Below are 115,343 nucleotides of genomic sequence, written 5' to 3'. Positions count from 1 at the left end.
TTATTTTATTAGTCAATCAGAAAATGATATTCCCGAAATTGCTGTTTTAACATCTGATCAAGAGATTCAAACACTTTTAGCAACTCAGGAAAATCAATTTACTATTAATTCTGAAATCACGACGAAAGAGACAGCGGAGAAAGCTATGGAGGAAGAAGAGCTAGATGGTTATCTTGAAATTAACTCTGATAACCAACTTGTTTCGGCAAACTACGTGGATACTTCAGGGAGCGATACTTTAGATACGGCTGTTTTAACAGGCTTACTGACCAGCATCCAGTTAAATCGAAAAGCAACTGAATATGGATTAACGCAACAAGAAGCAATGGAATTGATGAGTCCTGCAAGCCTAACTACAGAAACGATTCGTTTTGAAGATGGTGGAATCACCAACCAAGACAGTACAGCAGAAACTATTAAAATGTGGAGTTCTTATGTTGTTGGTATTGCTATTTTCATTTTTATCATGAATTATGCTAGTATTATTGGGACTGAAATCGCATCTGAAAAAGGAACAAGAATTATGGAAATTATTTTATCAAGTGTTTCTTCTACAACCCATTTCTTTGGGAAATTAGTTGGGATATTATTGGTTTGTCTGACACAAATCATTATCTATGTTGTATTAGCCTTGGTAGCTTATCCTTTTATAAAAAATATTACTTTTGTTCAAGAATTTTTTGAAGGAATCGATATGGGATCCTTATTGAGTAATTTATTAGGTACAACGCTTATTTACTTTGTATTAGGGATTATTTTATATGCTGGTTTAGCAGCGTTCTTTGGTTCGTTAGTAACGAAAATTGAAGATGTCAGCAAAGCCGTTACACCTTTGGTTTTCTTGGCGCTAATTGGGTTTTATGGTGGCTTGTTTGCATTTGCCAGTCCAAATCAACTCATTGTTAAAATTGGTTCTCAAATACCATTATTCACTCCGTTTATTATGCCCTTTAGAGTAGCGAGTGAAACAGTATCCACTACTGGGATAGTCATTTCAATCATTGTGATGGTCCTATTTACTATCCTATGTACATTATTATCGCTGGTTATGTACCGTTCAAATGTTTTAGTTTATTCCGATGCAGGAATGATGAAAACGATGAAGACATCTTTTAGTATTCTAAAAAATGAACGAAAGAAACCTGAGTAATAGAATAAGAGAAATAAAAAGAGAGCTAGGTTAGCATTAACCTAGCTCTCTTTTAAAGTTGTTACAGTTCATGTCTCGAAGACCTTGAAGGCAAAGCTGATTTATCTTGCTCAGGAACGTCAATGTTCATTATGCTTTTTTCTTCATTTTCATTGTCACTCATAACAAAATGAGTAAGGGGTTCTTCAATTGACAATCGGTCTTTTGTGTCCGATTGTACGGTAAATGTAACAACCTTTGTTTTCATGTTTACTTCAGTCAGCGCTTCAGTATATAAACTGTCTAGTGTTTGAATTTGTTCAGCTAAAAATCCAGCTTCTAAATTAAAACTAGGTTGAGCATGTTCTAAACGAGCTTGTACAACTTTACCAGATAAAGTATAAACCTGTTTATTGTGTTGTTCCTTATTCAATTCTATTAAGCCAAAACCCGCTTTATCAAAAAAGCGAACGATGTCTTGTCTATTTGCAAGTGGATATTGTCTGGCCAATTCTTTACCAGCCCAATACAAAATTTCATGTGTTTCTGCTCCTAATAAATTGGGTATAAGAACATCTCTAATCAGTTCATATCCAAATAAGGAAGTTGTTTCGTTAAATTTCTCTAAATCCACTTTTTGTTCGTTCTTTTTTCTACTCACTTACTCATTCACCTCTTTTGTCATTCACAATTTATTATAACGTGATTTGAAACAGAAACCTATCTTTTTAAAAAAAATGCTATTCCGTTACTTAAAAAAAAGAAAAAAGAAGTTATTTAAACGATTAACTAAGTTAATTTACCTAATCCCTTGAATTTCATTCTAAAAAAAGGGAAAATAGACAGAGTATACAAATGAAATTAAACAGAGGTTGTTAAAGATGAAAAAACAAGCGATAGGTTTTATAGATTCTGGAGTTGGTGGTTTGACAGTAGTAAAAGAAGCTATGCGACAATTACCAAATGAATCGATTTATTATGTAGGAGATACTGCACGCTGTCCTTATGGTCCAAGACCGGAAGAACAGATTCTACAATTTACTTGGGAGATGACCCATTTTTTATTAAATAAGGATATTAAGATGCTTGTGATTGCGTGTAACACAGCAACTGCAGTAGCCTTAGAAGATTTAAAAAAGAAGTTAGCCATACCCATAATTGGTGTTATCTTACCCGGAAGCCGAGCAGCAATCAAAGCAACAAAAAATAATCGTATTGGAATTATTGGAACTGAAGGTACGATAAAAAGTGATAAATATAAAAAGATGATTCGATCAAAAGACACTTTAGCATCAGTAGACAGTTTGGCTTGTCCAAAATTCGTTCCTTTGGTTGAAAGTAATGAATATGATAGTGCCATTGCTAAAAAAATTGTTACAGAAACTTTGAAGCCCATTAAAAATAAAAATATTGACACGTTAGTTTTAGGTTGTACCCATTATCCGTTATTGCGTCCGATTATTCAAAATTTTATGGGTGATTCAGTAACGTTAATCGATTCAGGTGCAGAAACCATTAGTGAAGTAAGTACTATTTTGGATTACTTTAACCTTGCAGAATTAAGCAAAAATAAAGAAGTTTCTGAACGGAAATTTTATACAACAGGATCTACACATATGTTTAATGATATTGCCTCTCAATGGTTGGGAAATGAAACATTAGATGTTGAACATATTAAGTTAGGAACAGAGAAATTGTAAACAAGAGCTAAAAGCTCAACAAAAAAAGTGAGGTTCAAGTATGCGTGCTGATGGTAGAAAAAATGATGAAAATAGATTGGTGACAATAGAAACCAATTATTTGAAACACCCTGAAGGATCAGTTTTGGTCTCTTTTGGAGACACGAAAGTAATTTGCAATGCAACAATCGAAACAAGAGTCCCACGTTTCTTAAAAGGAATGGGAAGTGGATGGGTTCATGCTGAATACAGCATGTTGCCGAGAGCTACAAATACACGAAATATTCGTGAGGCAGCTAAAGGAAAATTAAGCGGACGTACAATGGAAATTCAACGATTGATTGCACGTTCACTACGCTCAAGCATTGACTTAGAAGCTTTAGGAGAACGTTCAATTACGGTAGACTGTGATGTGATCCAAGCAGATGGTGGAACACGTACTGCAAGTGTTACAGGCGCATTCGTGGCTTTAAAATTAGCGATTCAAACGTTATTGGACAGTGGTGAATTAACAGAAAGCCCAATTAAAGAAAATGTAGCAGCCATCAGTGTAGGAATCTTAAAAGATGGAGAAGCGGTATTAGATTTAAATTACTTGGAAGACAGTTCTGCAGAAGTAGATATGAATTTAGTCATGACTTCTCGGGGACAATTTGTTGAAATCCAAGGAACAGGTGAAGAATCTACTTTCTCTTCAGAACAACTTTCAGTAATGTTAGAATTTGGTAAAAAAGGAATCAATGAATTAATCCAAGTTCAAGATGATGCTTTTCAACAAGCTCTTTCTTTAAAAAATGAAGGTATAAAACCGTACCCGCTTATTCCAAAGGATGAAATTTTAATAGCAACAGGAAATGCTGGAAAAGCTAGAGAATTTGAAGCATTATTTGCAAAAAAAGGATTTAAAATAAAAACGTTACGTGATTTTCCTGAGATTCCTGAAGTCGAAGAAACGGGAACAACGTTTGAAGAAAATGCGTTACTAAAAGCAGAAACGATTGCTCGTACACTAAATATGTTAGTGTTAGCAGACGATTCAGGATTAAAAGTGGATGCACTAGATGGGGCGCCAGGCGTTTTTTCTGCCCGCTATGCAGGAGAATTTAAAAGCGATGCTGCGAACAACGCGAAACTATTGCATGAATTGACAGGGGTAGCTAAAGGAGACCGTACAGCACAATTTCACTGTACGCTTGCACTTGCTTTGCCTGGAAAAACAAGCTTAGTGGTTGAGGGCGAAGTAGAAGGACTGATTTTAACCATCCCTAAAGGCGAGAATGGTTTTGGTTATGATCCATTGTTCTTCGTTGAAAGTAAAGGAAAAACAATGGCAGAATTGACTCAAGATGAAAAAAATGAAGTCAGTCATCGTGCAGTAGCACTAGAGAATTTGGAACAAGTTTGGGATGATTGGATAAACAGTTAACCTATTGCTGCCAAAACGGAGGGAAAAGAATGAAAGTACTAGTTGTAAGCGACAGTCATGGAGATCGGGAAATTTTAGTAGAACTAATTGAACGGTATAAGGATAAAGTAGATCAGCTCTTTCATTGTGGGGATTCCGAATTGGAAGCAACCGATCCCGTTTGGGATTCTATGTTGACTGTCAAAGGAAACATGGATTTTGATAATGAGTTTGCGATGACACAAACGATTGAAGTGCAAAATCAACGGATATTTATGGCTCACGGGCATCGCTTGGATGTTAACTATACTATGCAAGAATTAGTCTTTGCAGCAAAAGAAGAGCATGCAAACTACGCATTTTTTGGGCATACTCACCAAGCTGGAGTAGAGCAAATAAACAATATAGTAGTGTTAAATCCTGGCAGTATTTCAGAGCCAAGAGGTAGCTATCCATATCCAACCTATGCAATTGTTGAGAATGATGAGTCTCAAATCAACGTAACGTACTACAACCGCGCTCATGAAGCCATTGAACAGCTATCCAGCTACTTTTCTAAACCGAAAGAATAATTAGGTACTCAAGGGACTTCATTTAGCCTGATTATTATTTTTTACTTAATTCCATTGTTTTACTACTCTTTTAGAACATTTTCACGTAAAATAGTAGTTGGATTTAGTTATCTCAAGGAAGGAAATGAAGATAATGATAGGAAAAGAAATTGGTGAAATGTTATTAGAAAACAAAGAACATTTTTTGATTCCAGCGGATCGAGTTGCTCACGTTCAGTTAAATAATCGCTTGAACCATGCTTTATTGGTACTTACAAAAATAGGATATTCGGTTATTCCTGTTTTAGATTATGATTATAAAATTAAAGGCTTAATTTCGATGCCACTGATCATTGAAGCAATTACAGGCTTAGAAGATATTGACTTTGATAAATTGGGAGATATATTGGTTTCTGATGTTATGACGACTGATTTTGCGTTGATTCATGACCCTTATGATTTGGAAGAAGTACTTCATCTTTTAGTTAACAATGCCTTTATCTGTGTAGCAAGTGATGACGGTAGTTTTACTGGTATTATAACTAGAAGTGAAATTTTAAAAGGTACCAATCGAATTGCTCATGAATTTGAAAATAAGTATGATGTTACTCGTAAAACGGAACGCTTGCATTAAAATTTAATGAACAGTAAGGAATGATCAAATGAATGCTAATGAAATTATTGAATTTATTGCAAAAAGTGAAAAGAAAACGCCTGTAAAAGTTTATTTGAAAGGCAAATTAGATCATTTGAATTTTCCTGAAACAATTAAAAATTTTACCACTAATGAAGTAGGCACTATTTTTGGTGAATGGAGTGTTGTTGAACCTTTTTTAGAAGCAAATAAACAATGGATTGATGATCAAGTGATTGAAAATGACCGTCGTAATTCTGCGATTCCGTTAGTAGACTTGAAGAAATTTAAAGCTCGAATTGAACCAGGAGCATTTATACGAGACCAAGTCGAAATTGGGGACTCAGCTGTTATTATGATGGGAGCAGTTATCAATATCGGCGCGGTTATCGGCGAAGGTACAATGATCGATATGGGCGCTGTGTTAGGCGGACGAGCAACTGTTGGGAAAAATTGTCATATTGGTGCAGGTACTGTTTTAGCAGGCGTTGTTGAACCAGCAAGTGCTCAACCTGTGATTGTAGAAGATAATGTTTTAATTGGAGCGAATGCTGTTGTATTAGAGGGCATTCGAATTGGAGAAGGTTCAGTTGTTGCAGCAGGTGCTATAGTAATCCAAGATGTTGCACCTTATACTGTTGTAGCAGGAACACCGGCTAAAAAAATCAAAGATATTGATGAAAAAACAAAAAGCAAAACAGGTTTAATTGATGCTTTACGTGAATTATAGAAATAAAAAACGATAAAATAAAAAGAGTTTGAAACAGAAGGAGAAATTACTTCTGCTTCATCTCTTTTTTTAGAAGAGGGTAGTGAAAATGCCAAAAGAAAATCCTTTCATCCAAATGCGAAGAGAATTACATTTAATTCCTGAAATTGGCTTAGAAGAGTATGAAACGCATCGCTATTTAATGTCCAAAATCAAAGAATTGCCACAAGAGAACCTAGACATAAAAACATGGGAAACAGCCATTGTCGTTCGAGTCAAAGGAAGTATTGGTCAAAAAACAATTGGTTGGAGAACAGATATAGACGGTTTGCCCGTTGTTGAAGAAACTGAATTACCTTATCAATCAATTTATACAGGAAGAATGCATGCTTGTGGTCATGATGTGCATATGTCGATTGCTTTAGGATTATTGACTTATTTTAGCACACACCAAACTATAGATGATCTGGTTTTTATTTTTCAACCAGCTGAAGAGAACGTAAGTGGAGCAAAAATTATTTATGATAGTGGGTTCTTAAATGATTTTATGCCAGATGAAATTTATGCACTGCATGTAAAACCTGATTTACCAGTAGGGACTTTAGGAACAAAAGTAGGAACGTTATTTGCTGGAACGTGCGCTATCGATGTCGAATTTCGTGGTGTAGATGGGCACGCTGCATATCCACATGAATCCAATGACATGATAGTAGCGGCGAGTCAATTTATTAATCAAATCCAAACGATTGTCAGTCGTAGCGTTAATCCTATGGAGGGCGCAGTGATTACTTTAGGAACGATGCATGCGGGAACAGCTGGAAATATCATTAGCGGGTATGCAAGTCTTACTGGAACTATACGGACATTAACACCTGAAATGAGCGAATTAACTCAAAAAAGAGTAAAAGAAATCGTTAAAGGGATAGAACTTTCGTATAATTGTAAAATTTATTTAGATCTAGACCAAGGCGGATATTACCCTGTTATTAATAGTGAAACAGAAACACTCACATTTATTGATTATATGACAAAAAACCAAGATGTAAATTATACGAAAATTGAAACAGCGATGACTGGCGAAGACTTTGGTTATTATTTAGACAAAATTCCAGGAACAATGTTTTGGCTAGGTGTAGATAGCCCTTACGGCTTACATCATCCCAAAATGACGCCAAAAGAAGAGGCTATCCCGTTTGCAATCGAACATGTAGGAGATTTTTTAGAAAAAAAAGCTAATAGACAGTTATAGGCAAAAAAACTTCTCTTTTGAACCAGCAATGGTCAAAAGAGAAGTTTTTTATTTAACGATCAGATAAAGCATACCCATTAAAATGAACAGTGAAGCACTAATGATAACCGTAATGCTTGCATTAAAAGATGCAAGCAAACTCCCTACAATGGGTCCTAACATGGTTCCTACACCTTGGAAAGACGAGATGATTCCCCAACTAACATTTTGGTCTTCTTTAGTGATTTTTGTAGCCACAAAAGAATTCCAAGCCGGTAAAAAAAACGTATAGGCAATCGCCATTGACACTACTAGAATGTAAATGGCCACAATAGAAGTACTAAAAGCTGTGGAAATCAGTGTAAATCCGAACCACATAAAGCCAGCAATAAATAAAAGCCGAGGGCTAAAATAGTCAATCAATCTGCCAACAGGCATCATAAGGAGACCTGCTGTTAAACCAGCAATGATCAGTAGAAGAGTATACTGATTGTAAGAAAGTTCTAGGTGCTGTAAGACAAAGGTTGGTAAAATAGGAATTAACATACCAAGGGAAATGCTTTGCATTAAAGTACCAGGTAATATGATGCGACTTTTTTTCAAAATTGAAAGAGTTTTTTTGAACATCTCTTTAAAGGGTTGCTTAGTATTTTCTAATGCTTGATGATCGCCTGACAAACGAAAACTAAAAAAAGCAAGTACTACGAATACTGGTAAGAGCCAATAGGAGACAGACAAATTTATATTCATTAAGTAATTCATTACGATGACACCGCTGGCCATGCCTAACAACCAATAAAAATAAATCAACCCCATATTTGTTCCTCGTGATCCTGAACTAGCCTTAGCCAAAAGTACAATCCAAATGGGGCATGCCCCAAAACCTAATAAAATTGAAGCAAGAATAATAACGAAACCGTTGAATTGAAATAATGGAACAACAATTAAAGAAAGGAAGATTAAAGTAAAAGAAACAGAGATGATTTTCTTGATACCAAAACGATTCATTAAAAAACCTGCTTGGAAATTTGAAAAAGCATCGCTAATATAATGTAGACTGATAGCCAATCCTACCAAAGCAAGATTAAACTGAGTACCTACTGCAGCTTGAACGGGCAAGTAACTAATAATAAAAGCAGCACGAACATATTCAACGAGCATTAACGAAATAAGTAAAAAAAAGAATTTTTTATCAATTTTTAATCTCTTTTGAGTCATGTCTTGGCTCCTTTTGGATATAAGGCTTTTCTATCAAAGTTAAGACTTTATCAACTATAAGTGCAGCTGAATTTGGATGGAAATGTGTTTCCATTTGTTTTGAAATACTTCTCGCTAAAAGAGGCTGTTTCAATAAGGATAAAACTGCTGGAGCGATTTCCTCTTCAGATTTCGTTACAATAGCCATTCCTTCTTTTTCAAAAAAGTTAGCATTATCTTTTTCTTGTCCAGGAACAGCAGGTGTTAAAACTAAAGGAATTTGGATTGCTAAAGCTTCTGAAAGAGAAATTCCTCCTGCTTTCGTTACCATAATGTCAGATTGAGTCATTAAATTAGCCATATTCGAAACATAACCAAGAATGGTTATGTTCGCATCATTTTGGTATTCATGCATGAGTTCTTTAAAAAGTAATTGATTTGAACCGCAAACAACTGTAATATGCAGATCTTCCTTAATTTTTAATTCATCAAGAATATGAGCCAAATCTTTTAGCACACCATAGGCACCAGCAGAAATCAACAATTTTTTTATTTTATTAGAAGAAAAATCTCCATGCGAAGAATCAAGAGTATTTTGATAAAATTCTTCTTTTATTGGAATTCCTGAAATTGTGATTTTATTTCCATTGATTCCTGTATCCATTAATTCTTTTTTTAAACTGTTGCATGCAACAAAAAAATAATCGATCCCATCTGAAATCCAACGGGTATGCAAACAAAAGTCAGTTAAAACATTAATAAAAGGAATTCCGGGTTTTGTACGTTGTTTATAAATAGGTAAAGCCTGCATTGGGAAAGTATTAATAACTACATCAAAGTCATTTTCTTTCATTAATTGACTAATACGCATGTAACCATATCGATCGATCATTCTATCAATTCTAAAATCAGTTAGTCTATAATCAGATTTATAATAAAGGAAACCATAAATATTTTGACCTTTAGAAAAACTTTTGATGTACAATTTTCTAGTAACGTTAGTCAAAATAGGATGAGCTTCATAAAATAAATCTGATGTGACAATATTTGTGATACCACGTTTGTTTAATTCTGTTATTAGTGAGCGGGTCACTTCTAGGTGACCGTTTCCATAACTTCCAGTTAAAATCAGTATTTTAGGCGATACTGGTACCATAGTGAACCTCCTTTAGTTATTATGAAATGGCTATTGTATAATGTTAAGTGGATTTACAGGGATTTCAATCCCATTTTTTGTCAAGGCGGTAACATACGCTTGAGAAAAAGCGTTTTGGATTTCAAATTCATGTCCATGTAAAGCGAATATCACAATTCGTATCCCATAATGACCATTTCCTAAGTTAATTAAACCTAAATTATCTGGAGGTTCAGTAATATCTGGGTACTGTGGCACAAGAGTATCATTTACCTCAGCTATTATCGTATTTACTTTATTTATATCGGTATCCGGTGAAAGTCGAATATCAATTTGAGCACGCATATCTTCGCGTGATTTATTGCTTACAATCGTGATATAACGATTAGGTACAAAATTCATAGTACCATCAAAGCTTTTGACCTTAGTTGTTTTTAGATTTACATCAACCACTGTACCAGAAACGGTTTCTAAGTCTACGACATCGCCAACATCAATTTGCTTCTCTAATAGAAGAAAGAAGCCATTTACAATATCACTGACAAAACCTTGTGCTCCTAGAGACAACGCTAAACCGATGACTCCAGCACCTGCCAATAGCGTACCAACAGGAATACCAATAGCTGAAAGAATGGCGTAGAATAAGAAAAAGCCTACAAAAGATTGAAATAAATTTTTTGACAAGTTATAGAGTGTGTTTAAACGATTTGTTGAGATATCCTTTTTCTTACGGTAATTATCAAATGTTCGTTCAATAAAAAAGTTTCCGATTATTTTTATAAGATAAAAGAAAATAGTAAAAAAAACAATTTGAATGGCACCCGCGGTTACCATAGAAATAATTTTGGCCCAATCGATTGAAGTCCAAAATTCTGAAAAAATATTGGTTTGTTCTGTAATAGTATCCACTACGTCAACTGCGATTGAACTATCTAGCTGACTGCTACTATCCATAATACTGCTATCCATAAACTAAATACTCCTTTAAATAAACTTATTTCTGTTAAAATGCTTCTTACCTATAGTAACAAATAAAAGGATAAAATTATAGTCACATCTCTATTAAGAAAACTCTAAAATTTTTTTAAGGGCTTTTAAAATTAAAAGACGAAGAATTTTTGAAAAGTTAATTAGGAGAGAGAAAATAATAAAAGTATTCGGTTTCATATTGTTTGATGTAAAAAATAAATAGTGGTATTCTATACTTGTATAAAATATTTTATTTAAAGATGAAATATTTGTTGGTAAACTAGCTCTTTTTAATTGAAGTAGTTTGTAAAACAAATCTATTTTATCTAAAAAATAAGAAAATAGAAGGAAGTGAGGAGTTCATATGACAGGTGGAGAAATTGCAGCTCTAATAGCTGCTGTAGCATTTGCAGCATTAGTCGTGTTTTTAATTATCGTATTGTTAAAAGTTTCTAAGGTAATTGGAGAAGTCCAAAAAACGGTTAATGAAGCGAATAAAACCATAGGAGTTCTTACGAAAGATGCGGATAGTCTTCTGATTGAAGTTGAAGGATTATTAAATAAATCCAATACTACGTTAGATGATGTCAATGGAAAGTTAAATAAAACAGATCCATTGTTCAGAGCTATTGGTGATTTAGGAACGACTGTTTCAAGTTTAAATGATTCTACTCGTAACTTAACTAGCCATGTTGCAGGAGCTACAAAGAAAACAGCTCAAACAGGCATGGTAACTAAAGTCGGTAAAACGGCAGTAAATATGAATAAGAAACGCAAAGATAAAAAATCAAACGAATAAGCACTAACTAAAGCAAAAATTATAGTGAACAGAGAAAAGGAGAGAAGTATATATGACTAAAAAAGGTGGATTTCTTTTAGGAGCAATCGTAGGAGCTGCAGCTGCAGGAATTACAGCTCTATTATACGCACCAAAATCAGGTAAAGAATTACGTGAAGATTTAAATCAACAAACGACTAATGCTAAAGGTTCAGCAAAAGAATATGTTGATATCGCAAAAGAAAAAGGTAAAGAGATGAAAACTGTTGCGAAAGATGCTTCAGAAGACATTAAAATCAGCTTAAAAGAGTCAGCTTCTCAAATGAAAGATCAATTAACTCGTGCTTCAAAAGATGTAGGTGACGGCCTAAGTGATCTTAAAGATTCTGCAACGGATGTAGCTAAAGATGCTAAAGCAACAGTAGCAGATGTAGCCCAAGAAGCTAAGACAACTGCTACTGAAACAGCAGAAGATGTAAAATCAAAAGCAAAAGATACAACAGAAGAAGTTAAATCATCTGCAAAAGATGGTAAAGAAAAAGCAACAGATGTTTCAACTGATCTAAAATATGATAGTGAATCTTTGAAAGAAGAAGTTGAAAGAAACACAATGGACTATGCTTATGACCAAGAAAAATCTGCAGAAGGTCCTGACTATTCAACTTCAAACATTAGTACAGAACAAACTACAGAAAATGGAAAAAAAGATGAGCATAAAACAACAAATACGAATGTAGGCATCTAATTCTATTTAGTAAAAGCAGTGAAGCGATAAGCTTCACTGCTTTTTTTGTTTCTATTTTTTTAGTATTAATAGGTTAACAAAGTTGTTAAATAGAAGTGTACGTTTTTGGAGTGTGAGTAAATACTTCGCAACCGTTTTTTGTAACCACTACACAATCTTCAATACGGACTCCAGCTATACCAGGTACATAAATACCAGGTTCTATTGAGAAACACATGCCTTCTTGAATCACAAAATCACTATCTTGCATGATAGAAGGAAACTCATGAACTGAACTTCCTAACCCATGGCCTAAACGATGAGTGAAATATGGTCCATAACCGGCATCTGTAATGATATCTCGGGCAACTTTATCCAATTCTCCAGCCGTTATACCTGGTTTTACTGCATTCAAAGCAGCGGTACAAGCCTGTAAAACAATCGTGTAAATTTCTTTTGCTTGTTTCGAGGGCTCTCCAAAAGCGATAGTTCGCGTAACATCACTAGTGTATCCGTTGTATACAACGCCTAAATCAAATAAAACAAACTCATTTAATTGGACTTTTCTTTTCCCTGGAACACCATGTGGACTAGCAGCGTTATCTCCAGTCAAGACCATGGTCTCAAAACTCATTTCTTTGATGCCTTCTTTTTTTAATCGGTATTCGATTTCTGCAACGATCTCTTCTTCAGATATCCCTTCTTTTATTGCATTGAAACCAATTTCTAAAGCTCTATCAGCCCACTTACCGGCTTCCATCATTTTTGAAATTTCATCAGGCATTTTAATTAACTTCATTGACTGTATTTTTGGTGTCATATCTAAAAAAGAAGCAGTTTGAAAAAAGTTCTGTAACTTTTCAAATCGTCCAACTGTTAAAAAGTCTTTTTCAATAGCTATTCTGCTAAGGTTGCTGCTGTGAGAATGCAAATGTTCGGCAATAAGTGCCCACGGATCTTCATTGTCTAAATAACCATAAACATTGTGTGTCCAGTCACTTTTTATAGCATCCTCTTTTTCGAGTTCGGGGGTGAAGAGGAAAGGTTCACCCTTAGCAAAAACTGCCAGAGCTAAGATACGCTCATGCGGTTCACTTTCATATCCACTTAAATAAGCTATAGTATTCGGCTCATTAATAAACGCACCATCTATATTTTGTTCGGCTAACCATAGTTGTAATGCATTAAGTTGTTTATTCATACTTTTATCCTCACTTTCAACTAACTGAATGGTTACAATTGTATCACTATTGACCTTTATTTTCTTGAAAAACAAGTGGAAAATAAAAAATCAGCTAAATTTGATTAATGAAAGAAAAAAATGAAATTTTCATGAAAATGGAATTGAAACGCTTGCATTAGTGCCGTAAGTTTGCTAAATTGGTAGTATGTAAAAAGTAAGCGAATCTAACTATTCGAAGGAGATTGATTATGGAAAAACAAACCATCACTATTTATGATGTTGCAAGAGAAGCAAATGTTTCTATGGCAACTGTATCACGTGTTGTAAACGGCAACCCGAATGTAAAGCCAACTACTCGAAAAAAAGTATTAGAAGTTATTGACCGTCTAGACTACCGACCAAATGCTGTTGCACGTGGTTTGGCAAGTAAAAAGACAACGACTGTAGGGGTAATTATTCCCGACGTTACAAATTTATATTTTTCTTCTTTAGCTAGAGGAATTGATGACATAGCAACAATGTATAAATACAACATCATCTTAGCAAATTCTGACCAAAATGATATAAAAGAAGTTCAAGTGTTAAACACACTTTTAGCTAAACAAGTGGATGGAATTATTTATATGGGACATAAAATTTCTGATGAATTAAGAGCAGAATTTTCACGTTCGAAAACACCTGTAGTTTTGGCAGGAACAGTAGATCCTGATGAGCAAATGGGCAGCGTAAATATTGATTATGAAGCTGCAACAGAGCAAACAATTGCTCAACTGATTGCTAGTGGACATGAACGTATCGCTTTTGTATCTGGGTCAATAACGCAAGAACCAATAAATGGGGTTTATCGTTTGAAAGGATATAAAACAGCGTTAGAAAATGTTGGTATCGCTTATGATGAAAGTTTAGTGTTTGAAACAGCTTATTCATTTACGGCTGGAGAAGAAGTTTACAATAAACTAGCTGAAGCAGGAGCTACTGCCGTATTTGCTGGAGATGACGAAATTGCTGTAGGGATCATGAATGGTGCTTTAGATCACTTCGTCAAAATACCAGAAGAATTCGAAGTAGTTACTGCAAATAATTCTAAATTATCTGAAATGGTAAGACCAAAAATGAGTACGATTACTCAACCATTATATGATATTGGTGCTGTTGCCATGCGTTTATTAACTAAATTAATGAACAAAGAAGATGTAGATGAAAAAACAATTATTTTACCTCATCACATTGCTAATAGAGGCACAACTAAAGAAGTATAAAAAAAAAGCATCGGTTTTCCGATGCTTTTTTTTATTCATTCTTTTTTTCTTCTTCTGCTTTTTTCTTAGCAGCTTCTTGTAATTTTTTCTCGTTTTCTAATTTAGCTTTAGCCTTCACTTCTTCAGCTTTTGCGGCATCAGCCTTTTTCTTATCTTCATCAGCTTTTTTCTTATCTTTATCAGCTTTTGTTTTTTTCGCTTCTGCGGTCTTCTTATCTGCTTCCGCTTTAGCTTTCTTAGCAGCTTCTTCGCTTGCTGATTTGGAAGTCTTATTCCAATAATCTGTTAATTCCTTTTCAGAAGCAGCAAGTGCAAAGTCGTAAGTGGTAGTTTTTGGAAGGAACTTTTTATTAAAGAGTTCGGTTTTTGTAGCACCAGAAACTGTAACTTCTTTTCCGTTCGCTAATTTTACTTTTCCAGGCATCATTCCTGTAGAAGCTAAAACTTTGGCCTCCACGACACCATCTGGTTTTTGGAAAGCTTGATCCGTACCCAAAATAGTAGGATTAGCATTATAGATTGCATTCATCAATCGAGCCCAGTGTCTTTTGTTTCTTAAACTTGGACTTTCTGAACCTGAGTTAGATAAATCATTAATAGGTGTATCCACAGCATTATCGTATCCAATCCAGGAACTCAGAGTAACTTGAGGAGTGTAGCCGATAAACCAAATATCTTTTTGGCCATCTGACGTTCCAGTTTTACCTGCAATATCAGCTTGGAAATTCAATTGACCTTTTACGTCTTTAGCCGTTCCAGTTTCTAATACATCACGTAAAATATCAGTTGTTAGATAAGCTGTTTCAACACTGAATACCTCAACAGGACTTACTTCATGTTGATAAACAACGTCTCCAGCAGCATCCTCAATTTTATCAATGATATAACCTTCTGTGTAATTCCCTTTATTTGCTAGAGTAGAGAAGCCATCTGTTTGATCTAAGACAGTTGTTCCTCTGGATATACCACCAATAGGAAGAGCATAATAAACTCCTTGATATTCTTCTGTCGTGATGACATCAGAACCAAATCCCATCTTGTGCATATAAGATTCAAGTTTTTCTTCCATGTTATAAGTGTCTTTCATTTGTTGATAGATTTTAGTTGTTACAATGTTGCTTGATTGTGAAAGACCTGAACGTACGTCAGTCCATTTATTTGGAGTAACATTTCCAACGTTGGTGATTTCATGAACACCCAAAGCTCCATTTTCCCAACTTGGTACTTTAGCAGAGCTTTCAAAAAGCATCGAAGCCGGTGTAATAATGCCTTCTTCCAATGCTGGAGCAAAAGCTAATAAAGGCTTAATCGTTGAACCAGGAGAACGAGGAGATTGATAAGCATGATTGACTTGAGTAAACTCATAATCGACGCCACCGATAAAGGAAATAATTCGTCCGGTAGCGTTATCTCTTAAAACTGCTCCATTTTGTACAGGCTCAACGAGTGTTTTAGTTTCATTAGTTTCTTTGTCAACGTAATCAACAACTTTTACATTTCCCAAATCACTAGTATTTTTTATGATTGGGTTATCATTTTCATCATATGAGATCTCAGGAGTCGCATATTGCGCAACGACTTCATTCATAGCTTCGTAAACGCCCTTGTCAATGGTTGAAGAAATTTTGTAACCTTTTGAGCGCAAATCAAGGTCTGCTTGATTGTAATAAGAGTCTTTTAATTCTTGGTCATTAGAGATATCTTCATCTGAATAACCATCAGCTGTGTATAATTGTTTCATTAAAATTTGTCGTGCTTGCTGTTCTACAAAGTTGTAAACATAATCAGTGCTGTCATTAACATCTGCTTCCTGAGGTAAGAAGTCTTGTGTTAAATCATAAGCTAAAGCAGTATCATATTCTTCTTTCGTAATGTAATTTTCACGGTACATTCTGAATAACACTTCATCTTTACGACTCATACCTGCAGACAAATCTTCCTTAAGAGCACCTACTTGAGAATAAGGACTATAAACAATTGGATTTTGAGGCAGACCAGCAAGAAAGGCCGCTTGTGGCAAAGTCAAATCGATAGGATTTACTCCAAATATTCCCATTGAAGCTTCATTCAAACCAGCAATGTTTTGGCCTTTATTATTTCTACCAAAAGGTGAGACATTTAAATAGTTTTCTAAAATCTCTTCTTTTGAAAAGTAATTTTCAATACGGAAAGCTAATAAAATTTCATTTGCTTTTCGTTTAAAAGAGACTTCATTTGTTAAAATCTGCTGTTTTACCAGCTGTTGTGTGAGTGTTGACCCCCCAGAAGTTGTACTGGCGCCTGTTACTTCTTGTGCCAATGCTCGAACGACTGCTTTTGGAACCACACCTGAGTGTTTATAAAAATATTCATCTTCAGTGGCAATAATGGCTTCTTGGACTAAAGGAGACATTTCACTTAATGGAATTTCAGATCGTTTTAAATCTGTTTTTAAGTCACTGATTTTTTCTCCAGTAGCGTAATACATTGAAGAAGTTGCTGATACATTTTCAATGTCAGCTTTCATTTCTTCATATGTGGGAATTTTTTCACCTGAAACAAGGTAAGCAAAGTATCCAGCTCCAGCTCCACCGATAAGGGCACCACCAATCAATAAGACAACGACCAACGTAATAATTAAATTTTTAATTACACTATAGCCGACATTGAACCCAAATAAAAATTTAGCTAAGGTAGGTTTTTGGTCTTCTTTTTTAGCTTGTTCCCTTTTTGGAGAATCCGTTGACTTAGTATCTTTAGTAGTTGATTTTGGTGTAGAAGCTGAGTGGTTTTGTCGATTAAAATGTTTCGTTTTGAAAGAGATCCAGTGTTTCTTCATGAATTGTACCAATTTTAGAATAAATGCTTTGATTTTCTCTAGAAATGATGATTCATTAGTATTTTGTGGACTATTCAAATTTAGTTCACCTCGTAAAATTATATTTTCGTTCTCTAATTACTTGGCTTATTATAACAAAAAGAAAGTAGAAAGAGCAATTTTTGAAGAAATATAGTAGAAATTTAATCAATTCTAAAAAAAGTATGTTTTAAAAGCGAAAAAAGAGTGAATAACAGATTGAAGTAAGAGCAAGATGATTTTTCGATGAATGAAATCTAATTTAGTTGTTGACTTTTCTCATTGTATTTTTTATACTTGTAAAAACAAATCTAACTATTGTGAGGGATTAGTATGGACAATCATTTAATCAACCAAACACAATTGAATACATATTACTTTAGCTATTTTAGAAGCTGTTTGTAGACATAATTCGTTATGGGTGCAAACAGGAAACAGAAATGTTTGTATCTATGATGGCTGAAGCAGTTTGATTTGCTGAATATTTGCCACGTAGAGTTTATCTAAGTGGTGGATTAAATAACTTACTGTTTATTTTTACATAAAATAAGCACCCACTTAGATAAGGCTATCTCTAAGTGGGTGCTTTTTGTTTTATGTAATCATAGAGGTTTAAAAAATAAGGGGGATATAAAGATGAGAACAATTGGAATGAAGAAAAAAGTTATTTTAGGTTTAGCAACAGTTACTGCAGGTTTAGTATTAGGAGCATGTGGAAACACAAGTGAAAGTGCAGATTCAGAAATGATAAATGTTGGGATTTTGCAGTATATGGAACATGATTCTTTAACGCAAGCAAGAAAAGGATTCGTTAGTGAGTTAGAAGAAGCAGGATACGTCGAGGGAGAAAATTTGACGTTAAACTATCAGAATGCTCAAGGAGACCAAGCGAATTTGCAAAGTATGAGTGAAAGCTTAGTTGGAGACAATGAAGTTATCTTATCTATCGCAACACCTGCTGCACAGTCACTTGCAACGATTACCCAAGAAGACCCAATTTTATTCACTGCAGTTACAGATCCGGTAGATGCGGGATTAGTTGCTGATAATGAAGCACCAGGCGGGAACGTGACAGGAACAAGCGATATGGTTCCAATTGAAGAACAAATTTCGTTACTGTTGTCGTTAGCACAAGATGCTGAGACAATCGGAATTATCTACAATTCTAGCGAGGCAAATTCAAAAATCCAGGCTGATCTAGCACAAGAGGCAATTGAGGCAGAAGGAGTAGAAGTGAAAGTATTGACAGTCACAACTACAAATGATGTACAACAAGTCATGACAACGTTGGCTCAAGAAGTTGATGCTGTATACATTCCAACGGATAACACGCTAGCTAGCACAATGCCAACAGTTGGCGAAATTGCTTTAGAGTACAAATTGCCTGTTGTTCCAGGATCTGCGGAAATGGTAGAAGCTGGGGGTTTAGCGACTTATGGAATCAATTATGAAGAACTTGGACGTCAAACAGCAAAAATGGCTCTTAAAATTATTGAAGACGATGCAGATCCAGCAGAAATGGCAGTGGAAACATCTACTAATTTAGAATTGGTTATTAATGAAGAAGTGGCAAAATCATTAGGTATTGACCCAGAAAGTATCGTACTACCTGACTAAAGGGTAAAACATAAAGGAGCATGAGCATGGATATTATATTATCAAGTATTTCGCAAGGACTTTTATGGTCGATTATGGCGATTGGGGTTTATCTTACATTTAGAATTTTAGACATTGCAGACTTAACTGCAGAGGGAAGTTTTCCCTTAGGTGCTGCAATTTGTTCGGTATCCATTGTTTCAGGAATCTCACCATTATTAGCTAGCCTATTGGCATTGATGGGAGGTATGCTAGCAGGAATCGTATCTGGTTTATTGCATACGAAACTTAAAATTCCTGCGTTACTGACCGGGATTTTAACGATGACTGCTTTGTACTCTATTAATTTAAGGATATTAGGTAAAGCGAATGTTACTTTGTTGGGTCAAGATACATTAATGCGCACCTTACAATCATTTGGCTTAGAAAATCGCATGGCTGTTTTAGTTGTTGGTGGAGTAGCGATTGTTTTAGTTATTTTAGTCCTGTATTTATTTTTCAGTACTGAAATAGGATTGGCATTGCGTTCTACTGGAGATAATGAGGCTATGAGTGAAGCAAATGGGATTCATACAGATACGATGAAAATCGTAGGGTACATGTTGTGTAACGGATTGATAGCTCTATCAGGCGCATTGATTGCCCAAAACAACGGTTATGCAGATATCAGCATGGGAATCGGGACGATTGTCATTGGATTAGCCTCTATCATCATTGGCGAAGTTATTTTCCATCGGTTGTCTTTTGCTAAACGATTGATCACCATTGTGATTGGAGCAGTTGTTTATCGCCTAATTATTGACTTCGTATTGCAATTAGGAGTACAACCTCAAGATATCAAATTATTTTCAGCTATTGTACTAGCACTTGCTCTTTCCACTCCTTTATTGAAAAAGAAACCAAGGAGGACTAAACGAGTTGGTAAGAAAGGAGCAGAATTAGTATGAATGCAATTTTGGAATTAAGAAATATTCATAAAAGTTTTGAAGTAGGCACGGTCAATGAGAACCATGTACTAAAAGGAATAGATTTGACGATCGAGAAAGAAGAATTTGTTACGATTATTGGAGGAAATGGTGCTGGAAAGTCAACATTATTAAATAGTGTAGCTGGAACCTATGTAGTAGACGAAGGTGCTGTTTTATTGGACGGAAAAGAGGCTACCAATAAAAGAACCAACGAAAGAGCAAAAGATATTGGACGAGTTTTTCAAGACACTAAGATGGGAACAGCGACACGACTAACAATCGAAGAAAATTTAGCGGTAGCTTTTAAAAGAGGAAAAAAAAGAGGATTAACACTGGGTGTAAAAGATAAGCAACGTGAAATTTTCAAAGAGCAATTAAAATTTTTAGAATTAGGATTAGAAGACAGATTGAAAATGGAAGTGGGATTATTATCTGGTGGACAAAGACAAGCTTTGACATTACTGATGGCGACAATTATCCCTCCTAAATTACTTTTATTGGATGAACATACAGCAGCACTTGACCCTAAAACTAGTAAAATGGTGTTGAAGTTAACGGATAAAATTGTCCACGAAAAAAAATTGACTGCGATGATGATCACTCATAATATGGAAGATGCAATTGCTCATGGAACAAGGTTGATCATGCTTCATAATGGGAAGATAGTAGTAGATGTTTCTGGGGAAGAAAAGAATCGCTTAACTGTACCAGACTTATTAGCTTTATTTCAAAAGAATAGTGGGGACACAGTTACAGAAGATGCATTGATACTAAGATAGAAAAAAAGAACGGAAACTATTAGTTTCCGTTCTTTTTCAATTTATTATACTGATGCTGGAAGTTTTTCTCCAATTACAGCTAAGCGTTCAGCAACCTCTTCTTGGCTTAAGCTGTTGCGTTTTACATACAAGTTTGCAGGTGCTACACGGCATTCATGACAGCAACCACGCATATATTTATGTTCATTTTCTTCTGAAGATAAGATTTGACGGTTACAAGCTGGATTTGCACAGTTCACGTAACGTTCGCAAGGAGTGCCATCAAACCAGTCACGACCAACAATTACATGTTCTTTTTGATTAACTGGGACACTGATGCGTTCATCAAATACATACATTTGACCATCCCACAAATCACCTTGAACTTCTGAATCTTTTCCATAAGTAGCGATTCCTCCATGTAATTGTCCAACATCTTTAAAGCCTTCTTTAACTAGCCAACCGGAGAATTTTTCACAACGAATTCCACCAGTACAGTAAGTTACAACTCTTTTATCCATGAATTGTTCTTTATTATCACGGATCCATTGAGGAAGTTCTCTAAATGTTCTGATTTCTGGACGAACGGCTCCTCTAAAGTGACCTAAATCGTATTCATAATCATTGCGGGCATCGATGACGATGGTATTTTCATCAAGAATAGCTTCACGGAATTCTTCAGGGTTTAGGTATTCACCTGTTACTTCATTAGGGTCGATGTCATCTTCTAAGTTTAGAGATACAAGTTCAGGGCGTAGACGTACAAACATTTTTTTGAAAGGGGCACGTTCTTCTTCATCTACTTTAAAAACTAGGTCTGAAAAACGAGAATCAGCATGCATTTCATCAATGTATTGTTGTGTTTGGTCATAAGTACCTGCAATAGTACCGTTTATACCTTCTTCAGCAATTAGAATTCTTCCTTTTAAATCAACTTCTTTACAAAACGCCAAATGTTTTGCGGTATATTCTTCTGGATTTTTGATATGAACATATTTATAGTAAAGTAAAACACGGTAATCTTTAGACATAGTAAATCCTCCTAATTTGATTCATAACACTAGGTAGACGGACTACCTGAAAGTTAATCTATACTAACAATACATTATACACTAATAAAATAATAGAAATCAATACCTCAAAAAAAAGGATGTGTTTTAATGGAAAGGTGCAGTTGGGCAAAAACGGATCTAATGAAGAAATATCATGACGAAGAGTGGGGAAAACCTCTCCACGATGATCAAGCTTTATTTGAACTGCTGATTCTAGAAACAATGCAAGCAGGATTAAGTTGGTCTACTATTTTAGCTAAAAGAGAAAATTACCGTGAAGCAATAGATGGATTTGATCCAGAAAAAATTAGTCATTATGATCAAAAGAAAATAGAAGAATTGCTTTCCAACCCTGGTATCATCAGAAATAAGTTGAAAATAGCTTCTATTATTAAAAATGCAGTAGCTTTTTTAAAGGTAAAACAAGAATACAGCTCATTTAATCAGTACATTTGGTCATTTGTAGAAGGAGAGCCAATTGTAAATCACTTTAACAACTTCGAACAACTGCCCGCTAAGACTGAACTATCCACTAATTTATCTAAAGATATGAAAAAAAAAGGATTCTCATTCGTTGGGCCAGTAACGTGCTACGCATTTATGGAAGCAGCAGGTTTAATAAATGATCATAGCGACAATTGTTCTTTTAAATGAAAGTCGTTTTATTTGACACACAGTTGTAATATAAACGATACGATTCTATCACATAGATTATGCTATACTAAAGTCCGTTAAGAAATCGGTTAAAAAAGACTTTTAATCAAATCGTAATTTGGAGGGGTAAAAAACGTGAATAAAAAATTAGTAACTATTGCAATCTTAGGAACCATGACCTTTAGTTCTCTTATATTACCAACTGCCGTTAGCGCTGAAACCACTACAAATAAACTTACTGAATCTGAACAACAAGTATCCCAAACACAAGAAGCAATTGAAGCAGCTCAACAAAAAGTTGATGCTTTACAAACTCAATCAAGCGAAACAGAAGCAGAATTAGCAGCTATTACTAATTCAATCGATTCAAACAAAAATAAAACTGATTCGTTATTAGCAGAAATTGAATCATCTCAAAAAGAAAAACAAACTTTAGAAAATGAAATTAAAGCTCTTGAAGAAAAAATTGCACAACGTAGTGAACAACTTGAAGATCAAGCTCGTACTGTACAAGTCAATGGAGACACAAAAAACTACATAGAATTTGTTATTGAAGCTGATTCAATGTCTGACGTAATTGGACGAGTAGATGTAGTCACTGATTTAGTAAAAGCAAACAAAGATCTTGTTCAAGCACAAGCAGATGATAAAGAATCGGTAGTAGAAAAGAAAGAAAAAACAGAACAATCGATTGTTCAACAAAATGCTCTTGCAGCGCAACTTGAAAATGCAAAAGCTGAAATGGAACAACAATTATTAGAAAAAGAAGTTGTGGTTTCTCAACTAGCAATTGAAACAGCGAGTGCACAATCAGATAAAGATAAATACATTGCTCAAAAAGCAGAAGCTGAAAGTCAAGTAGCAGAATATACTGCTGCCCAAGAAGCAGCAGAGTTAGCTGTATTGGCAAGTTATGAAGCAGAAGAAACTGAAGAACCAATTGTAGAAGAAACTTCTGAAAATGAAGAAGTGGTTGTTGCAGAATCAAGTGAATCTGTTGAAGAATCTCAAGTAGTAGAAGAAAGTGAAGTGGCAGCTTCTACTCCAACAGAAACGACTAAGAAAACTGAGAATGCATCTACTTCAACAAAAACGCCAGCAAAAACAGAAACAAAAGCACCAGTTAAAACAGAGACTAAAGCACCAGCAAAAACACCTGAGGCTCCTAAACCAACAACGCCAGCACCGTCTACAAGTGGTGGTACATCTTGGTCCAAATTGCAATCACACGCAACTAGTGTGATGGGCACACCTTATTTATGGGGTGGAACAACACCAAGTGGTTTTGACTGTTCTGGATTTACTTCTTATGTTTTTGCAAAAATTGGAATTACTTTGCCACGTACGGCAGCAGCACAATATGCATCTTCTACTAAGGTTTCAAATCCCCAACCTGGAGATTTAGTTTTCTTCAAAGACGGAGGATCAATTACTCATGTAGGAATCTATGTAGGAAATGGTCAATTTATTGGATCACAAAGTAGTACAGGCGTTGCTTACACTTCAGTTAGCTCTTCTTATTGGGGACCTAAACTTGTAGGATACGGACGTTACTAAAATTTATAAAAAAATTCGCTATCCATTGGGTAGCGAATTTTTTTATTGTTTTATATATACATATAGTTTGGTTTATTTGTAAAAGTAAGCTTTTTATTCACTAAAAAATGCCTTTTTGTAGCAATAGTATCGACCTTAAGTTAAACTAACTATATAAAAAAACAAGTCTTATTTAGAAGTAGGAAAGGTTGATGAAAAATGAAAAAAGCTGTATTGATCGTAAATCCTTCTTCTGGGGGAGAAAAAGGGAATGAATATTCTAAGCTCGCTTTAGAAACCTTAGAATCTTTATATGATGAAGTTGTACTTAAGGAAACAGAAAAAGGCGGGGATGCTGAAGTATTTGCCAAATCTGCTGCTAAAGAAAGAGTGGAAGCGATTTTTGTGATGGGCGGTGACGGAACCGTTAATGAAAGTATAAGTGGCTTAGCCGAAGAAGAGTATCGTCCCAAACTGGGTATAATTCCTTTAGGTACAGTTAATGATTTAGGCCGTGCCTTGGGCATTCCGCTTGATCCAGCATCAGCTATTCGGATGCTGGCAGATGCCATCACAAAAGAACTAGATGTTGGTAAAGTAAACGATACTTATTTTATTGATGTCATTGCCATTGGGAAAATCCCTGAAGCTGTTAAAAACGTAGGTGCGGATCAAAAAACAAGATTAGGTTCATTAGCCTACTTTATTGAAGGAGCAAAGGCTTTAAGCGATGGCCAAAGTTATACATTTAAATTAGAATTAGACGATGAAGTATTTGAACAAGAATCTAGTTTAGTGCTAATCGCATTAACGAATTCTGTTGGAGGATTTAAAAAAATGTTGCCCCATGCAAAAATTGATGATGGTTACTTACATTTAATTGTGTTAAAAGGTAAAACGTTAATGGACAAGCTTAAGTTAGTTCCCAAAATAGTCTCAGGAAATGCGACTGATGCAAATGAAACCTTTTATAAAAAGTTTAAATCAGGAAAGCTCTCTGTATCTGAAGAAGATAATCAAGTGATAAGCAATATTGACGGAGATGAAGGGGATAAGCTTCCTCTTAATGTTCAAGTTTTACCTAGCCACATTACTATTTTTGTTCCAAAGGATACAAAAGAATAATAAAAAAAGACTACGACAATCATTTAAATGATTGTCGTAGTTCTTTGCTATTATTTAATGTATTCTTCTGTTAATTCCATAAAAGTAGCGACATCAGTTTTCATGATGGCAATACCAGCTTCCCAGAAATCAGGTTTCGTTAGGTCTGCAGCTAAATGTTTCAAAGCTAGGTCCTCAGTAGACATAGAAGCTGTATCTCTTAATAATGCGATGTATTTATCTTCAAAACCAGTTCCTTCTTCTAAAGAACGAGCATAGATTCCTAAACTAAATAAGTAACCAAAAGTATACGGGAAATTATAAAAAGGAACGTCAGCAATGAAGAAGTGAAGTTTGCTAGCCCAAAAATGAGGATGATAGTCACTTAATGAATTTTGGTAAGCTTCTTTTTGTGCTTCTTCCATTAATTCACTGAGGCGCTCATCTGTAACAATTCCATTTTGACGTTCATTATAAAAGCTAGTTTCAAATAAGAAACGAGCATGGATATTTAAAAACATGGCTAAAGCATTCTGAATTTTAGTATCTAATAAAGTGATTTTTTCTTCTTTTGAAGCGGCTTCTTTAACGGTAGCATCAGCTATAATCATTTCTGCAAAAGTACTGGCTGTCTCAGCGACATTCATGGCATAGTGCTGGTTAAGAGTTGGCAAATCAGTCATTACGTGGCTATGAAAAGCATGACCCAATTCGTGTGCTAAAGTCGAGACTTCACTAGGCGATTCAGCATATGTCATGAAAATACGAGATTCTTTACTTTCCGGTAATTCTGAACAGTAACCACCTGGTCTTTTTCCGGTGCGGTCCTCGGCTTCAATCCAGTTATGATCAAAAGCATATTGAGCAAAGTCAGCCATTTTCCCACTAAATTTCCGGAAATTTTCAACGATAAAATCAGCCCCATCATCATAGGGGTAGACTTTAGCTGTTGCATCCCCAATGATTACGGGTGCTTCCGTATCTTGCCAAGACAACTTATCTTTTCCGAGTAATTCAGCTTTCCTAGTTAAGTAATCAATAAAGGGTTGTTTCTGCTCGCTAACTGCTTTCCACATTGTATCTAACGTTTCTTGCTTCATCCGATTGTATTCTAATGGACGTTTCAAGAAATCTTTCACACCATGAGCTTTATAATCAGCTAAGCGAAACCCTGCTAAATGATTTAACGTATCGCTAAATAAAGGAGCCATACTTCCCCATGTTTCTTCCCATTTTCTGAATAATTGCTCACGAACGGCTGGATCAGGGTCGGTATTCATTTTATTGTAAGCTTGTCCGGCAGATAAAAGGTGAACTTGTCCTTGGTTGTCTTCAAAAGGAATTTCAATTGTTGCGACTAACGAATCGTAATGGTCGCTCCATCCTTGAAACCCATCAATAGATAGCGTATTGATCAAAGCTTCTTCTGCTTCACTTAGCAATTCTTTGCCTTGTGTACGTGTTTCATTTAAACTGAAATCGATCACTTTGAAAGTAGGCAAGTCAATTAATTCATTCCATTTATCATCCGGTATAGCAACCATTTTTTTTGTTAAAATAGTTTGAAGAGTACTAAAAGCACTATTTAGTTCAAAAACTTGTCCCAAAATAGCTCCTGCCTGTTTATCAGATACATCCGCAGATTGAACTGCTTCTATAAAGGTGAAAACTTGCGAAAGTCCTTTTGATAGTTCTTCTTGAACCAGTAAGATATCAGCCAAACTTTTAAACAATGGGCTGTCTTCTTCTGTATCCCACTGAGTAACTAGACGAGTGAACTCATCTAACTGACCTCGAATGGTATCTAATTTTTCTTTTAATTGAGGAGAAGTGCTACCGCCTGGGAAAATAGATTCAAGATCCCATGTCATACTGTATTTCATATCGTAACATCCTTTCGAGTTCTGAATACGTTTATTATACTCTAGTTTGGAGTAGTTTTAAAACCAACTTTAAGTTAAAGTAGCCAATTTTTATAAAGCGACTTGAAAATAACTACCAAAATCAATTTTAGTTCATGTAAAATAGAAACAGATAACGTGATGATGGATGAAATAAATTAAAAAATTAGGAAGAAGGAAAATAAGAATGCGATCTACTGTAAAAGACAATCTTTTTATTATACTTGCACTGATAATTATGGCTGGATTATTCTATAGTTCTTCTCAGCCATATGGAGAACAATCGTTAACAGGTGTGTTAGATACCTTCTTAGCTAAAGAACCACTGAAAGACGTATTAAGCCATATCCAATTTAATTATGCAGGTAGTGAAGTGAGCATTGCCGCCCAAGGATACAGTTCATTTGTGGAATTTTTCATTCGAAAATTAGCCCATTATGGAATTTATTTTTTATTAGGATTGTGCTGGTTTTTAGGATTGAAAAATAAAATGACGAGTATTGGATTAGCAGCCTTTGTAGCGTGGTTATTAGCATCGGGTTATGCCGCATTTGATGAATTTCATCAAAGTATTACGCCAGACCGAACACCATTGATGGAAGATGTTATTTTAGACGCGACAGGTGCTCTTACAAGTATTCTTTTAGCTTTGGCATTCTTTTTGTTTATTTCTAAAAAGAAACAGACAAAACGATCAGTTAAAAAATCTAAACGGTAGCGAATACATACGAATAGTTGCTCTATAACAGGATTTTTGATAAAATAAGTAGGGCTATTTATTCTAGCTTATTACACTTATACTATGAAATGGGGAGTTTGGAGTGTCAGGACATTCAAAATGGAGTAATATCCAAGGGCGTAAAAATGCTCAAGATGCAAAACGCGGAAAAATATTTCAAAAAATATCAAGAGAAATATACATGGCTGTAAAAAGTGGTGGGCCTGATCCAAACTTGAACCCTTCATTACGTATGGTGATGGACAAAGCTAAATCTAATAATATGCCAAATGATAATGTTGAACGTGCCATAAAAAAAGGTAGCGCAACAGGTGAAAATGAGAATTATGATGAAGTTATTTATGAAGGGTATGGACCAAAAGGGACAGCTGTCTTGGTACATACGTTAACGGATAATTTAAACCGTACTGGAACAAATATTCGTGTGGCTTTTAATAAAAATGGCGGTTCATTAGGTGAAAAAGGATCTGTTAGCTATATGTTCGATCGCAAAGGGTATATCGCAATCGAACGTGAAGGATTAGATATAGATGAAGATACGATGCTAATGAGCGTTTTAGAGGCTGGCGGAGATGAAATGGAAACGTCGGATGAAGTATTTGAAATTTATACTGACCCCTCTGATTTACCAGATGTGCGTGACGCTTTAGAAAAAGAAGGCTATACATTAGCGCAAGCTGAAGTAACGATGATTCCACAAACAACGGTTCAGTTGCCGGAAGATAAAAAAGCCTTATTTAATCAAATGATTGACAAACTTGAAGAAGATGATGACGTGTCAGAAGTCTTCCACAACGCTGAATTATAATAATAATTTAAAAGAAATCCGTGCCTTTCTAGCAATTATAGAAAGGCACGGATTTCTTTGCATATAAAGCAGTAGAAAGAATAACGAAATTCTTTGTCATTTACATACATTTAAACTAAGAGCATTAAAAGAACTAAAAGGAAAGGAGGAATAAGAATGGAAATTGAAGAGTTTGCTCAATATATTATTGTAAAAGCTCAAGAAATAGGGACAAGCGATATCCATATTTTACCTGAAGAACTTCATTACAGTTTGTATTTTCGAATTGGTGGAAAAATGAGTTTTTGGAATAGTGTACCCGAAGAAAACGGGAAACGGGTCATTTCTTATTTTAAGTATTTATCAAATATGGATGTTGGAGAGCGAAGAAAACCTCAAAGTGGAGCTTCACAAGTGCTAATGAATGGAGAGCCTACAGCTTTACGATTTTCAACAATCACAAATTTTCGCGCTCAAGAATCGATGGTAATCAGAATTTTAAATCCAGCTGCTCATTTATCGTTATTGAAAACAACCTATTTTAAAAAGGAAGTACAAGTGATCGAGCAATTGGCTCAGTTTAATAGCGGATTGCTGATATTTTCCGGACCAGTCGGATCAGGAAAAACAACAACGATGTATCAACTTGTTCGTGAAAGCTATTTGATAAGTAAGCAACAAGTTATCACGGTTGAAGATCCAGTAGAAATTGAAGAACCGCTGTTTTTACAAACACAAGTGAATGAAAAAGCTGGAATTACTTATGAGACCCTTTTAAAGTCTAGTTTACGGCACCATCCGGATACCATTATTATTGGTGAGATAAGAGATGAAGTAACAGCAAAAATGGTTATTAGAGGTGCTCTAACCGGACATCTGATAATCGCAAGCGTTCATGCTAAGAATACTGTAGGGGTTGTTTCTCGTCTGTTAGAACTAGGTGTAACACAAGAACAACTAAAACAAACGTTGCTCGGTGTAGTATTTCAAAAGTTGATCCCAAAATATTGTCCTTTTTGTAAGGGAGACTGTGACCCTGGATGCACACACAATAATCTATATGAAAAAAGAGCGATTTTATATGACGTTTTATCGAGAAAAGTACTCAAACAATTTCTCGCTCAGACACACTCAGAAGAAGAAATCCAAGAAAAGCAAACAAGGTCTTTTAACTTATTATTAAGAAAGGCGTACGCATATGGCTATGTCAGTGAAAAAAATTATATTCAATTCCAGATTCCTTAAAAAGAAATCAATGGCTGTACAGGCAGCATTTTTAAATAAACTTTCTGCACTGATGACAGAAGGGTTCTCTTTAAAAGAGGCGTTGTTATTTTTGAAAATGATTTTACCAAAAGAAGTCCAATGGATTCAATCGATTCTTGAAGAACTAGAAAATGGAGAACGGTTTGACAATAGTTTGAAAAAACATGGTTTCTCTGAACGAATCTCTTCTCAAATTTATTTATCTTTTATCCATGGAAATCTGACAGAAGCATTGGAAGCAAGCGGGAACTACTTAGAAGAAAAAGAGAAACAGCGAAGTCAATTAACAAAATTGTTGCAGTATCCTATTTTTTTATTGCTGTTTATGATTGGTATTTTAATGGCTATTCGATTTATGATACTACCCAATTATGAACAAATGAATGCGAATCAGGGTTCTATTATTAATACATTTTCAATAGGATTTATTTATTACTTTCCAACCTTTCTAGGCTTGCTTACTGTGTTTGTTTGTCTAATGTTTCTAGTGATTCGTCACCAGTTGGGGAAACAGACTGCACTTCAACGCACCGTTCTATTTATGAAAATTCCGATTCTCTCAACATTATTAAGACTCTACTACACAAATTTATTTAGCTATGAATGGAGCCAATTATTAAAGAGTGGTCATCAAATGAATAAGATTATTGAATTGATGCAGACGAAGGAAACAACTCAATTGATGCAAGAAGTAGCTTTTAAGATGGAAAAGGAGCTGAGAGCAGGGCGAGATTTTAAAGAATCGATGAGCAGCTTTACTTTTTTTAATCGTGAATTAGGGTTTATCATCATGCATGGCGAAGCGACCAGTCGATTAGGAATCGAATTAGCTGTGTATGCCCAAGATTGTCAATTAAGATTAACAGTGCAAATTCAAAAGTTACTTGGTTACATCCAACCGATCATCTTTCTAATTATTGCTTTTTTTATTATGTGTGTTTATTTAGCTTTATTATTGCCAACGTTTTCAATGATGGAGGGAATTTTATGAAGAAGAAAAAAATACTGAATCAAAAAGGATTTACACTAATTGAAATGGTAATGGTTTTATTTATTATTTCAGTATTGATGCTCCTTATCGTTCCAAATATAGTGAAACAAAAAGATTCTATTGACGTTCAAGGTATAGAAGCCTTAGTGACTGTTATCCAAACGCAAGTAGAGCTTTATGAATTAGATGGTCAACAAGAGGCTGTTTCCTTAGATTCATTACAGCAGCAAGGCTATTTATCTGCTAAACAAGTGAAACAAGCCACTGCAAAATCTATTACTATTACGAATGGTGTCGTAAACTCGAGCAAAAAAGAATGAAACCTTTAAACGAAAAGGGAATGATGCTTCTTGAGATGCTCCTTGTTTTATTTGTAGCAACTGTTTTAGTCCTGATTCCAACAATTTATACCAATGAAACTAAAGACCAATTAGAAAATCAGCTATTTATTGAAGAATTTCAAAGTCAGATGACAGCTATTCAAAATTATGCTGTTTTATCTGGACAAGTAACCATGATGACTGTTTCTTCTCAATATAAGACAGTTCAATTTAAAGTTATTGGAGATGAGAAGAACGTATTGAATCAACTGATTTATTTACCAGAAACGATTACAACCCCTACGTATAAAACGTATTATTTTAATGGTTTTACTGGGAACTTAAGAAATTTTGATACATTGGTTTTTTTTATCAACAAACAAAGACACACAATGACTTTTCAGTTAGGAAGTGGTCGATATAAATGGCAATAAGAAACTAAATCAAAAAGGATATTTATTGATTGAAAGTTTAGTAGCTTTTTCTTTAGTGAGTTTGTGCATTGCCAGTTATATTCCGTTCATTGTAGGCATGCTAAAAAAAGTAGATGCAGAAAAAACAGCCGTTGAAATGCACCGTATCCAGTATGAACAAATACAAAAAATCGAACAGAACCATGCAATAGATACTACTTGGAAAACAGGAGGAAAGTTTTATACCATCAATTCACTGACAAACAGTAGTCGAAAAGGAGTACGGATAAACTATGAAAACGAAGAAATTTTCATTGAAGTCCGCTCGTTTCAAGCGTCCAGCCCTTAATCAAAAAGGATTTACATTGATAGAAGCATTAGTAGCATTATTTATCTTAGTCCTTTGTATTGCTCTCTTAAATGTTGTCACAACTCAATACAAAACGATTCGTAAACAGACTTTCGAAGATCGGCAGCTTGAATGGCATATGTTCTTAAATCAATTTGAATATAGTTTGGAAGGACTGGTTTTGGTCAATACAAAACCTAATGAACTCCAGTTTAAATTGCTGGATGAGAAAGGCCAATTTAAAGAGATGGTTTATTATGAAAAATATGATAATTTAGTTAGACGTCGAACGGGATCGGGAGGACATCATCCTATGTTGATGAAAGTAGAATCGATTAACTTTGTTCAAAAAAATTCATTTTTAGAGATAACAGTAACTTTTTTAAATCAAGAGACTTATCATGCGCAACTAGGTGTTGAGCCTAATCTAGTGGGTATTCAAGATGAATGAAAAAGGTGCGGTATTGCCATCTGTAATGGTATTTCTTTTGCTAATGAGCATCATGATTTTAGGTACAAATAGAGTTTTTGAGAATCAAATGAATCAGTTAAGAATGACGAAACACTATTATGAAGTAGAAAGTATGCTGATTTTAGCTAAAATGGAGCTCAGTAGTCAATATGAGATAGATAAAGAAATTCGAAAAGGAATCGTTACATTTCCTAATGGAATAGTGACTATTCAACGAAAAGAGGGAAATGTATTTATCTTAAATGGAACGCTTAAAGATGTGTTTTCAAAACAGCTAGAAGTCGAATTAACTCCACAGACAACTGAAGAACAAAAGGTCAAAGAAGAAAAAGAATCAAAACAAGATTCACCACTTGAAAAGTAACTATAAAAGAAACCGAAGTAACTTCATTGGAAGCTTAGATGAGGTTATTTCTTTTTGTGGTCGTATTTGATATACTATTTGAATAGAAGCGGCTAATTCAACCAATAGATTAGATACATATAAGAGGAGGAGTGAGGAATAGTGACTAAATTAATTAAATTACGTGAAGGCATGAAAAAAAGAGGGATTGATGCATTATTAGTAACTAGTCCTTATAATTTGCGTTATATTTCAAACTTTACAGGTACAACAGGTTTAAGCTTGATTACACTGGATAAAGCTTATTTTGTGACGGATTTTAGATATACTGAACAAGTAGCAACTCAAGCGGTAGGATTTGAAATCGTTACTAATGTGGGGCCAATTTTTAATGAGGTAGCAAGATTAGTAGACGAAAATAGAATTGAAAAGTTAGGTTTTGAACAGGATTTTGTTACGTTTAGTACATTTGAATTACTAGAACAAATTATTTCAGGTGAATTGATCCCTATAACTGGATTGATTGAAGAACTTAGAGAAGTTAAAAGTAAAATTGAAATTGAAACCATTAAAAAAGCTTGTTCTATTTCTGATGCAGCTTTCAAGTATATTTTAGGAGAAATCAAACCCGGAATGACAGAAATTGAAGTAGCTAATCAATTAGATTTTCATATGCGCGGTCTAGGTGCAACTGGGGTTTCATTTGAAACGATTGTTGCCAGCGGCATTCGTTCAGCCATGCCCCATGGGGTAGCAAGTCATAAGAAGATTGAAACAGGCGATTTTGTAACAATGGATTTTGGTTGTTACTATGAAGGGTATGTTTCGGATATGACGAGAACAATTGCAGTAGGTGAACCAAGCGAAAAGTTAAAAGAAATTTATGCTATTACATTAGAAGCACAATTGAAAGTTAATGATGCAGCTAAACCAGGCATGACTGGTGTTCAATTAGATGCTATTGCTCGCGACCATATTGCTAAATATGGTTATGGTGAAGCCTTTGGCCATTCAACAGGACATGGTATTGGATTAGAAATTCATGAAGGACCAAACGTTTCTAAGTTAGCAGAAAAACGTTTTGTACTTGGTAATGTCATTACCAATGAACCCGGAATTTATCTGCCAGGCATTGGCGGATTAAGAATTGAAGACGATTTAGTGATTACTGAAAATGGAAATGAAGTCATCACTCACTCTCCAAAAGAACTTATCATATTATAACGTGATTTAAATCGACAATTTATTAGGCAGAACACTGAAAAAATGATACACTTATATAGAAAATAGGAACGGACTCATAGGAGGAAATTAAATGATTTCAGTAAATGATTTTAAAACAGGTTTAACAATCGAAGTAGACGGTTCAATTTGGCGTGTTGTCGATTTTCAACATGTAAAACCAGGTAAAGGTGCTGCTTTTGTACGTTCTAAACTTAAAAATTTACGTTCTGGTGCAGTACAAGAAAAAACTTTCCGTGCAGGAGAAAAAGTTAAAAAAGCACAAATCGATAATAAAAAAATGCAATATTTATATGAAAGTGCTGGCGCATATGTATTTATGGACAATGAGTCATATGAACAAATAGAAATACCAGGTGATTCTATTGTTGAGGAATTGAAATATTTAAAAGAAAATATGGAAGTTCACATTTTAATGTATGATACAGAAGTATTAGGTGTTGAATTGCCAAATACAGTCCAATTGCGCGTAGCTGAAACTGAACCTGGTATTCGTGGGGATACTTCTTCAGGTGGAACAAAACCAGCAATTTTAGAAACTGGAACATCCGTAAATGTCCCTTTCTTTATCAATGTGGATGACGTGTTAATTGTTAATACTCAAGATGGTTCTTACGTTTCTCGTGCATAATCATTCGGTTTTAAAATGAAATTAGTAAATATAGGAGGTTTGCCAAATGGCTGAAGAATCGACAGTTGCAATAAATGATACTAAAGGTACACTTGGAGAAATTGAAGTAGCTCCTGAGGTAATTGAAGTGATTTCTGGTATTGCTGCAAACAAAGTAGATGGAGTTTATGCAATGCAAGGAAAACTTGCTTCTGGTGTTTCTGAATTGTTTGGTCGAGTAGACCACAAAAAAGGTGTCCATTTAACATCTGATGAAGATGGCTTGAAAGTAGATATTTATTGCTACTTTATTTATGGCGTATCGGTACCAAAAGTTGCTTTAGAAATTCAAGAAAAAGTAAGAGAACAATTGTTACAAATGACAGATATAACATTAGCTGAAGTAAATGTTCATATTGTAGGAATTGTCCCAGAAAAAACAGAATTACAAGAATTATTAGATCTTGATCAAGAAGAAGATGGTGACGAATAGTGAGTTTAACACGACGTGATATTAGAGAAAAAGCCTTACAATCACTTTTTCAACTTTCTGCTAATGAAGATTTATCTAAAGAAGAAGCTATGCAACAAGCGTTGACTAGTGAAGATGAGTTAGCTGATGAAGTTGAAACAGTTCTGATACCAAGTTATTTAGATTTAATTGTATCAGGTGTAATGGAAAAACAAGATGAGATCGATGAAAAAATCAAAGCTCACTTAGAGAATTGGTCCCTAAATCGTCTGGCTAAAACAGATTTAATGATTATTCGAATTGCAATCTTTGAGATGATGTATGTTTCAGATGTACCAGACAGAGTTGCGCTGAATGAAGCACTAGAAATTACCAAAAAGTACAGTGATGAAAAATCCAGAAAATTTGTTAATGGTGTTTTAGCAAACATAGTAAATGAGAACAGTGAAGATGAAGCTGAATAAGCTTTGTTTTCACTGTTTTTTTTTGCATAAGCGACACTGTATAAAAAATTTCACGAGACAGATTTGAGGGTGTATCTGATCTAATTCTTATGATAAGATAGATAGGGTAAAGTTTAGTTACTTAAGTGAGATGAAAAGGATGGGATTCTTTATGAGCGCAACAATCATGAGTGGTAAAACATTGGCCGATGAAATGACGATTGAAATGCAAAAAGATGTCAATCAACTCAAGGAAAAAGGAATTACTCCTGGTTTAGTTGTATTATTAGTTGGTGAAGATCCTGCAAGTCAAACGTATGTAAGAAACAAAGAAAAACGTGCAAAAGAATTAGGGTTTCATTCACTCGTTAAACGCTATCCAGTAGATATAACAGAAGAAGAATTATTAAATGAAGTCAATCACTATAACGAAGACCCAGCTTTTCATGGTATATTAGTGCAATTGCCATTACCAAAACAAATTGATTCAGATAAAGTAGTAAATGCAATTGATTCGGTAAAAGATGTGGATGGTTTCCATCCTATGAATATGGGGAAATTACTAATAGGGAAACCAGATAAGATACCGTGTACACCTTATGGTATTATAAAACTGTTGGAACGTTATCAGGTAGAAATTGATGGTAAAACAGCAGTCATGATAGGACGTAGCAATATCGTTGGAAAACCGATGGCTCAACTATTAATGATGAAGAATGCTACGGTAACTATTGCTCATTCTAAAACTAAAAATCTAGCTGCACTAGCCCGTACGGCTGATATTTTAATTGTAGCAATTGGAAGAGGTCATTTTGTAACAAAAGAATTTATTAAACCAGGTGCTGCAGTAATTGATGTAGGGATGAACCGTGATAAAAACGGAAAATTGATCGGTGATGTCAAAAGTGACGAAGTAGCTGAAGTTGCAGGTTATTTAACTCCAGTTCCTAAAGGTGTAGGACCTATGACTATTACTATGTTGCTTTATCAAACGATTGAAAGTGCAAAAAAAATTGGCGCATTATCAAAAAAAGATAAGGCATAAGATTCGTTATTAAAAAGGCTGGAAATAAGCCAGATTTAACGATAATTAAAAACAACAAATAAAAAGTTGTTTTCAATTTATGCAATGCTGCTAAGAGGAGTGAATAAATTGTCAAATGATTACTTGACGGTCACCGCATTGACTAAATACATTAAACGAAAATTTGAACGGGATCCTTATTTAGAACGAATCTATTTGACAGGAGAAATTTCTAACTTTCGAAATAGGGCAAATGCTCATCAATACTTTAGTTTAAAAGATGATCATGCCAAAATTTCTGCAATCATGTTTAAAGCAGCTTTCCAAAAACTTAAATTTACTCCTGAAGAAGGAATGAAAGTACTGGTTATTGGACGGATCTCGTTATATGAGGCAAGCGGAAATTATCAAATAACGATTGAACATATGGAGCCAGATGGAGTTGGTGCTCTGTATCAAGCTTTAGAAGAGATGAAGAAAAAATTAAAAAAAGAAGGACTTTTTGATGCACCAAAACAATTGATTCCCACTTTTCCTAGACGAATTGCAGTAGTAACGAGCCCAAGCGGTGCAGTCATAAGAGATATTATGACTACGATAAAGAGACGATTTCCTATTGTTCAATTGGTTATTTATCCTACTCTTGTACAAGGAAATAAAGCGGCAGATGCAATTGTATCAAGTATCCGCATGGTAGAGGAAAAAGGTGATTTTGACACAATGATCCTTGCACGTGGTGGAGGCTCGATTGAAGATTTGTGGCCTTTTAACGAGGAAAAAGTTGCACGTGCGATATTTGAAGCACAAACACCGATCATTTCTTCTGTAGGGCATGAAACAGATACGACCATTGCTGATTTAGTGGCAGATGTGCGTGCTGCAACTCCAACTGCAGCAGCAGAAATTTCTGTTCCTTTGTTGTCTGATGAATTGATCAAAATTGAACAATTAAAATTGCGGCTTGTTCAAAGTTATGCGCGAAAAGTGGAAATATTAAATCAACGGTTAACGAGCCAGTTAAATTCTTATATTTTTAATCAACCACAGCGGTTATATGAAGGGTATGCTCAAAAGTTAGATTTGTTGACTGAAAGGCTCGTTCGAGCAATGGAAGAAAAAAATCAACAATTAAAAAACGACCTTAATGTTCATATGCTTCAGTTAAACGCACAAAATCCGACACAGTTAGTCAAACAAAAGCATAGTGACTTAAGCGTGATGAATAGGCAATTGACGACTCAAATGGAATGGTATATGGAAAATCAGACTAAACGTTTTCAATACGCTGTTCAATCGCTGGATTATTTAAGTCCTTTAAAAATTATGAATCGCGGCTACAGTTATGCAACAAAAGATGGAAAAGTTATTAAAGATAGTAAGCAAGTTAAAGTAGAAGATAAGATACACATTCATTTGCACAAAGGAAGTTTTGAGGCAAAAGTGATAAAGAAAGAAGAGGAATCTAAATGAGTACAGCAAAGAAATTAAAATTTGAAGAAGCTATGCAGCAATTAGAAGAAATCGTAACAAACTTGGAACGTGGAGATGTTCCATTAGAGGAAGCGTTGGATCAATTTCAAAAAGGAGTTAGTTTAAGTAAATTTTGTAAGGAAACTCTACAAAATGCAGAACAAACCCTAACGAAAATAGTAGATGAAAACGGCAAAGAAAAATTATTTGAAGATGAAGATGAAAGTGAAAGTAATTAAGAAAAGAGGGTCGATATGAATTTAAAGTCATTTAAAAATAATGTGATTCCATCTTTTGAAGAGGAAATGCTTGGATATATTAGGAAGAATGGAACTAAAAAAGAACCATTGCATGAAGCCATGTTTTATTCCTTGGAAGCTGGTGGAAAAAGAATTCGACCTTTGCTTCTTTTAGCAACGATTCAATCGTTGGGCGGCGACATTAGAAAAGGATATGCCGTGAGTGCTGCTTTAGAGTTTATCCACACGTATTCCTTGATTCATGATGATTTACCAGCTATGGATAATGATGATTTGCGTAGAGGAAAACCGACAAGTCATATTGTTTATGGTGAAGATACAGCAATTTTAGCTGGTGATGCTTTGTTAACACAAGCTTTTGAAATTATTGCTGCATCAGATGCTTCACCAGAAAAAAAGGTGAAATTAATTCTAGCATTAGCAAAATCAGCAGGCCCAGAAGGTATGATTTTAGGGCAAATGGCGGATATCCAAGGTGAAACGAAAGACTTAAGCTTGGAAGAATTGCAATTTATTCATCGGAACAAGACAGGTGAATTGTTAAAATTTCCTATTTACGCCGCGTGTGTGATTGCTGACGCAGCAACAGAAGTGGAAGAACAATTGATGGGGTACGCTGAACATATTGGATTAGCTTATCAAATTCGCGATGACATTTTGGATGTGATCGGAAATGTAGAAGAAATCGGCAAAAACACTGGAATGGATGCAGCACACAATAAAAGTACTTATCCAGGTTTGTTGACACTTGAAGGAGCTAAAAAAGCTTTGAACCAAGAGTTAGCAGCTGCAAAATTAAACTTACTGACTGTAGAACAAATTAGTCGAGATTCAGCTAGACCGGTCCAAATTAATTTACTGGTAGAAATTATTGATCTTTTAGTAATCGATTAAAAAGGTGGGAACCGTCACATGAAAAAAGAACGAGTAGATATCCTCTTAGTCGAACAAGGCCTTGTAGAGTCTATTGAAAAAGCTAAAAGTGTTATTATGGCTGGTCAGGTATACACAGAAAAAGAAGAGCGGGTTGATACTGCTGGAGAAAAAATTCCTTCTGAGACGAAGCTTCACTTAAAAGGGAAAAAATCTCGGTATGTCAGTCGTGGTGGATTCAAATTAGAAAAAGCTATGAAATTTTTTGATGTGACAATTAAAGACAAAATTATGTTAGATATCGGTTCTTCTACGGGAGGATTTACCGATGCGGCTTTGCAACACGGAGCTAAATTGAGTTATGCTTTAGATGTAGGGACGAATCAGTTAGCCTGGAAACTACGCCAAGATCCAAGGGTCGTAGTAATGGAGCAAACGAACTTTAGGTACTGTAAACCAGAAGATTTCTCAAAAGGCAGACCCAATCTGTCTTCTATTGATGTTTCGTTTATTTCGCTACGTATGATTTTGCCCGTTTTAAAGAATATTATTGCTTCTGGTGGAGATGTACTGGCTTTGATCAAACCTCAATTTGAAGCACATCGTGAAGACGTTGGTGAAAAAGGAATCGTCAGTGATAAACAAGTTCATGAGCAAGTTTTGACAGACATGCTTTCATTTGCAACAAACATTGGATACGATGTATTGAATTTGACATTCTCTCCTATTACAGGTGGAGAAGGCAACATTGAATTTTTAGCTCATTTAAAATGGAATGACAAAACAAAAGGTGACCTTGCTGAATCTGTCGAAATAGAATCTGTTTTAAGAGAGGCATATGCTACACTAAAAAATGAAAAAAAATAAGATAACGAATGTACCAGCTAAAATTGGTACATTCGTATTTTATTTTTAATTTTTAGAGCTTTTTGTTTTGATTTCTTTTATTTTTTCTTTTCTATCTGAATTAAGTACGCTATGATAGGTGTATTAAATGAATAATAGTGGTTATGAAAATGAGGTGGAAACATGAAAAAGAGAGAACGTCATCATTTGTTACAAGAGTTGATTAAAGAAAATGTTATTGAAAAACAAGAAGACTTTGTACGTATATTAGAAGAAAAGGGTATAGAAGTAACACAAGCAACTATTTCGCGTGATATTAAAGAACTCCAATTAGTTAAAGTTCCCTCTCAAACAGGAGGATATCAATATAGTTTACCGCCTGATATTCAATATGATACATCGAAAAAGTTGGAACGTTTATTTAAAGATGCTTTTGTTTCTATGGATACGCAAGATTGTTTTCTGCTCATTCGAACCATTCCTGGAAATGCTTTTGCTCTAGGCAGTTTAATTGATACGTCAAATTTTGACAGTGTCTTTGGAGCTATCTCAGGAGATGATACAGTATTGATTATTTGTCGTTCAAATGAAGAAGCACTCCAGTTGAAAAATCATTTTATACAATTAATTTAAGCAATCAAGAAAGAAGTATTGGAGGTGTTAAACAGTGCTTCAGGAATTAACAATTAAGGATTTTGCAATCATACAAGATTTGAATCTTAGTTTTAATCGTGGTATGACTGTTTTAACCGGAGAAACAGGAGCAGGGAAATCGATTATTATTGACGCGGTTGGGCTGCTTGCAGGTGGAAGAGGATCCAGTGAATTTATTCGTCATGGTGCAACTAAATGTGTTCTAGAAGCGTTATTTTCATTAGAAGGAAATTCCACTACTTATAAATTACTAAAAGACTATGATATTGACAGTGAAGAAGACAGTGTGATTATTCAGCGTGACATTCATCGTAGTGGTAAAAATGTTTGTCGAATCAACGGTCGTTTAGTAACGATAGCTACTTTGCGTTTAATTGGAGAATCGATCATTGATATTCACGGACAAAACGAACACCAAGAATTAATGAATCCAGAACGTCATTTAAATATGTTAGATCATTTCGGTGATCAGAAATTAGTAATGTTAAAAAAGAATTATCAAGAAACTTATGCAGACTATAAAAAAGTTAAAAAAGCCTTTGATAAATGGCAAAATGGAGAACAAGAATTAGCACAACGGTTAGATATGCTTCAGTACCAAACAAATGAAATTGAAATGGCTGAACTTCTTGATGGTGAGGAAGAAGAGCTGTTAGAAGAAAAAAATTTGTTAGCTAATTATCAAAAAATTATGTCTGCATTATCAATGAGCTATGATGCTTTGCAAGGAGATGAAGTCAATGGGATTGACTTGATTGGAAATGCCATGACTGAAATGAATTCTATTGAAGAAATAGATGAAAAATACAAAATCTTGTCAGAAGCAATTTCAAGTAGTTACTTTCAGCTTCAAGAAGCTGCTAGTGATATTTTAAGAGAAATGGATCAAACAGCGTATGATGAAGATCGTCTTAATGAAATTGAAAAAAGATTAGAAAGCATTAAACAATTAAAACGTAAGTATGGCGATTCTATTGCAGAAATCAAGGCATATTACGAAAAAATTGCGGCAGAATTAAATCAAATTATGAATCGTGAAAATCATCTGACGAATATGACAAAAGAGTTATCCAGTTTATCGGAAGAATTGATTAAACGAGGTAGCGAACTTTCTGAAAAACGTAGAGTGGTAGCCAAAAAGATTGAACAAGCCATTCATGAACAGTTAAAAGAATTGTATATGGAGAAAGTGGTGTTTGAAGTTCAATTTTTTAAACCGATTCAAGATTTTCTGAGTGAAGTTGCGCATGAGTCTGGCTTTGATGAGGTAGAGTTCTATATTGCTACAAATATGGGTGAACCGTTAAAACCTTTGGCTAGGGTAGCCTCTGGAGGAGAATTATCTCGCATGATGTTAGCTATGAAGACCATTTTCTCTAAATCTCAAGGCATCACTAGTATTATATTTGATGAGGTAGATACCGGTGTCAGCGGACGAGTTGCTCAAGCGATTGCAAATAAAATTTATATGGTAGCTGTTCATTCTCAAGTCCTCTGCATTACGCATTTGCCTCAAGTAGCTGCGATGGCAGATAACCATTTATACATTTCAAAAAGTGTGGAAAATGATCGTACAAAAACACACGTCAATTCTTTAGTATCGTTAGAAAAAATTGAAGAAATTGCGCGTATGTTAGCAGGTACTGAAATCACAAAATTGACTTTAGAACATGCTAAAGAATTAACTGTTTTAGCTGAAACAGAAAAACAAAAGCAAAAGCAATTGAGTTAAAAGTAAAGAATCCTTTAACCAACGAACTTTTTAGTCCGTTGGTTAAAGGATTCTTTTTATCAGAACAGGTATAGAAGTATGAAGTGGTAGTTTTACCATCGAATAGTTGTAAGTAGCTTCTGTAAAGTGTGTTTTTCACTGTCATTCAACCCCCAAAATTCGAGTTCTTTTTTGATATCCGATAAAAGACCGTATTCTCGAACAAAACCATTTAGACGAGCAGCAATCGTTGAATCAATATAATCAGTGTAAGTTGGGAAAAGATTGCTTACTGCCTCAAGAGCCTTAGGATAACGTTTCATAAAATATTTTTGATGGTGATCTTCTGCTCGATAAAAATGAGTATAAGGGAGAAGTTCAGTCTGTATTTGCTTATTGTATTTCTTTTCCCATTTAATTTTGACCTCATCAGCAATTTTTTGCTGTTCGGAATTATGATAAAACAAAAGTGAAAGATACTGACGCCCCTTATAGTTGCGGTCTTTAACAGCATCATGACTGTCCCAAAATAAAGTTAAAATATCTGAGTAACAAATAACCTCAGGATCAAAATCAATTTCTAGCGTCTCAGAATGATCTCCAATGGATCTATAGGTAGGATTAGGTAAAGTACCGCCAGCATAACCAACGCGTGTTCGAAGGACGCCAGGGAGATGACCAAAACGACTATCGGGTCCCCAAAAGCATCCCATACTAAAGGTAGCGGTTTGAGTGTTATTCGCTTGTCTATCAAAATTTGTCATATTGGTTGCCTCCAAATTCTAAAATAAAAACCACATTAACCGATTTATTCAATCGATTGATGTGGTGGGACTTAATTCATAGTAATTAGTGTGGAAATAAGAGTTAGAAAAACTGTACCTAACATTGCAATCAGCATAATCCAGACAAACACTTTAGTGAAACGTTGTGTTTTAGAGACTGATTTTTTGTTTTTTGTAGCCACGAGGTAATCCCCCACTTTCATATGGATATTTCTTATAGTTTACATCAAATAAGCAGAAGGAATCAATAGGCTATCAAAAATAATCTTTTTTTCTTAGTATCCAAACAGTTAATCCACATATGGCAAGACTGATGAAGCAAAGTATCCAAAACGCACCTGGAGTGTCTTCAAATGGGAGGGTCACGTTCATTCCCCAAAGTGCTCCGATAATATTTGGGATGGTCAAAACGATAGTGATGGATGTTAATACTTTCATAATATTATTTAAATTATTTGAAATAACAGAAGAAAAGATAGCACTGAGTTGTTCTAACATTTTATTAGATTGGCGAATCATTGCTTCGGCTTGTTGATTTTCAATCACAACGTCATGTAAAAAGGAAAGAATGTTTTTATCTGTATTAAAACGTTCGATAGCTTTTAAACGTTTGAAAATCGGATGATTGCTTTCAATGGCAGTACTAAAATAGACCAAACTTTTTTGTAGAGACATTAAAACAAATAATTGACGGTTTTTGGAAGTCTTTGTAATCGTATATTCTAATTTTTCGATTTTAGCATTAATTTCTTTTAAATAAGTAATATAATCAGAAGAAATGTGCCAAGCAATATCAAGTAAAAACTGTTCTTGATTTGTACTAGATATTGGGAAGTTCGGCTTATTCTCAATCATATTTGAAATAAAATCAGGGGTATGAACAGCAGCTGTAATAACGGTTTTAGCTGTCATAATAACTGCTAAAGGTCTGGTAACATACTCACTATCGCTTGAGTTACTGGTTACTTTTAATGGATAAAGAAACATTGCTAATGAAGAACTCTCGCTTTCATCTAATTCTAAATTTTCATATCTTGAAACCTCATCTGGATCCAGAACACTAGAAAGGTAGTCTTTTGGGAACCCAAAATGTTTAATTACTCGATTGATTTCATCAGGTGTTGGATTAGATAGGTGTAGCCACTCCACATTTGTAAAATCAGTGTCATGAATAACTTTACCGTTGGCTGTTGTATAATAAGAATGAATCATGGCAAACGCTCCTTGAAATAAGATTAATAGAAGATACGATTAAGAAATAAACTCTACTCTACTCCATAGTTTACACTAAGCAGGATGAAAAAAGGTGAAAAGTGTTTTTTTGTTAGATGGAAAAATGTACTTTCACTCAAAAGAAACCGCATTTTTTCGAATAAAAGTGTATAAGTCGTATTTTTAACTTGAAAAATGGATGTAACTTGAGTGAGAAAATAAATAAGTTAACAGAATATATGAAACAACTTTTCATTTCTCGCTTTTTTTGCTAGGATAGTAAGGGACAAAGAAATAATAATTAATTAAATAGAGGTTGAAGAGAAGGGAGTTCAAATAAATATGAGTAAGCAACAAATTGGTGTAGTTGGAATGGCTGTTATGGGGAAAAATTTGGCTTTAAACATTGAAAGCAGAGGATATTCCGTGTCAGTTTATAACCGTACAACATCTAAAACAGAAGCAGTTATTGCAGAAAATCCAGGTAAGAAATTAGTATTGACTCGTACAGTTGAAGAATTTGTGGATTCTCTTGAAAAACCAAGACGTATTTTATTAATGGTACAAGCAGGTAAAGGAACGGATGCAACCATCCAATCTTTATTGCCGCATCTTGATGAAGGAGATGTATTGATTGATGGAGGAAATACCTTCTTCAAAGATACAATTCGCCGCAGTGAAGAGCTAGCAGAATCAGGTGTGAACTTTATCGGAACAGGTGTTTCTGGTGGAGAAGAAGGTGCACTTAAAGGACCAGCTATTATGCCAGGTGGGCAAAAAGAAGCTTATGATCTTGTTGCACCTATCCTTGAACAAATTGCTGCTGTAGCTGAAGACGGTGAAGCTTGTGTTACTTATATCGGGCCAAATGGAGCAGGACATTACGTTAAAATGGTCCACAATGGTATCGAATATGGTGATATGCAATTGATTGCTGAATCTTATCACTTATTACGTAATGTTGCAGGTTTATCAGTTGAAGAAATAGCTGAAGTATTTGCTGAATGGAACAAAGGCGAATTAGATAGTTTCTTAATTGAAATCACAGCAACAGCTTTAACTAAAAAAGATCCTGAAACTGGAAAACCAATGGTCGACATCATTTTAGATCGTGCTGGAAATAAAGGTACAGGTAAATGGACATCTCAAAGTGCATTAGATTTGGGTGTACCACTTCCATTGATCACGGAATCAGTTTTTGCACGTTATATTTCAGCTTTAAAAGAAGAACGTGTTGAAGCAAGCAAAGTTTTACCAAAACCTGCTAGCTATTCATTTGAAGGCGAAAAAGCTGAATTAGTTGAAAAAATTAGACAAGCTTTGTACTTCAGTAAAATCATGAGTTACGCTCAAGGATTTGCACAAATGCGTACAGCTAGTGAAGAGTATGATTGGAATTTACAGTACGGTGAGATAGCTAAAATTTTCCGTGCCGGTTGTATCATTCGTGCTCGTTTCTTGCAAAAAATTACAGATGCTTATGATCGCAAAGCAGATCTTAAAAACTTAATGTTGGATGATTACTTTATGGATATCACTAAAAATTACCAAGATTCTGTTCGTGATGTGATTGGTATCGCTGTTAAATCAGGTGTACCTATCCCAACGTTCTCTTCAGCAATTGCTTATTATGATTCATATCGTACTGCTGATCTGCCTGCAAATATCATTCAAGCACAACGTGATTATTTCGGAGCACACACTTATGAAAGAACAGATAAAGCTGGAACTTTCCACTTTGACTGGTATGGAAATGAAGGAGAAGAACAACTGTAAGACGTTGTTTTTCTAAAATAGATCGCAAAAAGAGGCTGAAAATATAATTTCAGCTTCTTTTTGTATGACAAAAAATAATGAAATCACCTATTAAATAATAGACAACTGTCGAATTGCTTAAGAAACTCTTAAAGGTGAATTTTAACCTTCTCATTTATTTCTAATTTATGGTAAAATGATAACGGACACATTAAAAATTGATTGTGAAAAATGACTTAACATGGTATCGTAACAAGAGCAAAAGAGACAAAAATAGGGATTTTAGAGGAGCAGGTGTACACTAACATGAATAAAATTTTAATTATTGAAGATGAAAAGAATCTGGCTCGTTTTGTAGAACTTGAATTAAAACATGAAGGCTACGCAACAGAGGTTCGTTACAATGGACGCACAGGATTAGAAGCTGCAGTTGCAGAAGATGCACATTGGGATGTTATTTTATTAGACTTAATGCTACCAGAATTAAATGGAATAGACGTTTGTCGTCGTATCAGACAAGTAAGTAATGTACCTATTATTATGATGACTGCTAGAGACTCAGTTATTGACCGTGTATCTGGTTTAGACCATGGAGCAGATGACTATATTGTTAAACCATTCGCTATTGAAGAATTATTAGCACGTTTGCGCGCATTATTCCGCCGTATTGAAATTGAAAGCGAACAAAATATCACAAAACAAACAACAGTTACGTATAGAGATTTAACGGTTGAAAAAGAAAACCGTGTCGTACGTCGTGGAGACGAAGTTATTGAATTAACTAAGCGTGAATATGAATTGTTGCTAGAGTTAATGGAAAATGTGAATGTTGTCTTAGCTCGTGATGTATTGTTGAATAAAGTTTGGGGATACGAAACTGAAGTTGAAACAAATGTTGTAGATGTATATATTCGTTACCTAAGAAATAAAATTGATGTTCCAAATGTTGACAGCTACATTCAAACTGTTCGCGGGACAGGTTATGTGATGCGTTCGTGAGATTCTCGTTCTATGACAAAAATAGGGAAGGAAAGAAAAGAAAACGATTATCCTTAAAATGGAAATGGACTATTGGAGCAACACTTGCAATATTCTTAACGTTTTCGATTTTTTCAATTGCTATCTTTGTAGGTTTTAGACAAATTATGTTCACGCAAGAGGAAGAAAATTTTAGAGAAGTTTTATTTGGAGCAACTAGTCGTCTAGTTGATGAAAATAAAATAACAGATAGTGATTCTACAGCTTTATCAAAGTCAACAGTTTACTCTGCATTTAATCCCTCTTACTTTCCAGATATTATGGAGCTAAACGGGGAATACGATCAGAGAAATACAACCTTTGAAGACTCTGGAAATTACGAAGATACCTTATATGCCAAAATGAATGAAGAAGATGTCATTGTAAGAGTGTATACTCCAACATCGCGTTTGCTTTTTGAATCAAAATTAGGTGATTTTTCTTTTGAAGAAAGCTCGGAACCCGTTATCAAGATGATCGAAGTAAATGGTGAAGAGGGCTATTATGGAGTTGCGCCTGTTATTTCTAATGAGACACAACAAATCATTGGATATGTACAAGTTATCGATGGGATGTCAGATTACCATAATATGATTGAGGTAACGCTTATTAGTTTAGTAGCTATGAGTTCTGCCGCTCTTATTTTTAGTGGTATTTTAGGCTACTTCTTGGCATCTAATTTTTTGAAGCCAATAAAAAACATTACAAAAACAATGAATGACCTTCGACAAGATACGCAATCGACTTCTAGAATTGAAGTAGTTGAAGGAAATGATGAATTGGATCATCTATCCGTTGTTTTTAATGATATGTTGGATAAGATGCAAAAGTATATTGAACAACAGAAGCAATTTGTTGAAGATGTTTCTCATGAATTAAGAACACCAGTCGCTGTAATGGAAGGTCATTTGAAGCTATTAGATCGGTGGGGCAAAAATGATCCTGAGATTTTAGATGAATCACTTTCTGCTTCATTACAAGAAATCACACGGATGAAAAGTTTGGTTCAGGAGATGTTAGATTTATCTAGAGCTGAGCAAGTAGAAATCCATTATAAGAATGAAAAAACGGCTATAAAGCCGATTATTCAACAAACTTATAATAATTTTAAAATGATTCATCCGGACTTTGTTTTTAATTTGGATGATGATATTAATGAAGAGGTATATGTTTCCATTTACCGAAATCATATTGAACAAATTTTGATTATCTTGCTAGATAATGCAGTGAAATATTCTACTGACCGTAAAGAAGTCCATATCTCAGTTGCAAATGATGATCGAGAAGTCCAGATTGCCATTCAAGACTTTGGTGAAGGGATGACTCCAGAAGACGCTGAAAAGATTTTTAATCGTTTTTATCGTATTGACAAAGCTCGTAGCAGACATAAGGGTGGAAACGGACTTGGTCTAGCGATAGCAAAAGAATTATTAAGTGGATACAACGGCACAATCACTGTAGAAAGTGTTTTAGACTATGGTTCAATATTTAGAATCACATTGCCTATCTACAAAGATGAAGTATAAAAAAATACCTACTCATTCGAGTAGGTATTTTTTTTTAACGATTTTTTTGTTGTTTGCCGGCATTTCTACCGCGGCCATTTGTTTTATTTGATGGTTGATTTAAAACTTTAGATTGTTGTGCAACAGGCTCAGCTTGTTTAATCGTCCGTTTTGGTTTAGCAGGACGTTTTTTAGCTTCCGCTTCAACTTGTGCTTTAATTCTAGGTTTAAAAATGAAATTAGTAATCAGTGTTTGGAAGACTGCAAAAATTCCTCCAACAAACCAATACAACCCTAACCCCGCAGGTGATGTAAATGAAACCATTAAAATCATAATTGGACTAACATACATCATTGTACGCATTTGTTTCTTTTGTTCCTCAGGAAGTCCAATCATAGAGACATAAGATTGAACAAAATAGACAGCACCGGCTGCGATAGCAAGAGCAATATTTTGATCTCCTAAACTAAAACCTAAGAATGTACTATTTCCTATTTCTTTAGACAAATTGATTGCTTGGAACATAGCTGTAAATATCGGCATTTGAATCAGCAATGGTAAACATCCGATACCACCTAACATGCTCATGTTGTTATCTTTATAAAGACTCATGAGTTCTTGTTGAGCAGCAGCTTTTTCTTCAGCTGTAACAGCAGATTTTTGTTTCTTTTGGACTTCTTCCATTTCTGGTTTGATCAAGGCCATCTTTTCTTGTTGTATAATAGATTTTTTTGATTGGCTTAAATTTAAAGGTAAAATAATTAAGCGGACAACTAATGTAATGACAATAATAGCTAGTCCATAACTACCTCCTAATAATTCAGCAAGTTGAATGATCACTTGTTGCGTTGGAACCACTAGAAATTCGTAAATAAAACCACTAGGATTTCCATCTGAGTCATGACCCATACAACCAGACAAAAAAACCATAACGCTCAATAGCGTTCCTGATAAAAGTAATTTCTTGAAATTTTTCATTGTTCACAATCCTTCATTTTTAAAGTAAGTAGCATTACTTACTATACAGGATTCAGGAATGGTTTTCAATTGCTTATTGTGAACTTATCTCTGACAGGCAAAGAGGAAAGTTCTTCTACATTGATAGAATCAACTTGCCCACTGGGTGAAGGGGAATTTCTTATTTTTTCTATAAATTTGTCTATTTTTTCTTCTTCACCATTAGCTTCTATATAAACGCTTCCATCTGATTCATTACGAACAATACCGTAGACACCAATCTGATCAGCTACTAATTTGGTTGAATAACGAAAGCCAACGCCTTGAACAAAACCTGTTACACGAATCGAAACCTTTTTCATAGAAATCCCTCCATTACTATTGTCTTCTATTGAAGACTCTATTGGTTTATTAACTGGAAAAAGAAACTCTTTGACTATTGAAAAAAAAGAACTCATCTTAAGCCTCCTTAATATATAATAGTTCCTTGTTTAAGTTATTGTAACGAGCGATTTAAATTTGGTCAATCATTCTTGATGCTAACTAGTAAAAAGAACAAACTTTTGGTCTTGTTGCATTGAGTATAGAGATAACTTACAATGGATGCATAATGGTCACAGGGATAGGTAAAAGGAACAGTAGTTTTAAGTAGAGAAAGGAATAAACATGAAGACATTAATTATCGCCGAAAAACCAAGTGTAGGGAAAGAAATTGCACGAGTATTAGGTGCAACTCAAAAAAGCAAGACACACATTGAAGGAAATGACGTTATTGTAACGTGGGCATTAGGCCATTTATTGGGATTGAAAATGCCAGAAGATTATAAAGTGGAATGGGGCACATGGGACTTAAATGTCTTACCGCTTATTCCAGAAAAAATGACAACTAAGCCGTTAACGAATACTAGAGGCCAATTAAAAGCAATCAAACAATTGGCTAATCGAAAAGACATTGGATCAGCAGTCATTGCGACAGATGCTGGACGTGAAGGAGAATTGGTTGCAAGATGGATATTAGAGTATGTTCATTTTAATAAACCAGTAAAAAGACTATGGATCTCATCGCAAACTGATAAGGCTATTAAAGATGGCTTTAATCAATTGCAACCAAGTAAAAAATACGATACATTATACGATTCTGCAGTTGCGCGTTCAGAAGCAGACTGGTTAATTGGTTTAAACGTTACTAGAGCATTGACTGTGAAGTATCAAGATAATTTATCAGCTGGACGGGTACAAACACCTACATTAGCAATGGTACGTAAGCAAGAAGCAAAAATACAGTCTTTCGTTCCAGAAACTTTTTATACGGTGCAATTGACAGTCGATGGAAAAAAAGCTGTCTTGCAAGAGGGAGCTCCACGTAAGTTTAAAGACCGAGAAAAAGCCGAGAAGCTAGTATTATCGTTAAAAGACAAACCAATAACAGTTGTAGATATAAAAGAAAAACAGGCGGTCCAACAAGCGCCAATGCCATATGATTTAACCGAACTTCAACGCGAAGCTAACCAACGTTACCAATTTTCAGCAAAGAAAACACTTAGTTTAATGCAGACCTTATATGAACGTCATAAAGTGCTATCTTATCCAAGAACAGACTCAAAATATCTGACTCAAGACATGGTAGGAACTATGAAAGAACGAATTATGGCGATTCAAGGATTTGCTCCTGAAGAAGCTAAAGGAATTTTGAAAAGAGGAGCTCAAGTAACTCAAAAAGGTATTTTTAATACTGCTAAAGTGACAGATCATCATGGTATTATTCCTACTGAAGAACGACCGCGTCCAGAAAAAATGGAAGCAGATGAGTTGAAAATTTATCGCATGGTTGTGGAACGTTTTATTGGATTATTTTTACCAGCTTATAAAGTCTCTAAGACAACGATTGTTTTTTCAGTAGCAGATATTTTAGTTAGTCTACACCAAGAAACCGTACTTGAAAAAGGCTGGAAAAAGGACGTTCCAAAACAATCAGAAAATGTGTATAAATTAAACGAACAATTAATGCGTACAGCTTATACCATTCAAAAACAGTTAACTGAAGCACCAGCTCGATTATCTGAAGGTACTTTGTTACAAAATATGGAAAAAAATAGTTTAGGAACACCTGCAACTCGTGCTGAGATTATTGAAAAATTGATTAGTAGCGAATTAATGGAACGAAATCAAAATAAGCTAAGCACAACGCCTAAAGGACAACAATTGCTAACATTAGTAAACCCTACATTGGTGACTCCTGAACTAACAAGTAAATGGGAGAAGTCGTTGGAAGAAATCTCAAATGGTGGTTTAAAAAAAGAGGACTTCTTAAAGCAAATAAAAACGGAAACGGCCAGATTAGTAACAGAGATCAAAACAAGTACGCAAACGTATAAAGATCACGCATTAACGAACAAAATCTGTCCTGATTGCGGCGAATTATTGAAAGAACGAAGTGGCCGTGATGGGAAATTACTTATTTGTAGCAGTTCAACTTGTTCGTACAAACGTAGAAAAGATCCGAAAGTATCTAATCACCGCTGTGCACAGTGCCATCGAAAAATGGAAATTCATGAAGGTAAAAATGGGAATTACTTTAAATGCAAATATTGTAACATTACTGAAAAATTAGAAGGAAAAAATAGTAAGAAACCTAGCAAACATGAAACAAAGAAATTAATGCAAAAAATAAATAATCAACAAGAAGAAGTAGAAAGTCCGTTGGCGTTAGCCATGAAAGCTGCAATGGCAAAAAAAGACAATTAAATTTGGATTTAGGAAAGGATGGAATAAGGCAAGAAAGATTGTCTATTTCATCCTTTTACTGCATTCCGTTTAAGAGTAATTTTGTGTATAATCAAAGAAGAAGTATAAGGAGGGAAGAAAATCGTGGCAGTGAAAAAAAAGACTAGCACAACTAAAAAGAACGCAAATTATCGTTTCTCTTTTGAAATTATTGGCTTGATATTTATTATTTTAAGTATTTTTTCAGCTTCAAAAACTGGCTTTGCGGGTGTTTTTAGTGCAAATCTATTTCGTTTTTTTGTAGGAAACACTTTTATCGTAGCCTCCATTTTAGTAGGAATCTATGGCGTGTATCTAGTGTTTAAAGGTAAAGAACCTCCTTTTAAAAATAAACGTATTATGGGATTTTTACTTATTTACAGCAGCTTACTGCTAGTACTACATGCCCGTTTATTTGCACCTATTGTCCATTCAGATATGAACATCGTCTCTGCTACTTTTCGTTTTTTCATGACAGACATGGCAAATAACGAAATTACCCAATCGCTTGGTGGGGGTATGATTGGAGCTGTTTTGTATGCGGTCAGCTATTTCTTGTTTTCTCAATGGGGTACTTATTTTATAGCAGGACTTAGTTGCTTTTTTGGACTATTTTTATTATTTCAACTATCGTTTAAAACTTTTCTGAAAAAAACTGGGCAGCTATTTCTAATGATCTGGGAGAAGTTCAAATCAGCTTCAAATCATTTTAAGATGTCTATCCATCAAAAAACAAGTAAGTTAAAAGAGGCTCCCAAGGTTGAGGGGGTAAAAGTTAATAAGAAAAATAAAGAAAATAAAAATACAGTCAAAGCAGTATCAACTACAAATGAAATCAATCAATCAATCACTAAAGATAAAAATGAGCAATTGCAGCTAGAAATTGACAGTTATCAAAATCGTGTTGAAAAACCGGTGACTAAGGAAGCTGGAGATGATGCTTTTGAAGAAAATGAGAGCGAAATGATCGATTTTGAGATAGGGGCAGAAAGAGAAAATAAAGATTATCAATTGCCACCTTCACATCTGTTGAATGAAATACCGCAAAATGATCAAACAAATGAGTATGCACTTATCCAAAAAAATGTAAAAAAATTAGAAGAAACATTCCAAAGTTTCGGAGTGGACGCCAAAGTTACTAAAGCAAACTTAGGTCCAGCTGTAACAAAATATGAAGTTCAACCGGCTGTTGGGGTAAAAGTGAGTAAAATAGTCAATCTCAGTGATGACATTGCTCTGGCGTTAGCAGCAAAAGATATCCGAATTGAGGCGCCTATTCCTGGGAAATCATTTATTGGGATTGAAGTTCCAAATAGTGAAGTGAGTTTGGTTTCGTTTAGAGATGTTATTGAAGGTCAAGTTCATAATAAAGAAAAAATGCTAGAAGTTCCGCTTGGAAGAGATATATCCGGAAACATCACTATGGCAGATTTATCTAAAATGCCTCACTTGCTTGTTGCAGGGTCTACGGGTAGTGGGAAGTCTGTTTGTATTAATGGTATCATCACTAGTTTATTGATGAAAGCTAAACCAAACGAAGTGAAGTTAATGATGATCGATCCTAAAATGGTAGAGTTAAATGTATACAATGGGATTCCACATTTGTTGACTCCAGTTGTAACTAATCCTAAAAAGGCAGCTCAAGCTTTGCAAAAAGTCGTTACTGAAATGGAAAGAAGATATGAACTATTTGCAGCCAGTGGAATGCGAAATATTACTGGATACAACCAGTATCTACAAAGTCATAACGATGAAAATGGCGAAAATTATCCTATACTACCTTTTATCGTAGTAATAGTGGATGAATTAGCCGACTTGATGATGGTAGCTAGTAATGAAGTTGAAGATGCCATTATTCGGTTAGCTCAAATGGCCAGAGCAGCTGGTATTCATATGATTTTAGCAACTCAAAGACCTAGTGTAGATGTCATTACTGGTATCATCAAAGCGAATGTACCTTCACGTATTGCTTTTGCTGTTTCAAGTGGTGTTGATTCTAGAACGATAATCGATGGCAGTGGAGCAGAAAAATTGTTAGGTAGAGGAGATATGCTGTTTTTACCGATGGGCGAAAATAAGCCTGTTCGTGTACAAGGGGCATTTATTTCAGATGAAGAAGTTGAACATATAGTGACTTTCGTAACAGATCAACAAGGTGCAAATTACGTAGAAGAAATGATGCCGACTGAAGAAACTAAGACTATGGAAAGTGAAGTACAGGATGATGTCTATGATGATGCTGTGGCTTTGATTGTTGAGATGCAGACAGCAAGTATTTCATTATTGCAACGTCGTTTTAGGATCGGATATAACCGCGCTGCTCGATTGATTGATGAAATGGAAATGCGAGGCATTGTCGGTCCATCGGAAGGAAGTAAACCTCGTAAGGTAAATATTACAAGGCTTCCTGGTGAGGATCACTTGACAGAAGTAGATACAGAGCAACAGTAATAAATAACACTCGTTGAAGAGCAATCTATTTAACGAGTGTTTTTTTGAACATGCACTTTTTGTTAGTCATTTGATCCATATGCAAACGAAACGAGCACTAATACATTAGAAATCAATTAAAAACTGAACGATTTCAAGCTAAAACGTTTTCAACAATCATATTTGTTGTTTATTTTTTAAAATAAAGATGGTACTATAAATGCGAGGATGAATTGATGCTAATTTAATTCATACTAAAAAATTATTGGGGGTTTTTTGAGTGAAGAGTAGAAATTTTAAGAGTTTATTAACTCTAGGTTTATTATCAAGTTTAACATTGGCAGCATGTGGTGCTGATGAAGGAAGTGATACTGCTTCATCTTCGGGTTCAGAAGAAGATTTTTCAATTGTCATGGTTACCGATGTAGGTGGAGTAGATGATAAATCATTTAACCAATCTGCTTGGGAAGGCATGGAAGCTTGGGGAGAAGAGCACGGACTTGAAAAAGGACCGAATGGCTACAACTACATTCAATCTGACGAAGATTCTCAATTTGTTACAAACTTAAATACTGCTCTAAATAGTAATTTTGATTTGATTTATGGAATTGGATTTAAATTACAACCAGCAATGGCAGACGTTGCTGCACAAAACCCTGATCAAAATTTTGTTATTATCGATGAACAGATCGAAGCAGATAATGTTGCTTCTGTATTATTCAAAGATCATGAAGCTGCATTTTTAGCAGGTGTTGCAGCTGCTGAAACAACTGAAACAGACCATGTTGGATTCATCGGTGGACAAGAAAGTGCTGTTATTGACCGTTTTGAAGCTGGTTTTGTTGCAGGTGTAGAAGCTGTTAACCCAGATATTACAATCGATGTTGAATATGCAGGTTCATTCGGAGACGCTGCCCTAGGTAAACAATTAGCAGCTGCTATGTACAGTTCAGGAGCAGATGTAATTTATCATGCGTCAGGTGATACAGGTAACGGAGTGTTCTCAGAAGCTATTGACCGCATGAATTCTAACCCAGATCAACAATTATGGGTAATCGGAGTTGACCGTGATCAAACTGCTGAAGGTGCATACGATGGCGGTAACTTAACACTTACTTCAACTCTTAAAGGAGTAGGTCAAGCTGTTCAAGATATCGCAAACGAATCAATGGAAGGCAATTTCCCTGGTGGAGAAATCAGCAACTTTGGTTTAGCTGAAGATAGTGTAGGCATTACGGACGGAGCTTTGTCAGAAGAAACAATCAAAACTGTTGAAGATTACAAACAACAAATTATCGACGGTGACATTACAGTTCCAGAAGCACCATAATTGTAATTTAGACTAAGTACTACTTAGGCATAAATAAAGGTAAAGGACCGGTAACTTATACCGGTCTTTTACTCTCTTATGAGCTAGCGCTTTTTCTACGATTTGACAAATAGACTTTCTATTAAAATTACAAGAGAAAACCTGATAATCGCTTGTCTGTAAAAGAACTATAATGGATAATGGATTGAGCAATAGAAAAGGAGTGAAACCATCGTGTCAGAATCAGTAAACGTCATTGAAATGAAGGGCATTACAAAACAATTTGGGACTTTCAAAGCGAATGACAATATTAATTTGCAGCTTAAAAAGGGAGAAATTCACGCTCTTTTAGGAGAAAATGGTGCAGGAAAATCCACTTTAATGAATATTCTTTCAGGGCTATTAGAGCCAACTTCTGGAGAAATTCTTGTTGATGGACAGGTGGTAAACATAAGTTCACCTAGCGCAGCAAACAAATTAGGTATTGGAATGGTTCACCAACATTTTATGTTAGTGAAGAAATTTACCGTAACTGAAAATATCATTTTAGGAATGGAAAAAACTAAGAATGGTTTTCTGGACAGAGACTCGGCTAAAAAAGACATCAAAGAATTGTCTGAGAAATATGGACTGTTAGTTGATCCTAGTGCAAAAGTTGAATCTATTTCAGTAGGGATGGAGCAACGGGTAGAGATTTTAAAGACACTTTACCGTGGAGCAGACATTCTGATTTTTGACGAACCAACAGCAGTATTGACCCCTCAAGAAATCGATGAATTGATCAATATAATGAGAGCCCTAACAAAAGAAGGGAAATCTATTATTTTAATCACTCATAAACTTGACGAAATAAAAGCAGTTGCCGACCGCTGTACAGTTATTCGTCGAGGACAAAGTATTGACACGGTAGACGTTTCAACTACTTCTCCACAAGAATTAGCAGATATGATGGTTGGACGTTCGGTTTCCTTTAAAACAGTTAAGAAAGCTCCTCAACCAAAAGAAACAGTATTGTCGATTGAAAAGCTTGTTGTAAAGGAACATCGTGGTTTAGACGCTGTAAAATCCTTGAGTCTGGAAGTACGAGCTGGTGAGGTTGTTGGCATAGCAGGTATCGATGGGAATGGACAAAGTGAATTGATTCATGCAATAACAGGCTTAGCGAAGACTGAAAGTGGAAAAATAACATTAAACGGACAAGAAATCCAAAATAAACCTCCACGTAAAATTACAGAAATAGGCTTAGGTCATATTCCAGAAGATCGCCATAAATATGGTCTGGTTTTACCAATGTCGCTAGAAGAAAATATTGCATTACAAACCTATTATAAAAAGCCTTTAAGCAATTATGGTATTTTAAATCAAAAAGAAATAAAGAAATTCGCTTTAAAATTAATTGAAGAATTTGATGTACGTACACAAAATGAAACGACTCCTGCTGGCTCATTATCAGGTGGGAATCAACAAAAAGCGATTATTGCTAGAGAAATTAATCGTAATCCTTCATTGTTGATTGCTGCTCAACCAACACGCGGACTTGATGTTGGAGCAATTGAGTACATCCATTCACGTTTGATTGAACAACGTGACAATGGAAAAGCAGTATTATTAATGAGTTTTGAGTTGGATGAAATTTTAAATGTTTCTGATCGAATCGCTGTTATGTATGAAGGAAACATTGTTGCTATTGTTGATCCAAAAGAAACAACTGAACAAGAACTTGGTTTATTAATGGCTGGTACTTCTCTTGAAAAAGCCCGTTCTTTGATTAAACAAGGAAGTGGGAAGGAAGGTGTTCACATTGACGAATAAAAAAGATACGCTTAATAATTTATTAGTACCAGTATTATCTGTAGTCTTGGGATTTGTTCTTGGAGCTATTATCATGATTATTTTTGGATACAATCCGATTGCTGGCTATGCTGCAATGATCAATGGTGCTTTTGGTTCTTCATTTTATATTGGTGAAACCTTAAGACAAGCTACACCACTTATTCTAACAGCGTTGGGTTTTTCTGTAGCCTATAATGCAGGATTCTTTAATATTGGAGTTGCAGGACAAGCACTATTAGGTTGGTTATGTTCGGTGTGGGTTGCAAATAGTTTTATAGATTTGCCTAGCATTATTTTACTTCCTTTAAGCATATTGGGTGGAGTTTTAGCTGGTGCAGTTTGGGCAGGAATCGCTGGATTTTTAAGAGCCTATTTTAATACAAGTGAAGTTATTGTAACCATTATGTTAAATTATACTGCTCTTTATACAACTAATTATTTGATTCGTAACGTTTTGACAGAGTCAGCAGACGCAACACCACGTATTTCAGAAGGTGCTAGTCTGCGAGCTGGATGGATTACTGAATTAACAAGTAATTCTACATTGCATACTGGGATATTCATTTCGTTAGCCATGGCTGTCATTGTGTGGTTCTTAATGAAAAAAACCACTACTGGATTTGAAATTAGAACAGTTGGATTAAACCCAAGTGCTTCTGAATATGCTGGGATGAGTACTAAACGAAATATCATTATTTCAATGTTGATCAGTGGTGGTTTAGCTGGTTTAGGAGGAGTAATGGAAGGTTTAGGGAATTTTCAAAATATTTTCACGCAAGGTGCAATGCCAACGATTGGTTTTGACGGTATGGCGGTTGCCTTGTTAGGATTGAGTAATCCTGTAGGAATCATCTTCTCAGCTATATTGTTTGGTGCATTGAAAATTGGTGGGAACAGTATGCCGATGATTTCAGGTGTACCAACCGAAGTTGTAGATATTGTAATAGCATCTATTATCTTCTTCGTTGGAGCTAATTACTTAATTCGTTACTTTATTGACAAACGAGCTAGAGTGAATAAAGGAGGAGTGAAATAAGATGGATATTACAAACTTACTACAACTTATTATTTCATCATCGCTTGTTTATTCAGCTCCTCTTGTGTTGACTGCCCTAGGCGGAACCTTTTCTGAGCGTAGTGGTATCGTCAACGTAGGACTTGAAGGAATAATGGTTATGGGAGCATTTAGTTCAATTGTTTTTAACTTAACGTTTGCCGGAACTTTTGGTGATTGGACTCCTTGGATTGCTGCTTTAGTTGGTGGACTTGTGGGTACAATTTTTTCAATGATTCACGCAGTAGCAACTGTTAATCTTAGAGCAGATCACATTATTTCTGGTACGGTTATTAACTTAATGGCTCCAGCGTTAGCTATTTTCTTTACACGTGTATTGTATAATGGCGCTGGACAAACGGATCGTATTACTGAAAGTTTTGGTAAAGTAACGATACCTTTGTTAAATCGTATTCCATTTATTGGTGATATTTTCTTTAAAGGAACTTCTGCACCCGCATTTGCAGGTATTTTAATTGCGATTATTTGCTGGGTAGTCGTCTTTAAAACTCGTTTTGGTTTACGTTTGAGATCTGTTGGAGAGCATCCTCAAGCAGCAGATACATTAGGAATCAATGTTTACTTAATGAAGTATGCTGGAGTTATGCTATCTGGTTTGCTAGGTGGTATGGGTGGAGCAATCCAAGCTCAATCTATTTCATTGAGTTTCCAAGCTTCAACAATTGCTGGGCAAGGGTTTATTGCTATGGCAGCGATGATCTTTGGTAAGTGGAACCCTCTTGGGGCAATGGGAGCAGCTATTTTCTTTGGTTTTGCTCAAAGCTTAGGGGTTATCGGAAACTATATTCCAATTATCCAAGATATTCCAAGTGTATGGTTGCAAGTCGCACCATATGTTATCACTATTATTGTATTGGTTGGAGTAATCGGTAAATCAGAAGGACCAGCAGCTGGTGGTAAAACGTATATTAAATCAAAATAATCATTTGGTTGGCAGTAACGGACATTCATGTCTGTTGCTGCTTTCTTTTTTTCATTATTTATTTTAAGATAGACAATGAACACTTTTAAGTTAGAGGAGGAAAAAGTATGTCCATTCAATTAAATGAAGGAGTTCATTTACATGTTCTCCCCACTAAAAAATATAAAACCATTCGAATCATGATGAAATTTCGTGCTCCATTAAATAAGGAAACGATTACTAAACGAGCTATGTTAGCGAATTTATTAGAAACAAACAGTAAAAAATATCCTACACAAACAGCACTAAGAAGTGCTCTATCAAATATGTATGGAGCTAGTTTTGGAACAGGTGTCAGTAAAAAAGGAAATACTCATATTTTTTCTATCAGTTTGAACTTAGTAAACGAAAAGTATCTTTCAAAAGGCGATAATGTATTACAAGATGGTATCGACTTTTTAAAAGAAATACTATTTCAACCGAATGCAGAGAATGGGCATTTCCATGAACAAACCTTTAAGAGAGAAAAAGAAAATTTAGTAGATTATTACGATTCACTCTTTGATGATAAACAGACTTATGCCAGTCTTGCTTTGCAAGAGCTCTTATTTGAAGATGTTAATCAACAAATACCTAGTGTGGGTTCAAAAGAAGATTTAGAAGAACTATCTCCTACCTCGTTATATGACTATTATCAAGAGCTGTTAAATCAAGACAAAATTGATATTTATCTAATGGGAGATGTTGATGAGGGTGAAATTCAATCAGCCTTTGAACAATTTAATTTTTCGCCTCGTGAAATCGTACCAACAAGCAGTTTTTACGCTGAAAAGGAACCCAATGAAGTGAAAAATAAAACTGAAGAACAAGACATTATTCAAGCAAAATTTAACCTTGGTTACACAACTTCAGTTTTTTATCACGAAGCTTCTTATTATGCTGCACAAGTATTCAATGGCTTGTTTGGTGGATTTCCGCATTCAAAATTATTTATGAACGTTCGTGAAAAGGAAAGCTTAGCTTATTATGCTTCTAGCTCATTGGATACGTTTAGAGGAATGATGACGGTTCAAACAGGAATTGATAAGCAAAAAGTAGATCAGGTTCAAGAAATAATTGCCTTACAATTAAAAGAGATGCAAGCGGGCAATTTTACTGAGGAAGCAGTTTCTCAAACAAAAGAAATGCTGAAGAATCAACTTTTCCAATCAGAGGATAATCCTGGATCCGTTATTGAGCGTATTTATGCGTTACAATTGACCAAAGGGAAAATACTGACCATTGATGAATGGGTAAAAAGAATTGAAAAAGTTACTAAAGAAGAAATAATTGAAGTGGCCAACCAAGTGAAATTAAAGGCAACATTCTTTTTGACAGCGGAGGCGAAATAATGGAGAAAAAAGTTTACGAACAATTGGAAGAAATAATTTATACCGAAACGTTAGATAACGGATTAAAGGTTACGTTGTTACCTAAAAATGATTTCCATAAAACATATGGATTGTTTTCCACAAACTTTGGTTCAATTGATAATCAATTTGTACCGAATGGCAAAACTGAAATGATTACTGCACCAGATGGAATCGCTCATTTTTTAGAACATAAACTATTTGAAAAAGAAGATGGAGATGTGTTCAACACGTTTGGCCGATTGGGTGCTTCTGCCAATGCGTTTACAAGTTTTACTCGAACAGCGTATCTTTTTTCTAGCACTAGTCATGTTTCGGAAAGTTTAACAACTTTATTAGACTTTGTTCAAGAACCTTATTTTACAGAGGAAACAGTAAACAAAGAAAAAGGGATCATTGCTCAAGAGATTCAAATGTACGAGGATGAACCAGATTGGCGCTTGTTTTTTGGTATTTTAGGAAATATGTATCCTAAACACCCTTTACACATCGATATTGCTGGAACTGTAGATAGCATTATGGAGATCACACCTGAATTATTGTATGAAAATCATGCAACTTTTTATCATCCTAGTAATATGAATTTGTTTGTTGTTGGGAAGTTAGATCCTGAAGAAATGATGAAGTTGATTCGAGAGAATCAAGCACAGAAAGAATATGCTCCAGCCGAGGCCATCAAACGAATTTTCCCAGAAGAAACGGTCAAAGACATTAAACCGTATAATTTTATTCATATGACTGTGAATCGACCAAAGAGTATTGTAGGAGTAAAAGGAATAAGAGAAATTCCAAGTGGTATTGAAGCCTTAAAATACAAAACAACAATGGATTTATTGCTAACGCTATTATTTGGCCCTACATCAGCAAATTATTTAAAATTATACGATAAAGGTATCATAGATGATAGTTTTTCATTTGAATTTAACTTAGATCGTACGTTCCATTTTATTGATGTTAGTGGAGATACGAAAGACTCTGCAGTTTTTAGTGCCGAAATCAAAAAATTGTTACTTGGAGCAAAAATGAGTTCAGAATTAACCGATGAGAACTTAGCAATAGTTAAAAAGAAAATGATTGGACAAGAACTACAGTCGTTAAATTCACTAGAATATATTGCCAATCAATATAGTCAACCCATATATGGCGAAGCAACTTTATTTGATGTTGTTCCCATCATAGAAAGTATTACATTAAATGAGATATTAAAAGCGGCTGAAGAGTTTATGATTGAAGATCATATGACTACGTTTCATATTTTACCAAAAGGAGACAAAGACGCGTGAAATTTGCCTTGATAATGGGAGCAAGTGGAGATATTGGAAAAAAGATTGCACAAGAATTAGCTGAAAAAGGTTGGTCGCTGTATCTGCATTATCATTCAAATATCAAAAGTGCTGAAGAACAATTGCAGGAGTATCAAGAACGCTACCCTAAACAAGATTTTTATGCATTGTCTTTAGATATGACTCAAGAAGATGAGATTCCTCTATTCCTGAAATCCATTTTTCAGTTGGATGCTGTGATATTTGCCAGCGGCTTTACGACGTATCAATTATTAACCGAAGTCTCTACTGTGGATATGGATCATATGTGGGCAGTACATGTTAAAACACCAATTGTATTGCTTCAACATTTACAGTCTAAATTAGCTCATTCTAGGAATGGAAGAATCATTTTTATTAGCTCGATTTATGGTGAAACAGGTAGTGCGATGGAAGTTCTTTACAGCACAACAAAGGGTGCTCAATTAGCTTTTGTAAAAGCTTATAGTAAAGAAATAGCTAGTTTGGGAATAACAGTAAATGCGATTTCTCCAGGGGCTATTGCTACGAAAATGAACCAGGATTTTACTTCAACTGAAGTAAAAGAACTAGAAAATGACATTCCTTTAGGGCGTTTAGGTAGTGTATCTGAAATCAGTTTTTGGGTTATGCAACTAGTAGATAAAAGAAGTGCATATATGACTGGTCAATCTATTGTCATCAGCGGTGGTTGGCTAAAATAAGAAAAATTAGTTATGCAGTATAAAGAAAAATTAATGTTTCTAAAGTATCAGGTATGTTATAATTCAAATAATATGAGATTTTCTCTCTAAAAAAGAGAACAGGTAGGTGAGACAATTGAATGAAATTGGTGAAAAATTAAAAGAAGCAAGAAAATCTAAAGGTTATACTTTAGATGATTTGCAACAAATGACTAAAATTCAAAAACGTTACTTAATTGCTATTGAAGAAGGCAATTATGATGTCATGCCGGGAAAATTTTATGCTCGTGCATTTATCAAACAATATGCGGATACTGTGGGCTTAAATGGAGACCAATTATTAGAAGAATATACAGATGCGGTGCCTCATACCCATGATGAAGAATATGTAGAAAAAGTCTCTACGGATCAAACTCGTGTTGGAAAGAATACAGAAAATGTATTTTTAACAAAAGTCCAGGAATATTTACCTACAATCTTAATTGGCATTATAGCGGTAGCTATTATAGCAGCCATCTATTTTGCAGTAATCAAGACGAATAATCAGGGTGATGAAGAAATGATCACTAAAGATTCTGAAGCAATATCTGTTTCTAGTGCAGACTCTGCAGCAACTGAAGAATCTGAATCTGCAACGGAATCCTCAGAAACAGCAGAATCTGATGAGAGTGAAGAGGATCAAGGAATAGAAATCTTATCATCTACTGGATCAGCCACAACTTATTCCGTTACAGGAAGTTCTGAAGGCAATACTTTAATCTTAACTGCGACAGGTGGAGACTCCTGGATCAGTGTTGAAGCAGATGGATCAACAATTGATGCTCAATTAATAACGGATGGCTCTAATTTAGAAACAGAGGTTCCAGAAGGTACGTCATCATTATTGGTTATCATTGGAAATGCTCCTGCAACGGAAGTTAATCTTAATGGCGAAGATATCTCATATGCTCCGGAAGCAGAAAATTCTGTTCGACAAGAAATTGAATTTCAATTTGAGTAAACCCTATAAGATAAGGATCTAAAAAGCCCCCTTTGGCAATAATCTTAGCAGCAATGGGTGTATATTATTGGAGAGAGGAAGCAAAAAATTGAATTTACCGAATAAACTTACAGTATTGAGAATATTTATGATTCCGATATTTGTTATTGTAGTATTGGCACCATTTGATTGGGGCGTTTTTCAACTTTTAGGATCAACAATTGAAGTTACACAGTTGGTAGGGGCAGTTTTATTTGCTTTAGCAAGTTTTACGGATTGGTTAGACGGTAAAATTGCGCGTGATCGAGGATTAGTAACAAATTTTGGTAAATTTGCCGATCCCTTAGCTGACAAAATGTTGGTAATGACAGCTTTAATTATTCTAGTAGGGCAAGACTTAGCTCCTTCGTGGGTCGTATCTATTATTGTTTGTAGAGAGTTAGCAGTTACTGGATTAAGATTGCTATTAGTAGAGCAAGGTGGAACTGTTTTAGCAGCTGATTGGCCAGGAAAGATTAAGACAGCTACTCAAATGGTTGCCATTATTTTATTATTGGTTGATAATTTACCATTTGAAGGTATTGGGTTGCCAATGGCCTCTATTATGTTATATATTTGTTTATTCTTCACCATCTATTCTGGTGTAGATTATTTTGTTAAAAATAGTGCAGTGTTTAAAGGTCCAAAATAAAAAATTATTAAAATAGGAAAGAATAATGTGGAGAAGACTGTTTTTAACAGGTCTTCTTTTTTTTACCTCTTAAAAAGTATGGTAAAATAGGAAGGCAGTAACTAGTCTTTTATGGTTCTTAAGGTAAGTCAAATAAAAGTTGCGGAACAGAATTCGCGTATTATAGAATTAGGAGTGAAGTAAGATGAACGCTGAAATCATAGCAGTTGGAACAGAACTTTTAATGGGACAAGTAGTAAACACCAATGCTTCTTTTCTCTCTCGCGAACTATCATTATTAGGGATAGATGTTTATCACCAAGTAGTGGTTGGAGACAATCCGAAACGATTATTAGAAGTTATACAAGTGGCAGAAAAAAGAAGTGATTTAGTTATCCTTTCAGGTGGTCTTGGACCTACGAAAGATGACATTACAAAACAAGTATTGGCTGAACATTTAAATAAAAAACTAATTTTAGATACAAGTACTATGGATAAAATAAGTAATTTTTTTGAAAATAGCAAACGAGTAATGACAGAAAACAATCGATTGCAGGCCATGGTGATTGAGGGATCTACTGTTTTAAAAAATGAAACAGGACTTGCAGCAGGGATGCTTTTAAATCAAGACAAACAAGCCTTTTTATTATTACCAGGTCCACCTAGTGAGTTAGAACCTATGTTTATAAAAGAAGTAAGGCCATTGCTAATGGACGGACGTCCAAATGAAAACCATCTTGTATCAAGAGTTTTACGTTTCTTTGGTATTGGAGAATCTCAAGTAGCTGCTGAATTAGATGATTTGATAGAAGAGCAAAAAAATCCTACTCTTGCTACATATGCTGGGAAGCATGAAGTAACCTTACGTTTAACAGCAAACGGAAGCACTGAGGAAGCATGTCATTTCTTATTGGATAAGGTGGAAGCTACCATCCAACAACGCATAGGTGGCTATTTTTATGGGTATGGAGAGGATAGACGTTTAGTAAATATAGTTACAGATTTATTAAACGAACAAAATCTGACACTTACAGCTGCTGAGAGCTTGACTGGTGGTTCTTTTCAACACCTTATAACAAGTGTTTCAGGTGCAAGTGACTATTTCAAAGGTGGAATTGTAACTTATAGTAATGATGCAAAAACAACTATTTTAGGCGTTACAAAAAAAACAATTGAAGAGTTTGGTGTAGTCAGTGCTGAGTGTGCGATAGAAATGGCAAAAAAAGCACAAGAGATGTTTGATACAGATTTGGCTATCTCCTTTACAGGAGTTGCAGGCCCAGATAAATTGGAAAATAAAGAAGTAGGAACTGTATGGATTGGTATTGCTACTAAAGAAACAGCATTTGCTAAAGAGTATCACTTTGGTAAAGGGCGTGAAAATAATCGAGAAAAATCGATCATGTCCGGATTAGATTTGATTCGAAGAGTGTTACTAGATTTGCCTATAGAACAAAAAGTTTTGTAAAATGAAAATAAGAAATCAATCGATTAAAAAAGACCGAATGTTTGTTCGCTTTTTTCTTGCTTTTTTTATAAAAAAAAGGTATGATAATGTTTGTAGCAGATGAAAATATGAATGATTAATTAAATAATAAAAGAGACTTGAGGAGGATTTATTTAATGGCAGACGATCGTAAACAAGCATTAGATGCAGCGTTAAAAAAGATTGAAAAGAACTTTGGTAAAGGTTCCGTTATGAAACTTGGAGAAAAAGTTGATACGCGTATTTCTACAGTCCCTAGTGGATCATTAGCATTAGATGTAGCTTTGGGAGTCGGCGGATTTCCTAGAGGAAGAATTATTGAAGTATATGGTCCTGAAAGTTCAGGTAAAACAACGGTAGCTTTGCATGCTGTTGCTGAGGTTCAAAAACAAGGCGGAATTGCTGCATTTATTGATGCTGAAAATGCATTGGATCCAAAATACGCAGCTGCACTTGGAGTAGATATTGACGAATTGCTATTATCTCAACCAGATACAGGTGAACAAGGTTTGGAAATTGCAGATGCATTGGTTTCCAGTGGAGCAGTGGATATTGTTGTCATTGACTCGGTTGCTGCATTAGTACCACGTGCGGAAATTGAAGGAGAAATGGGAGACTCTCATGTAGGGTTACAAGCTCGTTTGATGTCTCAAGCTTTACGTAAATTATCTGGTTCAATCAACAAAACAAAAACGATTGCTTTATTTATCAACCAAATTCGTGAAAAAGTTGGTGTTATGTTTGGTAACCCAGAAATCACGCCAGGTGGACGTGCTTTGAAATTCTATGCTACGATTCGTTTGGAAGTTAGAAGAGCTGAACAAATTAAACAAGGTACAGATATTATGGGGAATCGCACAAAAATTAAAGTAGTTAAGAATAAAGTTGCTCCACCTTTTAGAGTAGCTGAAGTAGATATCATGTATGGTGAAGGTATTTCTCAAGTAGGAGAACTTGTAGATATGGGATCAGATAAAGATATCATTGATAAGGCAGGTGCATGGTACTCTTATGGTGGCGAACGAATTGGCCAAGGGCGAGAAAATGCAAAAAAATTCTTCAAAGACAATCCTGAATTAAGAGCTGAAGTAGAACAAAAAGTTCGTGCAGCTTATGGTATTGGAGAAGCTGGTGAAGTAGTAGAAGAGTCTGAAACTGATTTATTAGAAGATTAAATGAACTAGAAGATAGAGAAAAGCCAATAAGCTTAGACGCTGGTTGGCTTTTTTTTGAAAATATTTTACTAAAAATGGATGAAAAAGGATTCGTAAATGAATTGGATTAACACAATGAAAGTTTATGAAAGGGCTACAAAACCATTATTTAAGTTGACATGTCTCTTCACTACAATTAAAATTAAGATATCTATTAATTTAAAATTAGATAACGGGTAGGTTTTATTGGTATAAAGCTATTCTTGTTCTACCAAATAATGGATAAATATTAAATGACAAATTAAATAAATGATACGGAGGTGGAAGAATGGATTTTAAAAGTGTTGCCTTCGCTATCGTTACTTTAGTTGTCGGTCTTATTGTTGGATATCTCGTCCGCAAAGCAAGCCACGAAAAAGAACTAGCTGGTGCTAGAAACACTGCAACTGGAATATTGGAAGAAGCAAAAAGAGAAGCAGAAACCATGAAAAAGGAAGCGATGTTAGAAGCGAAGGATGAAAGCCACAAATATCGAACTGAAATTGAAGCAGAGCTGAAAGAGAGAAGAAATGAAGTTCTAAGACAAGAAAATCGTTTGTTGCAACGTGAAGATAACATTGATCGCAAAAACGACAGCTTAGAAAAGCGTGAACACACACTTGAGGCGAATGAAGAGAAATTAAGTTCTAGACAACTACATGTTAACGATTTAGAGAAGAAAGCCATTGAGTTAGTCGAACAACAAGAAAATGAATTGGAACGAGTTGCGGCTTTATCACGAGAAGAAGCAAGACAATTGATTTTAAAAGAAACAGAAAATGAATTGTCTCATGAATTAGCTGTAATGGTAAAAGATTCTGAACAAAAAGCAAAAGAAGAAGCAGATCGAAAAGCTAAAAATTTAATTGCGCTAGCCATTCAACGTTCTGCAGCTGATCAAGTTTCAGAAACGACAGTATCCGTTGTAACGCTACCTAACGATGAAATGAAAGGTCGTATTATAGGCCGCGAAGGGCGTAACATCAGAGCACTGGAGACCCTAACGGGTATGGATCTAATTATAGATGATACACCAGAAGCGGTTGTACTTAGTGGATTTGATCCGATACGTCGTGAAATTGCTCGAATGACTCTTGAAAAACTAATCCAAGATGGACGGATTCATCCAGCTCGAATTGAAGAGATGGTAGAAAAATCACGTAAGGAAATGGATGAAAGAATCAGAGAAATTGGAGAACAAGCTACTTTTGATGTAGGAGTACATTCCTTACACCCAGATTTGATCAAAATTTTAGGACGTCTAAAATTTAGAACAAGTTATGGTCAAAATGTTTTAAGTCACTCTATTGAAGTGGCTAAATTAGCTGGTGTGATGGCTGCTGAATTAGGAGAAGACGTTACATTAGCTAAGCGAGCAGGTCTACTTCACGATATTGGTAAAGCATTGGATCATGAAGTTGAAGGATCACATGTTGAAATTGGCGCGGAAATTGGGATGAAGTATAAAGAGAATGAAACAGTTGTTAATGCAATTGCTTCACATCATGGTGATGTAGAAGCGACATCTGTCATTTCTGTTTTAGTTGCTTCAGCCGACGCAATATCTGCGGCACGTCCAGGTGCAAGAAGCGAGTCACTTGAAAATTATATTCACCGACTTGAAAAATTAGAAAGTATTTCTAATGATTTCGAAGGAGTGGAACAAAGTTTTGCAATACAAGCTGGTCGTGAAATACGCATCATGGTCAAACCTGAAAAACTTGATGATTTAGCCGCAAGTAAGCTAGCGCGTGATGTTAGAAACCGTATTGAAAGTGAACTGGATTATCCAGGACATATTAAAATCACGGTTATTCGAGAAACAAGAACCATAGAATACGCTAAATAAATAGTAGTATAGAAGCCGATCTGAGTCGATGTGAATCTGACTCAGATCGTTTTTTTGTTGCCAGTTGTTGAAAATGAGTGTTAAACAAGTGAGCAGGTAAATAAAATGAAAAGGCCAGCTTTTATTTCAGGCCGTTTATTGTTAAAATATAGAAGATGATAAAGAGAAGAGGAATAATTGAATGAAATTATTATTTATTGGAGATGTTGTAGGTTCGATGGGCCGCGAAATGGTTCATGATTACTTACCTAAATTGAAAAAGATGTATAAACCACAAGTCACTATTTTAAATGGAGAAAATGCAGCAGCAGGTCGTGGAATTACAGAAAAAATTTATAAAGGTTTTTTACAAGATGGTGTGGATATCGTAACAATGGGAAATCATACTTGGGATAACCGAGATATTTTTGAATTTATTGAAGATGCTAAAAAAATGATTCGACCGGCTAATTATCCAGAAGGTACACCTGGAAAAGGAATTTCCTATATAAAGGTCAATCAACTTGAACTGGCTGTTATTAATTTACATGGCCGAGTGTTCATGACGGATGTTGATGATCCCTTTAGAAAAGCTGATGAACTAGTTGAAGAAGCGTTGAAACGTACACCATTGATCTTTGTTGATTTCCATGCAGAAACAACTAGTGAGAAGCAGTCAATGGGATGGTATCTAGATGGTAGAGTATCAGCAGTAGTCGGAACACATACTCATGTGCAGACGAATGATGCACGTATTTTACCAAATGGAACAGCTTATTTAACGGATGCTGGAATGACTGGACCATATGATGAATCATTAGGTATGGATCGTGATGCTGTTTTAAGAAAATTTTTGACGCAGATGCCAACACGTTTTGAAGTTCCAAAAGAAGGAAGAAAAATTCTATCGGGCTGTTTTATTGATATTGACGATAGTACAGGTGAAGCTAAAAAAATTGAAAATATTGTGATCAATGAAGATCGTCCGTTTAATGGCGGTTTTGAATAAAGAGAATACAAGGTTGCTGAACACCAATTAACCACAAGGGGGCGGGAAAAGTGCCACAAAAAACAAAACAAACGCCTATGATGGAACAGTATCTAGGGATAAAGGCAAATTACCCAGATGCTTTTTTGTTTTATCGCTTGGGAGATTTTTATGAACTATTTAATGAAGATGCTATTAAAGCTTCTCAACTTTTAGAAGTTACGTTAACGAGTCGGAACCGTAATGCAGATGAACCGATCCCAATGTGTGGGGTTCCTTATCATGCAGCAAAAGGGTACATTGATAGTTTAATAGAACGAGGATACAAAGTAGCCATTTGTGAACAAGTAGAAGATCCAAAAACCGCAAAAGGTATGGTGAAAAGAGAAGTCGTTCAGTTAATTACACCTGGAACAGCTATGGATACAAAATCTATGGATGCTAAAACAAATAATTATTTAGCTGCTCTAATGAGTACCAATACAGGTCACTATCATTTAGCGTATGCTGATTTAAGTACAGGAGAATTAAAAACGACAAAATTAAATTCATTGGAAGCAGTAATGAGTGAACTAATGAGTTTAAAAGCAAAAGAAGTTGTTTTTAAAGAAGCAATGGAAGTAGATGTACAAGCAGAATTAGAGACAAAATTAGGCATCATGGTATCTACTCAAAAAGAAATGATTGAACGTGCAGAATTTTCTTACCTCACAAGTGAGATAGAGGACAGTGGATTGATTGATGTTGTGAAATTATTGTTTTCTTATTTATACGTTACCCAAAAACGAAATTTAGGTCACCTACAAAAAGTAGAAGTTTATTCTCCTACTAATTATTTGAAAATGGATCATTACTCTAAGCATAATTTAGAATTGGTTTCTTCGATTCGCACAGGACAAAAAAAAGGAACTCTTTTGTGGTTGCTGGATGAAACCAAAACAGCAATGGGAGGAAGACTTTTAAAGCAATGGATTGATCGGCCTCTTATTCAAGAACAACAGATCACGATGAGACAGAATATTGTTGAAAGTTTAATCAATCATTTTTTTGAAAGAACAGACTTAAATGAAGCATTGACGAGAGTATATGATTTAGAAAGGTTAGCTGGAAGGGTAGCATTTGGGAATGTTAATGGACGTGACTTGATACAATTACAAACCTCGTTACTACAAATCCCTCAGTTGATTGAGATTATACAGTTGATGAATAAGGGCGAATGGGATAAATTGATTACCGACTTAGACCAAGTCCCTGAAGTTGTTCAGTTGATTAATCAAGCAATAGATGAAAATGCTCCTCTTTCGATAAAAGATGGTGGAGTCATTAAAGATGGGTTCAATGAACAATTGGATACTTACCGTGATGCTATGCGTAATGGTAAAAAATGGATCGCTCAGTTAGAGGCTGAAGAAAAAGCAGCAACAGGCATTAAAAATTTAAAAATTGGCTACAACCGTATCTTTGGTTACTATATTGAGATAACTAAAGCTAATCTTGCTAATTTGCCTGAAGGGCGTTACGAACGAAAACAAACTTTAGCAAATGCTGAACGGTTTATTACTCCAGAATTAAAGGAAAAAGAAATTTTGATTCTAGAAGCTGAAGAAAAATCTATGCTTCTAGAATACACCTTATTTGCTGAAGTTAGAGAAACGATTAAAAATTATATTGAACGATTGCAAAAACTGGCCAAAACGGTAGCCGCTATTGATGTGTTACAGAGTTTTGCAACGATAAGTGAAAAATACCATTATACTCGTCCTTTAATGGCCGCTAATAGTCAAGAAATCAGTTTGATAGAAGGAAGACATCCCGTTGTAGAAAAAGTTTTGGGGCAACAAACGTATGTACCAAATAGTGTTGAAATGGATCAAGATAATGAAATTTTACTTATTACTGGTCCGAATATGTCTGGTAAAAGTACGTATATGAGGCAATTAGCCTTAACCGTTATTATGGCTCAAATGGGCTGTTTTGTTCCTGCTGATAAAGCGACAATGCCGATATTTGATCAGATATTTACTCGTATTGGAGCAGCGGATGATTTAATTGCAGGTCAAAGTACCTTTATGGTCGAAATGATGGAAGCGAACGAAGCTTTGCGTTACGCTTCTAAGAACAGCTTGATTTTATTTGATGAAATTGGACGTGGAACAGCCACATATGACGGCATGGCTTTAGCAGAAGCTATTATTGAATACATTCATGAAAATGTCCATGCAAAAACGTTATTTTCAACCCATTACCATGAGTTAACAGTGTTAGATGAACGACTGCCTCGCTTAACAAATGTCCATGTAGGAGCAGTAGAAGAAGAGGGAGAATTAGTTTTTTTGCACAAAATGCTTCCTGGTCCTGCAGATAAAAGCTATGGGATACAAGTAGCTAAACTTGCTGGACTTCCTAATGATTTACTTTCACGTGCTGCTATTATTTTAGAACAACTGGAGCAAAAAGAAGAAATCGTGTTGAATCGCTCTACTCAAATAGATTCAGCTAACGAAACGTCAATTTCAAGTAAATCTTCTCAAAAAGGAAAAGTTGAAGAGAAGGATGAAGGACAGCTTTCTTTATTCGGGCTGCTTGAAGATTCAGAGGCTGAAGTCGTTAAAGCTGTTCGAAAGATGAATTTATTAACAATGACTCCTTTAGAAGCATTGAATTGCATTAGTGAATGGCAACAGAAATTGAACTGATTATAGTTAGTAGGAAGGAATGGAAAAGATGGCAAAAATTCAAGAACTCTCAGATGTATTAGCTAATCAAATCGCGGCTGGCGAAGTAATTGAGCGACCTGCTTCAGTAGTGAAAGAATTGATTGAAAATGCAATTGATGCAGAAAGCAGCCAGATTGACATTCTTATCGAAGAAGCTGGATTGAAAAAAATACAGATCATTGACAATGGACTAGGTATCGAACCAGAAGAAGTTCAAAATGCATTCAAACGACATGCAACAAGTAAAATCTATTCTCGTGATGATCTTTTCCGAATTCGTACACTTGGATTTCGTGGAGAGGCTCTGCCCAGTATTGCGTCTGTTTCAGAGGTTACACTAGAAACGTCGATCGGTGGAGAACGTGGAACGTACCTTTCTTTAAAAGGCGGTAAAATTATTGAGGAAAAAGCGAATGAAGCAAGAAAAGGAAGTAAGATCACAATAGAAAACCTTTTTTTTAATACGCCTGCACGATTAAAATACGTAAAGAGCTTGCAAACAGAACTGTCGAATGTGACAGATATTGTCAATCGAATGGCTATTAGTCACCCGAATATTGCTTTTCGCTTGGTTCATGATGGCAATCAGTTGTTGCGAACAGCTGGGAATGGCGATCTGAAACAAACTCTAGCAGGTATTTATGGAGTTGCTACAGCCAAAAAAATGAGAGAAATAAAGAAAGAAGATTTGGATTTTAGAGTGTCGGGTTTTATTTCATTACCCGAACTCACAAGAGCAAGTCGAAATTACATCTCTATTATTATAAATGGACGCTATATTAAGAATTATTTATTGAATAAAGCTATTATCTCGGGTTACCGGTCTAAACTTATGGTTGGACGCTATCCGGTTGCTGCTATTGAAATTGATATGGATCCTTTGTTAGTAGATGTAAATGTGCATCCGACAAAGCAAGAAGTTCGCATTAGTAAAGAAAAAGAATTGATGCAATTGATAGAGTCCGCTATTCATGAGAGTCTAAGTAAAGAACAACTTATCCCGGATGCTTTAGAAAATTTATCTTTTAAAAAGAAAACAGACTTGCCGATGGTGGAAACTGAACAGACAACGTTTCAGTTTCATCAAGAAAGAAACCCAGAAGTAAAAAATGAAAACAATAAAGAGTCCGAAAATAATTATTCATCTTCAACCTCTTATAATGCTCATCATCAATCTAGATTTTTTGAAAAGGATAGTGTAGACGAGACTGAGGAAGATCCGTTTTTCTTGCAAGAAAATACTCAAGAGACTCCATTTGAATATGTTCCGCAAGAAAGTCATGGTGGAGAGGCCCAAAATGAACAAGTTAGTGAATTAGTTGATTACCACCAAGAATCGCCATTAAAAACAGCAAGCAAATTAATGGAGAAAAAAAGGTTCTCTACTGAATCTGTTGACCAATTTCCGACGTTAGAATATGTTGGTCAAATGCATGGAACGTATTTATTTGCGCAAAATGAAAAAGGGTTGTATATTTTGGATCAGCATGCCGCTCAAGAGAGAATAAAGTACGAATACTTCCGAAAAAAAATTGGTGAAGTCAGTAATGATTTACAGGATTTATTGGTACCTATAATGCTAGATTACCCAAATAGCGATGCAATCAAGATCAAAGAAAACAATGATGCATTGGAGACTGTGGGTATTTTCTTAGAACCATTTGGCCAAAATAGTTTTCTACTAAGAAGTCATCCTGTATGGTTCAACCAAGGCGAAGAAGAGAGCATCGTAAGAGAAATGATTGATCTGTTGTTGGAGCAAGGCAGTGTAAGTGTTGCTAAGTTTAGAGAAGCTACAGCCATTATGATGAGTTGTAAAGGCTCAATCAAAGCAAATCATTATTTAAATGATGCGGAAGCCAGAGCGTTATTAAAAGACTTAAGGAAGACAGAAAACCCATATAATTGCCCGCATGGAAGACCGGTGTTGATTCATTTTACCAATAAAGATATGGAAAAAATGTTCAAACGTATCCAAGACCCTCATTGAATTCAATAAATTGAATTCAATGAATTGAAGCAATTCTTTAAAAAGTGTAGAATGAAAGTAGAATCAAAAAGGAGGATTTTCATGAACAGCTATGATAAAAACGAATTAAAGAATAAGTTAACTGATATTCAATATGAAGTAACTCAAAATGAAGCTACTGAACGTCCATTTACAGGTGAATACGACGACTTTTATAAAGATGGTATTTTTGTAGACATTATCAGTGGAAAACCATTATTCTCTTCAAATGATAAATATGATGCAGGATGCGGTTGGCCATCATTTACAAAACCAATTGAAGAAAAAGAAGTTATTGAAAAAATGGATACAAAATTCGGCATGCATCGTACTGAAGTAAGAAGCTCAGAATCCGACTCTCACTTAGGCCATATTTTTACAGATGGTCCTCAAGATCAGGGTGGTTTACGCTACTGTATCAATTCAGCAGCTCTAAGATTTGTACCAGTGGATAAGTTAGAAGAAGAAGGGTACGACAGTTACCGCAAATTATTTGCTTAATGTAGTAAGTTAAATAGGAAAAGCATTTTCTAACTGTTTAAACGGTTTAGAAAGTGCTTTTCTATTTTGTCTAGGCTTTTTTAGGCAGTAGCTCCTTTTATGGATACAAATATGGTAAAATAAATAGCGAACAGGTGTGCCTTTTTGCATCTAGTAAAACGATAGAATGAGTGAATGGAGAAAATAATATGTATGAATACATTAAAGGGATAGTGACATTTGTTAGTCCTGCGTACATTGTCCTTGAAACAAATGGGATAGGGTATCAATTGTTTATAGCTAACCCATTTCGGTTTTCGAGTAAATTAAATGAGGAAGCAACAATTTATGTCCACCAAGCTGTTCGAGAAGATGCCATTACGTTATATGGATTTAAAGATTATACTGAAAAACAATTGTACTTAAAATTGCTTAGCGTTTCAGGTATCGGTCCCAAAAGTGGATTAGCTATTTTAGCTAATGATAATCATCAAGGTCTGGTACAAGCAATCGAAAATGAAGACGCAGCTTATTTAACAAAATTTCCAGGAGTGGGTAAAAAGACGGCGTCACAAATCGTTTTGGATCTAAAAGGGAAATTAGCTGATTTGACAGTTGCGCCATTAGAAAATACAGCTGATTATCAACAGGAATTAGTGTTGTCCACTAATTACAATCATGTTACTGAAGCAATGGAAGCTCTAGAAGCGTTAGGATATAGTGCTAAAGAAATCAAAAAAATTGAACCGCAAATTCGTAAATTAAATAAGGAATCAACAGATGCTTATTTACGAGAAGCTTTGCGATTATTGATGAAGAAGTAAGCAAAGTGTAAAAAAAGAAAAGTGGTGAAAACAATGAATCCAGAAGAACGCATTATTTCCGGTGATAGCAGTACGACTGAAGAAATTTCGTTAGAAAAGTCATTACGTCCGCATTATTTAGCGGAATACATCGGCCAAGAAAAAGTAAAAAGAGAATTGTCGATTTATATAGAAGCAGCAAAGAATCGTGAAGAAGCGCTAGACCATGTCTTACTTTATGGCCCACCTGGTTTAGGAAAAACAACAATGGCAATGGTGATTTCAAATGAAATGGACGTAGCAATACGAACAACAAGTGGTCCTGCAATCGAGAAAGCAGGAGATTTAGTTGCTCTTTTGAATGAGTTAGAAGCTGGTGACGTTCTATTTATAGATGAAATCCATCGTATGCCAAGACTAGTTGAAGAAATGTTGTATTCTGCTATGGAGGATTATTTTGTAGACATCATTGTAGGACAAGGGCCAACTGCACACCCTGTTCACTTCCCGTTGCCGCCTTTTACTCTTGTGGGTGCAACAACAAGAGCAGGATTGTTATCAGCTCCTTTAAGGGACCGTTTTGGCATTGTCTCGCATATGGAATATTACACAGTAGAAGAACTGAGTGATATTGTTTTGCGTTCAGCAGATATCTTTAATACTGAAATAATCGAATCGGGTGCAATCGAAATTGCCAGACGATCGAGAGGGACTCCTCGGGTAGCAAACCGCTTGTTGAAACGTGTAAGGGATTATGCTCAAGTAGAATCCAATGGTGTGATAAAAAAACAAATAGCAGATGAAGCATTGGCGATGCTACGAATCGATCAAGAAGGATTAGATTTTGTTGATCAAAAATTATTAAAAACGATGATTGAAAATTATCATGGTGGACCAGTAGGGTTGTCTACGATTGCAGCTAATATCGGAGAAGAAATTGAAACCATTGAAGATATGGTTGAGCCCTATTTGCTGCAAGCAGGCTTCCTTCAACGGACTCCACGTGGAAGAATTGTAACTCATATGGGTTACGCTCATCTCGGTTACCCAATTACTTATACAGATTAGGAGTATGACTATGTTAACAACAAAAGACTTTGATTTTGATTTACCAGAAGAATTAATTGCTCAAACCCCTTTAGAAAATCGCTCAAGTTCTAAATTATTAATTTTAGATAAAGAAACTGGCGAAGTTGACGATAAGCACTTCACGGATATCCTTGAGGAACTTAATGAAGGTGATGCACTGGTTATGAATGATACACGTGTACTTCCAGCACGGTTACACGGAGTAAAACCAACAACAGGCGCACATCTTGAAATATTGTTATTAAAAAATACAGAAAAAGATCAATGGGAAACGCTTGTTAAGCCAGCTAAGAAAGCTATAGTGGGTGATGTCATTTCTTTTGGAGATGGAAGACTGACTGCGACTGTAATGGAAGAATTAACTCATGGAGGAAGAATCATTGATTTTTCTTACGATGGCATCTTTTTAGAAGTTTTAGAATCATTAGGGGAAATGCCTCTTCCTCCATACATCAAAGAACGATTAGAAGATAGTGAACGTTATCAAACCGTGTACGCAAAAGAAAACGGTTCTGCTGCTGCTCCTACAGCTGGCTTGCATTTTACAGAAGAATTACTAGAGCAAATCAAGTCAAAAGGTGTAAAGTTGGTCTTTTTAACATTACATGTAGGGCTGGGTACTTTCAGACCCGTGAGTGTAGATTCGATTGAAGAACATGAAATGCATTCAGAATTTTATCGTTTAACAGAAGAATCTGCCGCAGAATTAACAGCTGTTCGAAACAATGGAGGTAGAATTGTTGCTGTGGGGACAACCTCTATTCGTACGTTAGAAACGATTGGGACCAAATTTAATGGAGAAATAAAAGCAGACAGCGGATGGACGGATATTTTTATTTCACCGGGCTATACATTCAAAGTTGTAGATGCTTTTTCAACTAACTTTCATTTGCCAAAATCAACATTAGTAATGTTGGTCAGTGCTTTTGCAGGAAGAGAGCATGTTTTAGCTGCTTATCAACATGCAGTAGATGAAAAATATCGTTTCTTTAGTTTTGGAGATGCAATGTTTGTTAAATAAAGTCTTTCATTAATCTGAATACAAAAAAAGGGTCTATAATTTTTAGTGTTGGTAGATTTCTAAAATCGATTATACAAAATTTTTGGAGGAATAGGGTTGCTTGTAGCCATCTAAAGGATTCAATGCGAATTACAGAGCGTTGACGCTTCAGCGATTACGCTTTGTTTGAGGCTTGAAAGACTGAAGATTATAAGCTTCAGTCGGTCTCATGGCTCTATACAAGCAAACCCGTTCATTCCAGAAGAAATTTTAGTTTGATGCACCAACACTATTTGTCATACAACCCAAAAAAAATAGAAGTTGGCTTTTCAGGCCAACTTCTATTGGTTTTTAGAGAGGATAGGAGCGAATCAGTGAATAGTTAAAAACAAACAGTTACTTGAACTTCTTTTAAAACGACATACAGTTCTTTACTACTTTGGTTAAACTGCCTATAAACTTTTAAAAAGCGTAACTACTGTGTTGCTTAACGTACAGCTTTATTTTTAAACGAATGTGACAGTGAATCTTGTAACTAAAAACAGAATGTTGATTTTTTTGCTTCTTCTACTTCTAAACATTAAAGAAATTCAACTGATTCACTCATATAAGCGTCTCTCTATCCACTTATAATATACCACAATTAGAAAGCGGTTACCAAGAAAGTGTCTTAAAGTTGAAAAATAGCTTGTTTTCTAAAATTAATGTGATAAACTATTATATTGAGTGAGTACATACTTGTTTAAAAGTATGGTAAATATGGGGGTCATAATTAAGTGGCAAATATAAACGCGGATGCATTAACAAAAACGCAGCAACGTATAATTGATGCAGCATTAGATTTAGTTTCACATGTGGGTTATAAAAGTACTACAACAAAGATGATCGCCCAAAAAGCTGAAGTTAATGAAACAACTATTTTTAAAAATTTTCAATCTAAACAAGTTTTAATGGATACTGCTTTTAAACAACACACAAAACAAATTACTAATGAAGTAGATGAATTTTTTTCTCAGAGTTTTAAAGATACAACGGATTTAATGCAACAGTCTGGTCATTTTATTGCGGATATTTTTGATAGGCATCGCCAAATTGTTCTTAGTACGATTAAAGAAGTAGGCAATGAACAAACGAAATCGATTTTTAACTATAAACAAGAATACATTCAGCAATTACTCTGTAGTAAATTAAAAGAGTTTTCAAAAGATCATTCATTAACAGATCAACAGTATGAAACCATTATTTTTATGTTTAATAGTGCTATTATGAGTCTTTTAGTTGATAAAGCTAGAAAAGAATGCTCAGAGGATGAACAAGGACTGACGATTCATTTGAATGATGTTATTGAGTTAATATTAAAAACTGTGCATTAAGGAATTGTAAAATCTAAAAAAAGCTCATACTAAAATCTGTAATTTAAGAAGAATGAAAGTAGGAATAGAAACATGTCAGAACCAGCAATTAAATATCGATTGATAAAAAAAGAAAAACATACAGGAGCAAGACTTGGAGAAATTATCACTCCTCACGGAACTTTTCCAACGCCTATGTTTATGCCAGTTGGAACGTTAGCGACTGTAAAAAGTATTGCTCCTGAAGAATTAGAGTCAATGGGAGCAAATATTATTTTAAGCAATACGTATCATTTATGGTTACGCCCGGGTGAAGATATCGTTGAAGAAGCCGGCGGACTGCACAAGTTCATGAATTGGGACAAAGGTATTTTAACCGATTCAGGCGGATTCCAAGTATTTTCATTAAGTGATTTGCGCAGGATTGAAGAAGAAGGGGTTCATTTTAGAAACCATTTGAATGGCTCGAAAATGTTCTTGTCTCCTGAAAAAGCGATTAATATTCAAAATAAACTTGGTCCAGATATTATGATGAGTTTTGATGAATGTCCGCCTTTTGACGAAAGTTTTGACTATGTAAAAAAATCAGTTGAACGAACAAGTCGTTGGGCTGAAAGAGGCTTAAAGGCACATGCAAATCCTGATCGTCAAGGTTTATTCGGTATTATCCAAGGTGCTGGATTTAAAGAACTTCGTCAACAAAGTGCTCGTGATTTAATATCAATGGATTTCCCAGGGTATTCAATAGGAGGATTATCTGTTGGAGAACCAAAGGAAAGTATGAATAAAGTATTAGAATATACTACACCTCTTATTCCAGATGATAAACCGCGTTATTTGATGGGCGTAGGAACTGCCGATTCATTGATTGATGGTGTCATGAGAGGAGTCGATATGTTTGATTGCGTATTGCCTACTCGTATTGCTCGTAATGGGACATGTATGACCAGTAAAGGTCGAGTGGTTATTAAAAATGCACAATATGAACGCGATTTTGGGCCTTTGGATGATAAATGTGATTGCTACACTTGTCGAAATTATACAAGAGCTTATATTCGTCATTTGATTAAAGCAGATGAAACATTTGGATTACGTTTGACTAGTTACCATAATTTGTATTTCTTATTAAATGTAATGAAAGATGTAAGACAGGCTATTATGGATGATAATTTATTGGAATATAGAGAAAGTTTTTTTGAAGAATATGGTTATAATAAACCAAATGCTAGAAATTTCTAAAGGTTTTATAAGAATCTTATTTAAGAGATAGTAAAAAGACTAGATGTTTGGTAAAGTAAGTAATGTAAAGATGATTGAATCGGAGAATGGAGTGGAAAAATGGAGTTAATTCTTAATTTTGTACCTTTTATTGCGATTATGGGTTTGATGTATTTTATGATGATTCGCCCGCAAAAAAAAGCTGCTACAAAAACACAAAATATGCTTGATGCTATGAAAAAAGGCGACTCAGTTGTAACAATTGGTGGACTACATGGGATTATTGATGAAGTAAATACGACCAATAATACTGTTGTACTTGATTGTGACGGAATCTTTTTAACATTTGAAAAGAAAGCCATTGCTCGCATAGTGACTAATGGAGTTTCAACTCCTGTAGAAGATCTTGGAACAAACACACCACCTCAAGATATAGTAGAAAACAATACTGACGAAAAACTTTAATCGTTACACTTAAGAACTTAAAGGGTGCTATCAGACTAAAACTGATAGCATCCTTTTTTTAATGCAATAGTTGTATTTTAAAACAAATTATGTTATTTTGTTTTAAAGTTCTGTAGTAGTTACATAAAGGGAATGAAAACAGTTTTTAGATAAGGAGTGCATGCTGTTGATCAATGAATCCTTTGCTTACTATGCTAAGTATGAACCATGGTTAAAGTTGAAAATGCAAGAGTTTAATCAAATGGGTTACCATCAAATAAATGAAGAAGATTTATGGAATTACGTTACAAGCTTCTGTTGGAAAAGAATAAGACCAACACACTATTACCAACAAATTAATGATATTATGAAAATCACACCGAATCAATATTTAGACTATGCTGCTGTAGAAGCTCAAGTTTATAAAGTTACTTCACTTGAAGAGATGAATTTTGATGATTTATTCTAAAAAGAGGAATCAGTGTAGTTGACTGGTTCCTCTTTTTTTAAAGTGTTTTTGTGAATATTTTAACATTGAAGTAAATGAATATTTAAAATGTAGAAATCTGTTAAACGTTCATTTAAAAGGATTTAAAATAAAATTAATTAAATAATACTAATTCACTTTACAAAAAAACAAAAATAAAGTATGATAATTGTGAAAATGATAACAATACTAGGAGGATTTGAAATGATGGAAGTTAGTATGAAAGAAAAAATCAAAACAGATAAAAAAAGTGTGGTAAGGAACCAAGTTAGTGTAGCTGATGCAATCGACACTTTAGTTAGCCAAGGCCAAGAAGCATTAAGTGTCTTAGAAACATTTGATCAAGAAAAAGTTGATTTTATCGTTCACCAAATGGCAATGGCAGGTTTAAACCGACACATGCCTTTAGCTAAAATGGCAGTTGAAGAAACAGGTAGAGGAATCTATGAAGATAAATGCATTAAAAATATGTTTGCCACAGAATCTATTTGGAATTCTATAAAAGACAATAAAACAGTTGGGATCATTAGCAAGGATAATCAAACTGGATTGATAGAAGTAGCCACACCAGTCGGAGTAGTATGTGGCGTAACACCTGTTACTAATCCAACATCTACAACAATGTTTAAAGCTTTAATTGCTTTAAAAACACGTAACCCAATTATTTTCTCTTTTCATCCAAGTGCACAAAAATGTTCTGTAGCTGCATCAACTGTTTTGAAAGAAGCTGCTATAAAAGCTGGAGCACCGGAAAATTGTATTCAATGGATCGAGCAACCTTCATTGGAAGCTACGAATAGTTTGATGCAGCATCCGGGAGTTGCAATCGTGTTAGCAACTGGAGGATCTGCGATGGTTAAGTCAGCTTATTCCACTGGAAAACCGGCTTTAGGAGTAGGACCAGGAAATGTCCCAAGTTATATTGAAAAATCTGCAAAAATCAAACGTGCAGTCAATGACATTATTGCATCAAAAACATTTGATAATGGGATGATTTGTGCTTCAGAACAAGCGGTTATTGTTGATAAAGAAATTTATCAAGAAGTAAAAGAGGAGTTTAGAAAACAGTCTATTTATTTTGCTAAACCAAACGAAATCGAGAAATTTGAAAAAGCTGTGATGAATGAAGCTAAAGTTGCTGTAAATCCAGAAATAGTAGGGCAAGATCCTTACAAAATTGCAGCACTCGCAGGTATAGAAATACCCCATGAAACGAAAATGATTGTAGTAGAAATAAATGGAGTTGGCGCAGATTATCCGTTATCTCGAGAAAAATTATCTCCAGTACTTGCTATGATCAAAGCAGATTCTACTCGTCATGCATTTGATTTAGCTCAACAGATGCTAGAATTGGGCGGGTTAGGTCATTCAGCAGCTATCCATACTCAAAATGATGCACTAGCAGAAAAATTTGGAGTGGAAATGAAAGCTTGTCGTATTTTGGTGAACTCTCCAACAGCTCAAGGTGGAATAGGCGATTTATACAACAACATGATTCCTTCATTAACACTAGGTTGCGGATCATATGGAAAAAATTCAATCTCTAAAAATGTTACGGCAGTTAACTTAATAAATGTTAAAACAATTGCGAAACGGAGAAATAATATGCAGTGGTTTAAATTACCAGCAAAAATTTATTTTGAGAAAAACTCTCTTGCTTATTTACAAGATATGGAAAATATCGAACGTGTTTTCCTAGTTTGTGATCCTGGCATGGTGAAATTTGGTTATGCAGATACAGTTGTACAAGAGTTAATGAAGCGATCTAACAAAGTTCAAATTGAAATTTTTTCAGATGTTGAACCAAATCCGTCTACTGACACAGTTAAAGCTGGAACAGAAGCTATGATTCGTTTTCAACCAGATACAATTATCGCTATTGGTGGCGGTTCTGCAATGGATGCTGCTAAAGGAATGTGGTTGTTCTATGAAAAACCTGAGACGATTTTCTTTGGAGCTAAACAGAAGTTTTTAGATATTCGAAAAAGAACGTACAAAATTCCAAATTTAACAAAAACACAATTTGTTTGTATCCCGACAACTTCTGGTACAGGATCTGAAGTGACACCATTTGCAGTAATTACAGATAGTGAAACACACGTAAAATACCCATTAGCTGATTATGCTCTAACACCAGATGTAGCAATTATCGATCCGCAGTTTGTTATGAGTGTGCCAAAATCAGTAACCGCTGATACAGGTATGGATGTTTTAACACATGCAATTGAATCATATGTTTCTGTAATGGCTAGTGATTACACTAGAGGATTAAGTCTTCAAGCAATTAAACTTGTTTTTGAAAATTTACGTGCATCATATGAATATGGTACAGAAGAAGCTCGAGAAAAAATGCATAATGCTTCTACTATGGCTGGGATGGCATTTGCTAATGCATTTTTAGGCATCAATCATTCTATTGCACATAAAATTGGAGCTGCTTATGATATTCCTCATGGACGTACTAATGCCATTTTAATGCCGCATGTGATTCGTTACAATGCAAAAGATCCAGCAAAACATGCTTTGTTTCCAAAATATGAATATTTCCACGCACATGAAGACTATGCTGAAATCGCTCGTTTCTTAGGTTTTAAAGGGAATACTACAGAAGAATTAGTAGAATCTTTGGTTCAAGAAATTAACAAATTAGGAAAAGATGTTGGCATTGATATGAGTTTGAAAGGCCAAGGTGTAACTTCTGAAACTTTATATGATACAGTTGATCAATTAGCAGAATTAGCATTTGGAGATCAATGTACAACAGCTAATCCAAAACAACCCTTAATCAGTGAATTGAAACAAATTATTATTGACGCATTTGAAGAAATACATTAAGAACAAAAAGAAAAGCTAAGGCAAATTGCCTTAGCTTTTCTTTTTTGTATTCAAAATGCAATTAGTTGGATAAAGGACTTGCAAAAATGAAAAATCAAGGTATACTTTTAATATAAGTTAGGCGAGCCTAAAAATAGTGATTGAATGCTGTTAGGGCTTTAAATAACAGGTCAAAAAAGATAATCCAATTGGATTAACTTATCTATAAGAATTAAAGCGATAAACATAAATAATAAGGTAGGAGAAAATTATGACGCCAAATAAAGAAGATTACTTGAAAATGATTTATGAACTTGGTGGTACAACTAAAAAAGTAACCAATAAAGAACTCGTTGCAGGGCTAAAGGTATCTGCTGCATCTGTCAGCGAAATGGTGACTAAATTATTAAAAGGAGGATTTGTTGAACATGTTCCTTATCAAGGGATTCAATTAACCCAAGAGGGCCTTCAAAAAGCAAGTGCTTTAGTAAGAAAACATCGCTTGTGGGAAGTTTTTTTAGTTAGCCATTTAGGGTATGCCTGGAATGAGGTTCATGAAGAAGCTGAGGTATTAGAGCATGTTACTTCGGTTGAGTTAGCCAGGAAATTAGATCATTACTTAAATTTCCCCACTGTTTGTCCTCATGGGGGAATGATTCCAACTGAAAAAGGCATCATCGATGAAAAAACACTTCCGAATCTAGTTGATAAACAAGTTTATGATGTGGTCAAGATCAAACGAGTCGCTGATGAGAAAGAATTGTTGGATTATTTAGCTTCACTAGAAGTTAACATAGGCGATGTATATAAAATAATGGATATAGGTGCTTATGAAGGACCTATTATACTTGAGTCAGAAGGTAAGCAGTTAGCAATTAGTTATAAAGCTGCTACGAGTATTTTTATTGAAATGGCATAGAAAGTAGGAGAAAGATGAAAACTATTAAGCGCATTCTTTTCAGTTCACTGTTTATTGCATTTATTTTTCTAACAGGTTGTTATAGTTTTGGGTCAGATCAGGATTCGGATAAGGTACAAGTCGTAGCCACAACGACGATGTTAACCGATTTATTGAAAGAAATAGGTGGAGAACATGTTGATGTAACCGGACTGATGTCTGCGGGGGTAGATCCTCATTTGTACAAAGCAAGTGCTAGAGATGTCATTTATATGCAGTCTGCAGATGTAGTAGCTTACAACGGACTAGAACTTGAAGGGAAAATGGGTGAAATATTTCAAGGACTAGAAGAACAGAAAAAAACGGTTATTGCTTTGGAAGATGGGTTAAATGAAGAGGATGTTCTATCTGCTGGAGAAGGCAGTACCTCCACTGACCCGCATATTTGGTTTGACGTAGGTCTATGGAAAAAATCAGCAATAGAAGTATCAAAAGGGTTGATTTCTGCGGATCCTAAAAATGAAACAAGTTACCAAGCAAACTTAGAAAGTTATTTGCTTGAATTGGAAGAGCTAGATCAATATGTAACCAATCGTGTAAATGAAATACCAGAAGATGATCGTGTTTTAGTAACAGCTCATGATGCCTTTAGTTACTTTGGTGAAGGATATGGATTTAACGTTATTGGGCTTCAAGGATTAAACACAAATGCTGAAGCTGGGACAGGAGATATCAGCCAATTAGCTGATTATATTGTAGATAATAGTATAAAAGCTATTTTTATTGAGTCTTCTGTTCCAACAAGAACGATTGAATCTTTACAAGCAGCTACTAAAGCAAAAGGTTTTGAAGTTGAAATTGGAGGAGAACTCTACTCAGATTCTCTTGGAGACAAAGAAAACGACAGTGAAACTTATATAAAGACAGTGAAATCTAATGTAGATACCATTGTTGATGCGTTGAAATAAATCAAAAAGACTGGAGTGCATAAAGTATGGAGAATGAACAAATAGAAAAAACGACTGCAATACGCTTAACTCAATTAACTGTAGCTTATGAAGCACAACCGGTTTTGTGGAATATTTCGGTTAATATCCCTAAAGGCACATTGACAGCTATTGTTGGACCAAATGGTGCGGGTAAATCTACACTGATTAAATCTTTAATCAATTTAATCAAGCCAATTGCTGGTGAGGTAGATTTTACTTTTGAACAAACCAAAGATGAAAATTATGGAAAAAATAAAAATTTAGTCGCATATGTGCCTCAAAATGGAAGTGTGGATTGGGATTTTCCAACAACGGTTTTAGATGTTGTTGTGATGGGAAGATACGGCCACTTAGGATGGTTTAAAAGACCTAAAAAGAAAGATAAAGCCTTAGCTAATGAGATGCTTGCAAAAGTAGGTATGGCTGACTTCAAAGATAAACAAATCAGTCAATTATCTGGTGGACAAAGACAGCGTGTCTTTCTAGCCCGAGCATTGGTTCAAGAAGCGGAAATTTACTTAATGGATGAACCTTTCCAAGGTGTAGATGCGCAAACAGAAAAAATTATTATTCAATTGCTAAAGGAATTAAAAACAGAGGGGAAAACGATTGTCGTTGTTCACCATGACTTACAAACTGTTCCCGAATATTTTGATGAAGTTATTTTAATTAATCGTGAATTGATTGGAAGTGGACCAATTGAAACGACCTTTACTAAGGAATTGATTGCTAAAACTTATCGTCAAAATCAAACAAAACCATGGGAGGAAGAGTAAATGGATGTACTAAGTGCTCTTTTCTTTGATTATACTTTTCAAGTAGTCGTTTTCGGTTCGAGTATCTTAGGTTTATTAAGTGGTGTTATCGGAAGTTTTGCAGTTTTGCGTAAACAAAGTTTACTTGGTGATGCGGTGAGTCATGCAGCTCTACCAGGAATCTGTCTAGCATTTATTCTTACCTCAAATAAACAAATGGAAATTTTGTTACTTGGAGCGCTTATTTCAGGTTTGCTGGCTACTTGGTTGATTATGGTTATCGTTAAACACTCTAAAGTTAAATTCGATAGCGCATTGGCGCTGACTACAGCCGTTTTCTTTGGTCTTGGTTTAGTTTTATTGACCTTTATCCAAAAAAGCCCAAACTCTAATCAAGCTGGCTTAGAAAAATTTATTTTTGGACAATCTTCTACTCTTTTAGAGCGAGATGTCAGAATCATGTTCCTCGTAGGGATTGTATTATTGATCGTGGTCATCGCGTTCTGGAAAGAATTTAAATTAATGGCTTTTGATCATTCATTTGCTACCAGTATTGGATTGCCAGTCTACTGGATGAATAGTCTTTTAGCGACTCTAACGGTGATCGTTATCGTGATGGGATTACAATCAGTTGGAGTTATCTTAATGAGTTCTCTTTTGATTGGACCAGCAGTAGCAGCTAGACAATGGACGAATCATTTATCGATTATGGTAGTATTAGCAGCAATTTTTGGGTGTATTTCTGGAATTATTGGAACTATGATCAGTTCATTAGGCCAACAAATTCCAACAGGACCAACTATTGTTCTAATTATCAGTTCAATTGTGGTGATCAGTATTCTTTTTGCTCCAAGTAGAGGGATTATTTGGAAATTGATCAAAAATATGCAACGTAAAAAAGAATTTGCAACTCAATTAAAGAAAGGCGGATAAGAATGAACCCTGTTTTTGAAATACAACTCATTGCAGTTTTAGTTTCTGTTGCTTGTGCATTACCGGGTGTCTTTTTGGTAATCCGCGGAATGGCTATGATGACAGATGCCATTACTCATACGATTTTGTTGGGTATTGTAGTAGCTTTTTTTATCACCAAAGATTTAAATTCGCCATTACTGATTGTAGGTGCTGCACTTGTAGGTATTCTTACAGTTTGGTTGACAGAATTGATTCATCAAACAAAATTACTGGATAAAGATGCCTCTATTGGAATTATTTTTCCGTTGTTGTTTAGTATCGCTATTATTCTCATTACTCGTTATGCTGGGGACGTACATTTGGATACCGATTCAGTATTATTAGGAGAATTAGCGTTTGCTCCTTTTGATCGATTGATTCTATTTGGAATTGATGTTGGTCCACAAGCTATTTACTCAATGGCTGCTATCCTTATCCTACTGCTTTTGTTCATAGGTTTTTTCTACAAAGAACTAAAATTGACTTCATTTGATGCTTTGTTGGCAGCATCGTTAGGGTTTTCTCCAGTCTTATTGCACTATGTATTGATGTCATTGGTGTCCGTTACAGCAGTTGGGGCTTTCGAAGCAGTTGGATCAATATTGGTGGTAGCGTTTATGGTAGGACCTCCAGTTTCAGCGTACCTGTTAACAAATCGGTTAAGTTACATGTTAGGCATTAGTGCGGCCTTAGGTGCCATAAATAGTTTGATTGGTTTTCAGCTTTCAATGTACTTTGATGTTTCCATTGCGGGTATGATCGCAGTTGTAACTGGTTTAACCTTTATAGTGATTTTTATCTTTTCTCCCAAAAAAGGATTTATTTATGAAGTGCATCGAAAAAAAAGACAGAAAAAAACATTAAAAAAAGCGCTGGAAAATAATCATTTAAGCTAAAAAGTAGGAAGGGTCTGGACAAAAGTCTGAGACCTTTTTTGCATGTTTGTTTCTTACTTTTAATGAAGATGAGGAGTTATCCGTTCAATATACTAATTTTATAAATCTTGATTCAGAATATACGTTCCCTTATAATGGGGGAGAAGGAGGTGGAAAAGGATGGACATTGGTGTGTTGAGATTTGATGAACCTAAAAGAGACACAACAAGGAAAATTATACACATAGATATGGACGCCTTTTTTGCCTCAGTAGAGGAACGAGAAAACCCTGATTTAAAAGGGAAACCTGTTATTATTGCACGACATCCAAAAGAAACAGGAGGAAAAGGGGTCGTAGCTACTGCTAATTATGAGGCACGCAAGTATGGTGTACATTCTGCAATGAGTGCTCAAAAGGCATATGAACTATGTCCACACGGAAATTTTATTTCTGGACATTATGACTTATACCGCGAAATTTCTGCAGAAGTTCGGTCTATATTTGAACGTTACACCGATACAATTGAACCTCTTTCATTAGACGAAGCGTATTTGGATGTAACTGTAAACAAACAGAACCTAACGAGTGCAACTTATATTGCCAAACTCATTCAACGTGATATCTGGCAAGAAGTTCAATTGACTAGTTCAGCTGGAGTATCTTACAACAAGTTTATTGCAAAATTAGCTTCTGACTACCATAAGCCTGCCGGAATAACGGTTATCCCACCCGATGAAGCCTTAGATTTTTTACGGAAATTACCCATTGAAAAATTTTATGGTGTAGGAAAAAAGACTGTTGAAAAAATGCATGACCTTTCTATTTATACTGGAGAAGATTTATTTCAAAAAAATGAAATGGAACTGATTCAAAGATTTGGCAGAATGGGATATTCTCTTTATCGTAAAGTAAGAGGAATCGATAATTCACCTGTTCGAGTAAGTCGTGAAAGAAAGTCAGTTGGTAGAGAGTTAACTTATGGGAAAAATCTTACAACCGAACAAGAAGTTTTGAGCGAATTAAGATTTATCGCAAATAAAGTGCAAATCTCACTTCAAAAAAATCAAAAACATGGAAAAACAGTTGTATTAAAAGTACGGTATTCAAATTTTGAAACAGCTACAAAACGACTAACATTACCTAACTATGTGAAGAATGGGGAAGAAATATTCTTTCATGCTCAAAACCTATGGGATGAAATTGGAGTATTGGATAGAGGTATACGATTATTAGGAATCACAGTAACTAACTTAGATCCTTTAGCTTATGAAAATATTGTCTTACCCTTATGGGACAAAGAAACTGATTATTGAGTCTTGTTATATAACAAGACTAATTGCATTCTATTTTTCACAACTGTATAATAAAATTATTCTATCGAGAGTTCGTTTCGGCGAACGAAAGGGGAGTAATAAGATGAAAATTTCTTGGCACGGACAATCTTGTTTACAATTATTGACTGATTCAGGAATGACTATTTTAATGGATCCTTTTATTACCGGAAATCCTAAAAGTGATTTAGATCCCAATACTGTTCAAGCAGATGTAATTATTCTCACACATGCGCATGGTGATCATATCGGAGATACGGAACCTATTGCAAAAAGAACAGGAGCTTTAATTGTTGCTAATGTAGAAATAGCCTCTTTTTTTAAAAAGAAAGGCTTTAAAACGCATGGCATGCAAATGGGTGGGAAACATCAATTTGATTTTGGTGAAATTAAGATGACACCTGCTATTCATGGATCTTCATATGAAATAGAAGGAGAAGCTGTTACCTTGGGGCTTGCCGCGGGTATCATTTTTAGTGTGGATAATCAAACGATTTATCATGCTGGAGATACAGCATTGTTTACAGATATGAAATTAATTGGTGCCTATAAAACAATAGATGTAGCCTTTTTACCTATAGGAGACAATTATACTATGGGACCAGAAGATGCTATCATTGCTGCTAGTTATATCCAAGCTAAAAAAGTTGTTCCTATTCATTATAATACGTTCCCACTCATTGAACAGAATGCAGAAGATTTTTGCACAAGCTTATCTGAAGATCAAGGTTTAGCCTTGAAAATTGGAGAAGTAATCGATTTATCTTATATGTAGTATGGAGGCAAGTGAATGACTACTAAACACGATCAGATCATCACGTACATTGAAACATTACCGGTTGGAGAAAAAATTTCAGTAAGGTCAATTGCTAAAAATTTAAATGTGAGTGAAGGAACAGCATACCGTGCTATTAAAGACGCACAAAATGATGGATTGGTTTCAACGATTCAGCGAGTTGGAACGATTCGTATTGAACGTAAAATGAAAGAGACTTTCGAAACATTGACATACGGGGAAGTCGTAAAAATAATAGACGGCGATATCTTGGGTGGTGAAGAAGGCTTAGATAAAGATTTAAGTAAGTTTATCATTGGTGCAATGACGGAAGAGGCAATGATGCGATACATTACACCTGGTTCTTTGATGATAGTAGGAAATCGTGAAAATGCACAGAAGTTGGCCCTTGAATGTGGTGCGGCAGTCTTGATTACAGGTGGCTTTAAAACAAATGAAGACATTATTTTGTTAGCAAATAAATTGAAAATGCCTGTACTAAGTACAACATATGATTCTTTTACGGTAGCAACATTGATCAACCGAGCAATTACAGATCAACTAATAAAAAAAGAAATTATGCTTGTTGATGATATTTATACAAAAGCTGATAAAACGCTATATTTAACAGCTAATCAAGTCGTTCTAGATTATCGAAAATTAAATGAAGAAAGCCAACATACGCGCTTTCCTGTTGTGACTAAAAAAGGACGTTTGATTGGGATGGTTACCGCTAAAGATATTATTGGTAAACAAGATCATGTCAGCATTGAACGAGTCATGACAAAAAATCCTACATTTGCCAAAACACACATGAGTGTAGCAAGTGTGGGCCATTTAATGATTTGGGATGGGTTGGAAGTGATGCCTATCGTTGAAGATGATTTAACACTTATTGGTATTGTCTCACGTCAAGATGTCATGAAAGCCATGCAATCTTCTCAGCGTCAGCCACAAATGGGAGATACACTAGCTGATCAAATAAATGAAAATATAGAGATTTTAACAACTTCTTCAGAAGAATGGTCTTCTAAAATCCCTTATTATAAATTTAAAGTGACCCCGCAAATGACCGATAATGTTGGGACCCTCTCGTTTGGATTGTTGAGCGAAGTGATTTCTACCGTAACAAAAAATACCATGGTTGTTTACCAAAAGAAAAATGCTATGGTAGAACAAATGAATTTGTATTACTTAAAATTAGTTCAACTTGGAAGTGAGATAGAAATCAGACCAAGTGTCTTTGAAATTGGCAGAAGAACGGCTAAATTGGATATTGAAGTTTACACCGATACGGTTTTAGTAGCAAAAGCAACCGTAGTATGTCAATTGATGCAAAGAAGTTAAAGGAGAAAAAGAATGGCTATAAACGTATACGATCAAATACTTGAAAAAATCAAAGAAACAGAAATAATTATTATTCATAGACACAAAAATCCAGATCCAGATGCGCTTGGATCACAAGGCGGTTTAGCAGAAATTATAAAAGCTAGTTTCCCCACTAAAAAAGTTTTAAAAACAGGTGGACCAGTTGGCGATTTAAGCTATTTAACTAAAATGGATGACGTTTCAGATGAAGATTATCAAGAAGCTTTAGTTATTGTGACCGATACGGCTAACACACCGCGTATTAGCGATGAACGCTACAGTCAAGGAAAGTACTTAGTCAAAATAGATCACCACCCTAATGATGATGTTTACGGAGATATTGTTTTAGTGGATACGAATGCTAGTAGTTCTAGTGAAATAATTGCTGATTTCTGTTTTCAACAAAAAGAAACATTGAAAATGACAACTACAGCTGCTAAATTATTGTACGCAGGTATTGTTGGAGACACAGGTCGTTTCTTATATCCAGCTACAACACCTAAAACGATGCGTATTGTTGCCGATTTAATGGAATTTCCTTTTAAACCGGATGAAATCAATCAGAAAATGAATGCTATGTCGCGAAAAGTAGCACAACTTTCAGGTTATGTTTTACAAAACATAGAAATTCATCCATCTGGAGTAGGAAAAGTCGTTCTTACTAAGTCGATCTTAGATCAATTTGAGTTAACAGATGCTGAAACTTCTGCAGTTGTTTCCTTACCTAGTGCACTCGAAGAAGTCGTTTTATGGGGGATATTTGTTGAACAGCCTGATGGTCATTTTCGTTGCCGTTTGCGGTCTAAAGGACCAGTCATTAATGAAGTAGCTAAAAAACATGATGGTGGCGGTCATCCGTTAGCTAGTGGAGCGAACGCAAAAGATTTACGTGAAGTAGACCAAATCATTCATGAATTGATTCATGTTGCTGAGCAAAGCCACTAAAAATAGACAAATGAAAGCACACAAATAAAAGCACACAAATAAAAGCACACAATAAAAAGAGCCCAGATTGATTAATCTGGGCTCTTTTTATCTATCTTGAATTTTAAAAAGCTAATCTATTTCATTCATGGCAACATGAGGGGTCTTTTTCATAATATCTATAACTTCAAGAGTACCATTTCCTGACTTAATAACTTTAAAGGTGTAATTATTAAAAGTTAATTCTTCATCGATGGAAATATCATATTTTTGATTCATCATCCAGCCACCGATGGTATCGACATCTTCTTCTTCGATGGAAAGACCAAAAATGTCATTTACATCATCAATCAACATCCTAGCACTAACGCGATAGTGATGGTCGCCAATCTTCTTAATTTCTGGCTCACCAACAACTTCGTAATCATCGCTAATATCACCAACAATTTCTTCTACGATATCTTCCATTGAAATAATTCCACTGGTTCCACCGTATTCATCTACAAGAACAGCAATTTGATTTCGTTCTTTTTGCATTTTTACAAGAAGTTCTTTAATAGGAATCGTTTCAATAACCGAAATAATGGGTCTAATGTACTCAGCAAAACTAAAGGTTTCAGATAATTTTGCTTCAACGGCATCTACATAAGCAGCGAATATTTCTTTTGTATTTATAATGCCTAATACAATGTCTTTATCGCCATCTTTGATAACTGGATAACGTGTAAATCGTTCTTTACTAACCAATTGAGCTATCTCTCTCAAAGTCATTGAGGTCGATACAGTCACCATTTCAGTACGAGGCACCATGATTTCACGACTCATTCGATCATCAAATGCAAATACATTTTCTACAAATTGATATTCATCGCGATTGATTTCACCACTTTTTAAACTTTCACCCATAATGATACGAAGTTCTTCTTCAGAAACCCCTTCTTCGGGTTCACTGATATTTTTCATGCCGATTCGACGTGAAATACCATTTGCGATTCGATTCAATATATAAACTAAAGGATACATGATCCGGAACCACATCTGTAGTGGTTTAGCGATAAATAAACCAATCTGCTCCGTTTTATTGATTGCAATATTTTTAGGTACTAGCTCTCCAATAATAACTTGAAGAGAAGTTAAAATAATAAAAGATAAAGTAATTGAAGCAATCGTTGAAACAGAAGAGGGAATATCAACGGATGAAAATAAAAGATTAAACAAGCGCCCAAATGTAGGGTCACCTAACCAACCAATAGCTAAAGAAGTGATGGTTACCCCTAATTGAGTTGCTGAAAGGTACGTATCAAGTTTTTGTGTCATTTCTTTTAAAAGGATTGCACGTTTGTCACCATTTTCAATTAAGTAATCCAACCTTGAAGGGCGAATACGCACCAGTACGAATTCGGACATCACGAATAATGCTGCGATAAATAAGATAATAAAGAATGCAATGATTCCAGTTGTAATTGACAAATTATTGTCTACGCTAGAGTTATAGCGTAGACTTCACCTCCTTGTAATATAGTTTGCAATGAATTGTAGTTATAAATAGTTCATCATACAAAGAGTATTTCAATGGTCATTATTAGTAAATTCCTCAGGATGAGGGTGAAATACAAGGTGAAAAACGACCAAAAGAAATAGTTGCATAACTAAAACTATCCTTTTGATAGATTAGTACCTTTATTCGATTTTCTGTCCCAAGGTCTCACCTCATCCTTTTTTTTTTAACTAGTATTAAAAAACAGTCAGTTTTTCCATTTTAATAAAGTCTTTAACTTTACTCTACATCAATATGGTAAAATGATAAAGAAAAAAATAGTAAAATAGTAAAATGGTGAATAAACAATTGGTCAATGAAGGCATATCCTACTTAAGGAGGATGTGTCTTCATTATTGATTTGCTAAACTAAGTATAATAGAGAATGATTTAGAATAAAAAGAATAAGGAATGAATGCGAATGAATAAACCTTCTTTTTTAGAGAAGTTAAAAAGAGCTTTGATCTTTTTTTGGAACTGGGCAAAACCGTATCTATTAAAGTTCCATAAAATACGGCAACGAATTTGGAAGAAATACCATGTAAATAAAATTATCCTTTTAGTCATACTCACTGTTTCCTTAGTTGCAAGTGTTTATTTATTGTACTTAGCAAAAACAGCAAATGTTTCTACCTTAAAAGCAGGTCTAGAACAAACAACAACGATCTATGATGTCAACAATGAAGAAGCTGGAACCTTGTACTCACAAAAGGGAACGTTTATTTCTGTTGATAATATATCTGACTCGATTGAACAAGCCGTCATTTCGACTGAAGATAAACGCTTTTACAAACACTCAGGTTTTGATCCAATTGGAATTGCCAGAGCGGCTGTTGGTTATGTTATTAATGGCGGGAATATTGTTGGAGGCGGAAGCACAATTACTCAGCAATTAGCTAAAAATGCTTATCTGACATTGGATCAAACGTTTATTCGAAAATTAAAGGAACTTTTTTTAGCTATTGAAATTGAAAAAGTGTATACAAAAGATGAAATATTAGAAATGTATCTCAATAATTCTTATTTTGGAAATGGAGTGTGGGGAGTCGAAGATGCTTCTCAAAAATATTTTGGTAAATCTGCGGCAGAAGTAACTTTATCAGAAGCTGCTACCATAGCAGGTATGTTGAAGGCACCTACAAATTATAATCCAATTGACGATTACGATAATGCCATTTCAAGAAGAAACGTTGTTTTGGACTTAATGGCAACAAACGAAATCGTTACTCAAGAAGAAGCAGACAATATAAAAGCTGAAGGATTAACATTAGTGGATGCATATTCAGACAAGGAAGGATATCAATACCCTTCTTACTTTGATGCAGTAGTAAATGAAGCAATTTACACCTATGATTTAAGTGAAGAACAAATCTTAAACAAAGGCTATAAAATTTATACCTCATTAAATCAGGATTACCAACGTGCAATGGATTTAGCTTATGAAAATGATTATCTATTCCAAAATGCAGCAGATGGAACATTGTTAGAAAGTGGTTCTGTTGCATTGGATCCTGAGACTGGTGGAGTTTTTGCCATCTTTGGAGGCCGAAAAGAGCATACATTTAGAGGCTTTAATTATGCGACTCAAATGGTTAGGCAACCGGGTTCTATCATTAAGCCATTAGCTGTTTATACCGTTGCTTTAGAGCAAGGATATACTATTGATTCAATGTTGGTTGATGAGCCAATTTCTTATGGTAAAGATAAGTATACTCCTGAAAATGTTGACCATGAATATGAAGGAGAAGTACCGATGTATCAAGCGTTGGCAGAGAGTAAGAATACTTCAGCGGTCTGGCTTCTAAATGAAATCGGGTTAAACAAAGGATTTAAAAAAGTTGAAGAATTCGGCATTCCTCTAACAGAAGGAACTGAAGGGGATGAATATCTAGGACTAGCTCTAGGTGGATTGAGTAAAGGAGTCTCTCCTCTTCAAATGGCAAGTGCCTATACAACATTTGCTAATGGCGGTGTCATGAGTGAAGGACATTTCATTACTAAAATCGTTGATGCTACAGGTGCTGTCATTGTTGACAACACAGAACCCGAAACGAAAAAAGTGACTACTCCAGAAGTTGCAGACCAAATGACGAGCATGCTGATGGGCGTCTTTACAAATGGGACAGCACAAAACAATAACCCATCTGGTTATACGATAGCTGGAAAAACTGGGAGTACAGAAGTAACATTTAATGATGAGGGTGGTACAACGGATCAATGGACAGTTGGTTATACACCTGATATTGTGGTTGCAACTTGGATGGGATTTGACCCAACTGATGAAGAACATTATATGACAACGGGTAGTTCCACTGGTGTAGGACCTTTGTTTAAAAAACAAATGGAAAATATTCTTCCATACACTGAATTAACAGCTTTCAATACAGAGAGTGCCCAAGAAATTGTTGCTGCAGAAGCAGAAAATGAAACAGGTTCTAGTGACTGGAAACAAAGTGTAAAAGACACAATTGATTCAATTGGTGGAAAGGTAAAAGAAGGTTCGGATATTGTTAAAGACAAATTTGGAAACTTGCTTGATCAATTTAAAAATAAAGTGACACAATAGAAAAAAAGTTAGTGATTTAGATGAGAATATTGGAAAAATTATGTGTGAAATGATATAGTTATTAAGATGAAACCATTATTTGAATTGGAGAGTGAAGTATATTATGAGTACAAATATTTATGATACAGCCAACGCTTTAGAAAAAGAATTAAGAGATAGTGAAGAATATACTATTTTAGTAGCAGCTTTCGATGAAGTAAAAAAAGATGAAGCAGCTAGCAAAATGTACTTTGACTTCCAAGAAGTTCAAATTAAATTACAACAAAAACAAATGTCGGGTGAACAAATTACTGAAGAAGAAATCGCTGAAGCTCAAAACTTAGCTCAAACTTCTGGAGAAAATGATGTTATCAAAGGATTGATGGAAGCTGAACAACGTTTAAGCACATTGATCGAAGATTTAAACCGCATCATTATGAAACCTGTTCAAGATGTTTACCAAGGTTAAGAAATAGAGGACAAAAAAGAACTCACTAGTATAAAAGAGTAGTGAGTTCTTTTTTTCTGATATTAGAGGAACGTATGTGCCCTTCATAAGCTGGAGGCTATAAAAAGAAAGGAAAGAGTGGATACAATGGTCAAATTTATTCATGCAGCTGATCTGCATTTGGACAGCCCTTTTATTGGCTTAAAAACGTTACCTGATTTTATTTGGAATGCTATTTATTTATCTACTTTTTCAGCTTTGACTACAATCGTGGATAGTGCGATACAAGAAAAGGTGGATTTTATCTGCTTAGTTGGAGATATTTATGATAATGATGAGCGAAGTGTGAAAGCTCAAGCCTACTTACGAAATGAAATGGAACGATTAAATAAAGCCGAAATACCAGTCTATCTATTGCATGGAAATCATGATTACATAGAAAATACTGGGTTACACTTAGAAATGCCCGAAAATGTTGTTGTATTTACAGAATCAGTAGAAACAAAATGGTATACGACAACGGAAAAAGATGAGGTCGCCATTAGTGGTTTTAGTTACGATAAAAGATGGGTCCTTGAACGGAAAATTAAAGAGTATCCTGAAAAACACCCACGTGCAAAGTATCACATTGGACTGTTACACGGCTTCTCCGAAGGCCTAGATTCAGAACACGGGAATTACGCCCCATTCTCACTAGGAGAGTTGAGAAGCAAGAGATATGACTATTGGGCCTTAGGACATATTCATAAAAGGCAGCAGTTAGCTGAAAATCCACCTGTCATTTATCCTGGAAATACTCAAGGCAGAAGCAGCAAGGAAAGTGGAGAAAAAGGTTTTGAATTAGTCACATTGACTGAATCTGGTGTGTTAATGGAATTTAGACCGACTTCAACGATTCAATGGAAGACCATTGACCTTTCAATTAAAGAAATCAAGAGTTTAGATGAGCTTTACAAAGTCTTGAAGACTGTTGTCGAAGAACAAAAAAATGATTTCTATAGTCTATTCCTTTCCATTCATTTAGTGGATAGTGAGAATTTGCTTGAAGGTGTCCTAAAAAAAATCAATCAAGGTGAATTATTAGAGGCCTTACAACAAATTCCAAAAACAGATACTTTCGTTTGGGTCCACAAAATAGAATTGCAGACAGTAGTTGAAAATCGGATACCTGCTATCCAAAAGATTTTTCCAAATGAATGGGAACAAATTCAAAAAGAAATTGAAAAAGAAAGTTTATTTAATGAACTAACGAATGCGCTTTTTGATTTCCCAGGAATGGAAGAAGTTGTAGAAACACGTGAAGAAAATTACCGAAAAAAAATTGTAAAAGATGCTAAAGAGTTGGTTCGCAATCAACTTGGATTTGAAAGAAGTGATGACCTTGAAGATTAAATCAATGGAAATATATGGTTATGGAAAATGGGTAGACCACAAAATTGATGATATAACTAACTTGCAATTGTTTTATGGAGAAAATGAAGCTGGAAAAACAACTTTAATGTCGTTTATTCATAGTATTCTTTTTGGATTTCCTTCTAAAATTAGTTCTGAGCTAAGATATGAACCTAAAAGTAGCAGCCAATACGGAGGAAGGCTCTTTCTAACTGGTACACAATATGGAGATGTTCAAATTGAGCGTGTACGAGGAAAAGCAAACGGCACGGTTACGGTAACTTTTGCTAGTGGAGAAACGGGGGGCGAAGAATGGCTCGAAAAAATATTATCTGGATTGGATAAGACAACTTATCAAGCGTTATTTTCTTTTAATCTAGCTGGCCTTCAAAAAGTCCAACAATTAAATCGTGAAAAATTGAATCGCTATTTTTTAAGTGTAGGAACAATTGGAAACGAACAGCTGTTAAAGGTTGCAGATAAGTTTCAAGCGGAAGCAAGTAAGTTGTTTAAGCCCAATGGACGAGTGACCGTTATTAATAAAAAAATGGCCGATGTTGAAGCAAAAAGGAAACAAGTAAAACTGGCAAAAGAAAAGAATAGTCAGTACATGAATTGGTTGCTTGAAAAAGACAATCTTGAAAAAGAGTTGATCAGCCTACGAGAACAAAGAACACATTATGAAGATAAAGTGTTCAAGCTAAACCAATTAGAATCAAATTGGGTACTTTTTAGTGAGATGCAAGATATTCAACATCAAATAAAAAAAGAACAGCTCGAAGAATTGCCCAAAGATGGATTGTACCAGCTCAATCATTACAATCAAGAAATAAATCAACTTAAATTAACCATTACGCAACAGCAAGAAAAATTGCATTATCTTAGAGATAAAACAGAAGAATCAAGGCAACTTAAAGTGTTTATTGAACATAGAGATGAAATGATCCAATTGATGGAAAATTTGGATCATATCCAAGCTAAGTTACAAGAAACTACATTTATTAAAGAAAACCTTTTAGCTACACAACATCAATTTTTGCGTGAAAAACAACAGTTAAGTCTAGAGGAACAACAAGCTATACCAGCTGCTATGACTGAGGAAAGTCGACTTAAATTAAATGATTTACAAGTTAAACAAGCTCAAGTAGAGCAAAGAATAAAACAACTAACGGAACGTATAGCGTTTTTGAACTTCCAGCAAGAATCTTTAGGAGATCAACTCGATAAATTAGAAAAAAGACTATGGGATAATCAAACCTATCAAGAAGTAGAAGATCAACTAGAAAAAAACAATCCTGATCCTCGTGCGTATAATAAAGTAGATAAGCAAAGTGAGCAAAAGTTAACTAAAGGAAAACTCATCAACTTAGTTATCGGATTACTGATAAGTAGTCTAGGTTTGTACTTATCTAATGGAACTGGATTAGTCCTTATAATTGCTGGTTTAGGACTCCTACTCTATAGTATTTGGTCAATCGTTAAAAAAACGAATACACCAACTAAAGTAGAGGAAATCAGGGAGATTGCATATTCATTTGAAGAATATATTCAACAAACCGAAATTCGAAAACAATGGCGAGAAAAACTTGCAGAAATTGATCAAGTTATTCTTGAATTAAATGAGAAACAGGCTCAATATGAAGAAACTGAAAATCAACAAGTTCAGGTTGAAAAAGAATTTCAATTATGGAAACAATTAGGTGGTTATCCACTAGAGTATTCAACCAGCGAATTGATGCAAGAAACGGATATTTTCGAAGCAATAAGAGAAAAAGCGAACAGCATCTATAAAAAACAAACACAATTAAGTCAAATGGAGAATGAAATAGTTGAGTGGAAAGAATCCATCAGTTATTTGCAGCCTGTTATTTTTGTTGATTGGAATAGTAATGTGCAGCTAATTGAAGGAATAAAACAATTTTTTAAAGAAGTTACAGCTGATGAGGAAAAAATAAAAGATCTTACAAGGCAGCATAAAGGAGCACATCAGCATATTGAGCAGCTCATTATGCAACAAAAAGAGTTTGAACAAAAAAGAAGATATCTTCTTCAAACTGTTAAAGCTAAAACTGAAGAAGACTTCCGGAAAAAATATGTACTGGAGGAAGAATTAACAACAAAAAAAGCTCGTTTAAATTTGTTAGAACAGCAAGTTGGCGAGTACAGTGCATTGTTAGAAAAATATCGTGATAAGGCTGCTTTAATTGAAAGTATCCAAAGTTTAAAAGCAAAACTGCAACAATTAAAAGAATCAATTGAAAGCAAATTAAATAAAAAAATTAAAACAGAAGTCGCATTGAAAAATTTAGAAGTTGGTGGAGCTTATTCTGAATTATTGCAAGAATATGCTAATTTAAAGAGTGAAACACAAATTTTAGTTGATGAATGGACAACGTATAAAATAGCTGCAGAACTTATTGAGCGAACGTTAACTGAAGCTAGGAAAGATCGTTTCCCAGCTACTATCCGTGATACGACCTACTTTTTTGCTATTTTGACAAATGGAAATTATCAAAAAGTTTTCTTAAAAGACCAAACGATAACGGTTCAACGTAAAGACGGTACTTTATTTGAAGCTTCTGAGCTTTCCCAAGCGACAGCCGAGCAGTTGTATGTGGCTCTGCGTTTTTCATTCGTAAAAAATGCTAGTGACTTAATTCAATTGCCGTTGTTAGTAGATGATGGCTTTGTAAATTTTGATCATCAAAGGAAAAAAGAGATGTATCAATTATTACAAAGAATTAGTGAAGACATACAAGTATTTTATTTTACATTTGATGAATCTGTAACAGATGTTTTTCGAAAAGAGCAGATAGAAATGTTATAATAAAGAAAAGATGCAAATAGAAAGAGGGAGTCAGATGGAAAAGAAATTATTTGAGTATACGAATGATGATACCTTCGACATTTATTTATTAATCAAATCAGCTGATATTCGCGTTGCTAAAAATGGTAAAAAGTTTATTGCTTTTACGTTTCAGGATACAAGCGGCCAAATGGATGGTAAATATTGGGATGCATCAGAAGAGGATATTGCAGCATTTACTGCTGGAAAAGTAGTAAAAGTTTCAGGGAAAAGAGAACTTTATCAAGGAAATCCTCAAATCAAACTATTTAAAATTGCCGTAACAAAATCTGGAGATCCAGATAATCCAGATTTATATGTTGAAAGAGCACCATTAAAGAAAGAAGATATGATGGAAGAAATAAACGATACATTATTTGAGATTACAAATGCGAATATGAATCGGATTGTACGTTATTTATTGAATCATTATCAAAAACCTTTTTTTCAACATCCAGCAGCTAAACGATTTCACCATGCTTTTACTGGTGGACTAGCTTTCCATACTGTGTCTATGTTGAGAATTGCAAAAACAATTGCGACTCAATACGAAGATATCAATAAGCCTTTGCTTTATGCTGGTGTTATTTTACATGATTTGGGCAAAATTATTGAACTGTCAGGACCAATATCTACAGAGTATACCTTAGAAGGAAATCTTTTAGGTCATATTGTTATAGTAGATGAAGAAATTACTAAAGCTTGTCTTGCTTTAAAAATTGATGAAAAAAGTGAAGATGTTTTGCTTTTGAAGCATATGGTATTGGCTCATCACGGACTGCTTGAGTATGGTTCTCCGGTTAGACCAAAGTTAAGAGAAGCTGAAATTTTATATATGATCGATAATTTAGATGCAACTATAAACATGTTGAATTCGACATTAAATAGAACAGAGCCAGGGATGTTTACAGAAAGAATTTTTGGATTAGACAATCGAACATTCTACAAACCTAATGAATCAGAGAAAACAACAGATAAGTAAATAAAAAAAAGGAGTTAGGATTAATATCCTAACTCCTTTTTTTATTTACTTATTTAATGTTGCTAGAGACACTAATGGTTATTCAGCAGCAGAGTCTTCTACAGCTGATTCCTCAGTAGCAGAGCTATCAGCAGCTGGTTCCTCAGTAGTAGATTCCTCAACAGCAGAGTCTTCTGCAGGAGCCAAGTAAGCATCCATTGCAGTCGCTAGATCTTTATCATCAATAATGATATTTGCATCTTGCATAATACCTGAAATTACTTCTTGAATAGCAGCACTATCAGCTAATTTAGCTGTTAATAATTGATCCTTGATTGTATCTGTTTCTTCTTCAAGTGTTCCTTTTTCAGGTTTTTCAATCATTTTGATAACATGGAAACCATATTCTGTAGCAACTGGTTCAGTTGTCATTTCGCCTTCTTCTAAAGCATAAGCTGCTTCTTCGAATTCAGGAACCATTTCTCCAGATGAGAAAGTTATTTCTCCGCCATTAGGAGCAGTAGCGGTATCTACTGAGTTTTCAGTAGCAAGTTCAGCAAAGTCAGCACCATCATTTATTTGAGTGATAAGGTCTTTTGCAGTTTCTTCATCTTCTACAAGAATATGAGCAGCTGTTACAGGTGGTACATAAGCGTCGTAAGCAGCTTGAATTTCTTCTTCAGTAAATTCTGTTTTGTCTTTTACTGCTTCTTCAATTAATAAGTTTAAACGGATCGTGTCTTTATAGTTTTCAGCGGTATAACCTTGTTGCAACATGATGTATTCAAAAGCTTCCGCTCCACCGTAATTTTCTTCCTCAGTAGAGTATTGTTTGTCTACTACTTCATCTGTAACTTTATCTCCGTATAAATCAGTTAAAACATCTTCGATAATCAATTGTTGAAGCATGCTTGTTCCAACGGTTTCTTTCATTGCTTCATAAAACTCATCTTCTGTAATTTTTCCTGCAGTTGATGAGGCAACAGTGCTATCAGAACAACCTGCAATTGTTAATCCGGCTAAGATAGTAGCTGTAGCTAGTAATAATTTTTTCATTTCCCTTACACATCCATTTCTTTTATTTTACGTTACTAAACTATTTCCTAATGACAAATATAAATATACCATACTCATTTGTATAAAAAAAACTAAAATCCCATTATTTAGTTTAAAGTCAATTAAAAATCACAAAAAAAACACAATCAAACGAGTTTTTGAAAAAAATCAGATGGAATAGACACTTACTGCTATAAAGCTTTCTCTTTTTTTTTTTTGCAATAATTAAACTACTTTGTTAAAGCATTATGATATAAACAAATGGAGCAGAGACTTTTAGGTCTCAGCTCCATTATTTAAAGTAACAGATTAAGCTTGTTTCATACTTTGAGTTAAATCTTCCACATCTGCAGTTAGTTTTTCAGTATGTTCTTGAATTCGGCGCATACGAGGTTCTGCTTCATAGGTGAATTCATCAACAGACTCTTTTACATCTTGTGTAAATTCTTCAGCTAATGTTTTACCTTCATTTGTTAGTTGAGCTATTGCTCCTTTTAAATCATTAACACTTCTAGATACATCATTTACTAAAACAGTCGTATCGTCAACATATGTTTTTAATACAGCTCTGTTTTCTTTACCAGTACGTGGAGACTTAAGAAGGCCATATATTCCTCCAGCTGCAGCACCTAAAATTAACCCATTCATAAAGTGATTAGACATTAATATCCCTCCAGTTTGCTTTTTATGTTTATTGCAATACTATCTAATTCTTCAGTGGTGAAATTACCAGCATGATCACCGAAATGAATAGAAAAATCATCTTGTTCGTCATAACGAGGCAAGATATGTATATGTGAATGGAACACTGATTGATACGCAACGGTACCATTATTATTAACGATATTCATTCCTTTAATAGCAGGATTGGATTTCTTGATCGCTGTTGCAATTTTGGGAATTTTACTGCCAATGGTAGCCGCTAAATCTTCATCTAATTCAAAAACATCTGCAACATGTTTTTTAGGAACGACTAAGGTATGACCTGGTGTTACTTGAGTAAGGTCTAAAAAAGCTACTACATCATTGTCCTCATAAACTTTTCTGCTGGGTATTTCATTGTTGATAATTTTACAAAAAATACAGTCTTCCATATAGAATCCTTCTTTCTCCTGCGAAATCTTTATAGATAAGTCGCGATTAATAGAGAAATACATTCTCTTATTTAACAAATGTATCATAAAACTGAAAGAAAGTGAAACGGTAACACGCGAAACAGAAAAGATTCTCTCTTGTTCTTATGGTACAATAACTACAATAAATTGTGTAGAAGGGACTAAACTAATTATGAGTTTAACGGTATCGCATGTTACAGGAGGCTATAGTCAAATTCCTGTATTAAAAGACGTATCATTTGAAGTAGGAGCTGGAAAATTAATTGGCTTAATCGGTTTAAATGGAGCTGGTAAAAGTACAACTATAAAACATATTATTGGTCTGCTGCAATCTCAAAAAGGAGAAATCAGTATCGATGGTCTAACTTTAAAGAACGATAAAGAAAACTATCGAAAAAAATTCGGTTTTATTCCTGAAACGCCAGTTTTATATGAAGAATTAACCTTAAAAGAGCACATTGAAATTACAGCAATGGCATACGATATACCAATTGAAACAGCATATGAACGTGCTGATAAGTTATTAAAAACATTTAGGTTAGAAAATAAGTTGGAATGGTTTCCAGCAAATTTCTCTAAAGGAATGAAGCAAAAAGTGATGATTCTTTGCGCTTTTTTGGTAGAACCAAGCTTATACATCATCGATGAACCTTTTTTGGGCTTAGATCCTCTTGGCATCAATGCCCTTTTGGAACTTATGGAAGAAATGAAAAAACAAGGGGCTTCCATTTTAATGTCTACTCACATATTGGCAACAGCTGAAAGACAATGTGATGGATTTGTTTTATTGCATGAAGGCAAAGTTAAAGCTGAAGGGACTCTGGAAGATTTAAGAAATACCTTTAATATGCCCGATGCCACGCTAGATGAGCTTTACATTCAATTAACAAAAGAAGAGGATAGTAAATGATGATAGAAATTTGGAAGCAACGAGTGAAACAACATCAAAAGAAAATGATGAAGTACCTAAAATATATATTTAATGATCATTTTGTCATTGTGTGTTTATTTTTAGTTGGTGCAATGGGCTATGCGTATTCAAATTACTTGAAAACCCTAACGTCTTATGATGTAAAAGGGCAATTAATAGGAGTAATTGTTTTTACAGTGGTATTAAGTATTGGTAAGCTAGCAACACTTATTCAACCGGCGGATGCTGTATTTATGCTACCTAAAGAAAAAGCTATGGAAGAGTATTTTAAACAGGCTAAATGGAGAAGTTTGTGGCTGCCTAGCTTCATCATTCTAGTGGCTGTAGCTGTATTGATGCCTTTACTAGTTGCAATGTCTGGATTTGCTTTTTTTGATATGTTTTATTTTGTAATGATGTTGATTATTTTAAAAGAGACTGATCTCAATGCTCAGGTTATCAATTTAAAAATAAAAGAAACAAGTGAATGGATTAAAATCCGCCTTCTTTTATTTGGTATCTATTTGATCGTGTCAAGTCTTGCACTATTTATCAATCCTATAGTTGGATTAGTAGGAGCTGTGGTTGTAGCTGTAAGTTATCGCTTTTTAGCCAATCAAAAGAATGTTGCTCTAACGTATCAATGGGAAAAAATGATAAAAGATGAGACGAATCGAATGAAGCGAATTTATCAGTTTATTAACTTGTTTACGGATATTCCAGCATTAAAGGGATCTGTTAAAAGAAGAGCTTATTTAGACGTTTTTTTGAATCCTATCCAAAAAAACCACAAAAATGTTTTTTACTATCTGTATGCTAGAGCGTTTGTGAGGGGAACTGAATATAGTGGGTTATACATTCGCCTGGTTGTTATTGCTATGCTGCTAAGTGGCTTAGGACAATCGTTTATACTAAGTCTCTTTTTAACAGTCGTATTCCTCTATTTGACCGGCTTCCAATTACTGCCACTTTATTTTCATTTTGATAACCTATCGTTAACAGTTTTATATCCTGTAAAGAAAAACAACAAACTTCAGGCAATAAAGAAATTGATGCTGATACTTATGATGAGTGAAGGTGTGTTAATTATTGGTGTATCTGTTTTTTACCTTTCCTTTATAGAAGTACTGATTGTAGGAGCCAGTGCTACCATATTTAACCTAGGATTTTGTCAATTTTATTTACCGTCACGGATAACTAAAATGATCAAATTACAGCATTAATCATTCAGTGAGCTTAATTAATTAAAGATATAGAATGCAAAGTACCATAATTTTTGATATGATAGAAAAAATTTAGAAAGTATTACTTTTTTGAAGGAAGAGGTTAAAAAATGAAAGTTATTTGGAATAATCAAATTGTCGAACGTAGTGAAGTTAAAATTGATATGGAAGACAGAGGTTATCAATTTGCGGATGGTATTTATGATGTTGTAAGAGTTTATAATGGTAAGTTTTTTACTTTAAATGAACATGTAGATCGATTATTTTCAAGTGCTGAAAAAATCGAACTGGACATGCCTTTTACAAAAGAGGAATTAAAAGAGCTTTTAAGTGCATTGATTAAAGAAAATGATATCAATACGGGTAATATTTATATGCAAGTAACCAGAGGAATTGGAATCCCCAGAAATCATACGTATACTGATCCAGAGTTAGTACCACCAGTATTTACAGCTACAACTACGATTGTTCCGCGAGACCAAAAGAAAATGGATCAAGGGATGTCCGCTTTTATTGTACCTGATATGCGATGGTTGAGATGCGACATTAAATCAATTAGTTTACTTGGAAACATAATGGCTAAGCACGAAGCCCATAAAAAAGGTGGAGATGAAGCGATTTTGCACCGTGATGGTATCGTTACAGAATGTTCTTCTTCAAATGTATGGATGATTAAAGATGATACTATCTATACACATCCGGATGGTAATCTTGTTTTGCCTGGAATTACTAAAATAATGTTGTTAAAGGTTGCTCGAAAAGCAGGAATGTTAGTTAAGGAAGAAGCCTTTACTATAGAAGATTTGAAAGAGGCAGATGAAGTATTCGCTTCAAGTACAACGATGGAAGCTATGCCAATCATAAGTATAGATGGAAATCCTGTTGGATATGGAAAACGTGGAGCCGTTGTTGAAAAACTTCAACAGTTATACGTTGATGCTGTTGAAGAAGAGTGTGGACAAATAAGATAGAAATCATAAGAAAATCAGCTGAACTGTTTTGTTTGGCTGATTTTCTTTGTAGAAAAAATTACACTAACAAAACTAGAGTGTTAAAAAATCGAAATAAAAATGTAATGAACGTCTCGTGCCAACTTCTATCATCCGTTTTCATAGAAACAAAATAAACATAATTGTAGAAAAAGAACGTATATACTCTTGACGTAGAAAGAAATTCTATCTAAAATAGGAAATGAACAGAAAGATAGATGTCTTTTGTGATATCTGTCCTTTTTTTGTCTGGCTTTACGGGTAAATTATAAAATGATTTAGTGCTGTTGGTTTAACGGGTTTAAACTTTTTTCGCTTATTCGAATAAGATGTTACAATCCCGTTTTGCTTTTCACGTCTGTGTAGAAATGTTTCAGAATATAAAGCAAGGAATGATTTGGTATGGATTTTGAAATAGATTCTGGATGGAAATTGCATCCCGTTGGTGGTGACACTGGACAAGCGTATATGGGTACAAGGGCAGAAGAAAAGCTTTTTTTGAAGCGAAATTCTTCACCTTTTTTAGCTGCATTATCTGTTGAGGGAATTACACCAAGATTGATGTGGACAAAACGCATCGGCAATGGAGATGTACTAACCGCTCAAGAGTGGCTAAACGGAAGAGCACTTACTAAAACAGAGATGTCCTCACCACAGGTAGCAAAACTCATTAGTCGAATACATAATTCTGCGACATTGAGAAGAATGCTTGCTCGTGTAGGCGGCGAAATTGTTACTCCTGATCAGTTAATTCAAAAGTATGAAGAAAATTTGCCTTTAGATTTATACAATCATCCGTTACTATCACGAATAATAAAAAAACTAAAAGCTGAAGTAGAATTAATGAATATAGTTGAAACACAAGTTTGTCATGGAGATATTTACCGGAAAAATTGGCTTTTATCAGATGAAAACCGTCTTTATCTAGTTGATTGGGATTCAGCGATGCTATGTGATCCAGCTATGGATCTGAGTATGTTGCTTTGCCAATATGTACCAAAAGATAATTGGGTTGATTGGTTAGTTCACTATGATACGGAGCTAACAGAAGAGATGAAAACGCGTATTATGTGGTATGCATTGATGAATTATTTGATTCAAACAAAAAAACACCATAGCGAAACAAGGTTCCATGAAATGAATAAAGACATTATTATGTTACAAACTCTTTATCAAGGTCAAAAATATTTTTTTAATTAATGATTAGCTCTACTTAGTTTTAGCATTTATTCAAATCCTCTTCCTGTTTTTGAAGAGGATTTTTCTATGTAACTAGTAAAATAATGGAATACTAAAAAGAATGGAGAATAAGAATATGCGTTTAAGAAATAAACCAAATGCACCACAAAAAATTGCTGAATTTCCTCAGTATATACCAGGACAACCCGATAGTTGGGTAGGAAGATGGCAAGAAAGATTTGGCAATGATCACCCCATTCATATTGAAGTTGGTACAGGAAAAGGCCGTTTTATTACTGAAATGGCAAAGTTACACCCGGAAATCAACTATATCGGTATTGAACTTCAGATGAGTGTCATAGTTGTCGCACTAGATAGGTTAATAGAGGAACAATTACCAAATCTTCAACTGTTACACGTTAATGGGGGTTCTGTAACTCAATATTTTGCAGAAGGAGAAGTTGACCAAGTTTATTTAAACTTTTCTGACCCATGGCCAAAAACTCGTCATGAAAAAAGACGTCTAACGTATAAGAGCTTTTTAGAAAGTTATGAGACTATCCTTGTATCTGAAGGCGAAATTCATTTTAAAACGGATAATCAAGGGCTATTTGAATATTCATTGAGCAGTTTTTCAAAGTACGGCATGACACTTGAACAAGTATGGTTAAACTTACATGAGAGTGTCTTTGAAGGGAATGTCAGGACTGAATATGAAGAAAAATTTTCTTCAAGAGGCAGTCGGATTTACCGTGTTGTAGCAAAATTCCCTAAAAAAACCAAATAAAAAAGCGTTAAACCTAGAATCTATTCTGGGTTTAACGCTTTTTCTTATTTAAATACGGTATAAATCTAAGATACTACCGGTGTAAGCATCTGCGATAAATTCATATTGAATTAATTGGTCTTCTTCAATTCTTGAAATTCCGCCATAATAAACATCTGTTTTAAGCGCAAATTTTTGTAAGGGAACTTTTTGTAATTCTATCCATGAACCTTCTATAGGACCTTCTTTTAAAAATAATTGTTTAACGTATTTTAAAATGGCATCTCCATGGATTGTTTTTTTTGCAGTGATTAGTTTATGAAGAAAATAGCCGCAAGTTAATCCAGCTCCTAAAAGTAAGCCGCCAGCTAAAATATATGGTGTTGTTTCTTTTGTTTTACATACCATTTAATAAACTCTCCAATCTAATATTATTTTTTTATAGTATACCATGTTTAAAAATAAATGAAATTAAAGCATTCCTTCTTAAAATTAATTTGATTTAAGGTATAATAGAATAAATAGAGTTATAAGGGGGATAGATCATGTAGGTTGAAGTAAAAGAACCTATATGGGAAAATACTTATGGAAGATAATACATTTGATTTAATCAAGAAATTAACTGAAGCACAAGGAACGAGTGGTTTTGAACACCGTGTGCGTGACATTATGCGTGAAGAAATGACTCCATTAGTAGATGAAGTTCAGCAAGATGGTCTTGGAGGTATTTTTGGGATTCGCAAAAGTAAAACGGAAAATGCACCAAAAATTATGGTAGCAGCTCATATGGATGAAGTTGGTTTTATGGTAGCGAGTATTTCAAAACAGGGCTTATTTAGAGTAGTACCTTTAGGTGGGTGGAATCCTTATGTGGTTTCAGCGCAACGATTTACACTTCAAACAGCTAAAGGCGATTATCCATGTGTTTCTTCCTCCGTTCCGCCGCACTTATTGAGAGGTAAAGATGGAGCTGGAAGCAAATTAGACATCGCTGATATTTTATTTGATGCAGGATTTGATTCTAAAGAAGAAGCTGAAGCATTTGGTGTACGCCCAGGAGATTCAATCGTACCGGATGTGGAAACAATAAAAATGGCTAATGGCAAAAAAATTCTAAGCAAAGCTTGGGATAACCGCTATGGTACAACAGTTGTTATTGAAGCTTTAAAAGAACTACAAGGGGAGCAGCTGCCGAACACACTAATTGCTGGAGCTAATGTTCAGGAAGAAGTAGGTTTACGTGGAGCAAAGGGAGCGGTTCATCAATTTAAACCTGATTTGTTTTTTGCTGTAGACTGTTCACCTGCTGATGACTTAACAGGAGACAAAACTAAATTTGGTCATCTCGGAGAAGGATTTTTATTGAGAATCCAAGATCCAGGAATGATTACATTAAAAGGAATGCGTGAGTTCTTGCTGGATACTGCAGCAACACACAATATCCCTTATCAATATTTTGTTTCTAAAGGCGGTACAGATGCTGGTGCAGCTCATCAAATGAATAATGGGGTTCCAAGTGCAGTCATTGGTGTGTGCGCTCGTTATATCCACACACATCAAACGGTCTTTCATATAGATGATTATGCAGCAGCAAAAGAGATGGTTGTGCAAGTTGCACGGACATTAGATCGTAGTACATTTGAAACGATTATGAAAAATAATTAGTTGAATATAGAGAGGGATAAAAAAATGGAATTATTAAATACCGTTGAGGAATTTTATATAATGGTTAAAGAAAGTAAAAGAAAAACGATTTTCTTTTTCACCGCTGATTGGTGTGGGGATTGTCAATTTATTAAACCTATTATGCCTGAAATAATCGAAAACCATTCTGAAATTGATTTTGTAGAAGTCGATCGTGATAAATTTATTGATCTTTGTGGCGAGCTGTCTATTTTTGGAATTCCTAGTTTTGTGGCATTTGAAAATGGAGAAGAGACTGGACGCTTTGTAAACAAAGACCGCAAAACTAAAGAAGAAATTGAGCAGTTTATAGCAACCCTTTAATGGATAACTAAAATGATAAGAGGAGATGTGATTATGTTAGATACACAACAATACCAACGTATACTGATAGCAGTAGATGGAAGTGAATCTTCAGAAAACGCACTTACAAAGGCTATTAAAATAGCGGAAAGAAACAACAGTGAATTAATTATTGCTCACGTTTTTGATGTAAACTCTTATGCTTTAGGAATGGTAGATACTGCTGGTATAACTGCTATAGATGCAATTGGAATTGATACGGACAAGGAAATAATGGGAAATCTTTTAAAAGAGTATAAGCAAAGAGCTACTAAACACAATTTGAAAAATGTTGAAACAATTATGGTACAAGGTTCTCCAAAAATAGAATTAACTCAAAGTATACCGAATGATTACCATTCAGATTTGATTGTAGTGGGACAAACGGGTATGAATGCTGTTGAAAGATGGATGATGGGTAGTGTAAGTGAACACATTATTCGACATGCTCCATGCGATGTTCTGGTTGTACGAAATAAAAAACAAGATGAGGAAGTTAATAATGATTAGTATTTATAATAAAGCAGGTATTGGTGACACTCTTATTGTTATGTTAGACAATAGTGAACCTAAAGAACAAAATTTTGAAAAAAAGCAGGACGTTGTTCGCATTTTTAAAGAAGAAACCAATCAAACAGTTGGCTATAATTTTTTCAATAGTTCTCAATTTATTGCTATTGAGGGAACGGGACAAGTGTTACTGTCTAAGGAACACATAAACAGCTTAAATGAAGCAATTGCTTTGGCTGGATTTTCCGATACTTTGGAGTCAGATGAATCTCCAAAATTTGTAATCGGAGAAGTAAAAGAATGTGTCGCTCATCCTGATTCGGATCATTTATCTATTACTCAAACTGAGGTAGATAATGGAGAAATGATTCAAATAGTTTGTGGGGCATCTAATATTGCTCAAGGCCAAAAAGTTGTGGTTGCTAAAGTAGGTGCTTTGATGCCTAACGGAATGGCTATATGGGATGGAGAGTTAAGAGGAGAGCCAAGTCACGGTATGATTTGCTCAGCTCGAGAATTAAACTTAACAGGTGTTCCAGAACAAAAAGGTATTTTAGTTTTGCCAGATTCTGCTGTAACAGGTGAACAATTTCAATTGAATTAATTTCTAAAAAAGACTCAAAAGCCCACTTTTAAAAAATAAGAAATGTATTTTTTGAAAGTGGGCTTTTTGTAAAGTCTTTTTTTTGTGTCTGTTTTGAAAAGATATCGTGTGTTTCTTAAAGAAAGCACCTATAATCGCGCTATTTTTTATGGTAAACTAAGATTCGTAGTAAGGTAGGAAAGGAGGGTCATCATGCCCAAATATGATGGACCTAGTTATGAAAAAAATCAAGATCGCCAAAAAAAATTCAAGTTTCCTTTCTATCGTGATGCTGAGAACGCAACGAATAAGGAAGAGTCGATTAAAACTTCCCAATTAAAAAATAAGAATAGTCAACCAACTAAACAAGTAATAAAAAGTGAAGAAAAGGATTCTAGAATTGATTTTACAACGTTTCAAAAAGACAATATTTCTGTAAGAAATTATCTTTCAACCATTGGGAAAGAGGAACAACAGAAACAACTTGAATTGAAAAAACAAAAAAAACAAATTGAGAAAAGAATTAAACAAACAACTTATTCAAAAGAATCGTTAAAACATGCGGCTACACCTTTTCAAGAAGGGAGAAGTTCGACTCCTTTTAAAGTTCAAAAGATTCCTTCTCCTTATTATGGCTTTCAAGAGAGATCCCATAAGAAAAGTGAAGAAACCAATTACACAACTATTCTTTTAGAGTTAAAAAAGAAATCAGAAGATTTTTTGCTATTTGAAGAGTATTTATTGAATGAATCAAACCAGTCTTTTGTACATACAGAAGAGAAAGAAGTAGAAGCATTACAAGAAGCAGAAGCAGTTCAAGAAGTAGAAGCGGTACAAGAAGTAGAAGTATCACCAGTAGTAGAAACGGTACAAGAGGTAGAAGTATTACCAGAAGTAGAAGCGGTACAAGAAGTAGAAGCATTACAAGAAGCAGAAGCGGTACAAGAAGTAGAAGTATCACCAGTAGTAGAAACGGCACAAGAGGTAGAAGTATTGCCAGAAGTAGAAACGGTACAAGAGGCAGAAGTATTACCAGACGTAGAAACGGTACAAGAGGTAGAAGTATTACCAGAAGCAAAAGCGATACAAGAAGTAGGAGTATTACCAGAAGTAGAAACGATTCAAGAAACAGAAGTACTACCAGAAGCAGAATCGATTCAAGAAGTAGCGGTGATTCAAGCACCAACACAAGAAATATCTGAAGAAAATGTAGAAGCTGCTACTAGTAGTTCTGAATCAATAGTTGTTGAGAGCTCGTTAAATTCTGCAAAAAAAAAGCGTGGGTTATCTCGTTCTTTAGCTGGTATGATCGAGGAAGAGCAAAATATTCGACTTAATCGTGGGAAAAATGTAGCAAGGTATTTTGGTGAAGGAAAAGCTTTACCAAAAAAAGCAAAAAGTTCTATTAAATCAACTCGGATCTCTGGTAAACCTAAAGTTCAAAGTTCTGAAGAAATAGAAAATATGGAACTTATGGCAGCACTAAGTCGAATGAACTATTTAGATAAACAAACATTTCCAACTAATGATTTAAAACAAATTGAAAAACTAGAACAATCTCAAGAAATCATTGAAACACAACCAGAAACACAACCAGAAACACAACCAGAAACACAACCAGAAACAC

106 protein-coding genes and 1 pseudogene (1 of these 107 running past the window's edge) are annotated in these 115,343 nt (G+C 34.9%); 89 read left to right on the top strand and 18 right to left on the bottom strand.

Features of this window, described 5'->3' with window-relative positions:
* A protein-coding gene (locus ABS916_RS11225) for an ABC transporter permease (protein WP_350451980.1) crosses the window boundary here: on the top strand, window positions 1–1,150 show its 3' portion. 116 nt of this gene lie to the left of the window's left edge; 1,150 of the gene's 1,266 nt are visible here — the last part of the coding sequence; its start codon lies beyond the left edge, outside the window; the stop codon is at window positions 1,148–1,150.
* Between the two features lie 61 nt (window positions 1,151–1,211).
* Here the strand turns inward: ABS916_RS11225 and ABS916_RS11220 are convergent, their stop codons facing one another.
* Window positions 1,212–1,790 (bottom strand): YslB family protein, encoded by a 579-nt coding sequence (locus ABS916_RS11220; RefSeq protein ID WP_350451979.1) that lies wholly within the window; start codon window positions 1,788–1,790, stop codon window positions 1,212–1,214.
* A 220-nt stretch (window positions 1,791–2,010) separates the two neighbouring features.
* Here ABS916_RS11220 and racE point away from each other — a divergent pair, with 220 nt between their 5' ends.
* The 6 genes from racE (at window position 2,011) to ABS916_RS11190 (ending at window position 7,356) form a co-directional block, all read left to right on the top strand.
* Window positions 2,011–2,829: a glutamate racemase gene (gene racE, locus ABS916_RS11215; RefSeq protein WP_350451978.1), complete on the top strand. Its 819-nt coding sequence runs from the start codon at window positions 2,011–2,013 to the stop codon at window positions 2,827–2,829.
* 40 nt (window positions 2,830–2,869) lie between these two features.
* Window positions 2,870–4,234, top strand: a complete 1,365-nt coding sequence (rph, locus tag ABS916_RS11210) for a ribonuclease PH (protein WP_350451977.1) — start codon at window positions 2,870–2,872, stop codon at window positions 4,232–4,234.
* A gap of 29 nt (window positions 4,235–4,263) precedes the next feature.
* Entirely contained in the window at window positions 4,264–4,785 is a 522-nt protein-coding gene (locus tag ABS916_RS11205) for a metallophosphoesterase (RefSeq protein WP_350451976.1), read from the top strand.
* Window positions 4,786–4,918: 133 nt separating this feature from the next.
* The gene (gene cbpB / locus ABS916_RS11200; protein WP_350452000.1) at window positions 4,919–5,398 is read left to right on the top strand and encodes a cyclic-di-AMP-binding protein CbpB; all 480 of its coding nucleotides are present in this window, start codon (window positions 4,919–4,921) and stop codon (window positions 5,396–5,398) included.
* A 28-nt stretch (window positions 5,399–5,426) separates the two neighbouring features.
* A complete protein-coding gene (gene dapD / locus ABS916_RS11195) occupies window positions 5,427–6,128 on the top strand; it encodes a 2,3,4,5-tetrahydropyridine-2,6-dicarboxylate N-acetyltransferase (RefSeq protein ID WP_350451975.1) in 702 nt (233 codons plus the stop codon).
* 88 nt (window positions 6,129–6,216) lie between these two features.
* Window positions 6,217–7,356, top strand: coding sequence for an N-acetyldiaminopimelate deacetylase (locus tag ABS916_RS11190; protein ID WP_350451974.1), 1,140 nt, complete (start codon window positions 6,217–6,219; stop codon window positions 7,354–7,356).
* 48 nt (window positions 7,357–7,404) lie between these two features.
* Here ABS916_RS11190 and ABS916_RS11185 read toward each other — a convergent pair whose 3' ends face one another.
* From ABS916_RS11185 to ABS916_RS11175, 3 genes are read right to left on the bottom strand one after another with little or no spacing between them, the layout of a single operon-like run.
* Entirely contained in the window at window positions 7,405–8,553 is a 1,149-nt protein-coding gene (locus ABS916_RS11185; protein WP_350451973.1) for an MFS transporter, read from the bottom strand.
* On the bottom strand, window positions 8,528–9,688 hold the full coding sequence (locus tag ABS916_RS11180) for an MGDG synthase family glycosyltransferase (protein ID WP_350451972.1): 1,161 nt from the start codon (window positions 9,686–9,688) through the stop codon (window positions 8,528–8,530). The genes ABS916_RS11185 and ABS916_RS11180 overlap by 26 nt, the downstream gene beginning before the upstream one ends.
* Before the next feature lie 30 nt (window positions 9,689–9,718).
* Window positions 9,719–10,636, bottom strand: coding sequence for a mechanosensitive ion channel family protein (locus tag ABS916_RS11175; protein WP_226776705.1), 918 nt, complete (start codon window positions 10,634–10,636; stop codon window positions 9,719–9,721).
* Between the two features lie 364 nt (window positions 10,637–11,000).
* On the opposite strand from ABS916_RS11175, the gene ABS916_RS11170 reads away from it, so the two are divergent.
* On the top strand, window positions 11,001–11,435 hold the full coding sequence (locus tag ABS916_RS11170) for a DUF948 domain-containing protein (protein ID WP_350451971.1): 435 nt from the start codon (window positions 11,001–11,003) through the stop codon (window positions 11,433–11,435).
* 52 nt (window positions 11,436–11,487) lie between these two features.
* On the top strand, window positions 11,488–12,159 hold the full coding sequence (locus ABS916_RS11165; protein WP_350451970.1) for a YtxH domain-containing protein: 672 nt from the start codon (window positions 11,488–11,490) through the stop codon (window positions 12,157–12,159).
* 85 nt (window positions 12,160–12,244) lie between these two features.
* Here ABS916_RS11165 and ABS916_RS11160 read toward each other — a convergent pair whose 3' ends face one another.
* Window positions 12,245–13,339: a M24 family metallopeptidase gene (locus ABS916_RS11160; protein ID WP_350451969.1), complete on the bottom strand. Its 1,095-nt coding sequence runs from the start codon at window positions 13,337–13,339 to the stop codon at window positions 12,245–12,247.
* A 230-nt stretch (window positions 13,340–13,569) separates the two neighbouring features.
* Here ABS916_RS11160 and ccpA point away from each other — a divergent pair, with 230 nt between their 5' ends.
* Window positions 13,570–14,580, top strand: coding sequence for a catabolite control protein A (ccpA, locus tag ABS916_RS11155; protein ID WP_350451968.1), 1,011 nt, complete (start codon window positions 13,570–13,572; stop codon window positions 14,578–14,580).
* 31 nt (window positions 14,581–14,611) lie between these two features.
* Here the strand turns inward: ccpA and ABS916_RS11150 are convergent, their stop codons facing one another.
* Complete coding sequence (locus tag ABS916_RS11150) at window positions 14,612–17,476, bottom strand: transglycosylase domain-containing protein (RefSeq protein WP_350451967.1); 2,865 nt, start codon at window positions 17,474–17,476, stop codon at window positions 14,612–14,614.
* Window positions 17,477–18,052: 576 nt separating this feature from the next.
* Here ABS916_RS11150 and ABS916_RS11145 point away from each other — a divergent pair.
* From ABS916_RS11145 to ABS916_RS11135, 3 genes are read left to right on the top strand one after another with little or no spacing between them, the layout of a single operon-like run.
* Entirely contained in the window at window positions 18,053–19,033 is a 981-nt protein-coding gene (locus tag ABS916_RS11145) for an ABC transporter substrate binding protein (RefSeq protein WP_350451966.1), read from the top strand.
* A gap of 26 nt (window positions 19,034–19,059) precedes the next feature.
* Window positions 19,060–19,959, top strand: coding sequence for an ABC transporter permease (locus ABS916_RS11140; RefSeq protein ID WP_350451965.1), 900 nt, complete (start codon window positions 19,060–19,062; stop codon window positions 19,957–19,959).
* On the top strand, window positions 19,956–20,759 hold the full coding sequence (locus ABS916_RS11135) for an ABC transporter ATP-binding protein (protein ID WP_350451964.1): 804 nt from the start codon (window positions 19,956–19,958) through the stop codon (window positions 20,757–20,759). Before ABS916_RS11140 ends, ABS916_RS11135 begins: the two co-directional genes overlap by 4 nt.
* A gap of 44 nt (window positions 20,760–20,803) precedes the next feature.
* Here the strand turns inward: ABS916_RS11135 and trhO are convergent, their stop codons facing one another.
* Window positions 20,804–21,769 (bottom strand): oxygen-dependent tRNA uridine(34) hydroxylase TrhO, encoded by a 966-nt coding sequence (gene trhO / locus ABS916_RS11130; RefSeq protein ID WP_350451963.1) that lies wholly within the window; start codon window positions 21,767–21,769, stop codon window positions 20,804–20,806.
* A 129-nt stretch (window positions 21,770–21,898) separates the two neighbouring features.
* On the opposite strand from trhO, the gene ABS916_RS11125 reads away from it, so the two are divergent.
* From ABS916_RS11125 to ABS916_RS11115, 3 genes are all read left to right on the top strand, one after another.
* Window positions 21,899–22,444, top strand: coding sequence for a DNA-3-methyladenine glycosylase I (locus tag ABS916_RS11125; protein WP_350451962.1), 546 nt, complete (start codon window positions 21,899–21,901; stop codon window positions 22,442–22,444).
* A 135-nt stretch (window positions 22,445–22,579) separates the two neighbouring features.
* A complete protein-coding gene (locus ABS916_RS11120; RefSeq protein ID WP_350451961.1) occupies window positions 22,580–24,001 on the top strand; it encodes a C40 family peptidase in 1,422 nt (473 codons plus the stop codon).
* A gap of 198 nt (window positions 24,002–24,199) precedes the next feature.
* On the top strand, window positions 24,200–25,105 hold the full coding sequence (locus ABS916_RS11115) for a diacylglycerol/lipid kinase family protein (RefSeq protein WP_350451960.1): 906 nt from the start codon (window positions 24,200–24,202) through the stop codon (window positions 25,103–25,105).
* A 50-nt stretch (window positions 25,106–25,155) separates the two neighbouring features.
* On the opposite strand, the gene ABS916_RS11110 is transcribed toward ABS916_RS11115, so the two are convergent.
* Complete coding sequence (locus tag ABS916_RS11110; RefSeq protein WP_350451959.1) at window positions 25,156–26,967, bottom strand: M3 family oligoendopeptidase; 1,812 nt, start codon at window positions 26,965–26,967, stop codon at window positions 25,156–25,158.
* Window positions 26,968–27,172: 205 nt separating this feature from the next.
* Between ABS916_RS11110 and ABS916_RS11105 the strand changes: the two genes are divergently transcribed.
* From ABS916_RS11105 to recN, 20 genes are all read left to right on the top strand, one after another.
* Window positions 27,173–27,703 (top strand): VanZ family protein, encoded by a 531-nt coding sequence (locus ABS916_RS11105; RefSeq protein WP_350451958.1) that lies wholly within the window; start codon window positions 27,173–27,175, stop codon window positions 27,701–27,703.
* Between the two features lie 103 nt (window positions 27,704–27,806).
* Window positions 27,807–28,532, top strand: coding sequence for a YebC/PmpR family DNA-binding transcriptional regulator (locus tag ABS916_RS11100; RefSeq protein WP_350451957.1), 726 nt, complete (start codon window positions 27,807–27,809; stop codon window positions 28,530–28,532).
* Window positions 28,533–28,688: 156 nt separating this feature from the next.
* Window positions 28,689–29,756: a competence type IV pilus ATPase ComGA gene (gene comGA, locus ABS916_RS11095; protein WP_350451956.1), complete on the top strand. Its 1,068-nt coding sequence runs from the start codon at window positions 28,689–28,691 to the stop codon at window positions 29,754–29,756.
* A 10-nt stretch (window positions 29,757–29,766) separates the two neighbouring features.
* A complete protein-coding gene (gene comGB, locus ABS916_RS11090; RefSeq protein WP_350451955.1) occupies window positions 29,767–30,768 on the top strand; it encodes a competence type IV pilus assembly protein ComGB in 1,002 nt (333 codons plus the stop codon).
* Entirely contained in the window at window positions 30,765–31,088 is a 324-nt protein-coding gene (gene comGC / locus ABS916_RS11085) for a competence type IV pilus major pilin ComGC (protein WP_350451954.1), read from the top strand. Before comGB ends, comGC begins: the two co-directional genes overlap by 4 nt.
* Window positions 31,085–31,522, top strand: coding sequence for a competence type IV pilus minor pilin ComGD (gene comGD, locus ABS916_RS11080; RefSeq protein WP_350451953.1), 438 nt, complete (start codon window positions 31,085–31,087; stop codon window positions 31,520–31,522). The genes comGC and comGD overlap by 4 nt, the downstream gene beginning before the upstream one ends.
* Window positions 31,500–31,850, top strand: a complete 351-nt coding sequence (locus ABS916_RS11075; protein ID WP_350451952.1) for a type II secretion system protein — start codon at window positions 31,500–31,502, stop codon at window positions 31,848–31,850. Before comGD ends, ABS916_RS11075 begins: the two co-directional genes overlap by 23 nt.
* Window positions 31,795–32,301, top strand: coding sequence for a competence type IV pilus minor pilin ComGF (gene comGF, locus ABS916_RS11070; RefSeq protein WP_350451951.1), 507 nt, complete (start codon window positions 31,795–31,797; stop codon window positions 32,299–32,301). The genes ABS916_RS11075 and comGF overlap by 56 nt, the downstream gene beginning before the upstream one ends.
* Entirely contained in the window at window positions 32,294–32,686 is a 393-nt protein-coding gene (locus tag ABS916_RS11065; protein ID WP_350451950.1) for a hypothetical protein, read from the top strand. Before comGF ends, ABS916_RS11065 begins: the two co-directional genes overlap by 8 nt.
* 138 nt (window positions 32,687–32,824) lie before the next feature.
* Window positions 32,825–33,889, top strand: a complete 1,065-nt coding sequence (locus ABS916_RS11060) for a M24 family metallopeptidase (RefSeq protein WP_350451999.1) — start codon at window positions 32,825–32,827, stop codon at window positions 33,887–33,889.
* Window positions 33,890–33,980: 91 nt separating this feature from the next.
* A complete protein-coding gene (gene efp, locus ABS916_RS11055) occupies window positions 33,981–34,538 on the top strand; it encodes an elongation factor P (RefSeq protein ID WP_013710292.1) in 558 nt (185 codons plus the stop codon).
* Window positions 34,539–34,584: 46 nt separating this feature from the next.
* On the top strand, window positions 34,585–35,010 hold the full coding sequence (locus ABS916_RS11050) for an Asp23/Gls24 family envelope stress response protein (RefSeq protein ID WP_013710293.1): 426 nt from the start codon (window positions 34,585–34,587) through the stop codon (window positions 35,008–35,010).
* Window positions 35,010–35,453, top strand: coding sequence for a transcription antitermination factor NusB (gene nusB, locus ABS916_RS11045; protein ID WP_350451949.1), 444 nt, complete (start codon window positions 35,010–35,012; stop codon window positions 35,451–35,453). The genes ABS916_RS11050 and nusB overlap by 1 nt, the downstream gene beginning before the upstream one ends.
* Window positions 35,454–35,604: 151 nt before the next feature.
* On the top strand, window positions 35,605–36,477 hold the full coding sequence (locus tag ABS916_RS11040) for a bifunctional 5,10-methylenetetrahydrofolate dehydrogenase/5,10-methenyltetrahydrofolate cyclohydrolase (protein ID WP_350451948.1): 873 nt from the start codon (window positions 35,605–35,607) through the stop codon (window positions 36,475–36,477).
* 84 nt (window positions 36,478–36,561) lie between these two features.
* Complete coding sequence (xseA, locus tag ABS916_RS11035; protein ID WP_502880602.1) at window positions 36,562–37,926, top strand: exodeoxyribonuclease VII large subunit; 1,365 nt, start codon at window positions 36,562–36,564, stop codon at window positions 37,924–37,926.
* Window positions 37,923–38,165 carry an exodeoxyribonuclease VII small subunit gene (locus ABS916_RS11030; RefSeq protein WP_350451946.1) on the top strand — a complete coding sequence of 81 codons (243 nt, stop codon included), beginning with the start codon at window positions 37,923–37,925 and terminating at the stop codon, window positions 38,163–38,165. Before xseA ends, ABS916_RS11030 begins: the two co-directional genes overlap by 4 nt.
* A gap of 15 nt (window positions 38,166–38,180) precedes the next feature.
* Complete coding sequence (locus tag ABS916_RS11025) at window positions 38,181–39,080, top strand: polyprenyl synthetase family protein (protein ID WP_350451945.1); 900 nt, start codon at window positions 38,181–38,183, stop codon at window positions 39,078–39,080.
* 18 nt (window positions 39,081–39,098) lie between these two features.
* Window positions 39,099–39,926, top strand: a complete 828-nt coding sequence (locus ABS916_RS11020; RefSeq protein ID WP_350451944.1) for a TlyA family RNA methyltransferase — start codon at window positions 39,099–39,101, stop codon at window positions 39,924–39,926.
* A gap of 162 nt (window positions 39,927–40,088) precedes the next feature.
* Entirely contained in the window at window positions 40,089–40,538 is a 450-nt protein-coding gene (gene argR, locus ABS916_RS11015) for an arginine repressor (RefSeq protein WP_350451943.1), read from the top strand.
* 34 nt (window positions 40,539–40,572) lie between these two features.
* On the top strand, window positions 40,573–42,291 hold the full coding sequence (gene recN / locus ABS916_RS11010) for a DNA repair protein RecN (RefSeq protein WP_350451942.1): 1,719 nt from the start codon (window positions 40,573–40,575) through the stop codon (window positions 42,289–42,291).
* 92 nt (window positions 42,292–42,383) lie between these two features.
* Here recN and msrA read toward each other — a convergent pair whose 3' ends face one another.
* From msrA to ABS916_RS10995, 3 genes are all read right to left on the bottom strand, one after another.
* Window positions 42,384–43,034 (bottom strand): peptide-methionine (S)-S-oxide reductase MsrA, encoded by a 651-nt coding sequence (gene msrA, locus ABS916_RS11005; RefSeq protein ID WP_350451941.1) that lies wholly within the window; start codon window positions 43,032–43,034, stop codon window positions 42,384–42,386.
* A 71-nt stretch (window positions 43,035–43,105) separates the two neighbouring features.
* On the bottom strand, window positions 43,106–43,258 hold the full coding sequence (locus tag ABS916_RS11000; RefSeq protein ID WP_350451940.1) for a DUF4044 domain-containing protein: 153 nt from the start codon (window positions 43,256–43,258) through the stop codon (window positions 43,106–43,108).
* Between the two features lie 52 nt (window positions 43,259–43,310).
* Entirely contained in the window at window positions 43,311–44,267 is a 957-nt protein-coding gene (locus tag ABS916_RS10995) for a magnesium transporter CorA family protein (protein WP_350451939.1), read from the bottom strand.
* Window positions 44,268–44,609: 342 nt separating this feature from the next.
* On the opposite strand from ABS916_RS10995, the gene gnd reads away from it, so the two are divergent.
* From gnd to ABS916_RS10980, 3 genes are all read left to right on the top strand, one after another.
* Window positions 44,610–46,043 (top strand): NADP-dependent phosphogluconate dehydrogenase, encoded by a 1,434-nt coding sequence (gene gnd, locus ABS916_RS10990; protein ID WP_013710304.1) that lies wholly within the window; start codon window positions 44,610–44,612, stop codon window positions 46,041–46,043.
* A 285-nt stretch (window positions 46,044–46,328) separates the two neighbouring features.
* On the top strand, window positions 46,329–47,021 hold the full coding sequence (locus tag ABS916_RS10985) for a response regulator transcription factor (RefSeq protein ID WP_013710305.1): 693 nt from the start codon (window positions 46,329–46,331) through the stop codon (window positions 47,019–47,021).
* 146 nt (window positions 47,022–47,167) lie between these two features.
* Entirely contained in the window at window positions 47,168–48,565 is a 1,398-nt protein-coding gene (locus tag ABS916_RS10980) for a sensor histidine kinase (RefSeq protein WP_350451938.1), read from the top strand.
* A 34-nt stretch (window positions 48,566–48,599) separates the two neighbouring features.
* On the opposite strand, the gene yidC is transcribed toward ABS916_RS10980, so the two are convergent.
* Window positions 48,600–49,523, bottom strand: coding sequence for a membrane protein insertase YidC (yidC, locus tag ABS916_RS10975; RefSeq protein WP_350451937.1), 924 nt, complete (start codon window positions 49,521–49,523; stop codon window positions 48,600–48,602).
* Between the two features lie 65 nt (window positions 49,524–49,588).
* The gene (locus tag ABS916_RS10970) at window positions 49,589–49,960 is read right to left on the bottom strand and encodes an acylphosphatase (RefSeq protein WP_350451936.1); all 372 of its coding nucleotides are present in this window, start codon (window positions 49,958–49,960) and stop codon (window positions 49,589–49,591) included.
* 208 nt (window positions 49,961–50,168) lie between these two features.
* Between ABS916_RS10970 and ABS916_RS10965 the strand changes: the two genes are divergently transcribed.
* From ABS916_RS10965 to ABS916_RS10795, 35 genes are all read left to right on the top strand, one after another.
* Entirely contained in the window at window positions 50,169–52,247 is a 2,079-nt protein-coding gene (locus ABS916_RS10965) for a DNA topoisomerase 3 (RefSeq protein ID WP_350451935.1), read from the top strand.
* Window positions 52,248–52,370: 123 nt separating this feature from the next.
* Entirely contained in the window at window positions 52,371–54,716 is a 2,346-nt protein-coding gene (locus ABS916_RS10960) for a DNA translocase FtsK (RefSeq protein WP_350451934.1), read from the top strand.
* 259 nt (window positions 54,717–54,975) lie between these two features.
* Window positions 54,976–56,025: a BMP family lipoprotein gene (locus ABS916_RS10955; RefSeq protein WP_350451933.1), complete on the top strand. Its 1,050-nt coding sequence runs from the start codon at window positions 54,976–54,978 to the stop codon at window positions 56,023–56,025.
* A gap of 240 nt (window positions 56,026–56,265) precedes the next feature.
* Window positions 56,266–57,816: an ABC transporter ATP-binding protein gene (locus ABS916_RS10950; protein WP_502880601.1), complete on the top strand. Its 1,551-nt coding sequence runs from the start codon at window positions 56,266–56,268 to the stop codon at window positions 57,814–57,816.
* Window positions 57,806–58,873, top strand: a complete 1,068-nt coding sequence (locus tag ABS916_RS10945) for an ABC transporter permease (RefSeq protein WP_350451932.1) — start codon at window positions 57,806–57,808, stop codon at window positions 58,871–58,873. The genes ABS916_RS10950 and ABS916_RS10945 overlap by 11 nt, the downstream gene beginning before the upstream one ends.
* Window position 58,874: 1 nt before the next feature.
* Window positions 58,875–59,834, top strand: a complete 960-nt coding sequence (locus tag ABS916_RS10940) for an ABC transporter permease (RefSeq protein ID WP_089978296.1) — start codon at window positions 58,875–58,877, stop codon at window positions 59,832–59,834.
* Between the two features lie 107 nt (window positions 59,835–59,941).
* The gene (gene yfmF / locus ABS916_RS10935) at window positions 59,942–61,204 is read left to right on the top strand and encodes an EF-P 5-aminopentanol modification-associated protein YfmF (RefSeq protein ID WP_350451931.1); all 1,263 of its coding nucleotides are present in this window, start codon (window positions 59,942–59,944) and stop codon (window positions 61,202–61,204) included.
* Window positions 61,204–62,505, top strand: coding sequence for an EF-P 5-aminopentanol modification-associated protein YfmH (gene yfmH, locus ABS916_RS10930; protein WP_350451930.1), 1,302 nt, complete (start codon window positions 61,204–61,206; stop codon window positions 62,503–62,505). The genes yfmF and yfmH overlap by 1 nt, the downstream gene beginning before the upstream one ends.
* Window positions 62,502–63,227 (top strand): elongation factor P 5-aminopentanone reductase, encoded by a 726-nt coding sequence (gene ymfI / locus ABS916_RS10925; RefSeq protein WP_350451929.1) that lies wholly within the window; start codon window positions 62,502–62,504, stop codon window positions 63,225–63,227. Before yfmH ends, ymfI begins: the two co-directional genes overlap by 4 nt.
* Before the next feature lie 106 nt (window positions 63,228–63,333).
* Complete coding sequence (locus ABS916_RS10920) at window positions 63,334–64,206, top strand: helix-turn-helix domain-containing protein (RefSeq protein WP_350451928.1); 873 nt, start codon at window positions 63,334–63,336, stop codon at window positions 64,204–64,206.
* 88 nt (window positions 64,207–64,294) lie between these two features.
* Window positions 64,295–64,876, top strand: coding sequence for a CDP-diacylglycerol--glycerol-3-phosphate 3-phosphatidyltransferase (gene pgsA / locus ABS916_RS10915; RefSeq protein WP_089978308.1), 582 nt, complete (start codon window positions 64,295–64,297; stop codon window positions 64,874–64,876).
* Between the two features lie 184 nt (window positions 64,877–65,060).
* Window positions 65,061–66,323 (top strand): competence/damage-inducible protein A, encoded by a 1,263-nt coding sequence (locus ABS916_RS10910; protein WP_350451927.1) that lies wholly within the window; start codon window positions 65,061–65,063, stop codon window positions 66,321–66,323.
* Window positions 66,324–66,478: 155 nt separating this feature from the next.
* A complete protein-coding gene (gene recA, locus ABS916_RS10905; protein ID WP_350451926.1) occupies window positions 66,479–67,516 on the top strand; it encodes a recombinase RecA in 1,038 nt (345 codons plus the stop codon).
* 307 nt (window positions 67,517–67,823) lie between these two features.
* Complete coding sequence (rny, locus tag ABS916_RS10900; protein WP_350451925.1) at window positions 67,824–69,383, top strand: ribonuclease Y; 1,560 nt, start codon at window positions 67,824–67,826, stop codon at window positions 69,381–69,383.
* Window positions 69,384–69,564: 181 nt separating this feature from the next.
* Complete coding sequence (locus ABS916_RS10895) at window positions 69,565–70,371, top strand: TIGR00282 family metallophosphoesterase (RefSeq protein WP_013710323.1); 807 nt, start codon at window positions 69,565–69,567, stop codon at window positions 70,369–70,371.
* A gap of 50 nt (window positions 70,372–70,421) precedes the next feature.
* Window positions 70,422–73,046 carry a DNA mismatch repair protein MutS gene (mutS, locus tag ABS916_RS10890; protein ID WP_350451924.1) on the top strand — a complete coding sequence of 875 codons (2,625 nt, stop codon included), beginning with the start codon at window positions 70,422–70,424 and terminating at the stop codon, window positions 73,044–73,046.
* Between the two features lie 28 nt (window positions 73,047–73,074).
* Window positions 73,075–75,057 carry a DNA mismatch repair endonuclease MutL gene (mutL, locus tag ABS916_RS10885; protein WP_350451923.1) on the top strand — a complete coding sequence of 661 codons (1,983 nt, stop codon included), beginning with the start codon at window positions 73,075–73,077 and terminating at the stop codon, window positions 75,055–75,057.
* An 81-nt stretch (window positions 75,058–75,138) separates the two neighbouring features.
* Complete coding sequence (gene msrB / locus ABS916_RS10880; RefSeq protein ID WP_350451922.1) at window positions 75,139–75,576, top strand: peptide-methionine (R)-S-oxide reductase MsrB; 438 nt, start codon at window positions 75,139–75,141, stop codon at window positions 75,574–75,576.
* Between the two features lie 188 nt (window positions 75,577–75,764).
* Window positions 75,765–76,379 (top strand): Holliday junction branch migration protein RuvA, encoded by a 615-nt coding sequence (ruvA, locus tag ABS916_RS10875; RefSeq protein WP_350451921.1) that lies wholly within the window; start codon window positions 75,765–75,767, stop codon window positions 76,377–76,379.
* Between the two features lie 33 nt (window positions 76,380–76,412).
* On the top strand, window positions 76,413–77,426 hold the full coding sequence (gene ruvB / locus ABS916_RS10870) for a Holliday junction branch migration DNA helicase RuvB (RefSeq protein ID WP_350451920.1): 1,014 nt from the start codon (window positions 76,413–76,415) through the stop codon (window positions 77,424–77,426).
* A 10-nt stretch (window positions 77,427–77,436) separates the two neighbouring features.
* On the top strand, window positions 77,437–78,468 hold the full coding sequence (queA, locus tag ABS916_RS10865; RefSeq protein ID WP_350451919.1) for a tRNA preQ1(34) S-adenosylmethionine ribosyltransferase-isomerase QueA: 1,032 nt from the start codon (window positions 77,437–77,439) through the stop codon (window positions 78,466–78,468).
* A 755-nt stretch (window positions 78,469–79,223) separates the two neighbouring features.
* Complete coding sequence (locus ABS916_RS10860; protein ID WP_350451918.1) at window positions 79,224–79,820, top strand: TetR/AcrR family transcriptional regulator; 597 nt, start codon at window positions 79,224–79,226, stop codon at window positions 79,818–79,820.
* A gap of 72 nt (window positions 79,821–79,892) precedes the next feature.
* The gene (gene tgt, locus ABS916_RS10855) at window positions 79,893–81,038 is read left to right on the top strand and encodes a tRNA guanosine(34) transglycosylase Tgt (protein WP_350451917.1); all 1,146 of its coding nucleotides are present in this window, start codon (window positions 79,893–79,895) and stop codon (window positions 81,036–81,038) included.
* A gap of 99 nt (window positions 81,039–81,137) precedes the next feature.
* Window positions 81,138–81,482: a preprotein translocase subunit YajC gene (gene yajC, locus ABS916_RS10850; protein ID WP_350451916.1), complete on the top strand. Its 345-nt coding sequence runs from the start codon at window positions 81,138–81,140 to the stop codon at window positions 81,480–81,482.
* Window positions 81,483–81,648: 166 nt separating this feature from the next.
* On the top strand, window positions 81,649–81,930 hold the full coding sequence (locus ABS916_RS10845; RefSeq protein ID WP_350451915.1) for a post-transcriptional regulator: 282 nt from the start codon (window positions 81,649–81,651) through the stop codon (window positions 81,928–81,930).
* A gap of 222 nt (window positions 81,931–82,152) precedes the next feature.
* Complete coding sequence (gene adhE / locus ABS916_RS10840) at window positions 82,153–84,783, top strand: bifunctional acetaldehyde-CoA/alcohol dehydrogenase (protein WP_350451914.1); 2,631 nt, start codon at window positions 82,153–82,155, stop codon at window positions 84,781–84,783.
* A gap of 250 nt (window positions 84,784–85,033) precedes the next feature.
* Complete coding sequence (locus ABS916_RS10835; protein ID WP_350451913.1) at window positions 85,034–85,681, top strand: metal-dependent transcriptional regulator; 648 nt, start codon at window positions 85,034–85,036, stop codon at window positions 85,679–85,681.
* A gap of 14 nt (window positions 85,682–85,695) precedes the next feature.
* Window positions 85,696–86,628 (top strand): metal ABC transporter solute-binding protein, Zn/Mn family, encoded by a 933-nt coding sequence (locus ABS916_RS10830; protein WP_350451912.1) that lies wholly within the window; start codon window positions 85,696–85,698, stop codon window positions 86,626–86,628.
* Window positions 86,629–86,654: 26 nt separating this feature from the next.
* Window positions 86,655–87,425, top strand: a complete 771-nt coding sequence (locus ABS916_RS10825; protein WP_350451911.1) for a metal ABC transporter ATP-binding protein — start codon at window positions 86,655–86,657, stop codon at window positions 87,423–87,425.
* A complete protein-coding gene (locus ABS916_RS10820) occupies window positions 87,426–88,337 on the top strand; it encodes a metal ABC transporter permease (RefSeq protein WP_350451910.1) in 912 nt (303 codons plus the stop codon).
* Between the two features lie 2 nt (window positions 88,338–88,339).
* Window positions 88,340–89,254: a metal ABC transporter permease gene (locus tag ABS916_RS10815; protein ID WP_350451909.1), complete on the top strand. Its 915-nt coding sequence runs from the start codon at window positions 88,340–88,342 to the stop codon at window positions 89,252–89,254.
* A gap of 159 nt (window positions 89,255–89,413) precedes the next feature.
* Entirely contained in the window at window positions 89,414–90,547 is a 1,134-nt protein-coding gene (dinB, locus tag ABS916_RS10810; protein WP_350451908.1) for a DNA polymerase IV, read from the top strand.
* 103 nt (window positions 90,548–90,650) lie between these two features.
* Window positions 90,651–91,340: a metal-dependent hydrolase gene (locus ABS916_RS10805; RefSeq protein ID WP_350451907.1), complete on the top strand. Its 690-nt coding sequence runs from the start codon at window positions 90,651–90,653 to the stop codon at window positions 91,338–91,340.
* Between the two features lie 15 nt (window positions 91,341–91,355).
* Window positions 91,356–92,687 carry a DRTGG domain-containing protein gene (locus ABS916_RS10800; protein WP_350451906.1) on the top strand — a complete coding sequence of 444 codons (1,332 nt, stop codon included), beginning with the start codon at window positions 91,356–91,358 and terminating at the stop codon, window positions 92,685–92,687.
* Window positions 92,688–92,699: 12 nt separating this feature from the next.
* Window positions 92,700–93,653, top strand: coding sequence for a DHH family phosphoesterase (locus tag ABS916_RS10795; protein ID WP_350451905.1), 954 nt, complete (start codon window positions 92,700–92,702; stop codon window positions 93,651–93,653).
* A 111-nt stretch (window positions 93,654–93,764) separates the two neighbouring features.
* Here the strand turns inward: ABS916_RS10795 and ABS916_RS10790 are convergent, their stop codons facing one another.
* On the bottom strand, window positions 93,765–95,102 hold the full coding sequence (locus tag ABS916_RS10790; RefSeq protein WP_350451904.1) for a hemolysin family protein: 1,338 nt from the start codon (window positions 95,100–95,102) through the stop codon (window positions 93,765–93,767).
* Between the two features lie 488 nt (window positions 95,103–95,590).
* Here ABS916_RS10790 and ABS916_RS10785 point away from each other — a divergent pair, with 488 nt between their 5' ends.
* The 5 genes from ABS916_RS10785 (at window position 95,591) to ABS916_RS10765 (ending at window position 103,381) form a co-directional block, all read left to right on the top strand.
* Window positions 95,591–97,735, top strand: a complete 2,145-nt coding sequence (locus ABS916_RS10785) for a PBP1A family penicillin-binding protein (RefSeq protein ID WP_350451903.1) — start codon at window positions 95,591–95,593, stop codon at window positions 97,733–97,735.
* Window positions 97,736–97,838: 103 nt separating this feature from the next.
* Window positions 97,839–98,183 carry a YlbF/YmcA family competence regulator gene (locus ABS916_RS10780; RefSeq protein WP_350451902.1) on the top strand — a complete coding sequence of 115 codons (345 nt, stop codon included), beginning with the start codon at window positions 97,839–97,841 and terminating at the stop codon, window positions 98,181–98,183.
* Between the two features lie 126 nt (window positions 98,184–98,309).
* Complete coding sequence (locus tag ABS916_RS10775; protein ID WP_350451901.1) at window positions 98,310–99,554, top strand: metallophosphoesterase family protein; 1,245 nt, start codon at window positions 98,310–98,312, stop codon at window positions 99,552–99,554.
* A gap of 4 nt (window positions 99,555–99,558) precedes the next feature.
* Entirely contained in the window at window positions 99,559–102,381 is a 2,823-nt protein-coding gene (locus ABS916_RS10770; RefSeq protein WP_350451900.1) for an ATP-binding protein, read from the top strand.
* 34 nt (window positions 102,382–102,415) lie between these two features.
* The gene (locus ABS916_RS10765; protein WP_350451899.1) at window positions 102,416–103,381 is read left to right on the top strand and encodes a 3'-5' exoribonuclease YhaM family protein; all 966 of its coding nucleotides are present in this window, start codon (window positions 102,416–102,418) and stop codon (window positions 103,379–103,381) included.
* A gap of 78 nt (window positions 103,382–103,459) precedes the next feature.
* Here ABS916_RS10765 and ABS916_RS10760 read toward each other — a convergent pair whose 3' ends face one another.
* The 3 genes from ABS916_RS10760 to ABS916_RS10750 all read right to left on the bottom strand — a co-directional run bounded on the left by ABS916_RS10760 (window position 103,460) and on the right by ABS916_RS10750 (window position 105,510).
* Window positions 103,460–104,416 (bottom strand): peptidylprolyl isomerase, encoded by a 957-nt coding sequence (locus ABS916_RS10760; RefSeq protein WP_350451898.1) that lies wholly within the window; start codon window positions 104,414–104,416, stop codon window positions 103,460–103,462.
* Between the two features lie 309 nt (window positions 104,417–104,725).
* The gene (locus ABS916_RS10755) at window positions 104,726–105,079 is read right to left on the bottom strand and encodes a YtxH domain-containing protein (protein WP_350451897.1); all 354 of its coding nucleotides are present in this window, start codon (window positions 105,077–105,079) and stop codon (window positions 104,726–104,728) included.
* Window positions 105,079–105,510 carry an HIT family protein gene (locus tag ABS916_RS10750; RefSeq protein ID WP_350451896.1) on the bottom strand — a complete coding sequence of 144 codons (432 nt, stop codon included), beginning with the start codon at window positions 105,508–105,510 and terminating at the stop codon, window positions 105,079–105,081. Before ABS916_RS10750 ends, ABS916_RS10755 begins: the two co-directional genes overlap by 1 nt.
* A gap of 193 nt (window positions 105,511–105,703) precedes the next feature.
* Between ABS916_RS10750 and ABS916_RS10745 the strand changes: the two genes are divergently transcribed.
* The 5 genes from ABS916_RS10745 to trmB all read left to right on the top strand — a co-directional run bounded on the left by ABS916_RS10745 (window position 105,704) and on the right by trmB (window position 110,619).
* Entirely contained in the window at window positions 105,704–106,441 is a 738-nt protein-coding gene (locus tag ABS916_RS10745) for an ABC transporter ATP-binding protein (RefSeq protein WP_350451895.1), read from the top strand.
* Complete coding sequence (locus ABS916_RS10740) at window positions 106,438–107,664, top strand: ABC transporter permease (protein WP_350451894.1); 1,227 nt, start codon at window positions 106,438–106,440, stop codon at window positions 107,662–107,664. The genes ABS916_RS10745 and ABS916_RS10740 overlap by 4 nt, the downstream gene beginning before the upstream one ends.
* Window positions 107,665–107,774: 110 nt before the next feature.
* Window positions 107,775–108,635 (top strand): D-amino-acid transaminase, encoded by an 861-nt coding sequence (dat, locus tag ABS916_RS10735; RefSeq protein WP_350451893.1) that lies wholly within the window; start codon window positions 107,775–107,777, stop codon window positions 108,633–108,635.
* A gap of 420 nt (window positions 108,636–109,055) precedes the next feature.
* Window positions 109,056–109,853, top strand: a complete 798-nt coding sequence (locus ABS916_RS10730; protein WP_350451892.1) for a phosphotransferase family protein — start codon at window positions 109,056–109,058, stop codon at window positions 109,851–109,853.
* A gap of 115 nt (window positions 109,854–109,968) precedes the next feature.
* On the top strand, window positions 109,969–110,619 hold the full coding sequence (gene trmB, locus ABS916_RS10725) for a tRNA (guanosine(46)-N7)-methyltransferase TrmB (RefSeq protein ID WP_350451891.1): 651 nt from the start codon (window positions 109,969–109,971) through the stop codon (window positions 110,617–110,619).
* Between the two features lie 48 nt (window positions 110,620–110,667).
* Here trmB and ABS916_RS10720 read toward each other — a convergent pair whose 3' ends face one another.
* On the bottom strand, window positions 110,668–111,006 hold the full coding sequence (locus ABS916_RS10720) for a PepSY domain-containing protein (RefSeq protein ID WP_350451890.1): 339 nt from the start codon (window positions 111,004–111,006) through the stop codon (window positions 110,668–110,670).
* Between the two features lie 177 nt (window positions 111,007–111,183).
* Between ABS916_RS10720 and pepA the strand changes: the two genes are divergently transcribed.
* From pepA to ABS916_RS10695, 5 genes and pseudogenes are all read left to right on the top strand, one after another.
* Window positions 111,184–112,263 (top strand): glutamyl aminopeptidase, encoded by a 1,080-nt coding sequence (pepA, locus tag ABS916_RS10715; protein ID WP_350451889.1) that lies wholly within the window; start codon window positions 111,184–111,186, stop codon window positions 112,261–112,263.
* A gap of 24 nt (window positions 112,264–112,287) precedes the next feature.
* Entirely contained in the window at window positions 112,288–112,605 is a 318-nt protein-coding gene (locus ABS916_RS10710) for a thioredoxin family protein (RefSeq protein WP_350451888.1), read from the top strand.
* 33 nt (window positions 112,606–112,638) lie between these two features.
* Window positions 112,639–113,133, top strand: a complete 495-nt coding sequence (locus ABS916_RS10705; RefSeq protein WP_350451887.1) for a universal stress protein — start codon at window positions 112,639–112,641, stop codon at window positions 113,131–113,133.
* Window positions 113,126–113,737, top strand: coding sequence for a YtpR family tRNA-binding protein (gene ytpR / locus ABS916_RS10700; protein ID WP_350451886.1), 612 nt, complete (start codon window positions 113,126–113,128; stop codon window positions 113,735–113,737). The genes ABS916_RS10705 and ytpR overlap by 8 nt, the downstream gene beginning before the upstream one ends.
* 192 nt (window positions 113,738–113,929) lie before the next feature.
* Window positions 113,930–115,343, top strand: a pseudogene (locus ABS916_RS10695) (DNA translocase FtsK); the annotation flags it as partial.

Source organism: Carnobacterium sp., assembly GCF_040274945.1.
In the GTDB taxonomy this organism is placed as follows: Bacteria; Bacillota; Bacilli; order Lactobacillales; family Carnobacteriaceae; genus Carnobacterium_B.
This window is presented reverse-complemented; position numbering and strand designations above follow the sequence as displayed.

What these genes read in the sequence shown, in the direction of transcription:
- racE (WP_350451978.1), top strand. Translation starts at nt 2,011, where the DNA reads ATGAAAAAACAAGCGATAGGTTTTATAGATTCTGGAGTTGGTGGTTTG.
- rph (WP_350451977.1), top strand. Translation starts at nt 2,870, where the DNA reads ATGCGTGCTGATGGTAGAAAAAATGATGAAAATAGATTGGTGACAATA.
- ABS916_RS11205 (WP_350451976.1), top strand. Translation starts at nt 4,264, where the DNA reads ATGAAAGTACTAGTTGTAAGCGACAGTCATGGAGATCGGGAAATTTTA.
- cbpB (WP_350452000.1), top strand. Translation starts at nt 4,919, where the DNA reads ATGATAGGAAAAGAAATTGGTGAAATGTTATTAGAAAACAAAGAACAT.
- dapD (WP_350451975.1), top strand. Translation starts at nt 5,427, where the DNA reads ATGAATGCTAATGAAATTATTGAATTTATTGCAAAAAGTGAAAAGAAA.
- ABS916_RS11190 (WP_350451974.1), top strand. Translation starts at nt 6,217, where the DNA reads ATGCCAAAAGAAAATCCTTTCATCCAAATGCGAAGAGAATTACATTTA.
- ABS916_RS11185 (WP_350451973.1), bottom strand. Translation starts at nt 8,553, where the DNA reads ATGACTCAAAAGAGATTAAAAATTGATAAAAAATTCTTTTTTTTACTT.
- ABS916_RS11180 (WP_350451972.1), bottom strand. Translation starts at nt 9,688, where the DNA reads ATGGTACCAGTATCGCCTAAAATACTGATTTTAACTGGAAGTTATGGA.
- ABS916_RS11175 (WP_226776705.1), bottom strand. Translation starts at nt 10,636, where the DNA reads ATGGATAGCAGTATTATGGATAGTAGCAGTCAGCTAGATAGTTCAATC.
- ABS916_RS11170 (WP_350451971.1), top strand. Translation starts at nt 11,001, where the DNA reads ATGACAGGTGGAGAAATTGCAGCTCTAATAGCTGCTGTAGCATTTGCA.
- ABS916_RS11165 (WP_350451970.1), top strand. Translation starts at nt 11,488, where the DNA reads ATGACTAAAAAAGGTGGATTTCTTTTAGGAGCAATCGTAGGAGCTGCA.
- ABS916_RS11160 (WP_350451969.1), bottom strand. Translation starts at nt 13,339, where the DNA reads ATGAATAAACAACTTAATGCATTACAACTATGGTTAGCCGAACAAAAT.
- ccpA (WP_350451968.1), top strand. Translation starts at nt 13,570, where the DNA reads ATGGAAAAACAAACCATCACTATTTATGATGTTGCAAGAGAAGCAAAT.
- ABS916_RS11145 (WP_350451966.1), top strand. Translation starts at nt 18,053, where the DNA reads ATGAGAACAATTGGAATGAAGAAAAAAGTTATTTTAGGTTTAGCAACA.
- ABS916_RS11140 (WP_350451965.1), top strand. Translation starts at nt 19,060, where the DNA reads ATGGATATTATATTATCAAGTATTTCGCAAGGACTTTTATGGTCGATT.
- ABS916_RS11135 (WP_350451964.1), top strand. Translation starts at nt 19,956, where the DNA reads ATGAATGCAATTTTGGAATTAAGAAATATTCATAAAAGTTTTGAAGTA.
- trhO (WP_350451963.1), bottom strand. Translation starts at nt 21,769, where the DNA reads ATGTCTAAAGATTACCGTGTTTTACTTTACTATAAATATGTTCATATC.
- ABS916_RS11125 (WP_350451962.1), top strand. Translation starts at nt 21,899, where the DNA reads ATGGAAAGGTGCAGTTGGGCAAAAACGGATCTAATGAAGAAATATCAT.
- ABS916_RS11115 (WP_350451960.1), top strand. Translation starts at nt 24,200, where the DNA reads ATGAAAAAAGCTGTATTGATCGTAAATCCTTCTTCTGGGGGAGAAAAA.
- ABS916_RS11110 (WP_350451959.1), bottom strand. Translation starts at nt 26,967, where the DNA reads ATGAAATACAGTATGACATGGGATCTTGAATCTATTTTCCCAGGCGGT.
- ABS916_RS11105 (WP_350451958.1), top strand. Translation starts at nt 27,173, where the DNA reads ATGCGATCTACTGTAAAAGACAATCTTTTTATTATACTTGCACTGATA.
- comGA (WP_350451956.1), top strand. Translation starts at nt 28,689, where the DNA reads ATGGAAATTGAAGAGTTTGCTCAATATATTATTGTAAAAGCTCAAGAA.
- comGB (WP_350451955.1), top strand. Translation starts at nt 29,767, where the DNA reads ATGGCTGTACAGGCAGCATTTTTAAATAAACTTTCTGCACTGATGACA.
- comGC (WP_350451954.1), top strand. Translation starts at nt 30,765, where the DNA reads ATGAAGAAGAAAAAAATACTGAATCAAAAAGGATTTACACTAATTGAA.
- comGD (WP_350451953.1), top strand. Translation starts at nt 31,085, where the DNA reads ATGAAACCTTTAAACGAAAAGGGAATGATGCTTCTTGAGATGCTCCTT.
- comGF (WP_350451951.1), top strand. Translation starts at nt 31,795, where the DNA reads ATGAAAACGAAGAAATTTTCATTGAAGTCCGCTCGTTTCAAGCGTCCA.
- ABS916_RS11065 (WP_350451950.1), top strand. Translation starts at nt 32,294, where the DNA reads ATGAATGAAAAAGGTGCGGTATTGCCATCTGTAATGGTATTTCTTTTG.
- efp (WP_013710292.1), top strand. Translation starts at nt 33,981, where the DNA reads ATGATTTCAGTAAATGATTTTAAAACAGGTTTAACAATCGAAGTAGAC.
- ABS916_RS11050 (WP_013710293.1), top strand. Translation starts at nt 34,585, where the DNA reads ATGGCTGAAGAATCGACAGTTGCAATAAATGATACTAAAGGTACACTT.
- ABS916_RS11040 (WP_350451948.1), top strand. Translation starts at nt 35,605, where the DNA reads ATGAGCGCAACAATCATGAGTGGTAAAACATTGGCCGATGAAATGACG.
- xseA (WP_502880602.1), top strand. Translation starts at nt 36,562, where the DNA reads ATGCTGCTAAGAGGAGTGAATAAATTGTCAAATGATTACTTGACGGTC.
- ABS916_RS11030 (WP_350451946.1), top strand. Translation starts at nt 37,923, where the DNA reads ATGAGTACAGCAAAGAAATTAAAATTTGAAGAAGCTATGCAGCAATTA.
- ABS916_RS11025 (WP_350451945.1), top strand. Translation starts at nt 38,181, where the DNA reads ATGAATTTAAAGTCATTTAAAAATAATGTGATTCCATCTTTTGAAGAG.
- ABS916_RS11020 (WP_350451944.1), top strand. Translation starts at nt 39,099, where the DNA reads ATGAAAAAAGAACGAGTAGATATCCTCTTAGTCGAACAAGGCCTTGTA.
- argR (WP_350451943.1), top strand. Translation starts at nt 40,089, where the DNA reads ATGAAAAAGAGAGAACGTCATCATTTGTTACAAGAGTTGATTAAAGAA.
- msrA (WP_350451941.1), bottom strand. Translation starts at nt 43,034, where the DNA reads ATGACAAATTTTGATAGACAAGCGAATAACACTCAAACCGCTACCTTT.
- ABS916_RS11000 (WP_350451940.1), bottom strand. Translation starts at nt 43,258, where the DNA reads ATGAAAGTGGGGGATTACCTCGTGGCTACAAAAAACAAAAAATCAGTC.
- ABS916_RS10995 (WP_350451939.1), bottom strand. Translation starts at nt 44,267, where the DNA reads ATGATTCATTCTTATTATACAACAGCCAACGGTAAAGTTATTCATGAC.
- gnd (WP_013710304.1), top strand. Translation starts at nt 44,610, where the DNA reads ATGAGTAAGCAACAAATTGGTGTAGTTGGAATGGCTGTTATGGGGAAA.
- ABS916_RS10985 (WP_013710305.1), top strand. Translation starts at nt 46,329, where the DNA reads ATGAATAAAATTTTAATTATTGAAGATGAAAAGAATCTGGCTCGTTTT.
- ABS916_RS10980 (WP_350451938.1), top strand. Translation starts at nt 47,168, where the DNA reads ATGTTCACGCAAGAGGAAGAAAATTTTAGAGAAGTTTTATTTGGAGCA.
- yidC (WP_350451937.1), bottom strand. Translation starts at nt 49,523, where the DNA reads ATGAAAAATTTCAAGAAATTACTTTTATCAGGAACGCTATTGAGCGTT.
- ABS916_RS10970 (WP_350451936.1), bottom strand. Translation starts at nt 49,960, where the DNA reads ATGAGTTCTTTTTTTTCAATAGTCAAAGAGTTTCTTTTTCCAGTTAAT.
- ABS916_RS10965 (WP_350451935.1), top strand. Translation starts at nt 50,169, where the DNA reads ATGAAGACATTAATTATCGCCGAAAAACCAAGTGTAGGGAAAGAAATT.
- ABS916_RS10950 (WP_502880601.1), top strand. Translation starts at nt 56,266, where the DNA reads ATGAAGGGCATTACAAAACAATTTGGGACTTTCAAAGCGAATGACAAT.
- ABS916_RS10940 (WP_089978296.1), top strand. Translation starts at nt 58,875, where the DNA reads ATGGATATTACAAACTTACTACAACTTATTATTTCATCATCGCTTGTT.
- yfmF (WP_350451931.1), top strand. Translation starts at nt 59,942, where the DNA reads ATGTCCATTCAATTAAATGAAGGAGTTCATTTACATGTTCTCCCCACT.
- yfmH (WP_350451930.1), top strand. Translation starts at nt 61,204, where the DNA reads ATGGAGAAAAAAGTTTACGAACAATTGGAAGAAATAATTTATACCGAA.
- ABS916_RS10910 (WP_350451927.1), top strand. Translation starts at nt 65,061, where the DNA reads ATGAACGCTGAAATCATAGCAGTTGGAACAGAACTTTTAATGGGACAA.
- recA (WP_350451926.1), top strand. Translation starts at nt 66,479, where the DNA reads ATGGCAGACGATCGTAAACAAGCATTAGATGCAGCGTTAAAAAAGATT.
- rny (WP_350451925.1), top strand. Translation starts at nt 67,824, where the DNA reads ATGGATTTTAAAAGTGTTGCCTTCGCTATCGTTACTTTAGTTGTCGGT.
- ABS916_RS10895 (WP_013710323.1), top strand. Translation starts at nt 69,565, where the DNA reads ATGAAATTATTATTTATTGGAGATGTTGTAGGTTCGATGGGCCGCGAA.
- mutL (WP_350451923.1), top strand. Translation starts at nt 73,075, where the DNA reads ATGGCAAAAATTCAAGAACTCTCAGATGTATTAGCTAATCAAATCGCG.
- msrB (WP_350451922.1), top strand. Translation starts at nt 75,139, where the DNA reads ATGAACAGCTATGATAAAAACGAATTAAAGAATAAGTTAACTGATATT.
- ruvA (WP_350451921.1), top strand. Translation starts at nt 75,765, where the DNA reads ATGTATGAATACATTAAAGGGATAGTGACATTTGTTAGTCCTGCGTAC.
- ruvB (WP_350451920.1), top strand. Translation starts at nt 76,413, where the DNA reads ATGAATCCAGAAGAACGCATTATTTCCGGTGATAGCAGTACGACTGAA.
- queA (WP_350451919.1), top strand. Translation starts at nt 77,437, where the DNA reads ATGTTAACAACAAAAGACTTTGATTTTGATTTACCAGAAGAATTAATT.
- tgt (WP_350451917.1), top strand. Translation starts at nt 79,893, where the DNA reads ATGTCAGAACCAGCAATTAAATATCGATTGATAAAAAAAGAAAAACAT.
- yajC (WP_350451916.1), top strand. Translation starts at nt 81,138, where the DNA reads ATGGAGTTAATTCTTAATTTTGTACCTTTTATTGCGATTATGGGTTTG.
- adhE (WP_350451914.1), top strand. Translation starts at nt 82,153, where the DNA reads ATGATGGAAGTTAGTATGAAAGAAAAAATCAAAACAGATAAAAAAAGT.
- ABS916_RS10835 (WP_350451913.1), top strand. Translation starts at nt 85,034, where the DNA reads ATGACGCCAAATAAAGAAGATTACTTGAAAATGATTTATGAACTTGGT.
- ABS916_RS10830 (WP_350451912.1), top strand. Translation starts at nt 85,696, where the DNA reads ATGAAAACTATTAAGCGCATTCTTTTCAGTTCACTGTTTATTGCATTT.
- ABS916_RS10825 (WP_350451911.1), top strand. Translation starts at nt 86,655, where the DNA reads ATGGAGAATGAACAAATAGAAAAAACGACTGCAATACGCTTAACTCAA.
- ABS916_RS10820 (WP_350451910.1), top strand. Translation starts at nt 87,426, where the DNA reads ATGGATGTACTAAGTGCTCTTTTCTTTGATTATACTTTTCAAGTAGTC.
- ABS916_RS10815 (WP_350451909.1), top strand. Translation starts at nt 88,340, where the DNA reads ATGAACCCTGTTTTTGAAATACAACTCATTGCAGTTTTAGTTTCTGTT.
- dinB (WP_350451908.1), top strand. Translation starts at nt 89,414, where the DNA reads ATGGACATTGGTGTGTTGAGATTTGATGAACCTAAAAGAGACACAACA.
- ABS916_RS10805 (WP_350451907.1), top strand. Translation starts at nt 90,651, where the DNA reads ATGAAAATTTCTTGGCACGGACAATCTTGTTTACAATTATTGACTGAT.
- ABS916_RS10800 (WP_350451906.1), top strand. Translation starts at nt 91,356, where the DNA reads ATGACTACTAAACACGATCAGATCATCACGTACATTGAAACATTACCG.
- ABS916_RS10795 (WP_350451905.1), top strand. Translation starts at nt 92,700, where the DNA reads ATGGCTATAAACGTATACGATCAAATACTTGAAAAAATCAAAGAAACA.
- ABS916_RS10785 (WP_350451903.1), top strand. Translation starts at nt 95,591, where the DNA reads ATGAATAAACCTTCTTTTTTAGAGAAGTTAAAAAGAGCTTTGATCTTT.
- ABS916_RS10780 (WP_350451902.1), top strand. Translation starts at nt 97,839, where the DNA reads ATGAGTACAAATATTTATGATACAGCCAACGCTTTAGAAAAAGAATTA.
- ABS916_RS10775 (WP_350451901.1), top strand. Translation starts at nt 98,310, where the DNA reads ATGGTCAAATTTATTCATGCAGCTGATCTGCATTTGGACAGCCCTTTT.
- ABS916_RS10770 (WP_350451900.1), top strand. Translation starts at nt 99,559, where the DNA reads ATGGAAATATATGGTTATGGAAAATGGGTAGACCACAAAATTGATGAT.
- ABS916_RS10765 (WP_350451899.1), top strand. Translation starts at nt 102,416, where the DNA reads ATGGAAAAGAAATTATTTGAGTATACGAATGATGATACCTTCGACATT.
- ABS916_RS10760 (WP_350451898.1), bottom strand. Translation starts at nt 104,416, where the DNA reads ATGAAAAAATTATTACTAGCTACAGCTACTATCTTAGCCGGATTAACA.
- ABS916_RS10755 (WP_350451897.1), bottom strand. Translation starts at nt 105,079, where the DNA reads ATGTCTAATCACTTTATGAATGGGTTAATTTTAGGTGCTGCAGCTGGA.
- ABS916_RS10750 (WP_350451896.1), bottom strand. Translation starts at nt 105,510, where the DNA reads ATGGAAGACTGTATTTTTTGTAAAATTATCAACAATGAAATACCCAGC.
- ABS916_RS10745 (WP_350451895.1), top strand. Translation starts at nt 105,704, where the DNA reads ATGAGTTTAACGGTATCGCATGTTACAGGAGGCTATAGTCAAATTCCT.
- ABS916_RS10740 (WP_350451894.1), top strand. Translation starts at nt 106,438, where the DNA reads ATGATGATAGAAATTTGGAAGCAACGAGTGAAACAACATCAAAAGAAA.
- dat (WP_350451893.1), top strand. Translation starts at nt 107,775, where the DNA reads ATGAAAGTTATTTGGAATAATCAAATTGTCGAACGTAGTGAAGTTAAA.
- ABS916_RS10730 (WP_350451892.1), top strand. Translation starts at nt 109,056, where the DNA reads ATGGATTTTGAAATAGATTCTGGATGGAAATTGCATCCCGTTGGTGGT.
- trmB (WP_350451891.1), top strand. Translation starts at nt 109,969, where the DNA reads ATGCGTTTAAGAAATAAACCAAATGCACCACAAAAAATTGCTGAATTT.
- ABS916_RS10720 (WP_350451890.1), bottom strand. Translation starts at nt 111,006, where the DNA reads ATGGTATGTAAAACAAAAGAAACAACACCATATATTTTAGCTGGCGGC.
- pepA (WP_350451889.1), top strand. Translation starts at nt 111,184, where the DNA reads ATGGAAGATAATACATTTGATTTAATCAAGAAATTAACTGAAGCACAA.
- ABS916_RS10710 (WP_350451888.1), top strand. Translation starts at nt 112,288, where the DNA reads ATGGAATTATTAAATACCGTTGAGGAATTTTATATAATGGTTAAAGAA.
- ABS916_RS10705 (WP_350451887.1), top strand. Translation starts at nt 112,639, where the DNA reads ATGTTAGATACACAACAATACCAACGTATACTGATAGCAGTAGATGGA.
- ytpR (WP_350451886.1), top strand. Translation starts at nt 113,126, where the DNA reads ATGATTAGTATTTATAATAAAGCAGGTATTGGTGACACTCTTATTGTT.